The sequence below is a fragment of the Streptomyces verrucosisporus genome (assembly GCF_017114865.1).
GTDB classification, from domain to species: Bacteria; Actinomycetota; Actinomycetes; order Streptomycetales; family Streptomycetaceae; genus Streptomyces; species Streptomyces fenghuangensis.
This window is the reverse complement of the sequence record NZ_JADEYH010000001.1, coordinates 56,047-164,671: the sequence shown is the minus strand read 5'-3', so window position 1 is coordinate 164,671 and position 108,625 is coordinate 56,047. Positions and strand designations below refer to the sequence as shown.

Here is a 108,625-nt window from a genome sequence, read left to right as displayed (position 1 = left end):
GAGCCCGACCCGGAGCTGCCCGACATGGTGTACGCCGCCAACGGCGCGCTCGTCGTGGACGGCCGGGTGCTGGGCGCCCGCTTCGCCCATCCGGAGCGGGCGCGGGAGGCCGCGGTGCACCGGGAGTGGTACCGGACCCGCGGCTTCGCCGAGGTGCGCGAGCCGGAGCACGTCAACGAGGGCGAGGGGGACTTCGCCGTCACCGCCTCCTGGCTGCTGGCCGGGCGCGGCTTCCGCAGCAGTCCGCTGTCCCACCCGGAGGCGCAGGAGTTCTTCGGCCGCCCGGTCGTCGGCCTGGATCTGGTGGACCCGCGCTTCTACCACCTGGACACGGCGCTGTGCGTGCTGGACGACACCCGCGACGGCGCCGTCATGTACTACCCGCGGGCGTTCTCGCCCGGCAGCCGGGCGGTGCTGGCCCGGCTCTTCCCCGACGCGGTGATCGCCGGGGAGGCCGACGCCCGCGCCTTCGGCCTGAACGCGGTCAGCGACGGGCACCACGTGGTGCTGCCCCAGGCGGCGGTGGGGCTGTTCGAGCCGCTGCGCGAGCGCGGTTACGAGCCGGTCGGCGTCGATCTGGGGGAGCTGCTCAAGGGCGGCGGCAGCGTGAAGTGCTGCACGGCGGAGCTGCGCGGCTGATCCGGGCCGCCGTCCGGTTCGGGGGCGGGGTCGGGGTCGGGGCGTCAGTCCCCGGCGCCGCCCTGCCCGCCTTACTGCCCGCCGGACCGCCCGTCGTCCCAGGCGTCGCCCCAGTGCGCGTCCCGGGCGGCGCGGTAGGCCGGCCCGCGGCGCTTGGTGACGGTCTCGCGCCGCAGCCCGCCGCGTTCGGCGTCCGGCCCGGTGCACAGGTCGAGCAGGACCTGGCCCTTGCGGATCTGCGGCCTGCGTACGATCCGCGCCGGGGCGGGCGTCCCCTCCGGGCCGCCTTCCGGGCCGCCGCCGCCCGCGCCGGGGCGGACGGCGGCCACGTAGGAGAACTTCTCGTCCTCGTACGCCAGCGAGCCTCCCTTCACCTGCCGGTGGAGGGAGGAGCGGCTGACGCGGGCGGCGAAGTGGCACCAGTCCGTGCCGGGCTCTATCGGGCAGGCGCCGCTGTGCGGGCAGGGGGCCAGTACGCGCAGCCCGGCGCCGATCAGCCGGCCGCGTGCCTCGATGATCCGCCGGTAGCCGTCCGGGGTGCCCGGCTCGACGACCACCACCGCCCGCCGGGCCGCCGAGGCGGCGGCGTCCACCAGCGCACCCCGGGCGTCCTCGGGCAGTTCGTTCAGTACGTAGGAGACGGTGACCAGGTCGGCCGCGTCCAGCCCCGGTGCGGCGCCGATGCGCTCCTGCCGCCACTCGGCCCCGCGCAGGGCTGCCGAGCCGGAGCCGGCGGCCAGCTCGCGGCCGAGGGCGAGTGCGGGTTCGGAGCGGTCCAGCACGGTGGTCGACCGGGGGTTCCCGGTCCGCTCCGGGCCGTCGCCCCAGACCGCGGCGGCGGCCCACACGGCCGCGCCCGTCCCCCCGCCCACGTCCAGGTGGGTGGACGGGTCCAGATGCGGGGCCCGGTCGGCGAGGGCGTCCAGGGCGGCGCGGACGGCCTCGAAGGTGGCGGGCATCCGGTAGGCGGCGTAGGCGGCGACGTCGCCGCGGTCGCGCAGGACGGGGGCGCCGGCGCCGCTGCCCCGGTAGCCGCTGATCAGCCGCTCGACGGCCGCAGCGGCCTGCCGGGGCGGCAGTCCGTCGAGGAGGCGGGCGAGCGCGTCGCGCAGCTCGTCGTCGGTGTGGAGGGGGGCGAACACCGGTCCAAGTGTAGGCGGGCCGCCCCCGCGCCCGCGCGTCCGATCCTGCCCTCCGTCGTGGACCTCTTTGCGGCGGGCACTCATGGATTCGCCCCGCTCGCCTCTCGCGGCCGCGGACCCCTTTCCTTCATTGCATATGCCAGCGACTGTTGCCAACCCTTGCGGCATCCCCTCCCCCTTCCGGGAAGGAATCCGGATCACCGGATCCGATTGTGTTCGGCGGCGCACTCGGGGGCAGACGACGCAGTGGAGTTGGGAAAGCAGCTCCGAAGCGAGGAGGACCGATGCACAGGGAAGGCCGCCCACCGGAGCGCTTGACCAGCCGCCCGCCACAGTCCGGGGACCGGGCACGGGAGATGACACGCGGTTTCCTCCGGGTGGCCGAGCCGGACGCCTCGAAGGCCGATGTGGACGCCGTGCTGCTGGGGGTCTCGGAGCTGGTGTCCAACGCGGTCCGTCACGCCGGCGGGGTGACCGGCTTCCGCCTGGCCCCCGGGGATGGCGGCGTGCTGGTGGAAGTCTCGGACGCCAGTGTCCGGCGGCCCAGGACGGTGCAGATAAACCCCTCCGTTCCCGGCGGCTTCGGCTGGCTGCTGGTGCGCGAGCTGGCCACCGAGGTCACCGTCGCCCTCCGTCCGGGCGAGGGCAAGACGATCCGGGCGTCCTTCCCGCTCCGGACCGCCGCCTGACGCACGGGCCGGCACCGGCCCGGCTACGGCCCGGCCGCGGGCGGAGCGCATCCGGGCGGAGGACACCGCGGCAGCGGCGGAACAGCCCCGGCAACGAGGGGCCCGCGCCCGGGAAGGGCCGCCCACCGGGGCGACCGGCGAACCGCCGCGACGATTCGGAGCTAAGAGAGTGTCTCATGTGGCTTGATCGGCGTCGGGCATGATGCTGTCTGTGGCCGGTGACCTCTCTTCTCGTCTGGTTCCTGATGGTCTGTGGGTTCTGGTGGAGCCCCTGCTTCCGGAGTTCACCCCGCGAAGGCAGGGCGGGGGCACGGCTCCGGTCGATGAGCGGCAGGCGTTCGCGGCGGTGGTGTACGTGCTGACAAGCGGGTGTGCGTGGCGGATGCTGCCCGACACGTTCGGTGTCTCGCCGGCGACCGCACACCGGCGGTTCACCGCCTGGACGAAGGCCGGGGTCTGGCGGCGGCTTCACCGGGCGGTCCTGGACGAACTCGGAGCACGCGGGGAGATCGACTGGACCTCGGCCATCGTGGACGCCGCGAACGTGCGGGCCAAAAAGGGGGCACGCTGACCGGGCCGAATCCGGTCGACCGGGGCAAGAAGGGGAGCAAACCGCACGTCCTGTCCGACGCACAGGGCCTGCCTCTGGCCGTGGGCGTCTCTGGCGCGAACGTCCACGACACCCATGCGCTCAGGCCCCTGGTCCGTGGGATACCGCCGATACGGTCCCGGCGCGGACCACGCCGCCGCAGACCCGGCAAGCTCCGGGCCGACAAGGCGTATCACTCCATCGAGCACCGCCGATGGCTCCGCAGCCGGTGCATCGCCGCGCGGATCGAGCGGACCATCAGCTGGCTCTTCGGCTACCGCCGCCTCACCGTCCGGTACGAGCGCAAGGGCGAACACTTCCTCGCCTTCCTCGGCCTCGCAGCTGCCCTGACCTGCTACAAACGGCTGACCGCAGTCACCACATGAGACATCCTCTAAGGTCGCACTTCCGGGCGTTTCAGGTTCAACCACATGTTCCACGCCATCGACGCCATGAGGACCGCGCACAGAAGGCATCCCGCGTAGCTGAATACCCCGCCCTCATGGCGGAAGGAAAGCCACAGCGTATGCGCCGAGAAGGCCGCGGTCATGATCAGCAGGGAGCCGTAGACCAGTATCGTGGCCGAGCTGCGCCCCCACGAGGAGACGCCGGGATCGAGGAACTCCTCGCCGACGGTCACACCGAACCGGAAGGTCCTGTAATCCCGTTTCGGATGCTCATGGTTTTTCCGCGTCGGCGTGCCCTGGGTCAGGGAGGGGTCCATGGCCACGAGGCGCGCCAGCCTCTTCTCGATCAGGAACGCCGCGTGCGATCTCGCCCCGTTCATCCCGACCATGACCTGGTGGTAGGCGAGGAGCGCACACGCCGGAGTGGGGGCGAACGCCAGAACGCTGCCGTTGAGGGAGCCGGAGGTGGTCACATATCCGGCGACGGCCGCCATGTAGGTCAGGGCGAAACCGAGCACTGCCAGAGTGTTGGTGAACACTGCCGCGGTGTCGGCGCGTTCGGCTTGGTAGAGCGAGGAGAGGAAAGCTATCTCCTCTTCTCTCGAAGTGGTCGGACCGGACATCGCACCATGCCCTTCACTCAGTCCCGATCCACCGCGCGGCAATCGGGCTGCGGCCTGGGAGAACGGGAGGGACACCCGCGCCTGCCTGGCCGGGGTGCCGGGCCCTGCCCCCGGCGGAACCTGCCGACGCCCCCCGCGCGGGATTCTTCCACAACCGGCGGCCGGGGCGAGGGCGTAGCGGCGACGCGGTCCCTCCCCCGGTGAGCCGAGGGAGGGACCGCGCCGGTGGAGCGTCCGGGCCGTGTCAGGCTCCGGTGACCTCGACGGCCGCCAGGTTCTTCTTGCCGCGCCGCAGCACCAGCCAGCGCCCGTGGATCAGCTGGTCGGCCGTGGCGACGGCGTCCTCGGCGGTCACCTTCGCGTTGTTCACGTAGGCGCCGCCCTCCTTCACGGTGCGGCGGGCGGCCGACTTGCTCGCCACCAGGCCGACCCGCGCGAACAGCTCGGTGATCTGGCCGAGCTCGCTCACCCTGGCGTTGGGGAGTTCGGAGACCGCGGCGGCCAGCGTCGCCTCGTCCAGCCCGGCGAGGTCGCCCTGTCCGAACAGCGCCTTCGACGCGGCGACCACGGCCGCGCACTGGTCGGCGCCGTGCACCAGGGTGGTCAGCTCCTCGGCCAGGGCGCGCTGCGCGGTACGGGCCTGCGGCCGCTCCTCGGTCATCCGCTCCAGCTCCTCCAGCTCCTCGCGGGAGCGGAAGGAGAGGATGCGCATGTACCGCGAGATGTCCCGGTCGTCGGTGTTCAGCCAGAACTGGTAGAACGCGTACGGGGTGGTCATCTCCGGGTCCAGCCAGAGCGTGCCCGTCTCCGTCTTGCCGAACTTGGTGCCGTCCGCCTTCGTCATCAGCGGCGTCGCCAGCGCGTGCACATCGGCGTGCGGCTCCAGGCGGTGGATCAGGTCCAGGCCGGCCGTGAGGTTGCCCCACTGGTCGCTGCCGCCGGTCTGGAGGGTGCAGCCGTACCGCCGGTACAGCTCCAGGAAGTCCAGGGCCTGCAGCAGCTGGTAGCTGAACTCCGTGTACGAGATGCCCTGGTCGGAGGCGAGGCGCTGGGCGACCGACTCCTTGGTGAGCATCTTGTTCACCCGGAAGTGCTTGCCGACGTCCCGCAGGAACCCGATCACGGACAGGCCCGAGATCCAGTCCATGTTGTTGACCATGACCGCCGCGTTGTCGCCCTCGAAGGAGAGGTACGGCTCGATCTGCGCGCGCAGCCGGGCCACCCACCCGGCGATGGTCTCGGAGTCGTTCAGGGTCCGCTCGGCGGTCGGCCGGGGGTCGCCGATGTGGCCGGTCGCACCGCCCACCAGGGCCAGCGGCCGGTGCCCGGCCTGCTGAAGCCGGCGGACGGTGAGCACCTGCACCAGGTGCCCGACGTGCAGGCTGGGCGCGGTCGGGTCGAAGCCGCAGTAGAACGTGACGGGGCCGTTCGCCAGAGCCTTGCGCAATGCGTCCTCGTCGGTGGACTGGGCGAGCAGCCCGCGCCACCTGAACTCCTCGACGATGGCCGTCACGGTCCCGTGTCTCCTTGAGGTTGTGTTCCGGTCCGGCGGCCAGTGTAGTGCTCCGGCCCCTCCCCCGTTCTCCCGCTGACCGCGCGGTCCGCCTCGTTCCCGTCCGCCGGCCGGTCCGCGTCGGCGGTCACGGCGGTCCCGGCAGTCACGTCCGCCCCGCCGTCCATGACGACCAGCGGTTCGGCGGCGTCCACGCGCATCGCCGGGCCGTCGTCCAGCCCCAGCACCATGACGAGTCCGCCCAGCGGCGACCGCTCCCCCCTGACGCTGCGGATCGTCTTCCACACACCCCAGAGCCTGACCCGCTGGCCGGGCTGGGCCGTCACCGCCGCGATCTCCCTCTCGACGGGCACGGCCACCAGATCCGGGGCCTTCAGTTCGGCCCACACCGTCTTCCCGATCCCGCACGCGCGCCTGCGCACCCCCCAGCGGTGGGCCAGCGCCTCCACGAGCAGCAGGCCGCGCCCGCCGGTGTCGTCCTCGCCGGGGTCGCGCACCCTGGGCCATCCGTCCCCCGCGTCGCTCACCTCCAGCCGCAGCAGGCCGTCCGCCCGCGAGTGCGCGATCCGCACCCCCACCTGCCGGTCGTTCGGCACCCGTACGCGCACCGCGTTGGTGACCAGTTCCGACAGCACCAGCTCCGCCGTCTCCAGCACGTCCTGCCCGACCCGCCACTCACCGAGCACCGCCCCCAGCAGCGCCCGCGCTCTGGGCACGCTGCCGCGACGGCGAGAAAGCCGGAAGGAGACGTGATGCGGTGTGGCCATGGCAGCTCCCAGGGAATCGACGCTCGGCCGGAGTCCCCTGCGGAAGCGGCCAGTTGGCCGTAGGACTCCGGTGTCCATGACCAGAAGAATGAGAGCGGATCGAGCGTACTTGCAACGTTTCCAACAAAGATGATGACGATGTTCCCTCTTTCGGATTAATACCATTCCGTGAAGCCTGCTGCTCTGCTAAACGTGTCGGCATGCTTGCGAAGAGCAACACCCCGAACCCGTCCACCGTTCTCGGCCGCCAACTCGGAGACGAGTTGCGGCGGCTGCGGGAAGCGGCAGGACTGACGACCGTCCAGGCCGCCGAGGCCCTCGACTGCACCAAGGGCAAGATCAGCCGAATCGAGAACGGCCGGGTGGCGGTCCGGCTCCCGGACCTGACCGCCATGCTGCATGCCTACGGGGTATCGGACCCCGACCTTCGCGAGCGACTGGCCGCACTGGCACGCAAGGCCAACCGCCGCCGCAGGCAGGGGTGGTGGAACCAGTACAGCTCCGTTCTCGCGGACACCTACCGCGACTACATCGCGATGGAGACCATGGCGGACTCCATCCGCACCTTCCAGGCGCAGCTCGTTCCGGGACTGCTCCAGACACCCGGGTACATCCGGGCCGTGACGGTGGCTTCGCAGCAGTGGCAGAAGGCGGAGGAGATCGAGAAGTTCGCGCAGGTGCGCCTCGCACGCCAGGAGAGGCTGACCGGCGAGTCCCCGCTGCGCCTCTGGTCCGTCATCTCGGAGGCCGTGCTTCTCCAGCAGGTCGGAGGTCCGGACGTCATGAGGGCTCAGCTGCAGCACCTCCTGGACGCCTCCGAGCATCCCAACGTGACTGTCCAAGTACTGCCGTTCTCCCGCGGAGCCCATGCGAGTATGTTCGGCCCGTACGTAGTGCTGGGTTTCCCCGAGGAGGGGGCGCTTGACGTGGTGCTGGCGGACAACCCGACCGGCTCCATGTGGCTTGAGCGTGAGGCGGAGGTCGCCCGATACCGGGATCTGTTCGACGCCGCACGCACATCGGCGCTCTCTCCGGTGGAGTCCCGTTCCGTCATCCACCGCAGGGCCAAGGAGCACAGAGCATGAAGAGCACACGCCACAGCACCCCGGACCTGTCGGTCGCGACGTGGCGCAGCAGTACACACAGCGGCGGCAACAATGAGTGCGTCGAGGTGGCGGACGACGTACCCGGCATAGTCCCCGTCCGCGACAGCAAGCGCCCCGCCGGCCCCGTCCTCGGCGTCAGCCCGGACGCCTGGGCCGCCTTCCTCGACCACCTGCGCTGACCCGCGCCCCGGCGGTCCTCCCGGGCGGCGCCCCGCCCGGGAGGACCGGCACACCGGCCGCGCCGGCTCCGCCCTCCCGCGAAAGCGCGTCCCGCTCTCCTCACAACGGCCGCTGTCAGTGGCCGCTGCGATGATCGCCGCACACCGCGACACGAGGAGATCACCGTGGGAACCTGGGACATCGGCCCCTTCGAGAACGATGCGGCAGCGGACTTCGCCGGCACCCTGGACAAGACGGCCCCGGACGAACGCGATGGTCTCGTCCGTGCGACGCTCGGCCGCGTCGCGCGGACCCGCGACTACCTCGACGGCTCCGAGGGCGCGGAGGCCGTCGCGGCCGCCGCTCTCGTCGCGGCGCGGTGTCCGGGCGGTGAGCCGGTCGGCACGGGCTACGGGCCCAGGCAGGCCCTTCCCGCCTTCGCCGACGACCTCCGTCCGCTCGCCGTCGAAGCGCTCGACCGGGTGGTCGCCGGGGAGTCCGAGCTGGCCGAACTCTGGGACGAGACCAGCCATGGCCCGGGGTGGCGGCAGGGCATCGGCCGCCTCCGCGCCGTCCTCGCGCCCGAGTCCGGCTCCGGGGAAGAAGCACCGCCCGACGCCTGACCGGTGACCCGGCACCGGGGGATCGCGGAACCCGGGCCGGAACCGGGGGGCACCGCCGGGCGCTTCGTCACGGCGGGTCCCGCGTCCGCCCGCCGCCTGTCGGACTTGCCGCCCTGTGCGCCTTCGACGGCAACCCCGGCCCCGGTGTGCTCCGGGAGCGGTGGGAGCTGTTCGCGGCCGGGGCCCCCGGCGGACTGGCCGGGCTGGGCGAGGTGGCGGAAGTGCGCCAGGCCGGGGACGGGCGGAAGCGGCTGGTATACCTGCGCCGCACCTGCTGCCTTCACCACACCTCCACCGAGGCGGTGCGCTGCGCGAGCTGCTGCCTGACCGGCCGCGAGGAACGGCTGCGCGCGTACGCGAAGCGCGCCTGACCCCACCCGGCAGGGCAGGCGCGGGACTCCGTAGAACCGGACTTACGGGCGTCACGGGAACTCATCGGCCGTGGGCTTCGTGTGCCGCGATGCCGGCACACCACAGTGCCACCAGGTAGCACCACGTGGCACACCCGGCGTACCCTGGACCGTATGACCGCACAGCCCGAGATCACCCAGCGCGACCTGCGCAGCAGGTCCAAAGAGATCATGGACGCCGTCCAGGCCGGACAGTCGTTCACCGTCACCCGCGACGGCCACGAGGTCGGCGAGTTGGTCCCACTGCGGCGACGCAGGCGATTCGTCCCCCGGGCGGAGTTCGCGGCGATGTCCCGCACCGCTCCCGGCGTCTCCCTGGACGCCTTCCGCGCGGACCAGGACCGCACGGCCGAGCAGGAGGCGGACGACCCCTATGCCCGCTGAGCACCGTCAGGGCCTGATCGACACCAACATCATGATCCTGCGCAGATGGGTGAACCCTGAGGAGTTGCCCGCAGAGATGGCGATCAGCGGTATCACCCTGGCAGAGCTGTCCGCCGGCCCTCACGAGGTACGGCGGAACGAGGAGCAGAGCGACTACGACGAGCATGCCGAGCGCGCCAGGAGACTCGACGTGCTCCAGCGGGCGGAGAACGAGTTCGACCCCATCCCGTTCGGCGTGGAAGCGGCTCGCGCCTACGGCCGGGTCTGCGCCGCCGTGATCTCCGTCGGCCGCAAGCCCAGGCGTCGCATGGCCGACCTGATGATCGCCTCCGTGGCGGTGGCCGAGAACCTGCCGCTCTTCACCACCAACCCCGACGATTTCAAAGGACTGGATGACCTCCTCACCGTGGTTCCCGTGACCCGCCCGGTGGTGCCGCACGAGCGGTGAGTCCCAGCCCCGGCAAGGCCGTTGGCGTCGGCACCGGCCCACCGCGCCACGGAGGACTGCCGCTCATGAACCGTGAACGCCGCACGCCAACACGAGGAGATCGCCAGGGGAACGCGCCGCCGGGGTCGGGGGCGCCGCCGTGCGCTTCGTCACGGCGGGTCCCGCGTCCGTCCGCCGCCTGACAGACTTGACGTGACCATCCCGGGCGGCGACGGACAGGAAACCGGTGAGAGCCCGGTACGGTCCCGCCACTGTGACCGGCGCCCCGGCGGGGCGCCGGGAGTCAGACACTGACGCGCCGCCTTCCGCTTCGGCCAGGGGACGAGGACATCCCCGGAGAGGCAAGGCCATGACCGTATCCCGTGCCGTCCACCGGCGGCCCGTCGTGAGCGGGCCGTCATGAGCGGGCCGTGGAAGCCCGCGCCGTACGGGCCCCGCTGGCACGTCACCGTGGGCGGGCCGCCCGCCGCCGAGGCCGAGGAGTGGCTGGCCGCGTCCGCGCTCTCCGACCCGCGAAGCGGGGAACTCGGCAGGCTGATCGGTTGCGAGTACCGCGGCAGCGGCCACCGCACCGAGCACGCCGCGGCGCTGACGGTGATGGCGGTCTACGCGGGCCGGGTCACGGCCGCCGCCGTGCTGCACTGGGCCCTGACCGGCCAGGTGCCGGACATGACTGCGGGCAACGTCCTCCTCCGGCCATCGGGCCACGGCATCGCGGGCGTACGGGTGCGCGAGGCGCGGCTGTGCGCGGCCCGCCCCGGGGAGGACTCGGCGGCGCTGCTGCGCCGCACCGTCCTGGAGGAGCACCTGCTGCCCGTCGCCGACGCCCTGCACCGGCGCACCCGGGCCGGGCTGCGGCAGTTGCGCGGCGGTGTGGCCCACGGCTGCGCCACCGCCCTGTGCGCCTTCGACGGCGACCCCGGTGTGCTCCGGAGACGGTGGGAACTGTTCGCCGCCGGGGCCCCCGGCGGACTGGCCGGGCTGGGCGAGGTGGCGGAAGTGCGCCGGGCCGGGGACGGGCGGGAGCGGCTGGTGTACCTGCGCCGCACCTGCTGCCTCTACTACACCTCCGCCGAGGCGGTGCGCTGCGCGAGTTGCTGCCTGACCGGCCGCGAGGAGCGGCTGCGCGCGTACGCGGAGCGCGACCGCACGGCCTGACGGGGGCGGACGCGCTGAGCCTGGCATCTACCGTCCGGCGCCGGAAACGGAAGCCTGCCCGGACGTCAGTCCCATGCGCTGAAGAGCGCTCCTCCCAGTGTCGAGATGCCGTAGAAGCGGACTTCCCGCCACTGGCCCTGGTCCAGGACCGAGGTGTCGACGTCGGAAAGCGGAAGGGTGAGCTGCGCGTGGTCGAGCACCGCGAACCCCGGATCGGTGAAGGCACGGGCCCACGGTGGCGGTTCGAGGAACTCGTCCCTGTACCAGTCGCGGCGTTCCCGGGCGAACGCGATCCAGGGGTGGTGGGCGTGGCACAGGATGACGTGTTCGCCCGTGCCCCCGACGACCGTCGCGGTGTGGAACGTACGGGGGTACGCCTGCTCCTCGATCTCGCCCACCCGGCCTCCGGCCTCCCGGGCGGCCGTGTACAGCGCCGCCCGGAACGTCCGCCGGTCGGTTTCCGGCAGCGGCCCGTCCTTCGGCCGGAAGAAGCCCGTGGCGCCTCGCGGCAGCGCGAACGCTGCTTCCCTGTCTGCGGCCATGCGGCTCATTCTGCCGGGGAGCGGCCCCGCCGGCCTCCCACCCGCGCTCCGGGCCGCCGCGTTGTGCGGTTCGCCGAGGCTTCGGGAGGAACGCCCGGCTCGCCGGAGTGTCGCCCGCCCGGTGCCCGGCTGGGCCGGGCATCCGGCGCGTTTTCGCCACCCGTTCCACTCTCCTGTGCTCGTGCCGTTTTCCCGGCGGCGGTCCTCGACGATGGCCGTCCAGCGGGCCCGGACCCGCTCCCGGCCGTCCAGCCAGCGCGCCTGGGGCAGGCCGGGTGGGGGCTCCTCCCCCGTCATGAGGTGGGACAGCTCCGCCAGGTACGCGAACTCCTCGCCGCGTACGCACTCTCCCAGCCGAGCGCGCGCCTCGGCCAGCAGTTCGGGCGAGCCGAGGACCGCCGCGTGCAGGCATGCGGCGAACCGGGCGTATGCAGCCGAGGAGGTCAGTCCGGCCTCGTGTGCCTGCGCGGCGGTCTCCCCCGCCCGCCGCGGCAGGTCGGGGGCGACGCCCGCGTCCCGTACGAGGGCGGCGATGCGGGTCTGGATCTCCGCCCACCGAATCGACACCCCTTCCAGCATCTCCTCGGCGCGGGCGATCTGCTCGGCCGCGCGGGGACGGTCCTGGAAGGCGGCGGCGAAAGCCAGGCATGCCTGGGAGAGCGCGGCCTCGCCCGGCTGGCCGAGCCGCAGCGCCTCGTCGCGTCCCGCCGCGTACGAGGAGCAGGCCAGGGCGGTGTTTCCCTGGGTCCACCACAGATCGCCCAGGACCCGGTCGCGGCGGCCCTCCGCTCCAAGGGTCTCGGCGGCCTCCCGCACCTGGGGGAAGCGGCCCACTCGGCGGGCCAGGTGCACCAGGCCGCGTGCGGCGGTGGGGGCGAGCCGCCCTCCGGAGTCGGCAACCTGCCTCATCCCCTCCAGGGAGCGGTCGAAGTTCCCCAGGTCCCGGTCGCACTCGGCCAGGAAGTACCTGGGCAGTTCGAGCAGCGACTCGGGCAGCCGCCCGGAGTCCAGCACCGTGCGCAGCCGCTCGGCGGTCAGGCCTCGGTGCTGCCTCTGGCGCCGGGCGATGGCGGACAGTGCCATGGCCAGTGCCTCGGCCGCGCTCCCGATCGCGTCCGGGTCCGGGTCCGCTGCGGCCTCCGGGGAGCCGGGGATCTCGACGGGCTCCCAGACGAAGTCGTCGACGTAGCGGAAGGCCGCGTCCGTCAGCCACCCCAGGTCCAGGCCGTGGTCGCGCGCCAGGCGCATGCCCTGCCGCAGTGCTGCCACCAGGCGGGTGCGGTCTCCTACCGCCTCGCGGCCCAGGGCGTCGAAGGTGCGCTGTGCGGCCCGCCGCCAGTCAGTCGTGCTCCAGCGGTCCTCGCTGGTGGAGTCGGCCTCCCGGACCGCTTCCCGGACCAGTTCGTGAATCCGGTACGGCCAGGGTGCGCCCGGATCGCTGTCCACGAACGGGCGCTCGACCAGTTCCAGCGCGGGGGCGTCGTGGTCGAGTCCGGCGGCGGTCGAGGCCAACTCCACCGAGAAGGAGTCCAGCAGGCTCACCGCGCGCAGTACGTGCCGCACGCTCGGGCTCAGATCGCGGAAGGTCCGCGCGACCAGGGCTGGGAAGTCGAGGTTGAACTCGCTCGGCTGCGGTGCCCGCCCGTACCGTCGGTACAGGTCGAGGAAGCGCATCACCGCGAGGTCTAAATACAGCGGCAGACCGTGGGAGTTGGCGGTCACCAGATGCCGGGTCCGCTCGTCCATCAGCGGGCGGCCGTCAACGGTGAGCCGTTCGCACAGGTACGTCTCGCAGTCCTCCGCCGACAGATAGCCCACGGTGTGCTGGCGCGGCTCCTCGCTCGCGCCGCCCGCGAGCTGGGGCCAGAAATGTTTTCCCGCCCAGTCGAGTTGGCCTTCGAGTTTCGGATCGTCCCACTGGAGCCGGTTGCGGCCGGTGACGACGAACAGCGTGTTGGGCATCAGCCACACCATGCGCTGGATCAGTCGCTCCAGATCGCGGTGGACGCGGTCGCCGACGTCCTCGAAGGTGTCCAGCAGGACCACCAGTGTCGCCCGGTGCTTTTCCGGCACCCTGCTCAGGTCCCACGCCAGCAGGTGGGCGTAGTAGCTGAGCGCCTCCAGGTCCGCGTCGGCCTCCAGCAGATCGGCCAGCCGCCGGCACTCGGCCAGCGACCTCACCTGGTGCCGGCGTTCCCGCAGCGCCCGTACCAGTGAGCGCGCCCCTTGGCCGACCAGCGCGCCCGCCGTACCGGGCAGCGCCACCGCCTGCGCCACGTCGGCCAGGGCCGACTGCATCTGCCCCGACATCGTCCGCGTGCCGGGGAAGCGGCTGAACCAGGTGCGGCGCCGCAGGTACTCATCCAGCGGTTCGCCAGGGTGGTTGCGCTCCCAGTAGCGCTGGAAGGCGATGTCGAACGTCGGCATGGGCTGTCCGAGTTCTGCGGCGGCCAGCCGGAGCGCCAGCATCAGCGACTCGAAGTCCCCGCCCGAGTCCCGGGACAGGTCCACCCGGACCGGCACCACCCGGCCCGCCTCCGGGCCGAGCGCGGGCCAGTCGCCCCGGCCTCCCTCGCCGTCTGCCAGGTGCTCGGTGATGCCGCGCGACAGCGTGGATTTGCCGATACCGCCCACCCCGTAGAAGACGAGGACGTTACGGCGCGGGGACTCCAGGTCCTCCACGTCGAACCCGGGCTCCCGTACCCGCCGGGTGTGCCGTATCAGGCTCTCCGCCACCGTGTCCCACTCATCCCGCCGGTCGGCGAAGAAGTCGACCGCCTTCACCTCATGGTCGTTGGACCGGAACAACGCCCGCAGATCCGACCGAGACACTCGGACACCCCCGACTCGAATGGTTTCTGGTCACCCAAGCGCATCAGGGCGCTGACCGCCAGTCAAGCCGGGGTCACTCTCCGGGCATGGCCGGTGTTGCCGTGGACGTTCCCCGCCGCCCGCACGGCCCTGCGCCCCCGCCCCCGGGGCCGCCGGGGGGCCGTCCCTCACCACCAGTAGGTGGGGTAGCGGCCGGCGGCGCGCAGTCTGCCGGTGGCGGTGCCGACGGCGACCAGGAGCGCTGAGGCGGCGGCCAGCAGGGTGAGGAAGGCCACCGGGGCGGGCGACTGGGCCACGACGATCACGGCGGTGGCGGCGGCGGGCGAGTGGGGTGTGCGGGCCAGCGTCATCACGCCGAGCGCGAGACCGCCCGCGATCCCGGCCCCCCACGCGGAGCTTCCCGCCACCGCCAGGACGGCGAACCCGGTGAGCGCGGAAAGCAGTTGCCCGCCGACGACGCTGCGCGGCTGGGCCAGGGGCAGGGCGGGGGCGCCGAAGACCAGGGCGGAGCTGGCCGCGAGCGGGGGGATCAGCCAGACCTGGTCCAGCCAGGCGCCGACGGCCACCAGCAGGACGAGCCCGGTGACCGAGCCGGCGGTGGCCGCGGCGACGGTGAGTACGGGCGGGCGCGCGGGAGCCCGGCTGCTCAGCCGCCCGGAGGTGTCGGCCGACGCCGGCGGCGGGGCCTGCCGCGAGGCCGGTGCCGGTGTGGTGCGCAGGGGTGGTTCTGCCGTCACAAAGACCTCCGGGCGCCCGCCGTTTGTTAATGGGTCAACTCGCACATCATCCATTAGGTGAGGAGCATGGCATCATCGTCGGCGAGAGGGCAACCCGGTTCGGCGAGGGGGCGGTTGAGACGGAGAGCGGGACGAAGCCCCGGCCACCGCTGAGCGGAGAGCCACTGGCGCTGGAGCTGGTGAACACCACGTTCGTCCACGGCGGGCTGCGCGGCGGCCCGGTGGACGCGCTGACCACCCCGGCCGAACTGGACCTGTGGCTGGAGGAGCACGCGGAGGCGTTCCCCCGGGAACCGGTCCGGCGGGCGGACGCCCCGGCGACGGCTTCCCATCTGGCGGGCTTCCGGCGGTTGCGCGAGGCGCTGAGGGAGCTGAGCCGCGCCTGCGTCGCACAGGAGCCCTACGGCGGACGGCCGGTCGCGGTGGTGAACCGGGCCGCGAGGCTGGCCGTGAGCTGGCCCGAGATCGGGGACGGGAGCGAAAGCGGGGCGGCGGACGGCCCGGTGGTGCGCTGGGCCGAGCCCGACCCCCTCATGGTCCTGCTGGGCTCGGTGGCAGTCTCCGGTGTGGAGCTACTGACGGGCCCCGGGCGGCGCGACGTGCGCGCCTGCGCGGCCCCGGGCTGCGTCCTGTACTTCGTCAAGTCCCACCGGCGCCGGGAGTGGTGCACTCCGGCCTGCGGCAACCGGGTGCGGGTGGCGCGCCACAACAGGCAGCGGCGGTCCTGATCGGCCGGCCGCTAACGGCCCTCGCGGCGACGGGCGCGCGCGTAGTGGCGTGAGGCCTTGGCGCGGTTGCCGCAGCCGGACATGGAGCACCAGCGGCGGGTGCCGTTGCGGGAGACGTCGTAGAAGTGCAGGACGCACCCGTCGTTGGCGCACGCCCGGACGCGGTCGGGGGCGGCGCCCACCAGACGCAGGTAGTCGTCGGCGGCCAGCCAGGCCGCCAGCCAGGCCGGATCGTCGGTCTCGGCCCGCTCGGCCGGGCCTTCGGGGCCCAGGCTGCGCAGGACGCGCCCGCGCGCCAGGACGGCGTTGAGCCCTTCCCGGGCGCACCCGTCGCCGGGGTCGGCGACGACGGCCTGGAGCGCCTCGCGGGCCCTGAGGGTCGCCGTCAGGGCGGCCGGTGTGGCGCCGGTCCTCTCCAGCAGGCCGTGGCCGGCCAGCCACACGCCGAATCCGTCGAGGTCCTCCAGCAGATCGTGCCGGGTGCCGCCGTCGATCCACCGGGTGTTGAGCAGGTCCAGGCTGAGCGGTTCGCCCAGGAGGGGCCTGGGGTCGGGGCCGGGCGCCCTGGACGGAGGACCGGTGTCTCCCGCGTCGTCACCCATACGAGCTCCTTCCGTCAGCCGTTCACCATCCCAGCCTAACCGGCTATCACCACATAAGAGGTTGCCTCCCATTCGACCTAACCCTTAAAGTCACATTCAACGGTTAGTCCGGGATGGCCCCGGACGCCGGCTGGAGGTGTTCCGTCATGTCCGCTACCGCCGCCCCCGCCGCCCTGCAGACCGGGCACATCGGTCTGAACGTCACCGACCTGGACCGTTCGCTGGACTTCTACCGCGAGGTCTTCGGCTTCGAGGTGCAGGCGGAGAGCCGCGAGCCCGGCCGCGCCTTCGCCTTCCTCGGCCGCGAGGGCCGCCTGATGGTGACCCTGTGGCAGCAGGGCGAGGGCGGGTTCGCCACCGGCCGGCCCGGCCTGCACCACCTGTCCTTCCAGGTGGAGACGGTCGAGGAGGTGCGCGCGGCCGAGGAGGTGCTGCGCGGTCTGGGCGCCGCCTTCGCCTACGAGGGCGTCGTCCCCCACGGCGAGGGCGCCGCCTCGGGAGGGATCTTCTTCACCGACCCCGACGGCATCCGGCTGGAGATCTACGCCCTGACCGGTGCCGACACCGCCGCGGCCCCCGTCGCCTCCGCCCCCACCTGCGGCTTCTTCTGATCCGCCATCACACGGCCGGGCGGCAGCCGCCCGGCCGTGCGGCCCGCGACCGACACCGCCGCACGTCCCGAGGAGCAGCCACCATGACCACCGCGACCGGCCCGTACCACCGCGGCGAGCGCGAGGCCCAGGAACGCGCGGGCCTGCGCCGGAAGGCCGAGATCTCCGGGCGCGCGATTCGCGACACCGTGCCGCCCGTGGCGGCCGCTTTCCTCGCCGAGCAGCGCCTGCTGGTCGCCGGGGCCGCCGACGAGCGCGGGGACGTGTGGGCCACCGTGCTCACCGGCCCCGCGGGGTTCCTGCGCGCACCGGACGAGCGCAGCCTGTCCGTCGCGGCCCGCCCGGCCCCGGCCGATCCCCTGGCGTCGGCCCTGGAGCGCCCGGCCCGTCTGGGTATGCTCGCCATCGACACCGCCACCCGGCGGCGGATGCGGATGAACGGCACGGCGCACCCGCAGGGCGGCGGGCTGCTCGTCGATCTCGACCAGGTGGTGGCCAACTGCCCCAAGTACATCCAGAAGCGCACCCCTCCGGGGCCCGGTCCGGGTACGCCGTCGGCGCCGCTCGCCGCACGGCCGGCCCGGGTCCGCCGTGGCGACCGCCTCGACGACGGGCAGCGGCGCCTCGTCGCCGGCGCCGACACCTTCTTCGTCGCCACCGCCGACGAGCACGGCCGCGCCGACGCCTCCCACCGGGGCGGCAACCCGGGCTTCCTCCAGGTTCTTACGCCCACCCGGCTGCGCTGGCCGGACTACACGGGCAACGCGATGCTCCTGACCCTGGGGAACCTGCTGGTCAATCCCAGGGCGGGCCTGGTGGTGCCCGACTACGCGACCGGCGCCACCCTCCACCTCACCGGCACCGCGGAGATCACCTGGGGCGCGGGGGCCGCCGGGGGCCCCGGGGACGCGGAGACCGGGCGCGCGGTTGAGTTCACCGTCACCGGTGTCGTCGAGCTGCCCGGCACCGTGCCCGCCGGGTGGAGCCCGCCCGAGTTCTCACGCTTCAACCCTCCCGCTCCCGCGGGCGGTCCGGCAAGCTCCCGGTGACGTCTCGTCAGGCCCTTACGCTCCCCCGCCCGCGCTTCGGGCGGCACAGCGCGGCGAAGCAGGCGATGGAGATGAGCGCGCACACCAGCTGCACCACCGCCATCGGCACGGCCGTGTCCTCGCCCGCGACGCCCACCAGCGGGGAGGCGATCGCGCCGACGAGGAACTGGGAGGTGCCCAGCAGGGCGGAGGCGGAGCCCGCGGCGTGCGGGGTGCGCATCAGGCCCTGGGAGTTGGCGTTGGGCAGTACCAGCGCCATGGCGGACATCAGCACGAACAGGCCGACGGACACGGGCAGGAGCCCGGCCTTCCCCAGCAGGCCGGAGGTCATCACCAGCAGGGCGGCGGCCGAGAGCGCGATCACGCCCAGGCCGACGGCGATGACGCGGTCCAGGCAGACGCGGCCGACCAGGATCTTGCCGTTGAGCTGGCCGAAGGCCACCAGGCCGATGGAGTTGACCATGAACAGCAGGCTGAAGGTCTGCGGCGAGGCGCCGTAGATCTCCTGGATGACGAACGGTGATGCCGCCACGTACGCGAACAGGGCCGCGAAGCCGAAGCTGCCCACCAGCAGGTAGCCGGTGAAGGCCCGGTCGGCGAAGAGGCCGCGCATGGTGCGCAGGGCGTCGGCCACTCCGCCGCCGTGCCGCCGCGCCGGCGGCAGGGTCTCCGGCAGCCGCCAGGCGGTGACAAGGGTGAGGACGAGGCCGAAGGCGGCGAGCACGAGGAAGACGCCGCGCCAGTCGGTGAACCGCAGCACCTGCCCGCCGAAGACGGGCGCCAGGACGGGGGCGGCGCCGGCGATCAGCATCAGGGTGGAGAAGAAGCGGGCCATGGCCAGCCCGTCGTACAGGTCGCGCACGACCGCCCGGGCGATCACGATGCCCGCCGCCCCCGCCAGGCCCTGCAGCAGACGGAAGGCGGTAAGGGAGTGGATGCCCGGCGCCAGCGCGCAGGCGGCGCTGGCCAGGACGTAGCCGGCCATGCCCGCCAGCAGCGGGCGGCGGCGGCCGAAGCGGTCGCTCATCGGGCCGATGACGAGCTGGCCGACGGCCAGGCCCAGCAGGCAGGCGGTGAGGGTGAGCTGGACCTGGGCGGCCGGGCTGCCGTAGGCGGTGCCGACGTCGGGCAGCGCCGGGAGGTACATGTCCATCGACAGCGCGGGAAGGGCGGTGAGGCCGCCGAGGATGAGGGTGATCAGCAGCCCGGCGCGGGCGGGGCCGGCGGGCGGGGCCTGCTGGGCCCGGCCCGCTCTCCGCCCGGACTTCGGGGGGCCGGACTTCAGCGGTCCGGATCCACGGGCGCCGGGGGCCGGGGGCGCGGGGAGCTGCTGGGGTATCTCGGTTTCGGCGGCGGCCGGGGACGGGCCGGGGTCGGTCATTCACCTCTCCAGATTCGACGGAACCGTCCAATCATCCCAGGTTTCCCGGCCCCGGCACACCCTCTTTGTTCAGTATCCGGACAAAAGAGCCCCGGCGGCCCCGCACGGGCCGCCCGGATCAGGCCGGCAGCAGCCCCGGCTCCCCGGCGGGCGAGACGAAGGACGCGGCCGTGGTGACCGGCGCGCCCGGGGTGGTCACGGCGGAGACCGTGCGGTAGTCGGCGCGCAGCCGCTCGCGGTTCAGGCCGAGCATCACGTAGCCGCGCCGCCCGTTGTAATAGCGCATGTGCGGGTTGGCGGTCATCAGCGTCTGCCAGTTGGCGGGCCGCTCCGCGCCGTCCCGGCCGCTGGAGATGGAGGATGTGACGATCTCCACACCGGCGTTGCGCGAGCCCGGGTCGTCGAAGTCGCGCTTGATGTCCAGCCCGTAGTGGACGTGGACGTCGCCGGTGAGGACGACGAGGTTGTCCACGCCGGCCGCCTCCGCGCCCGCCAGGAAGCGCTCGCGGGCTCCGGGGTAGCCGTCCCAGGCGTCCATGGAGACCGGCCAGGGGCCCTCGACCCGGTTGCGGCGGCGGGAGAGGACGACCTGCTGCGGCACCACGTTCCACAGCGCCCGCGAGCGGCGCCAGCCGTCGGCCAGCCAGCGCTCCTGGCCGGCGCCGAGCATGGTGCGCGAGGGCTCCTGCGACTCGGGCGTGGGCACCTTCCAGCCGTCGCCGTTCGCCTGGTTGTCGCGGTACTGGCGGGTGTCGAGCACGTCGAGCTGCGCCAGGCGCCCGTAGTGCAGGCGCCGGTAGAGCCTCAGGTCGGGGCCCTGGGGGCGCTGGGGGCGGCGCAGTGGCATGTTCTCGTAGTACGCGCGGTAGGCGGCGGCACGGCGGATGAGGAACTCCTCCGGCGGCACGTTGTTCTCCGGTATGCCGCCCGCGTAGTTGTTCTCCGTCTCGTGGTCGTCCCAGGTGACGATCCACGGGTGGGCGGCGTGGGCGGCCATGAGGTCGGGGTCGGTCTTGTAGAGGGCGTACCGCAGCCGGTAGTCCTCCAGCGTCACCGTCTCCCGGGCGAACACCTCCGGCAGCGTGCGGTCGGTGTACTTCCGGTCGCCGCCGGCGGAGTCGACGGCGTACTCGTAGAGGTAGTCGCCCAGGTGGAGGACGGCGTCGACGTCCTCCTCGCGGGCCAGGTGGCCGAAGGCGGTGTAGTAGCCCTGGTGGTATGCCTGGCAGGAGGCGAGGGCGAAGTTCAGGGAGGCGGGCACCGCGCCGGGCGCGGGGGCGGTGCGGGTGCGGCCGGCGGGGCTGATCCAGCGGCCGGCGCGGAAGCGGTAGTGGTAGTCGCGGCCGGGGGCGAGTCCTTGGGCCTCCACGTGCACGGTGTGGTGGAACTCGGGGTGGGCGAGCGCGGCGCCGCGCGCGACCACGTGGCGGAAGCGCTCGTCGCGGGCGATCTCCCAGCCGACGGTGACGCGCTCGGCGGGCAGCCCGCCGTCCGGCTCGTACGGCCTGGGTGCCAGTCGGGTCCACAGCACCACCGAGTCGTGGCGCGGGTCTCCGGAGGCGACGCCCAGGGTGAAGGGGTCGCCCGTGATCCGGGCGGGGTCCAGGGCGGGGGCGGCGTGGGCGGTGGAGGGCAGGTTGGTACTCAGGGCCAGGGCGGCGGCGGCCCCGGTGACGGTCAGGAAGCGGCGGCGGCCCAGGTGGCGTGCGGCGGCTCTGAGTTCTGCGTCGGCGCTCGGCGAGTGCGTCATGCACATGATTGCAGCGTTCCGGGGCTGCGTTTCGGCGGCAACACGTTGGCGCGTACACGACGCTTTTATGGCGGGCGGGTGACGCGAACCGTGCGGCGGGACGCGTTCCGCTCCGCGCGGCCGGTACGGAATAAGGGCCGGGCGGCGCGGGGTTGGGCCGGACATGACCACCACGGAGACGGGGTCCGGTACCCCTGACGTACTGCGCTACACCGCCTTCTCATCCGACCCGGACGGCGGCAACCCGGCCGGAGTCGTCCTCGACGCGAGCGGCCTGGACGAGGCGCGGATGCTCGCGATCGCCGCCGAGGTCGGCTACTCGGAGACCGCCTTCCTCACCCCCTCGCCGGACGGGGACGGGGCCCCGGGCACGGCGCCGGGGCGCGGTTTCACCGTGCGGTACTTCAGCCCGGCCGCCGAGGTGCCCTTCTGCGGGCACGCCACGGTGGCCGCGGCCGTCGCGCTCGCCGAGCGGATCGGGCCCGGCGAGCTGGTCTTCGCCACCCCGGCCGGGACCGTGCCCGTCACGGTCACCACCGGCGGCGGCGGCCTGCGCGCCACACTGACCAGCGTCGAGCCGTACGTGGCCGGCATCGGCGAGGACGACCTGGCCGAGGCTCTGGCCGCGCTCGGCTGGCAGCCCGGCGAGCTGGATCCCTCCCTGCCCGCCCGTATCGCCTACGCCGGAGCCCGGCACCTGGTGCTCGCCGCCGCGACCCGCGAGCGGCTGGCCGCGCTGGACTACGACTTCGAGCGGCTGCGGGCGCTGATGCTGCGGCTGGACCTGACCACACTCCAACTGGTGTGGCGGGAAGGGGACTCGGGCGACGGGACGGGCACGGGTCCGGGGACGGTCTTCCACGTCCGCGACCCGTTCCCGGTCGGAGGCGTGGTGGAGGATCCCGCCACGGGGGCGGCCGCGGCGGCGCTCGGGGGGTATCTTCGCGCCCTGGGCCTGATCACCGCGCCGGCGGTCCTCACCCTCCACCAGGGGCACGACATGGGCCGGCCCGGACTGCTGGAGGTCGGGCTGCGCGAGGACGACCCGCGCGTGCGGGTGTCGGGAGCGGCGGCCCGCATCGGGTGAGGCGGGAACCGAGGGAAGGGACGGACGGAGCATGAGCGAGCCGGGCGGACGGGCCGGGGCACCCGGCGCGGCGCAGGACGTGCAGGGCGCACCGGGCGCGCAGGACGTGCAGGGCGCGAACTTCGGCGCGTACCAGAGCGAGATCTACCTGAACGGCCTGGGCGGGCAGCTCCCGCCGTTCACCACCGACCTCACCGCCCTGGAGGCCTCGGCCCGCGAGCGGCTGGATGACGGGCCGTTCTGGTACGTGGCCGGGGCGGCCGGGTCCGGCGCGACGGACCGCGCCAACCGGGAGGCGTTCGACCGCCGGCGGATCGTCCCGCGCATGCTGCGCGACGCGACGGCGCGCGACCTGGGCACCACCGTGCTGGGCACGCGCATGCCCGCCCCCGTGCTGCTGGCGCCCATCGGCGTGCAGTCGATCGTCCACCCCGACGGCGAACTCGCCACCGCCCGGGCCGCCGCCGCCCTGGGCGTGCCCATGGTCCTGTCCACCGCCTCCTCCCACACCGTCGAGGAGGTCGCGCGGGCGAGCGGCGACGGGCCGCGCTGGTACCAGCTGTACTGGCCGAACGAGGACGAGGTCTGCGTCAGCATCCTCCGGCGGGCGAAGGCGGCGGGCTTCACCACACTCGTGGTCACCCTCGACACCTGGACCCTGGCCTGGCGCCCGCACGACCTGGACCTGTCCTACCTGCCGTTCATCCGGGGCGTGGGCACGGCGATCCCCTTCTCCGACCCGGCCTTCCGCGCCGGGCTGGACAAGTCCCCGGAGGAGGACCCGATCTCCGCGGTACTGCGCTGGGTGCCGATGTTCACCGGCACCGACAAGTCCTGGGACCGGCTGCCGTTCCTGCGCGAGCACTGGGACGGCCCCATCGTCCTCAAGGGCGTCCAGCACCCGGACGACGCCCGGCGGGCGGCCGACGCCGGCATGGACGGCATCGTGGTCTCCAACCACGGCGGCCGGCAGGTGGACGGCGCGGTGGCCTCCCTGGACATGCTGCCGGAGATCGCCGAGGCGGTCGGCGACCGGATCGAGGTGCTGTTCGACTCCGGGGTGCGCACCGGCGCGGACGTCCTCAAGGCGCTGGCACTGGGCGCCCGGGCGGTGCTGCTCGGCCGCCCGTACGCCTACGGCCTGGCGCACGGCGGTGAGGAGGGCGTGCGGCACGTGCTGCGCTCCCTGCTGGCCGACCTGGACCTGACGCTGGGCCTGTCCGGCCACCGCACGCCGGCGGAGCTGTCGCCGGAAGTGCTGCGGCGAGCCTGAGCGCGGTGCGCCCGCCCGCCTCGTCCCCCCGCCCCTCAGCCGGCGGGCGCTGCGGGCATCGCGAGGGCGGCGGGCAGCTCGGTCAGGGAGCGGATGACGCGCACGCCCTCGGCGGGCGCCCCGGCCCGGCTGCCGCCCCAGCCGGTGTCCCCGCGGTCCAGCCAGTACGCGTGCAGGCCCGCGTCGCGCGCCCCCACCGCGTCGACCGCGTGGTCGTTGCCGACGTAGGCCACCTCGCGCGGCTCCAGGCCCAGCAGGGCGCAGCCGGCGAGGAAGATGCCCGGCGCGGGCTTGGCCTCGCCGTGCTCCACCGAGCAGACCAGTGCCTGTCCGAAGTACCCCAGCAGGCCGATGGCCTCCAGCTTCTCGCGCTGGTGCGGCAGTGAGGAGTTGGAGACCGCTCCGAGGCGGTAGCGGGGCGCGAACTCGGCCAGGACGGCCGGGGCGCCGTCCATGGCCCTGCGGGCCGCGTCCCGGCGGGCCGTGTAGCCGGCGAACCAGGCTCCGGCCTCCCCGTCCGGCATGCTCCGCGCGTCCGGCTGCCCGAGGCGGGCCAGGAACCGGCGCACCCGGGCCCGCCGGTGCTCGGCGAAGGTGATCTCGCCGGCGGTGTAGCGGGCGTACTCGGCCCGGGTGACCTCCCGCCAGAGCCGGACGGCCGCGGCCGGCCCGGGAAAACGGTCCAGCAGGCCCTCGGCCTGGAGGTGGGCCAGCAGCCCGGCCTCGTCCGATCCGGAGTAGTCGAACAGCGTGTCGTCGATGTCGAACAGCACCCCGCGTACCGCCACCATGCCGCCCCTTCCCGCCCTCCCGTCCGGGCGCCCCGGCGGCCGCCCGGCCCCGCTGTGCCGCGAGCATGGCACGCACCCCCGCAGCGGCCAAGGGCGTTCTTCGGTCACTCTCCGGCGTACTCGCCGGGCTCCTCGGCCCGCTCCGCCTCCTCGGCGGCGTCCGAGTCGGCCTTCGTACGGTGCACGGCGCCGTGCGGGTGCTCGGGCGGGGCGTAGAGGGAGTACAGCTTCAGCGGCTCCTCGCCGGTGTTGACCACGTTGTGCCAGGTCCCGGCCGGGACGAGGACCACCCAGTCGTCGACGACCTCGCGGTCGAAGGGCATCCGGTCCCGCTCCGGCCCCATCAGCACCCGGCCCCGCCCGGCCTCCACCCGCAAGAACTGGTCGCGGTCGATGTGCATCTCCAGTCCGATCTCGCCGCCCGGCTCGATGCTCATCAACGTCAGCTGGAGGGTGGTGCCGGTCCACAGGGTGGTGCGGAAGCGGTCGTTGGTCAGGGTCGCCTGCTCGATGTCCAGCGCGTGGGGGCGCGGCCCGTGGTCCCTGAACGCCTCGGAGCTCATGGGGTACTCCTTCCGTCGCGTACCGGCATTATCGGCGGTTACCGGCGCCGGGACGGGGACCGCCGTTCCGGCGCGCGTACGACGGCGGTGCGGACGGCGGCGGCCCGGACGCGTACCCGGGCCGTCAGGCCATCAGCTCCTTGAGTTCGCCGGTCTCCAGCACGATCCCCACCGGGTCGGGCAGCCGCAGCTCCTCGCCGAGACCGGCCGTGGTGTGCACGTCCCGGTAGCGGCCCTTCTCCGGGTTGGAGTGCACGACGAGCTCATGGCGTTCGCGGTCCACCAGCAGGTACACCGGGATGCCGGCTGCCGCGTACCCGTCGGGCTTCTCGGTACGGTCCCTGCCGGGCCGGGTGGAGGTGACCTCCACGGCCATCAGCACACCGGCGGGGTCCGACCACTCGCCGCGCCCGGCGAAGTACATCTCCGGGGCCAGCACCCCGTCCGGCCGGGCCCGGCCACTGCCGTACTCCTCCACGATGAGCCCCTGCTCCGGATACAGATACAGCTCGGGCCGCTGCACCATGCACCGCTTGAGCAGCCACCTGATGATCTCTCCGTGATCCCCGTCCGGCGCCGGCTTGACCCTCAGCTCTCCACGTACGAATTCCAGCTTCACCGCCTGCGGGGCGGCGGCTTCGAGCTGCTCGAACTCCTCGACGCTCATCTGCGCGGAGCCGTTCGTCTGTGCGGACCGATCGATGGCCATGGTCATCACGGATCTCCTTCCGATCTCCACCGTAGCGGCGGCGCCCACCCCGTGCGCACGGTAACGGCGGGCGCGCGGGGGAACGGCGCGGAGGGCTGAGCGTCAGCCGAAGGAGTGAAGGGGAAGCCCGGCGCACCGGCGCGAGGACGGCAACGAAGATCGGCGAAGACTGCCCGGTCCCGGTAGTGATCCCGGCGGCGCGCGGCGGCGATGATCCTCCCACCGACGGCACGAACCACGGAGGACACGTTCATGAGACCGACCCGCGCCACGCTGCTCGTCGCGGCCGCCGCCCTGACACCGGCCCTGCTCCTCACCGGCCCGGCCTTAGCGGCCGACCCCGCGGCCGCACCGGCGACCGCGACGGCCACGACGGCCGCGTCCGACAAGCCGGTGGACGAGATGTCGGAGGAGGAGCTGCGCATCGCGATCCTGCGGATCCTGGCCGACGAGGACTCCGGCAAAGGGGTCGTCCGGGAGGCCAACGAGGCCCTCGACGGCACCGTGGAGGACATGCGGGAGTTCCTCAAGACCGGCTACCGCCTCGCACAAGCCGAGGACGACCGCGTCGCCATCTTCCGCCTCCTCCACCAGGCACAACAGAACGGCGACAAAGCCGTCATCCGCGAAATCAACGAAACCCTCAACGACGGCAGCCCCGAAGCCCTCCGCGCCTTCCTCGAAACCGGCTACCGCCTCGCACAAGCCGAGGACGACCGCGTCGCCATCTTCCGCCTCCTCCACCAGGCACAACAGAACGGCGACAAAGCCGTCATCCGCGAAATCAACGAAACCCTCAACGACGGCAGCCCCGAAGCCCTCCGCGCCTTCCTGGAGACCGGCTACCGCCTCGCTCAAGCCGAGGACGACCGCGTCGCCGTCGCCCGCATCCTGGCGGACCCGACCATCAGCGACGCGCTGCGTGAGGCCGCCGAGGAGGTCATCGACGGCACCCCGGAGGAGCTGCGGTACTTCCTGGAGACCGGGCGGTACGAGGTGGACGCCTGACACCCGGCCCGGCCGGCACCGCATCTGACGGGCCGTCCCGCCCCCGCGTTCCCGAGCGGGGGCGGGACGGGCGCGGGGCACAGCCGGCCGTCACCGCCTCTCCGTCTCCCTGGCCCCCGTAAGCGGCCCCCGTCCGGACACGGGTGCGTCGTCGTCGAGGACGGTGACGGGCAGCGCGCCGGGAAAGGTCGGCACGATCCCCGCGGAGCCGGCCACGCCCCCGAGACCGAGCACGTTCGCGGCGGCGAGGACGGCTCCGGCCACGATGCCGTCCGGCTCCGGCAGGCGGAGAGACCGAGGAGCGCGGGGAGCGCGAAGAGCACGGTGGCGGGCGCTCACCCGGCCACCTCCCGGATCGCCTCCGGCTCGGTGGTCCACTCCACGCCGCCCCGACCGGGGCCAGCCACGCCACCGGCGGGCCGCTCCCCGGCCGGAACGCCGATCCCGTGCACACGGCGGTGCCATCCGGCTCGGGGCAGACCGCCCGCAGGACCCCGGTCCGCCCGGTGGCGGTGTCCAGCACGGTCCGCCCCAGCAGCGGGTGGTCCCGGTGCCCCAGCCCGATCTCCCGCCCGGCCGCCCTCACCGCACGCTCCTGAGGTCGCCGACCTCGGCCCACCAGCGCGGCTCGCGCCTGCCCTCGCACCGCAGCAGAGCCCGCGCCGGGCGGCCCGCACCCTCGGTGTAGACCTTCCCGGAGGCGTCCCGCAGAAGCAGGACCACCGCGACGCGCCCCGTCCCGGTGTCCAGGACCCGTATACCGACCGCCGGCCAGGAGGACGCTCCGGTGGACGCGGGGCCGCCTGCGGTCGTGGTCATCGTCGTCGTCATCGCCTCGTTCCGAACTACCGGGATCCGGCCGCCGTCTCCCGCTCCCCCGGGCGGGCCCGCGGCTCCTGTCTCGCCCAGTCAACGGCCGCGCACTGCGGGGGATAAGGAAAAGCCGGAGCCCTACGGACCGTCTCAACCGGAAATTTCCCCTCATCGACTTCTACGCAGTGCCTCCGAATGGCTACTTTGGGTCAGTGCAGAGGAACCAGAACCTCAGAAGTCACATGCTCGAAGCGGGCCTCACCCAGGAGGAGTTGGCCGAGGCCGTCAACTTCCGGCTGCGCGCCGACGGGCACGAGGGCACCGTCAGCGACCGGACGGTGCGCAACTGGCTGGCCGGAAAGACGGTTTGGCCGCATGCTCGGCAGAGGCAGGCTTTAGAAGCGGTGTTCGGTCGCGCCGTCGAGGAGTTGGGCTTCACACCTCCGGCGGGCAGGTGCGGCACCGCGCCCTCACCGGAGCAGGAGGAGCCCGTGCGACGCCGTCACTTCCTCACCGCCACCACCGGGACGACCGCCGCAGCCGTCCCCCTGGTCGCCGCCGCCCGGCCGTCCTCCGTCGGCACCTCCGACGTGATCCGGCTCCGCGAGGGGCTGGAGTCCCTGACCACTCTGGACCACACTCGGGGCGGGCACGAGAGCCTGGAACGGGCGGCTCTGTCCGGCGCCGACCAGGCGCTGAAGTTGCAGGAGCGGGCGGCCTCCCAGCGCGTGAGGCAACGCCTGTTCGGCGTGGCGGCCGACTACACGGCAGCCGCCGCCTGGTCCGCGATCGATGCCCGCCACCGCAAGCAGGCTCAGCAGTATCTGGATCGCGCGCTGTACCTGTCACGTATGTCCAGGAACCACACTGCGGAGCTGAGGGTGTGGAACTCGTACGCGATGCTGGCCCGTGAGAGCGGGAACTACACGCAGGTCGTGGGCGCCGCGCAGGCGGCACAGACCACCACCGCCGCCCGCCGTGATCCGTTCTTCGCCTCACTCGCCCACGCCCGCACCGCAACCGGTCACGCCTATCTCGGTGACCGCCAAGCCGCCCTGCGGTCTCTCGGATATGCCGAAGAGGCCCTGGCCAAGGCCGATCTGCAAGTATCCCGGCCGAGTTGGGCCGTCTTCTACGGCCCTGGGGAGTTGTACGGACTCACCTCGATCATTCACGGCCGACTCGGTGATCCGGCCAAGGCCGAGGCCGCCTCTCACCGGGACCTGGCCGCCACCCCTGCCCGGTTCCGCCGCAACCGGGCCATGGGCACGGCATGGCTCGCCCTGGCACAACTCCACCAGCACGATGTCGAGCAGGCGTGCGCCACCGCCGAGACGGTCTTCGACCTGATGGACGGCGGCCCTCTCCCGGGAAGGATGCGTTCCCTGCTCGGCGGCTTCCACCGCGACCTGATCACCATCGCTTCCGACTCCGCCACCGCGCGGGAGTGGGCCGACCGCCACCGCGACGAATGGAGCCTGGTATGACGACCGCCACCGGCCTGGACCTGCGCCATTACACCCATGAGGACCTTCCGCGCATCCGGCAGACCCTTCTGGACGTGCACGCCGACGCCTACACGGACCGGCTGGACGACCCGTTCGTTCAGCGCTTCCCCTGGTTCGTGGACCACTGGGGCGGCAATCCCGGCTTCTCCTGCGTGATCGGCTATGACGGCGAGGAGCCGGTGGGCTACGCGTACGGCGCTCCCGCCACCCCCGGCCGCGAGTGGTGGCGGGAGTTCCTGGACCCGGCGCCCGAGGCGTCCCGCACCTTCGCTCTCTCGGAGTTGATGATGCGCCCGCGCTGGCGCAGGACCGGTGCCTCCCGGCTCCTGCACCACGGGTTGCTGGCGAAGCACGACGAGGACCTGGCCGTCCTCTCCGTGGACGTCAGGCGCCCCAAGGTGCAGGCGTTGTACGAGTCCTGGGGCTACCGGAAGGTCGGCGAGCAGCAGCCCTTCGCCGACTCACCACTCTTCGCGGTGATGCTCGCCGAACTGCCGCTGCCCGACTGATCACCACGTGCGGCGCAGCCCTGCACGGCCCATACATCGCCCAGTGCTCCGGAACCGGGCATGGCGCCGCTCACGGCGGGACATCCTTCACTCACACACAGGAGACGGGGCTGCACATATGGACAATCCCTTACCCGCGAAGGTCGCCGTCGTCGGCGGCACACGCGGCATCGGTGCCGCGATCACTTCCACGTTCGTGACCGCCGGGGCGGACGTCCTCCTGACCGGGCGCAGCGTTCCGGAGCACGTGCTGGAGAGCCTCAGGGAAACCGGGCGCCGCACCGGACAGACCGTGGAGGGGCTGGCTCTCGACGTCACCGAACGCGACTTCGCGCACCGGCTTGCCGAGTCCGCCCGGACATCGCTCGGTGGCCTGGACGTACTGTGCCTCAACGCCGGCGTCTTCCCCAACAGACCGCTGGCGGACATGACCCACGCCGACGTACGCGAGGTCTTCGCCACCAACGTGGAGAGCCAGATACTCGCCGTCGCGGCGTGCGTGCCGCTGCTGCGGGAGTCGGGACGCGGCCGGATCGTGCTGACGTCCTCGATCACGGGCCCGCTCACGGGCTTTCCGGGCTGGAGCCACTACGGTGCCAGCAAGGCCGCGCAGCTGGGTTTCATGCGTACGGCCGCGCTGGAACTCGCCCCGTACGGCATCACCGTGAACGCGGTGGCTCCCGGCAACGTGATGACCGAGGGGCTTGAGGAGTTGGGTGAGGCCTACCTCGCCCAGATGGCAGCGACCGTTCCCCTGGGCCGCCTCGCCCGGCCGCAGGAGATCGCCGATGCGGTGGAGTTCCTCGCCGGCGAACGGGCGTCGTTCATCACTGGACAGGTCATCACCGTCGACGGCGGCCAGACCCTGCCCGAGTCACCGGAAGCGGTGCTGCCGACCGGTGCCGGCACGGACGCCCCGGCCTGAACCGAGACTCCTCGGCCGGGCTGAAGTACCTCGTTCTCCACTCCCCTCCCGGAGCCGCCGCAGCGGAGGGAGCCGTATGGCCGAGGTAGTGCTGTTCCACCACACGCACGGACTGACGTCCGGGGTGCGGGAGTTCGCGCGGGAGCTGGAGGGGGCCGGTCACACCGTCCACCTGCCGGACCTGTACGAGGGGCGGGTCTTCGACGATATGGCGGAGGGCGCGGCGTACGCGCGGGAGGCAGGGTTCGGCACGATCACCGAGCGCGGCCGGGCCGCCGCCGAGCACCTGCCCGGCGAGGTGGTCCACGCGGGGTTCTCCCTCGGTGTCCTGCCCGCGCAGATGCTGGCCCAGACGCGCCCCGGGGCGAAGGGTGCGCTGCTGTTCCACGCCTGCGTCCCGGTCTCCGAGTTCGGCGGCGAGTGGCCCAAGGGTCTTCCGGTCCAGGTGCACGGCATGGAGGCCGACGAGTTCTTCGCCGGGGAGGGCGATCTGGAGGCGGCCCGCGCCCTGGCCCGCACGGTCGGTGACGCCGAGGTCTTCCTCTACCCCGGCGACCGGCACCTGTTCGCGGACGGCAGTCTGCCCTCCTACGACCGCGAGGCGGCCGCACTGTTCACGGAGCGCGTGCTGAAGTTCCTCGACCGCGTCGGGTAGCCCCGCGCGGCGGTCGGCGGTGGGGCGAAGCTGCCGTGCCGTAGGCGCGGGACCGGCTCGCGGGGCTCTCGGTGTGCTCACGGACACGCATCCGTACCGCCGCCCGCGCGGTTTCACCGCCGCATGCCGGCCGGCAGTGTTCACTCCGTAGGTGTGCCCACCCGCAGCCGGTTGCCGTCAGGATCACGCAGCTCGACCTCGCGGGCCCACGGGGCGTCCTCCGCCTGGACACCGAACTCGTCCGCGACGGCGTCGACGTCATGGACGCGGAGGTACACCAACGTGTCGGGGCGGGCGTCGCCTCTGTGCTCCGACAGGAACAGCCTCATCCGGCCGCGGGCCACCTCGACGAACGCGGGGAGCCCCGGTTCGAAGCGATGCTCCCACTGCCGGGTGAAGCCCAGCCGGCCGTACCACGCCACCGCCGCGGCGGCGTCCTCGACGTGAAGAATCGGGATGGCTTCCTCGTCCATGCGGCCCATCGTCCCAGACCACCCGACAGCGCGAACGCCGCCCGACGCGGCACCCGTGCTTCGGCTCGGGCACGGCCTGCCGGCGCAGGCCAGGGGCCGGAAACGACACCGGCGTCCGGCAGCGGCTGTGGGAGGGGCGGGTAGGAGCGGTCGGCGGCAGACGAGCCGTGCTGTACGCCGGGTTCTGTCTCCGGTGGGCCTCGCGGCCCACCGGGAGGCGGCCATCCATCTGGGACCGGTGTCGCCACCGGCCTCGTGCGGTCTACCCGCGGACTCGGGCGGGCCGCCCTCGGACATCCGCGCAGGGCCGTCTCACGACGGCCCCTCTTGGCCTTGCTCCGGGTGGGGTTTACCGAGCCGCCCAGGTCACCCTGGGCGCTGGTGGTCTCTTACACCACCGTTTCACCCTTACCGGGGGCGGTGAGGCCCCCGGCGGTCTGTTTTCTGTGGCACTTTCCCGCGGGTCACCCCGGGTGGGCGTTACCCACCACCCTGCCCTGTGGAGCCCGGACGTTCCTCGACGTTCACCCCGGAAGGGATCCCGCCGCGACCGCCCGCACGACTCGTCTGCCGTACCGCCCATGCTATCCCGCCGCCGTACGCGGCGCGGACCGCGCCTTGACCATGCCGCGACGTCAAGGGGTTCACTCGCGCCATGAGGATCGGCGAGCCGGCCGCGCGGGCGCGGGTGCTGCGGCTGTACGCCGAGGATCCGCGAGCGGCGGTGGCCGCGCTGCGGGCGGGGGCGGGGACGGGGTTTCGGTAGGCGCCCGGGCCCGGCCGGCCGTCGCGCCGGGTACGCCGCACCGGGGTCGCACCGACCGCGTCACACCGACCGCGTCTCGCCGCTGCGGTCGGCGTAGGCGTCGAGGAGACGTCCTTCCAGCGCCGCCAGGACGCGTCCGTTCAGGTCGTGCACCTGCGCGGCGTCCGCCGGGCCGACGGAGGAGTCCATCGTGTCCATGATCAGCTCCGCCGCCCGCCGGACCTCGGCCGCGTCCGCCCCGCCGCCTTTCCCGCCCGCCTCGTGTACCGCCGCGGCCAGGTCGCGGAGCATGCGCAGCAGGGCGGCGAGCACGGAGGGTTCGCCCGAGGAGTAGCGCCTGAGCTGCCCGCAGGCCAGGTCGAGGTAGTAGCGCAGGTCCCGGTCCGGCACGACCACCCGCACGGTGCCGTCCTCGTCCTCGTGCGGGACGTCCCCCAGCCGGCGGCCGGCCAGCCGCACCAGCAGGTCGGCCATATGGCCGACGGCGGTGCACGCGGTGACGGGGTCGTTGATCCCCGGGGACATCGCCTTGACCGCGATGTCCTCCAGCTGCCGGAAGCCGAAGGCGACGTCCTGGTCGGGGGTCCGCTCGAAGCCGGTCCTCAGGGCCGCCTCGATCTCCTCGGCGGTGCCGTCGGCCCCCGGGTCGGGGACCGCGCCGGCGGGGTCGCGCGCCCACACCACCGCGACCGGGTTCCCGGCCACGATCAGGTCGCCGGGCCGGACGCCGATCCGGACGAAGGTGTCGGTGCGGCGCGCGCCCGCCACCAGGGCCCGTGCGTCGGTCAGCCGCAGGAAGCCGCTGCGGCGGGCGCGTACCACCGCGCCGCGCGCCGGGTCCGGATCCGGCGCGTGCGGGGAGGGGGCGTCGCGGGCGGGATGGCGTCCGCGGATCGCGTCGCTGGTCTCCCGGTGGGTGTCGAGCATCATGGAGTCCACCCGCAGTCTGCGGATGATGTGGTTGAGGAAGCCGAGCACGGCCGCCAGCGAGGCCACGCCGAGCACGGAGGCGAGGACCAGGGACACCACCGGCAGCGCCTCCCCCGACCTCATGAAGGCCAGGGTGGCCAGCGCGAACACCAGGGTCGTGAGCAGCACCGTCAGGACGGCCTTGAGTACCGGGTCGTGGGCGTAGCGCCGCAGCAGCCTCGGGGAGAACTGCTGGGAGGCCAGTTGCAGCGTGACCACGGTGACGCTGAGGGACAGGGTCGCCACCGTGACCGAGGAGGTGGCCACCACCTGGAGCATCGAGGAGGCCGACTCGTGACCGCCCGGCCAGAGGTTGGCCGGACCGGTTCCGCGCCGGGGCCGGAACTGTTCCAGGAGGATCGCGGCGGCCAGGGCGACGGCGCCCCCGGTGGTCGGCCACACCCACAGCGGTGAGCGGGAGGACGCCGCGCGGGCCTTCCGGTTGCGCTGAAGAGGGTTCACGCCGCACCGGGTACCGCACCGGCCGGATCCGATGCCCCTGCCGGGCGGCGGGGCGACGGGGCGACCGGGTGGGAGGAGCGCATACGCTGCTGTGGCGTCGGCGCGGAGGAACGCGACCCGGTGCGTGTACCGCCTGTGAGGAGAACCACCGTGCTCGTACTGCTGCCGCCGTCCGAGGGGAAGGCCGCCGGGGCGTCCGGTCCCGCGCTCGATCCGGGGGCGCTGTCGCTGCCGGGGCTGACGGCCGCGCGGGAGGCGGTGCTGGCGGAGCTGGTGGAGCTGTGCTCGGCCGACGAGGACAAGGCGCGCGAGGTGCTGGGGCTGAGCGAGGGGCTGCGCGGCGAGGTGGCGAGGAACGCAGGACTGCGCGCGGCCCCGACGCGTCCCGCCGGCGAGGTCTACACCGGTGTGCTCTACGACGCGCTGGACCTGGCCACGCTGGACGCGGCGGCGCGGGAGCGGGCCGGGCAGTGGCTGCTGGTGTTCTCCGGGCTGTGGGGCGCGGTGCGGATCGGCGACCCGATTCCGCCCTACCGCTGCTCGGGCGGGGTGCGGCTGCCGGCGCTGGGCCCGCTGGGCCGGTACTGGCGGGAGCCGCTGGAGTCGGTGCTGCCCGAGGCGGCGGGCGAGGGGCTGGTGCTGGATCTGCGGTCGGCGGCGTACGGGGCGATGTGGAAGCCGAAGGGGGCTCTCGCCGGGCGGACGGCGACGGTGCGGGTGCTTCAGTCGAGGATCGTCGGCGGTGTGGAGAAGCGGTCGGTGGTCAGCCACTTCAACAAGGCCACCAAGGGGCGGATGGTGCGCGCGCTGCTGCACGAGGGCCTGGAGCCGGGCGGCCCGGCGGAGCTGGCCGAGGCGCTGCGCGGCCTGGGGTACACGGTGGAGGTGGAGCCTCCGGCGAAGGGCGGGACGCCGTGGCGGCTGGACGTGGTGGTCACCGAGCTCTGACGGGGCCCGGAGATCCGGCTCGTTGCGTGGTGCGCAACGAGCGTTGCGGTGTGTGGGCGGGGTGGGCAGGATGGCCGCCATGACAGCCATCGCGGACGCGCCCCTGCCCTCCGTACTCGCCCTGGGCCCCGTACTGCCGGTCGTCGTCCTCGACGGCGGGGCCGACCCGGCCGAGGCCGTCCCCCTGGCGCGGGCTCTGGTGGCGGGCGGGCTGCGGGCGGTCGAGATCACGCTGCGGACGGCAGACGCCCTGGAGGCGGTGCGCCGGGTCGCGGCGGAGGTGCCGCGGGCCGTGGTCGGCGCGGGCACGGTGCTCACCCCGCAGCAGGCGGTGGCGGCGCGGGACGCCGGCGCCCGATTCCTGGTCAGCCCCGGCTGGACGGACCGGCTGCTGGCGGCGGCGCGGGAGGCGGGCGTGCCGCTGCTGCCGGGGGTCTGCACCGCCTCGGAGGTCATGGCGCTGCTGGAGCGCGGGGTGGAGGAGATGAAGTTCTTCCCGGCCCGGGCCGCGGGCGGGCCGGCGTATCTGAGGGCGCTGGCCTCGCCGCTGCCCCGGGCCCGGTTCTGCCCGACGGGCGGCATCGGGCCGGATTCGGCGGCGGACTATCTGGCGCTGCCCAACGTCTCCTGTGTGGGCGGCAGTTGGATGCTGCCGCCGGAGGCGGTGCGGGCGCGGGACTGGGGCCGGATCGAGCGCCTGGCCCGCGAGGCGGCCCAGCTGGGCGCGAGCGCGGGTACGGGCGGCGGCGCGGGCGGTACGGGCGGCGGCGAGGGCAGCAGGGGCAGCGGGGACGTCAGCGCAGGTGGCCGGTGTCGTTGAGCAGCCGCAGCGAGGCGTTGCCGTCCGCGTAGTACGCCACCGCCGACAGCGAGGCCGCCGACAGCTCCATGCGGAACAGCGCCTCGGGCGGTGCGCCCAGGGCCGTGCACGCCAGCACCTTGACCGGTGTGACATGGGTGACCAGCAGCACCGTGCGGCCGGCGTGGCGGGCCAGGATCCGGTCGCGGGCGGCCTCGACGCGGCGGATGACGCGGGCGAAGGACTCGCCGCCGGTGGGCGCGGCCTCGGGCGAGGCCAGCCAGGCGTCCAGGTCGTCGGGGTACCGTTCGCGGACCTCGGCGAAGGTCAGCCCCTCCCAGGCGCCGAAGTCGGCCTCGCGCAGGTCGTGTTCGACCTCGACCCCCAGCCCCAGCCGGTCGGCGACCGCCCGCGCGGTCCGGCGGCAGCGCACCAGCGGCGAGCTGATCACCTGCTGGACGGTGCCGCGCGCCGCGAGGGCCGAGGCGGCCGCCTCGGCCTGGCGCAGCCCGGTCGCCGACAGCTCCGGGTCGGTGCCGCCGCTGCCGGAGAACCGCTTGAGGGGGGTGAGCGGGGTCTCGCCGTGGCGCAGCAGGACGAGGGTGGTGGGGGTGCCCATGTCGGCGCCCCAGCCCGTCTGCGGGGTGCTCGGCTCCCCCCGTCCGGCGGGCACGGCCCGGTCCGCGGGTCCCGCGGGTTCCACGGGCAGTTCGTCGGCCGCGGTCAGGGCCGTCGGGGCGTCCGTCCCGGCGCCCCGCCCGTCGGCGGCGGCCGTGCGGTGGGTCTCCCGTACGGCCTGGCGTACGGCGGCCCGCGCCGCCGCCCGCGCCCCGGCCGAGCTCTCGGGAGTGGCCGCCGGGGCCCCGGAGGCCACTGAGGTGCCGGGGAGGCCGGGGAGGGTGTCGGCGTGGGCGCCGGCGTCGAGTTCGGCGGTGGAGTCGGCCGGGCGCCACTCCCGGCCGCGGCGTCCGGCGTCCATGGCCTCGTTCGCCAGCCGGTCGGCGTGCTTGTTCTCCTCGCGCGGGATCCACTGGTAGGTGACCGACTCCGGCGGGAAGACGGAGGCGGCCTCCAGCGCCAGCGGGCGCATGGCGGGGTGCTTGATCTTCCAGCGGCCCGACATCTGCTCGACGACCAGCTTGGAGTCCATCCGCACCCTCACCAGGGCCCGCGGGTCGAGCGCGTGGGCCGCGCGCAGCCCGGCGATCAGGCCCCGGTACTCGGCGACGTTGTTGGTGGCGGTGCCGATGTACTCGGCCGCCTCCGACAGCGTCCGCCCCGTCCCGGCGTCGCGGACGACCGCGCCGTAGCCTGCCGGGCCGGGGTTGCCGCGGGAGCCGCCGTCGGCCTCGACGACGAAGGTCCTGCGGGAGTCCGGGGAGCCCGGGGCCTGCTGGGGCTCCGGCATCACAGTCCCGACTCGGGGGTGCGCACCAGGATCCGGCGGCAGTTCTCGCAGCGCACCACCGCGTCGGCCGGGGCCTGGCGGATCTCGTTCAGCTCGGTGATGTTCAGCTCCAGGCGGCAGCCCTCGCAGCGCCGCTGGTAGAGGCGGGCCGCGCCGACGCCGCCCTGCTGCTCGCGCAGCTTGTCGTAGAGCTTGATCAGGTCGGCCGGGACGGAGGCGGCCACGACCTGGCGTTCCTTGGTGACGGCGGCGGTCTCGGCGTCGATCTCCGTCAGCGCCGCGTCGCGCCGCGCCGCCGCGTCGTCGATCCGGGCCTGGACGGAGTCGGCCCGCTGCGCCAGCTCGGCCGCACGCTCCTGGGCTGACTCGCGGCGCTCCATGATCTCCAGCACGACGTCCTCCAGGTCGCTCTGGCGCCGCGAGAGGGAGGCGATCTCGCGCTGGAGGTTCTCCAGGTCCTTGGGCGAGGTGACCGCGCCGGAGTCCAGGCGCTGCTGGTCGCGGGCGGCGCGCTTGCGCACCTGGTCGACGTCCTGCTCGGCCTTGGTCTGCTCGCGGGCGGTGTCGCTCTCCTCGGTGCGGGCGGCGACCAGCAGGTCGCGCACCTGGGCGAGGTCGGCGGTCAGTCCCTCGATCTCGGCGTGCTCCGGCAGGTTCTTCCGCCGGTGGGCGAGCTGGCTGAGCCGGACGTCGAGGGCCTGGACGTCGAGGAGGCGGATCTGGTCGGCGGGCTCGGCGTTCAGTTGGGGGCTCCTGTGATGGTGGTTGCGGGGGCGGCGCCCTGGGCGGGGGCGGACGCCGCGTGGACGGTCCAGGGGTCGGTGACCGTGCGGGAGACGTGGACGCGCAGCCCCCAGCCGTGCCGCCGGGACACCGCTTCGAGCTGGGCGGCGGCCTGCTCGCACCAGGGCCACTCGGTGGCCCAGTGCGCGGCGTCCACCAGCGCCGGCCCCGTGCGGGGGCCGCCGTGCTGCACGGCCTCCGAGGCCGGGTGGTGGCGCAGGTCGGCGGTGACGTAGGCGTCGACGCCGGCGGCCCGCACCTGGTCGAAGAGGCTGTCGCCGGAGCCGCCGCAGACCGCGACGGTGCGAACCGGCCGGTCCGGGTCGCCGGCGGCCCGCACGCCCTGCGCGGTGGCGGGCAGCCGCGCGGCCACCCGCTCGGCGAAGCGGGCCAGCGGCTCGGGGGCGTCCAGTTCGCAGATCCGGCCCAGGCCCCGCCGTCCGGCCGGGTCGGTGGGGTCGGGCACCAGCGGGCCGGTGATCCGCAGGCCGAGGGCCCGGGCGAGGGCGTCGGAGACCCCGGGGTCGGCGCGGTCGGCATTGGTGTGCGCCACGTGGAGGGCGGCGCCGGCCCGGATCAGGTCGTGCACGACCCGGCCCTTGAAGGCGCCGGCGAAGACCGTGGTGGTGCCGCGCAGATAGAGGGGGTGGTGGGTCAGCAGCAGGTCGGCGCCGAGCTCCACCGCCTCGTCGGCGGTCTCCTGCACCGGGTCGACGGCGATCAGCACCCGGCCGACCTCGGCGCCGGGGTCTCCGCAGACCGTTCCGACGGCGTCCCACTGCTCGGCCCGCTCGGGGGGCCACAGTTCGTCGAGTGCGGCGATGACATCGGAGAGTGCAGGCACGGGTGAGAGGTTACCTGCCGTGCGCCCCGGTGTGCGGGGCCGGGCGGAGCACACCGGGCGCCTCCTCTCCCCGCGAAACGGGCCGCCGTCCCCCGTACGTGTGAAGGCACCCGGCTCGGGCCGTCCGGCGGAGGGCGCGAAAACTACCGTCCTGACCGGAGGTGACGGACCGATGACCATCAGTACCGTCGAGGCCGCCCGGAGTGAGGGCGCGAGCGCGGCGCGTCCCGGCCTCACGATCACCGCGGACGGCTCCTACGCGGCCCGGCTCGCGCCGGCCGGGGACGGGCGCGGCCGGATCCCGGAGCGCTGGACGCTGGACGGCCCGGAGCCGTACGCGGTCCCGCTGCCGGGGCCCCGCCCGGAGGAGCCGGACGCCCAGGTGCTGCCGCTGCCCGACGGGCGGGTGCTGATCTGCCGTGCGGCCGGCGGCCGGGGCCACCTCGCGCTGCTCTACCCCGCCGGCCCGGGCACCGGCGAGCTTCCGCTGGGTTCGGTGGACTGCGAGGGGCTGCGGCTGCTGCCGCCCGTCCCGTACGCACCGTACGGCTCGTACGGCTCACCGGTCCACGCGCTCGCGCCCGGCGAGCACGGGGCGACGGTGTGGCTGGTGCACGGCGGCCCCCGCGGCCCGGAGCCGGTCGCCGAGGTGTCCGGCCGCTGCTCGGGCGGCGCCTGGCTGGATCGCGAGGGGCGCCTGCTGGCCCTGGACCGCACCGACGCCGCCGGCCGCACCAAGACCGTCGCCGTCGATCTGGGGCGTGGCGGTGAGGTCTTCCCGCTGCTGGAGCTCACCGACGACAGCGACGACCGGCTGCTGCTGGCCGACCCGGACAGCGGTCTGCTGCTCCTGCGCTCCGACGCGCCGGGCGAGGCGCGGCTGGGCTGGGGCGTGCTCGGCAGCCACCGGCCCGTGCGCTTCCCCGACGCCCTGCGCCCGCCGGGCGTCGCGCTGACCCCGTTCGCCGTCCAGCCCGGCCAGGCCCTCACCCCCGAGGGCTGCGCGGTGGCGCTGCGCGCGGACGGCCCGAACGGGACGTGGGTGGCCGTGTGGCGCCCCTCCCAGCGGCGGCTGCGGCATCTGCCCGCCCCGGTGGGGTGGGTGCGGGGGACGGGTCTGTGGACGGCGGAGGGCGAACTGCGGCTGCCGTGCGCCGGCGGCCGGGCGGGCCGGACGCAGTGCGGTCTGGCCCGGATCACGCCGTCTTCGGAGCCCGGGCCGCCACCGGCCCGGCGTCGCGCGGAGCCCGCCTCGGAAGGGGGCCCGGCACAGGACGGCGGCCCGGTGGGGAGCGGTTCGGCGGGCGGCCCGGCGGAGGGCGGTTCGGCGGAGGGCGGCGGTCCGCTCGCGGTGCGGGCGGCGGCCTTCACGCCGGTGCCCCTCCAGCAGGCGCCACTGGCCCGGAAAGATGCGGAACGAAGATCGTAGGACTACTACGATCTGGTCGGGTACGGAGGAAGAAGCCTCGAATCCACGGAGTATTCCCGCGATGTCCCAGACCCAGACCGAGACGAGCAGCGAGACGAGCGCCGGGACCGGCGAGCAGCACGGCCGGCACCGCGGCCCGGCCGCCGTCGGCGAGGAGGCCTCGGTGCCCGTGCGGGGACGCCACCGCCGCCCCGCCGGGCAGGAGCCTCTGGAGGACTGAGCCCGCCCCGGCACGTCCCTTCGGGCCCCGGGCGCCGCGGTCCCGCGCGGCGCCCGGGGCCCCGCTCCGTCCGCCGGACGCGGGGGCGCGCGGAGCCGGACGCGGGGGCGCGCTCCCGTACACCGCGCCCACCCGCCTCACCGGCCGGAGGGCGCGTGGGGCAGCATGGTCGGCCGCACCACAGGTCAGGGAGGCCGAGCCCATGGATGTCGCAGCGCGACCCGCGCCCGAGGTCGTCGCCGCCTTCGAGGCGGCCAAGGGCTTCATGCCCGCCGACGAGGGAATGGCGCTGTACGCCGCCGCCCGCGACGCGGCGCGGCTGGGGCTGCCGCTGCTGGAGATCGGCACGTACTGCGGCCGCTCCACCATCCTGCTGGCCGACGCCGCCCGCCGCGCGGACGGCGACGTGACCGTCCTGACCCTGGACCACCACCGGGGCAGCGAGGAGCAGCAGCCGGGCTGGGAGTACCACGACCCCTCCCTGGTGGATCCCGAGGTGGGGCTGATGGACACCCTGCCCTTCTTCCGCCGCACCCTGCACGCCGCCGGGCTGGAGGAGTACGTCGTCGCACTCGTCGGGCACTCGCCGCGGGCGGCGTCGGTGTGGGGCGGGCGGCTCGGCCTGGTCTTCGTCGACGGCGGGCACACCGACGAGCACGCGAGTGCCGACTACGAGGGCTGGGTCCCGCACCTGGCCGAGGGCGGGCTGCTGGTCATCCACGACGTCTTCCCGGACCCGGCCGACGGCGGCCAGGCGCCCCACCGCATCCACCGCCGCGCGCTGGCCTCCGGCGCCTTCGCCGAGGAGCGCGCCCTCCGCTCGCTGCGCGTTCTGCGGCGTACCGGTCCGGGCCTGTAGGACTCGGCGCTACGATCCGATCATGTCCCTCGGCCGACGGCTGTCCACTCCCGCCGTGATCCTCGTGATCGTGCTGTCCGTCGTCCTGGCGGGTCTGCTGGTATGGCGGTCGGCGCTGGACACGGACGCCGACGGGGCGCCCGGGGTGTCCGGGACGCCCTCCTCCGCCCCCTCCCGGGAGCCGGAGGAGACCGGGGAACCGGACGGGGCCGCAAGACCCCTGGACGGCGCCGTGGTGGTGCTCGACCCCGGGCACAACCCGGACAACCGCGAGCACACCCGCGAGATCGCGCGCCGGGTGGACGCCGGCACGCACCGCAAGGAGTGCGACACCACCGGTACGGCCACCGAATCCGGCTACGCGGAGGCGTCCTTCACCCTCGACGTCGCCCGCCGCGCCCGCACCATCCTCGAAGGGCTGGGCGCGAAGGTGGAGTTCACCCACGACGGCGACCGCCCGTACGGGCCGTGCGTGGACGAGCGTGCCCGGATCGGGAACGAGGCGGGGGCCGACGCGGTGGTCTCGGTGCACGCCGACGGATCGGGCGAGGGCAACCGGGGTTTCCACGTCATCCTCCCCGCGCGGATGACCGAGGGCTCCGCCGACACCCGGCGGATCACCGGCCCCTCGCGCCGGCTGGGCGAGCACCTCGTCGGCGCCTTCGCCGAGGCCACCGGCTCCGGGCCCGCCGGCTACCTGGGGGGTCCGGTGGCCGAGACCGGCCTGACCGTCCGCGACGACCTGGGCGGACTGAACCTCTCCCAGGTGCCCAAGGTCTTCCTGGAGTGCGGCAACATGCGCGATCCGCGGGAGGCCCGGCGGCTGTCCGACCCGGAGTGGCGGCAGCGTGCGGCCCGCGGCATCGCCGAGGGCGTCGAGGCCTTCCTGCTCGGCGAGCGCGACGGGGCGCGAAGCGGTGCCGGGGACGGTGCGTGAAGCGGCGCGTGAACCGGTGAGCAGGCCGGTGGGACGGGCCGGAGCCGGGCGGGAGAACCCGCCGGACTCCGCGGAGCGTCCTTCCGTACGATAGGGCCCGCCCCCGTCTGACCAGACCATGACGAAACCGATTAAGGATATTACGTGAACATCCGCTCGCTCACCCGAAGCGATGGCGCGGTTGTCGGAGCAGCGGTACTGCTGTTCATCGCCTCGTTCCTCGCCTTCTTCAAGGCCGACGACTGCACAGAGAACTGCACGGTCAGCAGCTGGGATCCCGCGCTCTTCCCGCTGCTGCCGACCGTGACGCTCGCCGCGCTGATCGCGGCCGCCCTGCTCGTCCTCGGGCGGGTCATGCCCGGGGAACGCAAGGTGGCGGGGCTCGGACTCGACCAGTGGGGCACCGCGCTGGCGGTCTTCGTCGGCTGGGCGGCACTGTGGTCGATGTTCGCCACCATCGCGCCGGACCCGGAGGGCCTGGACCTCAACCGCAACATCGACCTGGGTGCGGGGGCCTGGCTGACCCTCATCGGCGGTCTGCTCCTGGCGGCCTTCGCCGTCCTGGGCAACACCGTGGGCGCGCTGAAGGCCCCGCTGCTGCCGGCCCCCTCCCCGCAGGCCCCGAACCCCTACGGTCCGGGCCCGCAGGCCGGCGGCTACGGCTACCCCGGCGCCCAGCTCGGCCAGCCGATGCAGGGGCAGCCGATGCAGGGCCAGCCCCAGGGCGGTTACGGCTACCCGGGCGGCCCGCAGCCCGGCCAGCCGGCGCAGGGGCAGCCGATGCAGGGCCAGCCCCAGGGCGGTTACGGCGGGGGCCAGCCGGCGCAGCAGCAGGCGGCCCCGGCGGGCGGCGGCGCTCCGGCCGACCCGAACTTCCAGCCGTTCTGGTTCGCCGTGCCGGTCGCCCGGCCGCTGTACGGCGAGGACGGCTCCCCCACTCCGGTCGCCGAACTGGCCCCGGGCACCTGGTACCTGGCGGTCGAGCAGCGCGGCCAGGCGCTGGTGGCGCAGACGCAGGACGGCCGCCGGGGCGTCCTGCGGGACACCTCCGGCATCCAGCGCGGCTGACCCACGCCCGGACACGCGAGCACGCATGCGGCAGGCCCCGCCCGGCGCCGGGCGGGGCCTGCCGCATGCGTGCGGTGGAAGGCGGCGCGGTCCCGAGCGGGACCGGCCCGCCTTCCGAGGCCGGCTTCCGGCTCAGCAGCAGTCCGGCTCCAGCCCGGCCGGCAGCCTCTCGCCGCCGAAGACCGCCACCGTGGCCTCGTCGCCGCCGAGCGCGGCCACGGCCAGCAGCAGCGAGCCGGCGGTCCAGGATGTCAGCTCCTCCGGCCAGAAGGCCTCGTCCTCGAAGACGTAGCCGGTCCAGTACAGGCCGTCCTCGGCGCGCAGGTGCTGCATCCAGCGCAGGATCTCCAGCGCCCGGTCGGACTCCCCCATCACCCACAGGGCCAGGGCGAGTTCGGCACTCTCGCCGCCGGTCACCCAGGGATTGGGCAGCACGCAGCGCACGCCCAGACCGGGGACGACGAAGCGGTCCCAGCCGGACTCGATGCGCTCCTTGGCCGCGGCTCCGGTCACCGCGCCGCCCAGGACGGGGTAGTACCAGTCCATCGAGTAGCGGCCCTTGTCCAGGAAGCGCTCGGGGTGGTGGCGCACCGCGTGGCCCAGCCAGCCCAGGGCCAGTTCCCAGTCCGGCTGCGGCTCCTCGCGGTGCTCGGCCAGGGCCAGCGCGCAGCGCAGCGCCTGGTGGATCGAGGAGCTGCCGGTCAGCAGGGCGTCGGTGACGGGGGTGCCGTCGGCCTCGCGCTTCCAGCCGATCTGCCCGCCGGGCCGCTGGAGTTCCAGGACGAACTCCACGGCCGCGTGGACCACCGGCCACATGCGGTCCGCGAAGGTGTCGTCGCCGGTGGCCAGGTAGTGGTGCCACACCCCGACGGCCACGTAGGCGCAGAAGTTGGTCTCCTTACCCAGGTCGGTGGGGCGGGCCGCGTCCCCGTCGGCGTAGGCGGCGTACCAGGAGCCGTCGGCGTTCTGGTGCTCGGCCAGCCAGCGGTAGGCGGCCTCGGCCCGCGCGTGCTCGCCCGCCGCGTCCAGTGCCATGGCGGCCTCGACGTGGTCCCATGGGTCGAGGTGGTGGCCCCGGAACCACGGGATCGCGCCGTCCTCCCGCTGGAGGGCGGCGATGCCCGCGACGGTCCGCTCGGCCTGCTCGGCGGTCAGGACGCCGGGCAGGACCAGCCGTTCGGTGCGGCCCGGGCTCGTCACGCCGTCTCCCGGCCGCAGGCGGCGCCGGCGGGCAGGTGCGGCTTGGTGGCGTAGGCCACGAAACTCTTGCCCATCACCGGGTTGAGCAGGTCCTCGGCGAGGCGGGTGGCCAGCGGCTTCTTCATGATGTCCCAGACCAGCAGCTTGTGGTACGCGCGTACCGGCAGCGCGGCGTCGTCGCCGTCCCGGTTCACCCCGAAGGCGCACTTGAGCCACCAGTACGGGGAGTGCAGGGCGTGCGCGTGGTGGGTGCCGTACGGCCTCAGGCCCGCGCCCCGCATCTTCGCCAGCAGTTCGTGGGCGCGGTAGATGCGGATGTGGCCGCCCTCGACCTCGTGGTAGGCGTCGGAGAGCGTCCAGCAGACCTTCTCCGGCCCGTAGCGCGGCACGGTCACCGCGATCCGGCCGCCGGGGCGCAGCACCCGGACCATCTCGGCCAGGACGCCCTTGTCGTCGGGGATGTGCTCCATCACCTCGGAGATGATCACGGCGTCGAAGCTGTCGTCGGGGAAGGGCAGGGCCAGGGCGTCGCCCTCCATCGCGGTGGCCTCGGCGCCCGCCGGGGCCTCGCCGGCCTCCTTCATGGCGGCGAACCACTTGGCGACCTCGCGGACCTCCTCGGCGTTCCGGTCCAGCGCGACGACGCGGGCGCCGCGCCGGTAGCACTCGAAGGCATGGCGCCCGGCGCCGCACCCCAGGTCCAGGACCCGGTCCCCCGGGGCGAGCGGGAATCGGGAGAAGTCCACGGTCAGCACTGGTGTCTGCCTTCCTCGGTGTGGTGCGGTGCTATGCGGGGCGGTGACGGCCGGAGGCGGCGGCTAGCTGAGGACGGGCGCGGCGGGGTTGCGGGCCGCGACAGCGGCACGGTAGTGCTCCACCGTGCCGCGGGCGGCCTGTTCCCAGGTGAAGCGGCGCATCACCCTCTCCCGTCCGGCCGCGCCCAGGCGCGCCCGGAGTTCCGCGTCGCCGAGCAGTCTGCCCAGCGCCGCGGCGAGCGCGCCGGCGTCGGCGGGCTCCACCGCCAGGCAGGTCTCGCCGTCGGGGCCGGCGACCTCGGGGATGGCTCCGCCGGTGGTGGCGACCAGGGGGGTGCCGGTGGCCATGGCCTCGGCCGCCGGCAGGGAGAAGCCCTCGTAGAGGGAGGGCACGCAGGCGATCTGGGCGCCGCGCACCAGGTCGGCCAGCTCCCGGTCGCTGATGCCCTTGACGAACTCCACCGCGCCGCCGAGCCCGTAGCGTTCCATCGCCTCGGCCACCGGGCCCTTCTCCGGGCGCTTGCCGACGACGACCAGATGCGCGTTCCCGTGCTCGGTGCGGACTTTGGCCAGGGCCTCGACGAGGTGGACCAGCCCCTTGAGGGGGACATCGGCGCTGGAGGTGGTGACGATGCGGCCGGGGATCTCGGGGACGGCCGGGTCGGGCGAGAACAGCCGGGTGTCTGCGCCGATGGGCACGACGTGGATGCGCTCGGGACGCACTTCGAGGTCCTCGGTGATCTCCCGGCGGGAGGACCCGGAGACGGTCAGCACGGTGGGCAGTCGCCGGGCGACGCGCTTCTGCATACGGGTGAAGCCGTACCAGCGGCGCACCGAGGCCCGGCGTCTCCAGCCCCCGGCCGCGGCCAGGTCCAGGCGACGGTCGACGGTGATGGGGTGGTGGACGGTGGTGACCAGGGGGAAGCCGATCCGGTCCAGGCCAAGCAGGCCGTAGCCGAGGGTCTGGTTGTCGTGGACGACGTCGAACTCGCCGCGCCGGGCGGCCAGGTGGCGGCGGGCGCGCAGCGAGAAGGTCAGCGGCTCGGGGAAGCCCCCGGTCCACATGGTGGCGACCTCCAGCGCGTCGACCCAGTCGCGGTACTCGCCGCGCCCCGGGGTGCGGAAGGGGTCGGGCTGCCGGTAGAGGTCGAGGCTGGGCAGGCGGGTGAGGGTGACCTGACCCGGCAGGCCGTCCTCCTGGTCCAGTACGGGGTAGGGCTGGGCGCCGATCACCTCGACGCGGTGGCCGAGCCGGGCCAGCTCGCGCGACAGGTGGCGCACGTAGACGCCCTGGCCGCCGCAGAACGGGTTCCCCTTGTAGGTGAGCAGCGCGATCCGCAGCGGCCGGCCGCCGTCGGCGGCCTCGCCCGCCAGGGGTCCGGGCGCGGCGCCCCAGGTGGCCTCTGCCGTCACTCACGGCCCCCTTCTCGAAGGTCCTCGCGGCGATTTTCCGCCGGAGCGTAACCGCCGGCGATATTCTGGAACAAGTTTCAATGATGCCCCGGGCACGCCCGGCCCGCGCCCCGGCCCCGTCCCCCGAGGGGCGGGGCGGGTCCGGCTCGCAAGATTACCGGCCGGTAGAAGTTCCGGGCCGAGCCGGTCCGGGTGATTCACGCCACGGATCCGCCCTGCGAGGATGCGGTCTCCCGGGCCCCGCGGCCCGGGCCCGCGGCGGGGCCGCCCGGGCCCGACGGGACAGACGGCAGGAGAGACTTGACGGCACATCCCGGCTTCCCCTCCGCCTCCTCGCTCACCGAGCACCAGGAGGCGCGCCGCCGCCGCATCCTGGCGGCCAGCACCGCACTGGCCCGGCGCGGGGGCTTCGGCGCGGTGCAGATGCGCGAGGTCGCCGAGTCCGCGGACGTCGCGCTGGGCACGCTCTACCGCTACTTCCCCTCCAAGGTGCATCTGCTGGTCGCCACCATGTACGACCAGTTGGAGCGGCTGCACGAGACGCTGCACCGGCATCCTCCGAAAGAGCCGGAGCCCGCCGCCCGGGTGGCGGTGACGCTGATGCGCGCCTTCCGCGCGCTCCAGCGGGAGCCGAACCTGGCGGAGGCCATGCTGCGGGCGTTCACCTTCGCCGACCGCTCGGCCGGCGCCGAGGTCGACGCGGTCTCCCGGCTCACCACCGAGATCATCCTGGACGCCGTGGGGGCGCGCGACGCGCCGATGCCGAAACGGCTCTCGGCGGTCCGCGTCATCGCGCACACCTGGCATTCGGAACTGATCGGATGGCTCTCCGGTCGCATTTCGATCGAGCAGGTCCAGGAAGACATCGAAACGGTTTGCAATTTGATCACCACGGAAACGATCAGCGATGTGCGTCGGTAGCGCGAACCGATAATTCATGCGCCCCCCGATTGCCCCCGGCACTTCCATTACTCACCGGTACTGGCTGAAACTCTGCGTTAACCAGTGCCATTTGCAGGTATCTGTTGACGGGTGTTCGAGGAACGTCCCCCGATCAGGGCACTGGAGGAGCTGAACGTGATTCAGGTATTGCTGGTGCACCATCTCGGCCTGCTGCGATCCGGCCTGGCAGCGTTGCTCAACGATGCACCCGACCTGGAGGTACGCGACGTACCCTGGTCCAACGATCCCTGCCGGCTCCGGGCCCTGCGGGCGGATGTGTGCGTCGTGGATCTGGACGGGCCCGGGGCCCCGGACGGGGCCGGCATGGCGGAGTTGTGCCGGCATATGACATCGGCAAAATGTGGGCTATTGGTTCTGGCCACTCCCGGGAGGCCCGGCGCACTGCGCCGGGCCTATGACGCGCAGGCGCTGGGCTTCGTCAACAAGGACGCCACCCCGCAGCGGTTGCTCGAGGGGATCAGAAACGTCGCCGCGGGAAAGAGATACGTGGACGACTCCCTCGCCCACGATCTGCTCCGCGCCGCCGACATGCCCCTCACCGCGCGGGAACTGAGCGTTCTGTCGCTGGCCGCGAAGGGGGCGACGGTCTCCGAGATCGCCGGGCGGCTGCACCTCTCGCACGGCACCATACGCAACTACATGTCGGCGATCACCCGTAAGACCGGGGCGCGCAACAGAGTCGACGCCATACGGATATCCCAGGGCGCGGGCTGGGTGTAGCGCCGACGGACGAGGGCCCGACCGGACCGCCGTCCGGCCGGGCGCACAGGTGCGCGGGCACGCGTACGTGCGCCCGGCCGGGCCCGTGCGGGGCCGCGGGTCTCAGGCCGGGGTGCTCTCCCGGCCCGGCCGGGCGGTGGGCCCGCCGTCGCGGCCGGTGTGCCAGCGCCCCACCAGGTCGCGGTACAGCGGTGAGCGCTCCAGCAGTTCGCGGTGGCTCCCGGCGGTGGCCCGGGCGCCGTCCATCACCAGTACCCGGTCGGCCCGGTGCGCCGAGCTGATCCGGTGGGCGATCACCACCAGCGTGCCGGGCCGGTCCGCGAACGCCCGCTCGGCGCGCGCCTCCGCCTGCGGGTCCAGATGGCAGGTGGCCTCGTCCAGCAGCACCAGGGGGGCGGGCGACAGATGGGCCCGGCCCAGCGCGATCAGCTGCCGCTCCCCCTGGGAGAGGGCGGCCGGGTCGACCACCGCGTCCAGTCCGCCCAGCCTGGCGGCCAGCGGTCCGAGCCCGACCGCCGCCACCGAGGCGGCCATCCTCTCCTCCGGTCCGTCCTCCCCCGGGCCGGTCACCGGCGAGTCACCGGGCCGGTCACCGGGCCGGTCGTCCGGGCACAGGTAGAGCAGGTTCTCGCGGAGCGTGCCGGTGAACACGTACGCCTGCTGCGGGATCAGCACACGCCGCCGCGCCAGCTCGCCGGCGCTCCTCCCGGCGGCGAGGGGCGGGGCCCCGTCCACCAGGACCTCGCCCCGGCCGGGGACGAGCAGGCCCGCCACCACAGCGGCGAGGGTGGACTTGCCGATGCCGCTGGGGCCCACGACGACCAGGTGCTCGCCGGGTTCGACGGTGAGGTCCACCTCGCGCAGCACAGGCTGGGCGCCGGGGCCGTAGGCGAAGGTCACCGAGCGCAGCTCCACCCGTGAGCCCGCCGCGGACCGTACGGGGGCTGCGGGGACGGGGGCGGCCGGCTCCTCGGCCGCCGGCGCGCTCCGCCGCGGCGGGTCCGCGCCGACGAGCCGGTCCAGGATCACCAGCAGCCGGGTACCGGCCGCCCCCAGGGCGCTCATCAGCGTCCGCAGGGCGGGCAGCAGCGACTGGGTCAGATACGTCAGCGCGCCCAGCAGCGCGCCCGCCGTGAGACCGCGGTCCAGCAGCCACGGGATGGCCAGCAGCAGCAGCACGATCGGCAGGTGCCCGGCCACACCCAGCGCCATGGTGCGGGCGGCGGCCCACCGGGCCAGCGAGCGGGCCGCCCCCACCTCGGTGGCCACCAGCGCTTCCGCCTCCCCGGCGGTGCGCCGCTCGGCGCCGCACGCCACGATGTCCCGCAGCCCGGCGGCGACGGCTCCGTAGCGCGTGGAGAGGGCCTCGTCCGCGTCGAGGAAGTCCCGCTGGCGTGCCGCCATCGGCACCAGTGTGGCCGTGAAGAGCAGCAGCCCCAGCACCAGGGGCGGTACGACCACCAGGAGCAGCAGGGGGTGGAGGGAGGCCAGTCCGGCCAGCGCCCCGGCCGCGGTGAAGACGAAGGAGCGCAGCACCAGCACCAGTCCGGCGAAGCTGTCCCGGGCCAGCTCGGTCTGGTGGGTGAGGCGGGAGACGGAGGAGCTGTCCGCCCGGGCCGGGGCGGCCACCGCCCCGTGCAGGGCGCGGGTCACCACATGGCGCAGCAGCCCGTCGCGCAGCGGCTCCACCAGGTCGGCCAGTCCGCGGAAGACCCCCCGCACCGCCAGGCCGCCGGCGACGGTCGCCGCGGCGGCCACCGCCAGCCAGACCAGCCCCGTACCGGTGCTCCCGGCCAGGAAGCCCCGGTCCAGGGCCTGGGCCACGCCGTAGCCGACCAGGAAGGTCTGCGCGGACTCCAGCAGCGACCAGCCGCCGAGCCGGACCAGGACGCGGCGGCGGTGGCGCAGGAAGCGCGTGGCGCGGGGCAGGAGGCGGCGGGCCGGGCCCGGGGTGGTACGGCCGGCCGGGCTCGTCCGGTTCGCGGGGCTCACGGCCTCTCCTCCACCGCGGTGCGGGCCCCCGGGGCCCGCACCGCCTCCCAAGGGCCCGGCATCTCCCGGGACTTCCCGGTATCCGGGCCGTCCCCGGCCGCGAACACCGCCCGGTAGTCCGGCAGTTCCCACAGCGCCTCGTGCGGTCCGACGGCCCGCACCCGGCCGTCCTCCAGCCAGGCGACCAGATCCGCACGGGCCGCGGAGGAGACGCGGTGCGCGATCAGCAGCCGGGTGCCGGCCCGCACCCGGTCCGTCAGCGCCCGGCTCACCTGGAGTTCGGTGGCGCTGTCCAGGCTGGAGGTGGCGTCGTCCAGCACCAGCAGCCGCCCCGCGTGGGCGAAGGCCCGGGCCAGGCCCAGACGCTGGAACTCGCCGCCGGACAGCGGCGCGTCCGCCGTCCTGGTGCCGTACCCGGCGGGCAGGCGGCGGACGAAGGCGTCCGCGCTGGCCGCCCGCGCGGCGTCCTCGACGGCGGCGGGGCCGGGATCGTGGGCACCAAAGGCGACCGCCTCGCCGACGGTGTCCCCGAACAGGGCCGGCCGCTCGAAGGCGTAGCCGATCTCGCGGCGCAGTTCGGCGGGGCCGAGCCCGTCCAGCGGGACGCCGTCGAGCAGCACCCGTCCCTCGTCGGGGTCGGCCAGGCGCCCGGCCAGCGCGGCGAGGGTGGACTTGCCCGAACCGGACCGCCCCACCACGGCCATCGTGGCGCCGCCGGGCACCACCAGATCGACGCCGCGCAGCACCTCGCGCCCGCCGCGCACGGCGGTCACACCGCGCAGTTCCAGCCGCCCGGTGCCCTCCGGCGGCAGCGCGCGGCGGCCGTACGCGACCGGGGGCACGGCCAGCAGTTCGCCCACCCGGCGGGCCGCGGCGCGGCTGCGCACCAGGGCGCCGAGCCGGCCGGTGACCGCGCCGATCCCGGCGGCCAGGGCCGCGTAGCGGGAGGCGGCCAGCAGTTCGCCGACGCTCAGTTCGCCGGCGGCCAGCCGCACACCGCCCACCGCCAGGACGGCGATCGTCAGCAGGGGGACCAGGACGCCTCCGCCGACCATGGCCCGCCCGTACACGTGCCACATCCGCCGCCCGTGGGCGGCCAGTTCGGGCAGCGGGGTCAGCACACGGGCACGTTCGCGGTCGGCGGTGCCCGCGGCGGCGAGGGTACGGGCGCCGGCCAGCGCCTCGACCAGGCGCGCGGCGATTTCGCCCTGGACGCGCTGGTAGCGCGAGACGCTGTCGGAGGAGCCGCGCGCGAAGGCGCGCAGCAGCAGAACCAGCAGCGGGACCCCGGCGCAGAACGCGGCGGCGAGCCAGGGGTCCACCAGCGCCAGCGCCACCAGGGCGCCGAGCGGGGTGATGAGCGAGGAGACGGTGGTGGCGGCGGCGGTGGGGGCCGCGCCGGCCTCGGCCGCGTTGCCCGACAGCCGCGTCACCAGGTCGCCGTGGTCGAAGCGGGCCGCCCGCCGGGGGCCCACGGCCAGCAGGTGCTCCAGCCCGCGGCGGCGCAGCCAGGCGGTGGAGCGGGCGTCGGTGGTGCCGGTGAGACGGGCGCTCACCGCGTCCAGCAGCACCTCGGCCGCGACCAGCAGCGCGCACAGCGCCGTCCAGCGGGCGGCCTCCCCGGCGCCGTCCAGCGCCAGGTCGAGGGTGTGCCCGAGCGCGGCGGGCAGGGCGATGGTCGCTGCGGCGGACGCGGTGGCGAGCAGGCAGATCGCCGTGGCGCGACCGGCGCTGTGGCGGATCGCGGCCGTCAGGACGCGGTCGGCCTCAGTACCGGCGACGGCTGTACCGGCCGTACCGGTCCTGTCGGCGGTGTCGGCTGCGGGATCGGAGGCGTCGGCTGCGGGCTGGGGCGCCATGGGCGGTGGGCTCCTCGCGTCCGTGGGCGGTGCGGCGGGGGTACGCGCGGGGCGGCCGGGGTAGACCTTGGGATACGGCGATGCGGTCCCGGGCGCTGTGACCGCCCGGGACCGCGTCGACCGTTTCACGACCGCGGGATCAGATCCCGCAGTGGCGAGGTCAGTTGCAGGTGGTGACGCTCAGGGAGCTGTCACCGCACAGCAGCAGGCTGGCCTCGGAGCCGCCGCCGGCGACGGTGCCCTTGTCCTCGGAGGTCTCCAGGGTCTGCAGGTCGAGAAGAGTCATTTCTCTGTTCCTTTCGTTTCCGTGGGGACGGGATTTTCCGGTACGGCCTCCCTGACGAGAGACCGGCTCTGGGGCCGCCTCGGGGGCGGCGGGAGGAAGGGCAGGTGCACGGGGGTGTCGTGCAGTGCGCTGCCCAGGGCGAGCAGACAGCCGGCCGTGCCGGTGGCGAGGTCCATCGACAGGCGCATCATCTGTTCGCCGGGGAAGGCCAGCAGGCCCTGGTACGGGACGGCGGCCCGGGTCAGCGAGGCGATCTGGCGTCGCAGGTCGGCCTCGTGGGCGCCGGGTTCGCCGACGGTGGTGCGGCTCAGGTGCAGGATCATCCCGGCCGTGCCCCGGAACAGGGCGGGCTGGGCGTAGAACCTGGAGCGGGCGGCCTTGAGGATGTCGTGCCGCGCCCGCTCGAACCGCTCGTCGTCGCGGTGGGCGGCGTAGTCGTCCAGCACCATCCCGATGCCGACGCTGCCCTCGCCCAGGTAGGGCATGGTGCGCCAGCCCTCGTCCACCTGGAGGGCGCCGCCGGCGCTGATCACGCAGTGGTCGAGGTCGCGCCGCAGGGCGTCGGCGGCGAGGTCGAGCAGTCCGGGCTCGCCGGTTCGCTCGTACAGCCGCAGGAAGAGCAGGGCCTGGCCGGCCGAGCCGTACAGCAGCCCGGCCCGGGGGCCGCGGCCGGCCTCGCGTCCGCCCTTGTCGGCGACGAGGCGGGCGCAGCGCAGCGCCGCTTCGCGCAGGGCGCTCTCGCCGGTGGAGGCGGCCAGGCAGTCCAGCGCCAGTCCGATGCCGGACAGTCCGCCGTGCAGGTCGGGGGCCAGGTCCTCCCAGGGCTGTTCCACGACCGTCCCGGCCAGTTCCAGGGCCCGGTCGGTGTGGCCGAAGCGCTCCAGGGTCCAGGCGATGCCGGACAGTCCGTCGTAGAAGCCCAGCGGGGTGCCGGAGGGGAGCTCCTTGGTCCCGCGCAGCAGCCAGTCCTCGGCGGCCGGGCACCTCTCGGCACCGGTGACGGCCAGGGCGTGGAGCACTCCGGCCGCGCCGTTGGCGAAGGAGAGGCCGCCGCCGGCGGCGAACTGGGCTATGTCGCCGGGGAAGAAGCGGTCCTCGCGTTCGGGGGTGGCCGAGGCGAGTACCGCCCGCGCCATCGAGTCGCGGCTGCGCGGCCAGTCGGCGGGGTGGACGGGCAGGTAGCCCGGCCCGGGCGCGCCCGTCGCGGCGCCCGCCGTCCCCTCCTGGGCCGTGCCGCCCGGCCCTCGCCCGGAGCCGTCCGGCTCCGGGGGCTCCCAGCCGCGGAGGATCTCCGCCACGGCCTCGTCGAGGAACTCGCGCGGTACGGGGAACTCCTCGGCCACCAGCTCGGCCAGGTGTGCCGCCTTGCCCCGGTCGATCGCCAGCAGGCTGGTCTGCGGCAGGAAGAGCGCGATGCGCAGGCAGGCCAGGGCGTAGCGGTCGACGTCGAACCCCCTGCGGTCGGCGGGGGCGACGAAACCGGGGTTGGCGATGACCTGGCGGCGGCCCTCGTCGATGTGGGCGGCGGCCTCGAAGTCCAGCAGTGTCACCGACCGCTCGTCCTCGGAGACCATGATGTTGAACAGGTGCAGGTCGTTGAAGACGACGCCGCGGGCGTGGACGGCCTCGACGGCCTCCTCCACCAGCCGGTGGACGCGCAGGGCCCACTCGGTGTACCCGGCGATCGCGTCCGGGCCGGGGTCCGCCTCGATCAGGGGGTGGCGCAGGGCGAAGAAGCTGTTGAGCGGCCTGCCGTCGACGTACTCCAGCACCAGGAACCAGTGGTCGCCGAGCTGGAACCAGTCGCGCACCTCGGGGGTCTGCGGCAGGCCCGAGAGCCTCTCCAGCGCCTCCTTCTCACGGCGCAGGCGGGTCACGGCGTCGGCGCCGTCCGCGGCGAGGCCGGCGTGGGGGCGGCCCTCCTTGAGGACGACCTTCTCGCCGGTGCGGGTGTCGGTGCCGACGTACACGCCCCCGCCGTTGGAGAAGTGCAGTGCCTTCTCGATGCTGTAGGGGATGTCGGCGACCTTCGCCGCGCCGCGGGCCTCCAGGTGGGGCCGCAGGAAGTCGGGGAGGGTGATCCAGTCGGGGACGTGGAAGGCCGGGTCCCTGCGGTCGGGCACCAGGCGGCCCTCGGCGTCCTCGACGGCGGGGCGCAGCTCGCCGTCCTCGTAGCAGTGCCGCTCCGTGAAGCTGCCCCAGCGCACGTGCACCGGGCCGTTCCCCCAGCGCAGGTCGCTGAGGATGTACGGGCCGCTCTCGCCGGCCAGCAGCGCGTCGAGGTCCTCGGCGATGGTGCGGCACTGCTCGTCGCCGGCCGGGTAGACGGTGACGAACTTGCCGCTGGCGCCGCGGTCGGCGTACTTGGCGTTGCGGTTGTGCAGCAGGTAGCGGCTGGGCATGAACTTGAAGGCCACGCCCCGGGACACGCAGTAGTCCCAGACCTTCTCCAGGATCCGCTCGGCGTTGTCCAGGCAGGCCGAGACGTGGATCTTCCAGCCCTGTGCGGGGAGTTCGGCCTCCAGCGGGCGCAGGGCCAGCCAGTCTCCGGAGCGGTGGCGCTGCCAGCCGGCGGGTGCCGGGCGGCGGGCGGCCTCGTAGGTGCCGGCCCGTCCTGCCTCGTCCGAGAGGCGGTGGGGGGCGTCGTAGAAGTGGCGGTCGGCGTCGCAGAAGACGGCGTAGCCCTTGCTCATCGTTCCCCCTTCGGCTCTCTCGGTCACCGGCGGCGTCCGGGGAAGACAATTCCACGGCGCCGAAGGGGTGGAACAGTCACAGCTGTCACGAGTCGGCCGTGAGGAACTCATGAGTAGTTTCCGCGGCGGGGAAGGGAGTCGCGGGCTCGCGAGAAAGCACCGGTCCGCACCGCCGGGCGGCGGTGCGGACCGGTGTGACGTGCCGGGTACGGCGGCGGTTCCCGGCCGGCCCCGGGCTCAGCGGCCGGCCTGGAGCGCGCCCCAGGTGCCGCTGCCGACGATGCCGTCCACGGTCAGGCCGCGGCTGCTCTGGTAGTCGCGCACGGCGGTCTCGGTGTTCGGGCCGAAGGCTCCGTCGATGCCCACGGTGCGGCCGAGCGCCGCGGTCAGGGAGCGCTGAAGCCGCTCCACGTCCGCGCCCGAGCTCCCCCGCTTCAGGACGGGCCTGGTGCCGGCCGACAGCAGGGCGGTCCAGGTGCGGGCACCCACGACGCCGTCGGCGGTCAGGGAGCGGCTGCTCTGGAAGGACCGCACCGCGCTCTCGGTGCCGGAGCCGAAGACGCCGTCCACCGTGCCGGCGTCGAAGCCGTTGTCGTTCAGCAGCTGCTGGGCGGCCTTCACCTGGGCGCCCGTCGAGCCGCTGCGCAGGGTGTCGTAGGAGGTGAAGTTCAGCTGGACGGGGGCGGTGGCGTCGCCGTCGCGGACCAGCTGCATGTAGTAGGTCCAGTTCCAGTTGGGGCCGGGGTCGGTGTGGTCGTTGCCCGGCACCTCGACGTGGCCCACGATGTGCGACCGGTCCTTGGGGATGCCGTGGCGGTCGCACAGGTGGCGGGTCAGGGCGGCCGAGGAGCGGTACATCGCGTCGGTGAACCAGGAGGGGTTGTCGACGTAGCCCTCGTGCTCCAGGCCGATGGAGTACGGGTTGCCGGACCTGGCGTGCCAGGCGGTGTCGCGGTCGCGGACCATCTGCGTGACCTCGCCGTCGGAGGAGCGGATCACGTAGTGGGCGCTGACGTTGGAGCTGGGGTTCTGGAACCAGCTGATCGAGCCGGCGTAGGAGCCCTGGGTGACGTGTACGACCACGTGGGTGATCGACGACGAGCGACCGGAGGTGTAGTTGCTGGAGTGCGCCGCCACCCAACGGGCGGGCGGGTAGTCGGTGCTCAGCGTGCCCGCCCCGGACGAGTCGCCCAGTGGCCGGACCTCCGCGTAGCGGCCGAGCTCCGGCTCGGTCTCGCGCGGCCGTACGGTGACCCGCTCACCGGCCGGGGTCAGGGCGCTGAAGCCGTCCTCCAGGAAGTCGTAGACGGTGTCGGCGTACAGCCGGGCGGTGCGGTCGTCGTCCGCGCCGCCGTAGCGGGCCACTACCGGGTACCAGGCGTCCGCGTCACGGCGGTCGGCGGCGTCCAGGCCCAGCTCGTCGGCGTAGGAGCGCAGGACGGCCGCGCCGCCGAGGATGTTGGCGGCGGTGTCCTTCCTGAGGTCGGCGGCCGGCTCGCCGGTCAGCTCGGCGGCCTTCTCCAGGGTGCGGCGTTCGGGGTTGCTGACCAGGTGCATCACGCCGTAGCCGCCCGCGTGGCTGGGTTCGCCGCCGTGGCCGTCGAGGTGGGTCTCCCCGTAGCCCACCGCGACCAGCAGGTCGCGCGGGACCTGGAACTCGCCGGCCGCCCGCTCGAAGGCCCGGTTCACCGGGGCGCGCGGGTCCGGGTCGGCGGGCGCGGCGCTCGCGGGCTGACCCGTGGCGATCAGCGCCGCGGCGGCCGCGGTGGCGAGTACGGGGGTGCCCGCCCGTCTCCAGGCGGTGAGGCGTCGGAACATTCTTCCTCCCGGTCAGCATGTGCGTGGGGGGTGAGCATCTGCTGCTCGCTCACGCCGGTGGTCGGAAGGAATTCCTATCTCGAAAGACGTGTACACGTCAACAATTTTCGGGATTTCCCCAGCGATTCCACCCACCAACCGACAGGAATTCCGCACAGGGACCCGGAAAAAGCCCGGAAAAGCCCGAAAAGCAGCATCAGGCCACCCGGACGGCCGCCACCGCCTGCACGGACGGCCCCCGGCGCGACCGTCCCCGCGCCGGGGGTATTCGCGCCCCAGCAGAGAGTGGCGGATCCGCGCTACGCGCGTCAACGAAATGCACCGGAAACCATGGGAGTTCTTTGGTGTGAACCACTGGAAATGACTGCGGAACGGACGGGGGAACCGCGTCGGAACACCTCTTGGCGCGCCATGGGCCGGATCACCGGTGTGATCCCGCTCCCACCTGCGGTCCGGCCCGAACCGCGCCCGTTAGAGTGAACCGCGAAACGTCCTGTGCCCGAGTGGGGGAAGCCGGTGCGAATCCGGCGCTGACCCGCAACCGTGAGCGGGCGGACACCGACCCGTCCGCCGTACAGCCGGAGCACCCGCCCGGGCACGCAAGGCTCCCGGAGCCGTCCCCGCCGCACGGCGGGGCGCGGCCCCGGACCGGCACCGTCGAGGAATGCGGAGCCGAGCCCGGTGTGCCCCGCGCGGTGAGCGCGGCCGGCCGTCCGTGCACGGCTGCGCCGCGAGAAAGGCACCCGCCCATGTCCCTGCGCCGCACCGCCGCGGCCCTGGCCGCATCCACCGTGCTCTGCGCGGTCGCGGCCCCCGTCGCCGCCGCCGACGAGTCGCCGTCCGCGCAGGCCCCGGCGCAGCGGGACCTGCCCTCCGGGCTGTACGGGAAGGACGACCCGCAGTACGACGGCGTGTGGCGCCAGTCGACGGCCCTGCTCGCCCAGGACGCGGTCGGGGTCAAGCCCGCGTCCGGGGCCGTGGCGTGGCTGACCGGCCAGCAGTGCGAGGACGGCTCCTTCGCCTCCTACCGCCCCGACCCCACCGAGGCGTGCACCGCGAAGACGGTGGCCGACGTCAACGCCACGGCCGCCGCCGTCCAGGCGCTGGCCGCCCTCGGCGGCCACGGCGAGCGGGTGGAGCGGGCCGTTCAGTGGCTGCGGCTGGTCCAGAACGACGACGGCGGCTGGGGCTTCAACCCCGGCAGCCCCAGCGACGCCAACTCCGTCTCCGTCGTGATCGGCGCCCTGGACGCCGCGGGCGAGGACCCGGCGAAGGCGCTCTCGGCGAAGGGCGAGAAGTCCCCCTACGACTCCCTCCTGGGCTTCCAGCTCGGCTGCGACGCCGAGAAGGACGAGCGCGGCGCCTTCGCCTACCAGCCCGACGAGAAGGGCCGCCTCGCCGCGAACGACGACGCCACGGCCGCCGCCGTACTGGCCTCCCGCGGCGAGGGCCTGGCCACCGGGCCGGGCGGTGAGGACGGCAGCGGCGGTGAGGACCGCGGCGCCGCGAAGGCCCTGGAGTGCGGCGAGGACGGCGAGGGCGGCGTGGAGCGCACCCCGGCCGAGGCCGCCGAGGCCGGCGCCGCGTATCTGACAGGGGTGCTGGAGGCGGGCGGCGGGCACCTGAAGTCCGCCATGCCCGGCGCCGAGGAGCAGCCCGACTACGGCAACACCGCCGACGCCGTGATCGCCCTGGCCGCCGGCGGCCACCGCGACGCCGCCGCCGAGTCCCTGACCTGGCTGGAGAAGAACCTCGGCTCCTGGGACAAGGCCACCACCAGCCCGGCCGCCCTGGGCCAGCTCGTCCTGGCCGCCCGCGCCGCGGGCGGCGACCCGGCCGAATTCGGCGGGGTGAACCTGGTCGAGCGGCTGAACGCCACCGGCCCGGCCCCGGTGCACGTCCCCTCCGGCCAGGACGGCGAGGACGGCGGCTCGCCGGTGATGTGGTCCCTCATCGGCGCGGGCCTGGTCGCCGGAGCGGGCGCAGGCTTCCTGATCAGCATGCGCAGGAGGCGGGACCGGTGACCGCGTCGCGCACCGTGCTCGCCGGTGTGTTCACCGCCGTGCTCGCGGGCCTGTTCACCGCCGTGCCGCCGGTGGTGGGCGCCGCCCCCGCGCACGCCGCCGGCTACCGCTACTGGTCCTTCTGGGAGCGCGACGGCGGCCAGTGGACGTACGCCACGCAGGGGCCGGGCACGCTGCGGCCCGAGGACGGCGACGTACTGGGCTTCCGGTTCGCCGTCAGCGAGGACTCCGCGGAGGCCGACAGACCCCGCGGCGCCGGTGACTTCGAGGAGATCTGCGGCGGCACCGAGGCCGAGGAGGGGAGCAAGCGGATCGCGCTGAGCGTCGACTTCGGCACCCGGGCCGACGCGCCCGGGGACGAGAAGCCGCCCCGGGGCCGCACCGAGTGCGCGCACGTACCCGAGGACGGGACCGCCGCCGAGGCGCTGGCCGCCGTGCTGAAACCGCTGCGGTACAACTCCGACTCGCTGCTGTGCGCCATCGCCGGCTATCCGCGCACCGGCTGCGGTGAGCAGGTCTCCGACTCCGCGGCGCGGACGGACGGCGCCTCCGGTGACTCCGAGGGCTCCGAGGGCGCGGCCGCTCCCGAGGACACCGCCCCGGGGGACGGCGGCGGCCCCTCCGCCGGGCTGATCGGGGGCGGTGCCGTCGTCGCCGCACTCGCCGCAGCGGCCGTCTGGCAGGCCCGCCGGCGCCGGTCATGACCCCCCGGCAGCCCCTGGCGGCCCTGCGCGCCCCGCGTGCGACGCGTTCCAACGCGCTGCACGCGGGCGCGTGGTGGCTGTGGGCGCTGGGGCTGGCCACGGCCGCCTCCCGCACCACCAACCCGCTGCTGCTGGCTCTGATCATCGCCGTCACGGCGTACGTCGTCGCGGCCCGCCGCACCGACGCGCCCTGGGCCCGCGGTTACGGCGCCTTCCTCAAGATCGCCCTGGCGGTGCTGGTGATCCGGCTGTTCTTCGCCGTCTTCCTCGGCTCCCCGATCCCCGGCACCACCGTGCTGTTCACCCTCCCCGAGGTGCCGCTGCCCGACTGGGCGCAGGGCGTGCGCATCGGCGGCCGGGTCACGGCCGAGGGGCTGGTGTTCGCGCTGCGCGACGGGCTGAAGCTGGCCACCATGCTGGTGTGCGTCGGGGCGGCCAACGCCCTGGCCAGCCCCGCCCGGCTGCTCAAGTCCCTGCCGGCCGCGCTGTACGAGGCGGGGATGGCCGTGGTCGTGGCGATGACGTTCGCCCCCCATCTGATCGCCGACGTCCGCCGGCTGCGGGCCGCCCGCCGGCTGCGCGGCCGCGACGACAAGGGGATCAAAGCGGTGCTGCGGATCGGGCTGCCGGTCCTGGAGGGCGCGCTGGAGCGCTCGGTGGCGCTGGCCGCCTCCATGGACGCGCGCGGCTACGGCCGCACCGCACGGGTGCCGCCCGCCGTGCGCCGCACCACCGCCGCCCTCACCCTGGGCGGGCTGCTGGGCGTGTGCGCCGGCACGTACGGGCTGCTGGCCGCCCAGGGCGCGGCCTTCGGACTGCCGGTGCTGCTGCTCGGACTGGCCGCCGCGCTCGGCGGGCTGTGGCTGGGCGGGCGCCGCGCGGTGCGCAGCCGTTACCGGCCCGACCGCTGGGGGGCGCGCGCCTGGCTGGTGTCGGCCTCCGGCGCGGCGGTCGGCGCGGCCGTGGTCCGGGCCGCCGCCCGCCTGCCGGACGCTCTCGCCCCTCCCCCGGTGCCGCTGACCGCGCCCGAGCTGCCGCTGTGGCCCGCCGCGGCCGTACTGGCCGGACTGCTCCCGGCCTTCGTCGCCCCCGTACCCGCCCCCCGAACCGAAACCGACGCCGGGTCCGTCTCCCGCACCGGGCAGACCCCGCCGGCGAAGGAGACGACCCGCGCATGATCCGCTTCGACCAGGTCTCCGTCACCTACGGGGACGGCGCCGCCCCCGCCGTGCACGGGGTGGACCTCACCGTGCCCGAGGGCGAGCTGGTGCTCGTCGTCGGACCGTCCGGCGTGGGCAAGTCCACGCTGCTGGGCACCGTCTCCGGGCTGGTGCCGCACTTCACCGGCGGCACCCTGCACGGCCGGGTGACCGTGGACGGGCGCGACACCCGCGAGCACCGGCCGCGCGAACTGGCCGACGTCGTCGGCACCGTGGGCCAGGACCCGCTGGCCCACTTCGTCACCGACACCGTCGAGGACGAACTCGCCTACGGCATGGAGTGCCTGGGCCTGCCGCCGGACACCATGCGCCGCCGCGTCGAGGAGACCCTGGACCTGCTGGGCCTGGCCGATCTGCGCGACCGCCCCGTCGCCTCCCTGTCCGGCGGGCAGATGCAGCGCGTCGCCATCGGCTCGGTGCTGACCACCCACCCCAAGGTGCTGGTGCTGGACGAGCCGACCTCCGCGCTCGACCCGGCCGCCGCCGAGGAGGTGCTGGCCGTCCTCCAGCGGCTGGTGCACGACCTGGGCACCACCGTGCTGATGGCCGAGCACCGCCTGGAGCGCGTGGTGCAGTACGCGGACCGGGTGCTGCTGCTGCCGGCGCCCGGCGCCGCGCCGGTGCTGGGCGAGCCGGCCGAGGTGATGGCGCTCTCGCCGGTCCGCCCGCCCGTCGTCGCCCTGGGGCGGCTGGCCGGCTGGTCCCCGCTGCCGCTGTCGGTGCGGGACGCGCGCCGCAGGGCGGCCGGGCTGCGCGAGCGGCTGGACGAGCTGGAACCGCCCGCCGGACGCGACGGGCCCGGCTCGGCGGACGGACCCGGCGGCGGCGAACCGCTGGCCGAGGTCTCCTCGCTGTCCGTGCGCCGCGGCCGGGTCACCGCCCTGGAGAAGGTGGACCTGACCGTGCGGCCGGGCGAGACGATCGCCCTGATGGGCCGCAACGGCGCGGGCAAGTCCACCCTGCTGAACACCCTGGTCGGCATGTACGAGCCCGCGCGCGGCACGGTGCGCCTGGGCGGCGCGTCCGGCGCCGTGCCGCACCGCACCCGGCCCTCCGGACTGCTGCGCCGCGTCGGCCTGGTGCCGCAGGACCCGCGCGACCTGCTGTACGCGGACACCGTCGCCGCCGAGTGCGCCGGCGCGGACCGCGACGCGGGCGCCGAGCCCGGCACCTGCCGCGCCCTGGTCTCCACCCTGCTGCCGGACGTCCACGACGGCACCCATCCGCGCGACCTGTCCGAGGGCCAGCGCCTGGCCCTGGCGCTGGCCGTCGTCCTCACCGCCGCCCCTCCCCTGCTGCTCCTGGACGAGCCGACGCGCGGCCTGGACTACGCGGCCAAGGAACGGCTGACGGGCGTACTGCGCGCGCTGGCCGACGACGGCCACGCGGTCGTCCTGGCCACCCACGACGTGGAACTCGCCGCCGAACTCGCCCGCCGGGTGGTGATCCTGGCCGACGGCGAGGTCGTCGCGGACGGTCCGAGCAGCGAGGTCGTCACCTCCTCCCCCGCCTTCGCCCCGCAGACCGCGAAGATCCTCGCCCCCCGGCGCTGGCTCACCGTCGGCCAGGTGCGGACGGCACTGGAGGAAGCGGGGGTGGGGGCATGACCGGCGCCCCGGGCACTTCCGGCGCCTCCGGCTCCCCCGGCTCCGGGCGGAGCGGGCAGGCCGGACGGGCTGACCGGGCGCGGGCCGACCGCCAGGTGCGCGCCGTACGGATCGGGCCGCGCTCCGCCGCGGCCCTGGGCATCGTCTCGGCCATCGGCGTGGCGGCCTTCGGCTGGCCGCTGCTGGCCGACTCCGCCTCGGGACTGGCCCACTCCGGGGACGCCCCCTGGCTGTTCGCCGCGCTGCTGCCGCTGCTACTGGCCGTGGCGGTGGCCGCCGTGGCCGACACCGGGCTGGACGCCAAGGCCGTCGCGATGCTCGGCGTGCTGGCCGCCGCGGGGGCCGCTCTGCGCCCGCTGGGGGCGGGCACGGCGGGTCTGGAGCCGATGTTCTTCCTGATGGTGCTCTCCGGCCGGGTGCTGGGACCGGGTTTCGGCTTCGTCCTGGGCGCGGTGTCGATGTTCGCCTCGGCGCTGCTGACCGGCGGGGTCGGGCCGTGGATGCCGTTCCAGATGCTGTCGATGGGCTGGGTGGCGATGGGCGCGGGCCTGCTGCCCGGCCCCCACGGTCTGCGCGGGCGGCGGGAGCTGGCGCTGCTCGCCGCGTACGGGGCCGTCGCCTCGGTGCTGTACGGCGTGGTGATGAACCTCCAGGGCTGGCCGTTCATCAGCGGACTGGCCAGCGGGATCTCCCACGTCCCCGGGGACCCGCTGGAGGTGAAGCTGGCCAAGTTCGCCGCCTACGTCCTGGCCACCTCCCTCGGCTGGGACCTGCCGCGCGCCCTGCTGACCGTGGTGCTCACCCTCACCGTGGGCGGCACGGTGCTGCGGGCGCTGCGCCGCGCCACACGGCGGGCGGCGTTCGACGCGCCGGCGTCCTTCACCGGGGCTCCGTTTGCGCGGAGCGAGGGCGGCAACGCGGAGAGTTGACAGCCCGAGCAAGGGGACACTCGTGGAAGGCGAGCCATGTCCACAGGTTTGATCATCACATTGATCGTGGCGGCGGTCGTCGTCCTCGCGATCGCCCTGTTCCTCGCCAGGCGCGGCGGCGGGCCGCACTCCGTCAAGCGGCGGTTCGGTCCGGAGTACGAGCGGACCGTCGCCCAGCACAACGGTGACACCAAGGCCGCCGAACGGGAGCTGCGTGAACGGCTCCAGCGCCACGGCGAGCTGCGGGCGAAGCCGCTGACCCCGCAGGAGCGCGAGGAGTACGCGGCCCAGTGGGCCGCCGTGCAGGAGCGGTTCGTCGACGCGCCGGTGGAGGCGGTCGTCTCCGCCGACCGGCTGCTGAGCCGGCTGGCCGAGGCGCGCGGCTTCCCCGGCGACGGGTACGACGAGCAGGTCTCCGCCCTCTCCGTGCACCACCCCAGGCGCGTCCAGGGCTACCGCGAGGTGCACGCCGTGGCCGTGCTGGCCCGTGAGGGCCAGGCAGACACCGAGCGACTGCGCGAGGCGCTGGTGCACGCCCGAGCCCTGTACGAGGACCTGATGGAGCAGTCCACCGACGACTCCCGCGGCGACGGGCGGCACGAGCACGACCGCGCCCACGACCACGACCACGACCGTGAGCACGCGCACGCCGGCGGTTCCGGGCCCCGGGGCCACGGCCGCCTCTCCGAGCGGCTGCACCTGCCCGGAGCGGTGCGCCGTCACGACACCTCCGGAGGCAGGGCATGAGCACGAACGGACACATCCCCGCGGAACGCCGGGCCCCGCTGGCCGACCGCGCCGGCCGGCCCGAGTGGACGGACGACGAGCCCCCGGCCGACCGCGCCGGACGGACGGAGCCGGTGGCGGCGGTACAGCCGGTCGAGCCGGTCGAGCCGGTGGCGCCGGACGGGTCCGCGGACCGGGCGGACGGGCGGGCTCCGTCCGCATCCTCCCCGCGAGTGCCGCTCGGGGAGAGCATCGGGACGGCCGCCGGGACGACGGCGGGCACCGCTGCGGGCTCGGCGGCGCACGGTGACGCGAACGGACACCGCCCGGAGGACGGGGACGCCGGCACCGGCCTGCTGACCCCGCGGGAGCGCGAGCGGTTCGGCAGGCGGCTGCACGAGGCGGTGACGGGTTTCGTCGACGGACCCCGGCGCTCGGTCGAGGAGGCGGACGCCGTGTTCGAGGAGATCTCCCACCGCATCACCGAGTTGCTCACCGAACGACACCGCAGGCTGCGCGAGCCCTGGCACGGCGAGGACTCCGCGGAGCACACGGAGGATCTGCGCAGGGCGCTGCGGGAGTACCGCGACGCCGCCGACCGGCTCCTGCGGCTCTGACCCGAGGACCGCGACCCGAGCACCGCAGACCGAAGACCGCGAACCGGCGGCCGGCCCCGACCTGGGCCGGCCGCCGCCGTATGCCCGCGCCCCGCCCGCGTCCCCGGGACGTTCGCCGCACAGCGCCACAAGCCGGGCCGACCGCCATGCCGCCGCCCCCGCGGCACGGGGCGGGAGGCACGATGGGGGCATGAGCATCGTGAAGATCAACGTTCTGACCGTCCCCTCCGAACAGCGGGAGGAGCTCGAGCGGCGGTTCTCCTCCCGGGCCGGGGCGGTGGAGTCCTCCGACGGTTTCGAGTGGTTCGAACTCCTCCGCCCCGTGGAGGGGACCGACCGCTATCTCGTCTACACCCGCTGGCGCGACGAGGCCGCATTCCAGGCGTGGATGTCGGGCCCGATGAAGGCGGCGCATCAGGGCAGCGGCGGCAGCGGTGGAGGCCGCCCGGGCGGTGGCGCGGGCCGGGCCCCGGCGGCGTCCGACTCCACCGTCTGGACCTTCGAGGTCGTCCAGCAGGCGGCTCCGAAGCCCGGCGCGGAGGACTGAGCCCCGGTCCCGGTCCCGGGCGCTCCCGCCCGGGACCGGGACCGTCGGCGGCGCGCCGGGGAAGTCCGCGAAACCCGGGCGAACGGAAGTGACCGGCGGGTACGAAGGGGGCGGAGGGAGTCCAGTAACCTCTGTGGCACTTTCCGACGGAGGGGAGCCCTCAGTGGCGGATAAGCCCATCTGCCCCATATGCCACAGACCCGCGGACGACTCCGGCCGGGCGAGCTGCCGGTGCGCCGGGGTCGAGGTGCTGCCGCGGCCGGTGACGCAGCCGGACCGGGGGCCGGACCCGGCCGACCTGGCGATGTTCCCCGAAGCGGCCCGGCGGGCGGACGGTGACACCGCGCCCCTGCCGCTGGTGACCGGCGGCCGGGCCGCCCCCCGCCGCCGCATCGGGCGCGGCATGGCGCTGGCCGTGGGCGGCACCGCGGTGGCCGTGGTGGGTTCCGGCGTGCTCGTGGCCGGGCTGTTCACCAGGGGGAACGACCCCTTCGACGAGGCCCGGTTCGGCGATCGCGGCGGTGTCCCGACCGCGGTGGTGCCCACCGGCGGCGAGGGCGGGGAGTCGGCCGACACCGACCCCGACGGCTCCGCTTCCCCCTCGGCCTCCCCCTCGACCGCGGCCCCTTCCTCCGCCTCCCCCTCCGCGAGCCCCTCGCGGAGCCGTACGCCGTCCCCCTCCCCCACCCCCTCCCGTACCGCCGAGGCGTCCGCTAGCACCTCCCCGACCCCCTCCGCCCCCACCGCTCCGGGCGGGGGCGACGGGGACGGCGGCCGGGACGGTGACGACAGCGGCGGACCGCCGCGCACACTGCGCGAGGGCGACTCGGGCCCGGAGGTCGCCGAGCTGCAGTACCGGCTGGCCGCTGTGGGCACCTACGACGCCCGCAGGCACGGCGTGGACGGCGTGTACGACGGCGAGGTCACCGAAGGGGTGGCCACGTTCCAGACCTGGTACGGGGTGCGGGGCGACCCCGAGGGCGTCTACGGACCGCACACCCGGCGCGCCCTGGAGAGGGCCACTCGGAGGGGCTGACGCCAGGCGGATTGGCGCAAACGCGGAATGCTTTGTATCGTGGAGGAACAAAGTGGCTCCGCCCGTTCCCCGTTCCTGACGACGGGGGCCCCTGACCCGGCGGGCGGGCCACTTGTCCTGTCTTCCAGCCGTTGGAGCCACCCGTCATGCCCTCGGACACCCCGGACTCCCCCGAAGCCCAGGACGTCCAGGACGCACGGCACACCGGGAGCATGCCCACCGCGCCGATGAAGGCCCGCGCGCTGCTGCTGGACATGGACGGCACCCTGGTCGACTCCGACGCCGCCGTCGAGCGCGTCTGGCGCGACTGGGCCGCCGGGCACGGTCTGGACGGGGACGAGGTCATGAAGGTGGTGCACGGCCGGCAGGGCTACGCCACGATGGCCGAGCTGCTGCCCGGCCGCCCGATGGAGGTCAACCACGCCGAGAACCGGCGCCTGCTGGAGCGGGAGACCGCCGACACCGAGGGCGTGGTGCCGGTGCCGGGCGCTCCCGCGTTCCTCGCGGCGGTCGAGGACCTCCCCCACGCGCTGGTGACCTCGGCCAGCGTCCCCCTGGCCACCGTCCGGATGAACGCGGCGGGCCTGCGCATTCCGACGGTGCGGGTCACCGCGGAGTCGGTCGGCGCCAGCAAGCCGCATCCGGAGGGCTTTCTGAAGGCCGCGGCCGAACTGGGCTTCGCGCCGGAGGACTGCGTGGTCTTCGAGGACTCCGGGGCCGGTGTCGCGGCGGGCCGCGCGGCCGGCATGCGGGTGGTCGGCGTCGGTCCCCGGGCCGCGGCCTTCGGACCGACCGCCCATGTGCCGACGCTGGAGGAGGTGCGCGTGGAGCCCCTGGCCGGCGGCGGACTGCGCCTGCGCCTGGCGCCCGGGCCCCGCTGAGCCCGCGCCGCCTCCCCTCCCCCCGAACGCACGCCCCCCGACCGGAACCTTCCTCCCCGCCGGTTCCGGGCGGGGGGCGTGATCACTCACGGCGCCCCGGCCGGACGGCCGGGGCACCGCCGGTGGCGGGCCGGGTGGTCCGCCGGCCCGCCTGCCGCCGGTCAGCCGGTCAGCCGGTGAACGCCTCGTAGAAGCTGAGGGCGGCCAGCACCAGCATCACGCCCGCCGCGACCCTGGAGATCAGCCGCAGGGGCACACGGCGCATCAGCGCGCGCCCGCCCAGGATGCCGATGGCCGCGACCGACCACAGGGCGACCACCGCACCGAGGGCGACCGAGAGCGGGCTGTCGTAGCGGGCGGCGAGGTTGGCCGTCATGATCTGGGTGAGGTCGCCGAACTCCGCCACCAGGATCAGCGTGAAGCCGCTGCCCGCCACCTTCCAGAAGGACTGGTCGGAGGGCTTGCGGACCTCCTCGTCCCCGTCGTCCTTCCTCAGCAGCAGCATCAGCGCGCCCGCCAGGAACAGCGCTCCGGTGATCCCCTGCACCAACCGCTGCGGCAGCAGGGTCAGCACGCTGCCCGCGGCGACGGCCAGCGCCACGTGCAGCACGAAGGCGGCCGCGACCCCGGCGAAGACGTACGAGGCCCGGTAGCGGGTGCCGAGCACCAGCCCGGCGAGCGCCGTCTTGTCGGGCAGTTCGGCGAGGAAGACGACGCCGAAGGTCACTGCGGCGGCGGTGATGCTGAACATGTGGGAAGAACCCCTCGTCGGTCGGGCCGCCGTGCCGAGGGGCCCGCGGGGGGCGAGCACGCTTCGGCACGGCAGCGTCGTGGGCGGCTTGTATGAAGCCGTGGACACTGCGGCCGAAGGTCTCGCTGGCACGGTGCGCGAGCACCGGCTCCGGGCGCCGGGACGGCCGTACGGGTACGGCGCGGCCAGTATGTCGACGGTCCGGCGAAGAGCTACTCCCCTTCAGACACCGACCAGCGTACGCGATGCCCCGTGTGCCCTCCGCGCCGGCCGTGGGCCGGACCGCCCGCGCACGGCCTCCCCCGGCCGTCGCCGCACCGCCGTGACCGGTGCGGCGCACCGCCGGTGTGACCGGAGCCACGCCGCGCCCCGGCCCACCGGTCCGGGAGTCCCGCACGGCGGCTCCGGCGCTCCGCGCCGGCTCCGCGCGCGGGCGGGGTGCCCCGAGCGCGCCGATCAGTCCGGACAGCGGTCTTGATCTGACGTGCTCATGTCGTCATCCTGTCATCTGGCGCCCGCCGGGAGGAAACCTTTCGGCGCCACCCTGACGGCGTTCCTTCCGCTCATCTTCCCCCCATTTCCAGGGAGTTCGTATGCACGGCATGCGCCTGCCCGCCTCGTGGCGCGGCTTCTACGCGCGTCGATCCACCACCCTCGGCGCGCTCATCGCTCTCTGCGCCGGTCTGCTGTTCCTGAGCGCCCCCACCGCCCAGGCCGCGCCCCCCACCCCGCCGAGCGCCTCCACCGCCCGCTCCTACCTCGCCTCCCTGACCGTCCGCGCCGAGGGCTCCTCGGACGGCTACAGCCGCGACAAGTTCCCGCACTGGATCACCCAGAGCGGCACCTGCAACACCCGTGAGGTCGTCCTCGAGCGCGACGGCACGGGCGTGGTGCAGGACGGCAGCTGCCGGGCCACCAGCGGCCGCTGGTACTCGCCCTACGACGGCGCCACCTGGTACGCGGCCTCCGACGTGGACATCGACCACGTCGTACCGCTGGCCGAGGCGTGGCGCTCGGGCGCGAGCTCCTGGACCACCTCCAAGCGGCAGTCGTTCGCCAACAACCTGTCCATCGCGCAGCTCATCGCGGTGACCGACAACGTCAACCAGTCCAAGGGCGACAAGGACCCCGCGGAGTGGATGCCGCCGCGCTCCTCCTACCACTGCACCTACGCCCGGATGTGGGTCTGGGTGAAGTACAGCTACGGCCTGTCCGTGGACTCCGCCGAGAAGAGCCGGCTCGGCAGCGTGCTGAGCGGCTGCTGACCGTACACGGGTTCCCGCCGTCCTCCGCTCACGGCGGGAACCCGCGGCGGGAGGACGGCAGGGCCCGGCCGAACGCACGGCCCCGACGTCCTCCCACCGCCCCTACTTCCCGGGCTCCGGGTCGAGCGACACCGTGACACAGGCCAGCCGCCTGCCCGCGTCACCGGCGTGCCCGGGGTCGTGCCGCGTGCGGTGCTCGTGGATCACCACGGACCGCGCCTCTCCGGCGCGGAAGCGCCACATGTGACTGGACAGCGCCCTGCCCTCGCCGTGCTCGTCGGTCGTGAAGTCCAGCCAGACCTCGTTCTCGGGGTTGGCGTGGCGGGGAACGGCGGACGAGCCGCGCGGGGCGGGGACGTTGCGGTAGTGCGGGCCGGAGTCACCGGGCCGGGCGCCGCACGGCCCGGTGTGGACGTGCGCCCCGTAGTCGCGGCCCTCGGGCAGTCCTCGTACGCCCAGCGCGACCGTCATCCCCCGGCGGCTGTCGTAGCGGCCCACCGAGACCCCGGCTCCGACGGGGACCAGGGCCCGGTCGTACGTCACCGCGGCCGGCACGGTGGACTTCCCCGGCGGGGCGAACTCCGCGCCCGCCCACACCACCCGGTGCCTGCCCCCGATCCCGAAACCGCCGATGCCGATGTCCGCGACCGACTCGACGGCGCCGAGGACCTCCGCCGCCCCGGCCGGTTCGGCCGCTCCCGCGCCGCCCGCCGGTCCCGCTGCGGTCAGCAGCGCCGCCGCCGCGGCCGTCGCGACGGCCGTCCTGCGCGCGGCCCCGCCCGCCGTCCCGCTCGCCGCCCCGTTCTCCGTCCTGTCCGCCGGTTTCCTGCCCCTGAGCATGTCGGCCCCTCCTGCTCGGTTCGTCGTGTCGTTCCGTACGGCCGTCCATGCTCCGCCGACTCCGGCCGGACGGTGGGGAGATGACGTGTCGCGGCACCCCAGCCGATCCTCACGGGTGACGCGGGCGTACGCTGATCGGCGGTAGGCCGCCCCGCGGCAGGGGCCGCACCGGGGAGTGAACGTGCAGGAAACGCTGGGGGAGTTGATCTACGCCCCCTGGATCTATGTGCTCATAGCGCTGTCGGTGCTGCTCGACGTCTTCCTCCCCTTCCTGCCCAGCGGCGTCATCGTGATCACCGCGGCGGCCACCGCCGCGAGCGCGACGGCCGCGAGCACGGCTGCCGGCGCCGCCGCGATCGCCGCGCCCGCCCCGGACGCCCCGCTTCCGACCGTGTGCGCGCTGGTGCTGTGCGCGGCCGCGGCGTCGGTCCTGGGCGATCTGGTGGTGTACCGGCTGGCCCGGCACGGCAGCGACCGCTTCGCCCGGACCCTCGCCCGCTCACGTCAACTGGCCGACGCCCGGGAGCGGTTGGGTCACGCACTGGCACGCGGCGGTGGTCCTCTGGTCGTCCTCGCCCGGTTCGCTCCGGGCGGGCGCTCGGTGATGAGCCTGGTCGCCGGCGTGGAGCAGCGGCGAACCAGGGAGTTCCTGCCGTGGTCGGCCCTGGCGGGTCTGGCCTGGGCCGGGTACGGCGTCGGCGCCGGCTATGTGGGCGGGCAGTGGCTCGGGGCGACGTGGCTGGGGGCCGCGGTCTCGGTGCTGGCCCTCTTCGGCGCGGGCGCCCTGGCGGCCTTCCTGGTGCGGCGCAGACCGGCGCCGGTGGCGCAGACGTCCTGACCGCCTCCCGACCGGCCGCCCGCGCCGGGGGCGGTGCCGGGCGGCGTGCCGCGCGTGTCCGCGGTCATCCGCGTGCCGCTCCTGCCGTTCCGCCGGAACGCGAGTTGCCGCCGCCTCCGTGCAAAGGCGGCGGCAACTCGCGTGCGGCACACGGCATACGGCCTGCGACGCGTGCTCGCCCCCTCAGGGCTTGCGGGCGACGGCGGCGTAGAGGGACACCTCGGCGTCCGAGGCGTCCGCGAGCGGCTGGTCGGGCTCCGGCCGCCAGCGGTGCGGAACGGTCAGGCCGGGCTCGACGAACTCCAGCCCGTCGAAGAACCGCAGGATCTCCTCGCGCGTCCGGGCCTTGGCCGAGGCCGCGGAGCCGGACATGGAGAGGCTGCTCAGGCGCTCCCAGGTCTCGGGGTCGAGGTCGGGGGTGCAGTGGGTGAGGGTGAGGTAGCTGCCCGACGGCATCGCGTCCACCAGCCGCGCGACGATCTCGTGCGGCCCGTTCTCGTCGCCGATGTAGTGGAGCAGCGCGTTGAGGGAGAGCCCGACCGGGCGGCTGAGGTCCAGGATCTCGTGGATCTCGGGGTGGTTCAGGATCGAGTCGGGGTCGGTCGCGTCCGCGTGCAGGTACGCGGTGCGGCCCTCGGGCGTGCTGCGCAGCAGCGCCTGCGCGTAGCGCAGCACGATGGGGTCGTTGTCGGCGTAGACGACCCGGGACTCGGGCGCGACGGCCTGGACGACCTGGTGCAGGTTGGGCTCGGTGGGTATGCCGGTACCGATGTCCAGGAACTGCCGGATGCCCGCCTCGCGCACCAGCCACCGGGACGCCCGGTGCATGAAGGCGCGGTTGACGCGGGCTCCGGTGCGCACCCCCGGCCAGAAGGAGATGACCGCCTCGGCGCCCTGGATGTCGGCCTCGTAGCTGGTCTTCCCTCCGAGGAAGTAGTCGTACATACGCGCCGAGTGCGGTCTGCTGGTGTCGATGTCGTCGGCGGAGAAGCCCTGGGCGGTCATCTGGTCTCCCGTGGGGGGTGGTCTCGTGGTCGGTGGTGGTGCGGTTCAGGCGAGCAGGAAGTCGGCTTCCCCGAGCTTGGCGCCCCGGATGAAGGACTCGATCTCCTGGTAGGTGTAGATCAGCGCGGGGCCGTCGGGGTCGCTGGACTGCCGCAACGCCACCCGTCCGTCGCCGAGCTTCATCGCTTCCACGCAGTTGCCGCCGTTGGTGCCGCTCCACGGCTTGTGCCAGCCCTCGGTCCCGAGCTCCTTGGCCGGCATCCCGTTGTAAATGTGACCCATCGGTCAGAACTCCTTGCGAATGTCACCGAGCAGCTCCTCGGTGTGTCGTACTGATACGGCCTGCGCGCCCATGCGGTCCAAGACCTCCAGGTAGGCGGCCGTGTCGGGGCGTTCGTCCAGATAGACGGCCCCTGTGAGGCTCTCGGTGTAGATGATGTCCGGCAGTTCCGGTATGTCGAAGCGGAACAGCTGGAAGGGCCCGAACATGCCCGGGTGCGGGCCCGCCCCGAACGTCAGGATCTGGAGGGTGACGTTCGGCAGCGCGGCCGCCTCCAGGAGCCGGTCGATCTGCGCCCGCATGACCTCCGGCCCCCCGACGGGCCGGTGAAGGACCGTTTCGTCAACCACGACCCACAGCCGCGGGGCGCCCGGCCTCTCAAGGAGTCGCTGCCGGCCCAGGCGCAGCGCGACCCGGCGTTCGAGCTCGTCGTCGGGCGCGTTGGGGAAGCCGGTGCGCAGCAGGGCGCGGGCGTAGTCCTCGGTCTGGAGCAGGCCGGGGACGCAGTGGGGCTCGTAGCCGCGGATGACGGAGGCGGATCCCTCCAGACTGACGTACAGGCCGAACCAGTCGGGCAGTACGTCACGGAACCGGTGCCACCATCCCGGTTTGCGCGACTCCTCCACCAGTGCCAGGAAGGAGTCGATCTCCTGCCGTCCGACTCCGTAGGTCTCCAGCAGCTTCTCCACGAACAGCGGTTTCAGGCCGACTTCGGCCTTCTCCATCCGCCGTACCGTCGCGGCGTTGACGCTGAGCGCGGCAGCGGCCTCCTCGAAGGAGCATCCGGCCTTTTCCCGCAGGTCGCGGAGTCGCAGACCGAGCACGATCCGCCCGACGGTCGCCACGTTCCCTCCCTCGAAAACCCTGTCGGACAGTGAGTCTGACACACCGTCTATGACGTATGCAGCCTGCCTTGAATATTCTGCAATTTGCAAGACGCCTCTTGCCTTCTGCCTACCGCAGCGAGGATAGTGAGGGTCCCCACAGGCGGAAGTACGGAAAGGTGGACGGCCGTGGCGCTCTCCCCAGGCACGATGACGCTCCCGGCACCGGTCGGCGTGTGCCCTGACCTGCGCCAGGAGACGTTCGAGCTGCCGGCCCAGCCCTTCTCCGTCGCCGACGCCCGCGACCGCGCCTTCGAGCGCCTGCTCCAGTGGGGTTTCGCCCCGGAGGTCTGCCACACGGCACGGCTGGTGGTCTCCGAGCTGTTCACCAACGCCGTGCTGCACACGGACAGCGACCGCATCGGCTGCCTGCTGTACGTCGCCGACAACCAGATACGCATCGAGGTGCGCGACCAGGGCAGCTACGCCAGCACCCCGGTGCTGTGCTTCCCCCGGGCCGACGAGGAGCGCGGCCGGGGACTACAGCTGATCGAATCGCTCACACAGGCCTGGGGGGTGGAGTCCGCAGGACTCGGACTGGGCCACATCGTGTGGGCCGTCATCCGGCCCTGAGCCGTCCGGAGCCGGATGACCGCAAGGGCCCGGGTCCCCTCCCGGCGAGGGGAGGAGACCCGGGCCCTGCGGAAAAGGACCAGGCCCGAGCCGCGTGGGGGCGGCTCGGGCCTTCCCTTCGCCGGCGCGCCTCCCGCGCCGGCCGGACGAGCGCACCGGTGGCGGCCCGCCACCGGTCAGCGCCCCCGCACCGCCTCGTGCGCCGCGTCCAGCGCGAGGTGCCACGGGTACTCCTCCGGGCGCCCCTGTCCCGGCGGGTTCGGCACGAAACCGCCGGGACCGTACAGCACCCGTACGCCCTCCCCCCGCAGGACCTCCAGCGAACGCTCGAACTGCGGGTGCCGGGCATAGGTGGAGTTCAGGCACGGCATCACCACCAGCGGAATGCGCTTGCCCATCGCCTCCGCGGCGAAGCCCACGACGAACGTCGAAGTGATGCCCAGCGCACAGGCGTTGACCGTGTGCAGGGTCGCCGGCGCCACCACCACGGCATCCGTCCTGGGCCACGTCTCGGGCCGGCCGTAGGACCGGTAGGCGCTGCGCACCGGGTGACCGGTCAGCTCCTCCAGCTCCGGCAGCCGGTCCTCCAGCCACTCCCGCGCGTTCGGCGTCAGCCCCAGGCACACCTCCCACCCCCGCGCCTGCGCGTCGCGGACCGCGCGGTCGATGTGGACGACGGGTGGGGAGGCGCAACCGAACAGGTACATGACTCGGTTCCTCATACTCCGCAGTTCACCACACCTGATCAGTGCGAACTCACTGGGACGGGCGGCGGGTCGCGGGTACCGTTCAGATGCCGCGAGAAACGGAGGGACCCGGTATGCCCGCATCCGACGACGAGCACATCGGTAACCGGATCGCCGCCCAGCGCAAGCGCGCCGGACTCACACAGCAGGGGCTCGCCCAGCGCATCCCCTACTCCTACAGCCTTCTGCGTCACGTCGAGAGCGGTCACAAGAGCGCCTCGCCGCAGTTCGTGGCCGCCGTGGCCAGAGCGCTGCGCACCGATGTCGCCATCCTGACGGGGCAGTCCACGCACCCTCCCCGGCCCGACCGCGTCGACGGCCTGGTCAGGCCCATCCGCGAGGCGCTCGACCTGTACGACCTGCCGCCCGACCCCTGCGGCCCCGCCCTCCCCGCGCCCGAACTGGTCGCGGCCGCCGACTCGCTGTGCCGTGACGTGCGCGACGCCCGGCTGTACCAGGCGGCCGCCTTCCTGCCGGGCCTCCTGACGGATCTGACCGTCTCCTGCCGGGAGCACCCGAGCACCGAGCTGTGGCGCGCCCTGGCGTCGGCGTACCGCAGCGCGCACGACGTGACGACGAAACTCGGCAGTTACGACCTGGCCGTCGTGGCGCTGGACCGGATGGGCTGGGCCGCCGAGCACGCCGGCGACCCGCTGCTCGGCGCGATCCGCCAGTACAAGCGGGCCCTGTCCTACCGCAGCCGGGACGCCGAGCACCGCATCGGCCTGCGCATGGTGGCGGCCGGGCACGATCTGCTGCGCCAGACCGGACAGAGCACCGAGAGCCTGGCGGTGGCCGGGCAACTCCACCTGGGCGCGGCCGTGATCGCGGCCCGCGCGGGCGACGCGGCGGCCGTGGAGTCCCACCTCGCGCGGGCCGGGGAGATCGCCCGGCGCACCGGCGAGGTGGGAACGGTGCACTGGCTGTCCTTCGGACCGGCGAACGTCGGGACGCACGAGGTATTCGCCCGGCTGGAGCTGTGCCAGTACGACGCGGCGCTGAGCGCGGCGCGCGCGGTGCGCCCGCCGCGCGGCTGGGCCGCCTCCCGGCGGGCCGCCCTACTGGTGGACCGGGCCCGCGCGGAGATGGAGACCGGCCGGATCGAGGCGGCGCTGGCCTCCCTGGCGCAGGCACGCGCGCTGGCGCCCCAGCAGACCCGCTTCCACCCCCGGGTGCGGGAGACCGTGCGCGGCCTGCTGAACCTGCGGCGCAGGTCGCCGGACGCCCTGACGCGAATGGCAGCGTGGGTCGGCGTCTGACGGACCGTCACCGATCGTGACCGTACGCGGCGGCGTGTGACGCCCGGTCGCGGACGCCGGGGCGTGTGCGCCCGCGCGCATACGCCGACAGCACCTGTCACCGAAGAGTGACAGTTGAGAGCCGGTCACGCCGCCACGCTGTGTTCCGCAAGCGACCGTGACAAGTCCGGGGGACCTCGTGCAGACCACACCAGACGCCACCCCACCCGCAACCCCGCCCGTGACCGGTGAACCGGCCGGCCGGAACCGGCCGTTCGGCCAGGCCGACCCGGAGCGGACCGACCCACCGGCCCCGGCGGCCGACGCCGCCCCGCCGGAGGCGGCCGTACTGGTGGACTCCGCCGCCATCCAGCACACCATCGGCCGCGCCCTGGCCCACGGCAGCGCGCCCCTGCGCCACGGGGAACTGATGGAGCTGGAGGCCCGGTTACGCGGCCACATCCGGCTGCTGCTGCCGATCGCGCGGGCCCGCGCCGCCGCCCTGCGCCCCAGCACCACCCAGTGGCTGCGCTACCGGGCACGGCTGGACTGGATCACCAACCAGGCCGGGCGGGAGCTGGACGACAAACCGCACTCCGCCCGTCAGCAGGTGAGGTCCCTCGCGCACGACTGCCGATGGCTGCTGCGGCAAACCCCCGAGAGGAACAGGAAGGCGACACCGTGACCATCTCCCCTCACTCCGCACCGGCCGGCACCGCCGTCCAGCCCCCGCCGACCGGCTGGTTGGACCCGACCGGCCGCGTACCCGCCGTCCTGGCCGCCTGGGGGCACGGCGCGCTGGGCGAGGTGCCCGCCGGCATCGCCTGGGACGTGGTGCGCCTCCCGCTGCCCCTCGCCCGGGAGACGGTCCGCAGGATGCGGGCGGCGCGGGCCCCGCTCGGCCCCGTGCTGTCCACCCCGCTCGGCGCGGACTTCGTCGTCGCCCTGGGCTCGGCGGACGGCCTGGAGGTCGCCGGCATGTCCGTCCTGGGCCGCGGCACCCTGGTGCTGCTGCCGCACCCGGACATCACCGAACCGGACCCGGTCGGCAACCGGGGCTGGATCGTGTGCCCCTCGGACCAGGCGCCCGCCTGGGGCCCCGACCTGCGTGACGCCTACGCCGAGGCCCGCGCCGCCGCGGCGGCCGAGGCCGCGAAGGCCGCCGGGTGAGAGGTCCTTCACGCCGTACGCCCGGCTGAGTCCGCACCGCGGACGCATGGGAAGCGGTCACCCGGATAGGCGTAACGGGTGAGCGATTACCAGGAGAGAGGCGTTCCCGCCGAGGCCGACGCGGTCCGGCCCGCGCCGCCGCGCGTACCCGCGGCGCCGCGGGCCCGGACGCTGACACCCCAGCCGCTGGAGCCGCGGCGGGACGGCGAGGGCAGTCTCGCCCATGTGGTGGAGACCCTCCTCGACAAGGGGCTGGTGCTCAACGCGGACATCATGGTGTCGGTCGCCGGCGTCGAACTCCTCGGCATCCGGCTGCGGGCGGCGCTGGCCTCCTTCGAGACCGCCGCGCGCTACGGGCTGGAGTTCCCCTCCGGCACCGACGTCGACACGGCCGCCTGGCGCGAGGCCCGCGAGGAGAAGGACAGCTGTCCCGAGTGCGGAAAGCGTTCTCCGGTGCACCAGTTGCTGGAGGACATGTGCCCGTGGTGCGGCTGGCGCAGCGCCCGGGCCCGGCTGGCCCGGGGCCGCGGGGACCCGGAGGACGGCGGTGGCCCGGAAGGTGACGAGGGCTCGGAAGGCGCCGGGGGCGGTGGCCGTGACGGCTGAACGCCCGCCGATGAAGCCCACCAGGGACCCGCGCGTGACGCTGGACGACCTCGTCGAGGTCCTGCTGAACAAAGGCGCCGTCCTCCACCTGGACCTCATTGTCTCGGTGGCCGACATCCCGCTGATCGGCGTCAGCCTGCGCGCCGCGATAGCGGGCATGGAGACCATGCTGGAGTACGGCATGCTGCGCCGGTGGGACGAGGACACCCGCGCCTGGGCCGAGCGTTCCACCGGGCGCCGCGATCTCGAACTGCTCGCCGGGGAGCGGCATGTCGTCCACATGCGCGGCGGCCATCTGCTGGAGGACGGCTTCCGGACCACCTGGCGTCCCGGCACCGTCCACCTCACCGGCCGGCGGCTGGTCGTGATGCGCCGTGAGCCGCGCGAGGTGCTGTGGGAGACGGAGCTGGCGGCGGTGCGCGCGGTGCGGCCGGAGAGCGAACGGAGCGTCGGCGGGGAACAGCGCACCAGGCTGCGCGTCGTCCTGGCGGACGGACGCGAGGCCCTGCTGTCCTGCACCGAGCCGGAGAGGCTGCGCGCCCTGCTGGCGAGTACGTGCCCCGGCCCGCTGGAGACCTCTCCCGTCGGCCCGGAACGGCAGGACGGCGAGGGGGGCGACGGCGGCCGGACGGTCCTCGAAGGCCACCTCTGGTACCACGAGCCGCGCCGCGACGGCCCGCTGTGGCGCGGCGGGCAGGGGCGGCTCACCCCCGACGCTCTGATGTGGAAGTCGCCACTGGACGCCCGCCCCGCCCTGGTCCTGCCCGCCGACGACATCACCGCCGTCCGCACCGCGCCCGGGCGCTCACCGGCCGGCGGGGGGACGGTGGTCACCGTGGAGACGGCCTCGCAGGGGCCGGTGACGCTCACGGCCGACGAACCGGGGCGCTGGGCCGGGGCACTGGACTCGCTGCGCGTCGCGGCGCCGCTGCCCTCGGCCTGACGCACACACACCGCGGCCCCCGACCAGGCAGCGGGCGGGTGGTGGGCGGGCAGCGGCCGGGCAGCCGCCGGGAAGAGAAGGACGGAGAAGACCATGGCCATCACAGTCGACGAGAAGAGTCTCAAACAGGGGGTGCTCTCCCTGGTCGTCACCCTGGTCGAGGTGATCCAGGAAGCCCTGGAGCGGCAGGCACTGCGCCGGATGAACGGCGGCGACCTGAACGAGGAGGAACTGGAGCGCCTGGGCGACGCCCTGCTGGAACTGGACGAGGCCATCGAGGAGATCAAGTCCGACCACGGCATCACCGACTCCGTCGCGGATCTGCACCGGGGCCTGGACGAGGTGGTGGACGACGTGGTGGACAAACTGGTCAACCCCGCCCGCTGGGCCGAGGAGGCACGGCGGTGACGGAGCCGGCCCTGTACGTGTACGCGGTGGTCCCCGGCCGGCCCGGCGCCGCCGACGGCGTCACCGGGATCGACGAACGCCCCCTACGTCTGCTGGCCGCCCCGGGCACGGGGCTGGCCGCACTGGTCCACGACGCCGAACCGGCCCCTTACCAGGGCACGGACGAGGACGTACGGCGCCGGGTGGCCGAGCAGGACCGGGCGGTGGTGACCGTGTGGGAGCGCACCGGCTCGCTCCTGCCGATGACGTTCAACGTGCTGGTCGCCCCCGACCCCTCGCCGCGGGACCCCCGCACCGCCGAGGAGCGCCTGCGCGACTGGCTCGCCTCCGGCGCGGCCGGGCTCCGCTCCCGGCTGGAGGCGCTGGAGGGCCGGGCGGAGCTGCGAGTGGAGATCACCGTCGACCGCGCGGAGGCCGCCCGCGACGACGAACGCGCCAGCGCCCTGGAGGCCGAGATGGCGAGCCGCTCCCCCGGGCTGCGCCGCCTGCTGGCCAAGCAGCTCGAACAGCTGCGCCGGGAATCCTCCGAGCGCCTGGCCGACGTCCTCCACGCGGATGTGCGCCGCAGACTGCTGGCCGTGGCCGAGGACCTGCGGGAGCGGTCGCGCAGCGTGCGCGAGCCGGGTGAGGCGGACGTCCTCTCGGCGGCCCTGCTGGTGCGCACGGAGGACATCGAGGCGGTCGGCACCGTGCTGGCGGCCGTCCGGGACGAACAGCCCGCCACCCGCATCCGCTTCCTCGGCCCCTGGCCGCCCTACACCTTCGCCGACCTCCCCGACGGCCCCCGCGAGCCCGCCGCCCCGGCCGCCCCGGAGCGGGGGCACGTCCCGGAGCGGAACTGAGCGGTCCCGTCCGGGTTCCGTCCGGTCCTCACACGCCGAACTCCGCCGCTGAGAGCCCCAGCGCGGCGCAGGCCTCCCGGACGGCCTGCTGCTCGGACTGGTCGATGTGGCCGTCGGCGCCTGCGATGACGATGCCCGTCTGGACGACGGCCCTGGCCTCCGCCGGCTTCTTGGCGGCCTTGGCGATCTCCTGCAGCGCCTCCGCCCTGCCCGCCTGGAAGTCGGCCGTGAGCCGGTCCACATGGCGGTTGAACCGCTGGCGCAGCTGCTCGGGCGGGAAGTTCCGCAGAACGTCGTTGTCGACGATCATCGACTCCATGCGCTGCCGCTCCGCCGGGTCCACATGCCCGTCGGCGGCGGCCACCAGCGCGCACATCGCCATGCTCGCGTCCCGGTAGGCACCGCTTTTCAACTCGGCCTTGGCCGAGGCGAGCTGGGACTTCAGCAGGCCCACCAGCTGGGCCTTCGTCCCTCCACCGGAGCCGGAGCCGGGGCGGGCGCCGTGCCCCTGGCCGGCGGCCCCCGGCCCGCCCATGCCCTGCCCGCCCCGGGACTGCTGGAGATTCCTGGCCTGGTCCTTGAGCCGATCCCACATCGCCACTTGAGACATCCCGTCCTCGGACGCCGCCCGTCCTGTGCGGGCCGCGGTTCTTCGTTCACCGTCCGCCATCCCAACGTCCCCGGGTCCCGCCCGGGTTCCGGGGACGGCCGGATCACCCTTTCGGGGCGGGGCGGGCGGGCCGGTCGCCTGCTCAGGAGTCGAGCACGGCGGCGACGGCCTCGATCTCCACGAGCTGGTCGTCGTACCCGAGCACCGTCACCCCCATCAGGGTGCTGGGAACGTCGTGTTCCGCGAAGGCGTCACGGACGACCTCCCAGGCGGTCACCAGGTCCTCCTGACGACTCGACGCCACCAGGACCCGCGTACTGATGACGTCCTCGATCGAGGCGCCCGCGTCGGCGAGCGCGGTCCGCATGTTCCCCACCGCCTTCGCCGCCTGCCCGGCGTAGTCGCCCTTCGCCGCCGTGGACCCGTCCTCGTTCAGGGGGCACGCCCCGGCGAGGAAGACCAGCCGCGCCTCGGCGGGCGCGGTGGCCGCGTACGCGTACTCGGCGACGTCGGACAGGGAGCCGGAGCGGATGAGGGTCACGGCACGGGGCACGGCGGTTCCTCTCGGCGGATCTGCGGGTCTGCGGGGCGCGGGTCTGCGGGCCCTGAGAACCGCCAGCCTGCCACAGCCCGCCGGGTCCGCTCCTCCGTATAAAAACGGGCGGAACCCGCTTCTCCGGGCGCCCCGTCAGGCGGCCGACTCCTCCGACAGCGCGGCGAGCAGCCAGTCGTGGGCGGCTCCGGGAGTCGGCTCCGGCGGGCCGACCGGCGGCGCGGTCACCTCGGCGACGAGCTGCCAGTAGCGGTCGATGCGCGGATCGGCGGCGAGTTGGCTCCTGAGCCCGCGCCGGAAACCGGGGGTGTCGCGCGTACCGCGTGAGCGGGCGTAGGCGGAGACGAAGCAGTCCAGCGCCTCACCCCGGTGCGGCGGCCGCCCCGCCCGCATCGGCTCCGCCGCCAGCCCGTACGCCTCGACGAGGCCGCCGTAGAGCACCGCCGGGCGGTAGCCCTCCTCCGGCCGGTGCGCCGCGGGCCGGCGTTGCCGGGCGGTGCCGGGGCAGGGACCGGAGACGAAGGCGTGCAGCCGGGCGAAGGCCAGCACCTGCTCCGGGGTCGGGTCGTCCGGGGGTTGAGGAATCGCGTGTTCGAGGATCTCCGAGACCAGCCGGGCCGGAAGCCGCGGCGGCAGCCAGCCCCGCCAGAAGCGCGCCAGCGCCGCCGTGCCGGGCGGGGCGGAGACGGCGCCGACCAGCCGCAGGCGGTCGGCACGCTCTTCGGCCGTGCAGCCCTGCAGCAGTTGGAGGGCGGCCTCCCGCCAGCGCAGGGCGGCCAGTTGCGCGCCGACGTCCCGCAGCCGGCCGGCCACGACGTCCTCCAGCGCGTCGTCCCGCTCCAGCGCCCGGCCCACCTCGGGGACCGGCACGCCGAGGGCCCGCAGCGAGCGGATCGTACGGAGCCGGTCGAGCGCCCCGGGGCCGTAGCGGCGGTGGCCCCCGGCACTGCGGCCGGCTTCGGGCAGCACTCCGCGGTCGGAGTAGAAGCGGACGGTCTTGACGGTGGTGCCCGCCCGCTCGGCGAGCTCCCCGATGCTCCACAGGCCGTCAGGGGACAAGGCTTGAACCTCCCTCAGGGGGAGTTCCTACCGTACCGGCGAGCGCGGGCGGCCCGCGCCCGAAAGGAACGGGGAGGAGCATGGCCATGACGGCGTTCGTACTGGTACCGGGGGCCCACACCGGCGGCTGGGTGTGGGAGGAGGTGGCCGGCCGGCTGCGGGAGTCGGGAGCCGAGGCACACCCGGTGACGCTCACCGGCATGTGCGGCCCCGGCGATCCGGCGGGAGCGGGCACCGATCTGGAGACGCACATCGACGACCTGGTGCGGCTGATCGACGGTCTGGACGCCCTTCGGGTGGTGCTCGTCGGCCACTGCTACGGCATCCACCCGGCACTGGGCGCGGCCGGGCGGCGCCCGGAGCGGATCGCCCGGATCGTCCACCTGGACACCGGCATCCCCCGTGACGGCGCCCCGGCCCTCGCCCTCGTGCCCGACGGCACGGTCCGCGAACGGCTCTCACGCGCGGACGGGCTGGACGGCGGGCTGCTGCCCCCACCACCCCCGGACGGCTGGCGGCGCTGGGGCAGCACCGCGGGCGTGCCCGAGGAGGCGCTGGAACGGCTGGCCCGCCTCGCCGCACCGCAGCCCGCGGACACCCTCACCCGGCCGCTCCGGCTGAACGAGTCCGTGTCGCGGATACCGGCGACCGGCGTCCTGTGCACCGCCAACGGGCCGGGTATCGCCGCGGTCGAGGCCATGGTGGGCCTGGGCGACCCACGCTTCCCGGCGCTCACCGGCCCCCGGGTGGGTTTCTTCGAACTCGCCACCGGGCACTGGCCGATGCTCTCCGCCCCCGGCGAACTGGCCGGCGTACTGCTGCGGGCCGCCGCGGGAGAGGGGCACCGGATCTCCCCACCGCAGGACGAACGGCCCGCACACCTGCGGCCGTTCATCGTGGACGTACCCGAGGCGCGCCGTGAGCGGACGGGACGGGTCGACCTCCACCTGCCCGAAGCGGACGGCCCCCGCCCCGCCGTGGTGTTCGTCCACGGCGGCCCGGTCCCGCCCGAGGCGCACCCCACCCCCCGGGACTGGCCCGTCTTCACCGGCTACGCCCGGTACGCGGCGAGCCTTGGCGCGGTCGGCGCGACGGTGGACCACCGGCTGCACGACATCGCCGACTACGGGCGCGCGGCCGAGGACGTCCGCGGGGCCGTCCGCCTCGTACGGGCCGACCCGCGCGTGGACGGGGACCGGATCGCGCTGTGGTTCTTCTCCGGCGGCGGGCCGCTGTCGGCGGACTGGCTGGCCGCGCCTCCGCCGTGGCTGCGCTGCCTGGCGGCCACCTATCCCCTGCTCGCGCCCCCGCCGGGCCGGCCGGTCGACGCCGCCCGCTTCCACCCCGCGACAGCCCTTCGCACCGCGGGACGGCTGCCGGTGGTGCTGACCCGGGTGGCGCTGGAACTCCCCGAACTCGCTGCCACCGTCCAGGAGTTCCTGGCCGCGGCTGAGCACTGCGAGGCCTCCGTGGAGGTGATCGACGTACCCGGCGGCCACCACGGCTTCGAAACCGTCGACCACACCGAACCGGCCCGCCGGGCCGTGGACCGCGCGATGCGGTCCGTACTGGGTCACCTGCGGAACTGACTCGCCCGTGGCGGGAACTCCCGGCGCGCCCCGGCAGTCCCCTCCCGTACGGGGTTCTCGTTCCGAGCGGGAAGGGGTTGAGGTCACATGGCGGGAGGACGCGTCGCGCGTGCGGCCCGGAAGACAGGCGAGCACGTGGCCGAGTTCATCGGCGAGATCCTGCTCGAGGCGGCGCTCGCCATGGCCGCCTGCCTCATCCTGGCAGCGGGAGCAGCCGTGTTCCTGGCGGGCTGGAGGATCAGCCCCCTCGCCGCCGGCGGCTCGCTCGGCGGCTTCCTGCTCCTCGTCGGCTACGGCGCGTGGGAGGTCTTCCGGCCCGGGAAGCCCGTCCGGCGCGGACGTCTCACCACGGTGGCCGTCACCGCCTTCGCCCTCGTCCTCCTGGTGCTCTACGGGGCTTCGTGCGACTGCGTGTGACACCCGGCCGCCCCCTGAAGGCTCTGACCAAGCTCTGAAGAAGGTCGTCGTGATTCGGGAGCGAACCGCTCCCGCACTCTGTTGGCGTAACCGGCGAAACCCGGTAGCGTCGCCCGACGTGAACACCGGACCGGCGCCACGCCACACACGGATCGGCTATCCGGTGGAGGGCTGACCGCACGGCGGGGGCGCGGAAGGCACCCCCACGGTTCGGCACGCGGACCTCCCCGCGCCCGTGCATCGCGAGTCCATCTCTCCGTGCCGAGCGACAGCGAGGTCAGCCAAGTGACAGTCACGTTCAACCACACCATCATCGCCGCCAGGGACCGCGAGGAGTCGGCCCGTTTCTTCCGGGAGCTCCTGGAACTGCCGGAAGCACCGTCCTGGGGCGTGTTCACCAACATCCAGCTCACCGACGGCGTGCTGCTGCAGTTCGCCGAACCGCCGGTGGAGATCCAGATGCAGCACTACGCGTTCCTGGTCGACGACGACCTGTTCGACCGGGCGTACCGGCGGCTGTGCGAGCGCGGTGTCGAGCACTGGGCCGATCCGCAGATGCGGCGTCCGGGCGAGACCAACACCGAGCACGGCGGTCGCGGGGTGTACTTCAAGGACCCCTCCGGTCACGCGATCGAGCTGATCACCCGGCCGTACCTGTAACCGGCCGGGCGCGGCCGGCCGAGGCCGCTGACGCCGGGCGGTGACGCGCCGCCCGGCGTCGTCGAGTTCCCTCGTGCGGCCCGGGGCCGGCCCCGGGCCGCACGAGTCGGCACCGCGGCCACCGTCCGGCCGCTCCCCGGAGGCTGTCAGCACCGGGTGGCAGGATGCCCTGCCATGACCGCACCGATCAGTGAGTCGTGGACGCGAATCGAGAACTGGCTGGCCGGGCACGCCCCGGCGACCCGCGCCGCGCTGGCGCCGCCCGCGGACCCGGCGGACATCGCCGAGCTCGAACGCCTCGTCGACCGACCGCTGCTGAGACCCCTGGTGCAGTCGCTGCTGCGGCACGACGGCCTCCTCGACCAGAGTTCCTGGCTGCTGCCCGGCTCCTACAGACCGTTGAGCGCACGCGAGACGGCGGACGAGTGGCGCTCCCTCACCATGTTCTTCGACAAGCGTGCGGCGGACGAGGAAGGGGACGAGGCGGTCTACCACTTCATGAAGCTCGGGACCAGCAGCGCCCTGTACGGGCATCCGCAGTTGATCCCCATCGCACGGGACATCTGCGGGGGCCGCCTCGTACTGGACCACCGTCCCGAGACCGACCGGGGGCGCGTCCACGAAGTCGAGTCCGTGGAAGGCGTCATGCGCGGATCACACGAGATGTGGACCTCCCTTCCGATGCTCATGGAGCGGATCGCCACATCCCTCGAAACCGGCGAGCACCTCGACGGCTACGCACCCGTGGTGAACGAGGAGCACAGGCTCTCCTGGGACTTCACTCCGCTGCGGTGACCCGGCGGCCTCACAACCGGTGGGCCCCGGGCGCCCCGGACCGGGCGGCGAGGCGCACATCCCGGCCAGCCAGGCATGCCCCCGCCTCGACGTTGCGCTCGAGCGCGCTCAGGCACGTCGTACCGGATGACCGTCACCGGACGCCCGGCCCACCCACCTTCTCCCCCTGTACGGATGACGAGTTGGTGAGACCATGCCGCTCGTGGGCAAGCAGCACAAGCACCATGATCTCCGACACCGCCTGCGAGAGGCGTTCGCCTGGCGGAGCGAGGAGGGCCGGGCGGATGTCTCCCAGTGGTGGGCCGACGCATCCCTCCTGGGCGAGTTGGGACCCGCACTCGCCGGCCTGTGCCACTCTCAGGACCGGATCACATCCGTACTCGCGCCCGAGGCCACGGGATTCCTTCTCGGTCCTCTGGTGGCGGTCTCCCTGGATGCGGGCTTCGTGGAGATGCGCAGGGAGCCGAGCGAGGCGGAGCTGGGAGACCAGGTCTTGCTGCGCAGCACGCCACCGGACTACTTGAGCCGTACCGTCGAGTGGGGCATACGGCGCCGTCGACTCTGCTCCGCGCACCGGGTGCTCTTCGTGGACGACTGGGCGGACACCTCCGCCACCGCCCGGACCGCACGCCGTCTGGTGGAGGACTCGGGCGCCACCTGGGCGGGAGCGGTCGTCCTGGTGGACGGCACCGATCCATCCACACGCCGCGAACTCAACCTGCGGGGACTCCTGCGGGAGCGGGAGTTGGAGTGAGCGCGCGAGCGACGGCCCGAGGCCGCCGGCGCGCCGGCCGGGCAGCGACAACCACTGGAGCCCGCTCTCTCTCACTTTGGAGCGATCATGGATTACACACGCATCCTGAAAGCAGCCGTGGTCACGGCCGTCGCCACAGCGGCCGGCCACCTCACGATGAGTGCCGGGTTCGCGTGGGCCCGCGGGCAGGAACCGGACCACCCGGACGACTGGTCCGGCTTACCCGAATTCGGCGCCACCGTCCTCGCCACATGGATACTCATGCCCCTGGTGCTGTGGACCGGGATGCGCGCCCTCGGCGAACGGCGCACCTGGTTCCAGATCCTCCTCGGCACACCGCTGTGGATCGGCGTCTCCTCGGTGTACATCGACGACGTCGACCGCCCGGGTGGGCTCGTGCCCGTTCCGGTCCTGGTCCTGTTCGTCCTGGCAGGCGCACTCCTCGGCGCCTACGACCCCGGCTCCGTCCGTAACGACGAGGCGGAGACGGAACGGGCGTGAAGTCGCCCTGGAGATGATGGCGATGAGTTCCCGGCCGTCCGCGAGCCTGCGGGCCCCGGCGGACGAACTGAACCTGGAGGGCCGGTAGCCGTGCGACGACCCGACCCGGGCCACTGATACCAGACGGAGACGCGGAAGACCCCAGGCCCTGGTGGGCCGGGGGTCCTCGTGCCGGTGGGCGCAGACGGGTTCGAACCGCCGACATCTGCCTTGTAAGGGCAGCGCTCTACCGCTGAGCTATGCGCCCGGGGTGAGTCCACAGCGTACCGTGCCGCGCCGTGCGCGCCACAAACGCGGGGGCGGGGGCTGTCCCCACCCCCGGTCCGGTGGGGTGCCGGATGCCGTCGGCGGGCGGGGGTCCGTAGCGTCGGCAGGGCGCCGCCGAGCAGCCTCATCGAGCAGCCCCGCCGAACGGATACGGAGACCCTCCAAGGCCACCGAGACCCGCCGCAGCACCGTACGCGCCCTGGTCGCCGTCGTTCTCGCGGTGGCCGCAACCGCCGGGGTGGCCGGGTGCGTGGACGCCGGTGACGTGCCGCCCGAGCGCCGGGCCTTCGAGGTCGGGGAGGGCGTGGAGAAGCTGGTGGTCGATGTCGAGGACTCGCCGGTGGAGGTGGTGGCGGCGGACCGGGCCGACGTACGGGTGACCCGGTGGTTCGACGGGGTCGCCTACGGCGGCAGCACCGGTGCGCGGTGGTCGATGGAGGGCGGGACGCTGTCGCTGGGCCCCGCCTGCTCCGGGCTGGCGAGCTGCGACATCCGGCACCGGGTGGAGGTGCCGCGCCGGCTCGCGGTGCGGGTCGAGGGCCGCAACGGGGACGTCACCGCGCGCGGGTTCGGCCAGGCGCTCGCGGTCTTCGTCGACAACGGCGGGATCCAGGTGCGCGATGTCACCGGGCCGCTGGAGCTCAGCGGCGACAACGGTCCTGTCGAGGCCACCGGGGTCGGCTCCCGCGAGGTGACCGCCGAGGCGGACGACGGCGGGCTGAAGCTGGCACTGGTGCGGGTGCCTCAGCGGGTGGAGGCCCGCGGCCACAACGGTTCGGTCACCGTCGAGGTGCCCCGCGCCGCGTACCGCGTGGACGCCGCGGCCGACAACGGCGGGACCCGGGTGGAGGTGCCGCGGGGCGGCGCGGGCGACCCAGTCGTCACCGCCCACGCCGCCAACGGCGATGTGACCGTGCGCCCCGTGAGCCGGCGGGAGCGGTCGTGAGGTGATCGCCCCGGTCGTCTCTCGTGTGTTCCCCCGGGCCGGGTGGGAGAATGGCAGCCGGGCCGGCGAGGGCGTAAGGGGAGAGGACACACGTGGCGGCGATGAACGGCGGCGGCGCACGCCGCTGGGGCTGGGGCGGCGGCGGGCGTGCCGAGAGCCGGCGTGCCGAGGCCCAGGCCGCGAAGGACGCGGCGGCCACCGCGTTCTACGAGCTGGACACCGCGCAGCGGGATCTGCGGATCTCCATCGAGACCCTGGCGGCCGTCGACGACTCCCCGGCCTCGCGCCGGGCCGTGGAGGACTTCGCCGAGTTCGGGCGGCGGATCGACCAGGTCAGCCACGAGTACATCGCCACCGTGGACGCCCACGACCTGGAGCGCGACGACCTGGACGCCGACACCGCATCGCGTGCCCGCCGGGCCCTGGACAAGGCGCGGGAGGATCTGGAGCGCACCCGCGCGGACCTGGAGCGGTTCGGGCAGGGGCTCGGTCCGCTGCTGGAGAAGGCCGAGACGCAGCTCGCCCGGCTGGCGCCCGCCGTGGAGCGGGCCCGGCAGGCGCTGCTGGGCGCGACGAAGGCGCTGGACGCCGTACGCGCCGCCGGGCTGCGGGCGGACGAGGCGGCGGCCCGGCTGGCCGCCCTCTCCCCCGAGCTGACCAGACTCAACGAGGGTGCCGCGCGCCACGGCGTGCGGGACACCCTCCAGCGGGCCGAGCGCGTGCTGCACGAGGCGGAGGGGGTGCGCAGGGAGGTCGAGCTGCTGCCGGAGCGGGCGGCCGGGACCGACCGGCGGCTGTCCTCCCTGCGCACCCGCGCCGAGGCGCTGCGGCACCGGGCGGAGAACGTCGGGCCGGTGCTGAGCGAGCTGCGTCGGCGGTTCACCGTCGCGTGCTGGGAGGATCTGCAGAACGTGCCGGAGCAGGTGGCGGGCGCGGTGCGGCAGGCGGAGGAGAAGCTGGCCGAGGCGCGTACCGCCCGGCAGGAGCAGCGGTGGGCGGACGCCACCGCCCGGCTGTCGACGGTGCGGGCGCTGCTGAACGACGCGGACGAGGCGGTCTCGGCGGCCGGTGAGCGTCTGCGGCGGCTGAACGAGGTCTCCTCCGACCACAGCGGCGAGGTGGAGCGGACGCGCTTCGCCGTCCGCGACGCCCAGCGGCTGGCGATGGCCGGGCGCAGCCATCCCGATCCCCGGCACGCGGGTCCGCTGGACGACTCGGTGGCGCGGCTGGAGCGGGCGGTGGCGGGGCTGTCGGGGCGGCACCCGGACTGGTGGGGCTTCGTGACGGAGCTGGACGCCATCCGCGAGACGGTGGCGGACGTGGTGCGCCGGATACGCGAGGAGCGGGCGGCGGGCGGCTGAGCCCCCCGCCCGGCCTTACGTCACCGGCCCGTTCCCGCCGTGGTGCCGCGACCGCTGTCCACAGGCTCCCCACGATCGCCGGACCGGCGCTTATCCTGCTTGCATGCCCCGATACGAGTTCCGCTGCCGCGCCTGCGGCACCACGTTCGAAGTGAACCGACCGATGGCCGAGTCCGGTGCGCCCGCCAGCTGCCCGGAGGGCCACGGCGACACGGTGAAGCTGCTGTCCACCGTCGCGGTGGGCGGCGCGGCCGTCCGTTCCTCCGCCCCTGCGCCGAGCGCGGGCGGCGGGGGCGGAGGGTGCTGCGGGGGCGGCTGCTGCGGCTGACGAGAACAGCCGGCGGGGGCCGGCGGCGGAAACGACCGTCGGGCGCGGGCTACCGCTTGCGCGCGACGGTCACGCCGTCGGCGACCGTCAGCATGATCGACTCCATCCGGTCGTCGGCGAGGACATGGTCGTTGAAGGCCCGGATCGCGGCGGCGTTGCCGGTGGCGTCCGGGTCGGCGACCTCGCCGTGGTAGAGCACGTTGTCCGCGACGATCAGTCCGCCCGGCCGCATGCGCGGCACCAGCTCCTCCCAGTAGGCGATGTAGTTGCCCTTGTCGGCGTCGAGGTAGACGAAGTCGGTCTCCGGCTCGGCGGGCAGGGCCCGCAGGGTGTCCAGGGCGGGCCCGATACGCAGGTCGATGCGGTTCGCCACACCCGCCCTGGCCCATGCCTCGCGTCCCAGGGCCGTCCACTCCTCGGAGACGTCGCAGGCGATGAGCGTGCCGTCCTCGGGCAGGGCCTGGGCCATGGCGAGTGCGGAGAAGCCTGTGAAGGTGCCGACCTCCACGATGTGGCGGGCGCCGGTCAGCCGCACCAGGAAGGCCAGCATCGGGCCCTGTTCCTGGGCCGACTGCAGCCCGGCCCGATCGGGGAAGCGGGCGTGCGTGGTCTCCACCAGGTCTCGCAGGACGGGGTCGAGCGGTGGGTTGTGGTCGAGCACGTACCTGTACAGCTCGGCGGTCTGGAGGGGGCGCTTGTCGCGGGGTGCCGGTGTGGTCATGCCCGCATCCTCGCTCAGGCCCGCCCGGTGTGTGCGAGGAATTCCCGCAGTACGCGCTCCCCGGCCGCGACTCCGCGTTCGGGCAGGGCGGTGACGTGCGGGGCGGTCCAGCCCAGGTCGGCCAGCTCCCCGTGGCCGGGCCGCCAGCCGGTGTCGGCGGCCAGCAGCAGGTCGGCGTCGAGGAGGGAGTCGCCGGCGGCCAGGACGTGCTCGGCGCCGGTGCGCCGGGCGACCTCGGCGACGGCGGCGCTCTTGGTGAGCGGGCGCGGCACGGCGTAGAGCTTGCGGCCCTGGAGGGAGACCGTCCAGCCGCGTGGGCCGGCCCAGTCGGCCAGTTCCTTGACCCAGGTGCCGGGCAGCCTCTCGCGGTCGACGACGAGGTAGGCGAACAGTTCCTCGGCGACGCGCTCCTTGAGCAGCCAGCCGGGGTCGGCGGCTTCCACCATGCGGGCGCGCACCTGCGCCAGCGGCGCGCAGTCGGCGTCCAGGGCGCGCCGCACCCGGGCGTGCCAGGCGGGGTCGGACTCGCCGTCCACCATCAGATGGCCGCCGTTGGCGCAGATCGCGTAGCGCGGGGGCGGGCCCGGCAGGTGGATGCGCCCGTACTGCTCGCGGGTGCGGGTGGTGGTGGGGACGAAGACGGACCGGTCCGCGAGTTCGGTCAGCAGGGCGGCGGCGGTCTCGGTGAGGTACGACAGGGGCTTGGACTGGTAGACCTCCACGCACAGCAGGCGCGGGGCCTCGGCGTCGGGCATGGTCAGGCCGAGGGCGGCGGCGGAGTAGATGAGGGTGCGGTCCAGGTCGCTGGCGACCAGGGCCGTGCGGCGCTCCGGGGCCGTGCGTACGGTGTCGGCCGCCGAGCGGCTCATCGGGCGGCCTTTCCGTCGGCGCCGGTGGCGCCGCGCGTGTAGCGGGGGTGGATGAGGCCGACACAGGAGTAGGGCAGGTCGTCGGTCTCCTCGACGGGTACGCCGCGCTGCTCGGCGAGTAGCCGGATGTGGTCCAGGTCGGCGCCCGCGCCGCGCCGGGCCAGTACGCGCCAGGGGACGCGGCGCAGCAGCACCCGGGTGGTCTCGCCGACGCCGGGCTTGACGAGGTTGACGTCCCCGATGCCGTACTCCTCGCTGATGCGCTCCACCGCCCTCCAGCCGTCCCAGGTGGGGGCGCGGTCGGCGGCGAGCAGTTCCGCCACGTCCGCGGCCACGTCGCCGCGCACGGCGTCGAAGCGGCTCGCGACGGTGTCCAGGAAGAGGTTGGAGACGTCCCCTGCGGCCAGTTCGCGGTAGTGCTTGGCCCCGTGGAAGTCGTCCGGTCCGACGAGGTCGGCGCGGAGCACGGTGCGCGAGACGAGGCCGGAGACGGTGGAGTTGAGGCAGGCGGAGGGGATGAGGAAGTCCTCGCGGGTGCCGTAGGTGCGCACGCAGCCGCCGGGATCGGCCAGAACGGCGAGTTCGGGGTCGAAGCCGGGGAAGGGGCGCAGGGCGTCGGCGAGTTCGCGGGTGATGGCGCCCTTGCCGGTCCATCCGTCGACGAAGACCACGTCGGCCGGGTCGTGGTGGGCGGCGAGCCAGCGCAGGGCGGTGGTGTCGATGCCGCGGCCGCGGACGATGGAGACGGCGTAGTGGGGTATGTCCAGGCCGTGCGCGTGCCGGGCCCAGCGGCGCATCAGTACCCCGACGGGCGTGCCGGCGCGCGCGAGGGATACCAGCACGATGCCCTTCTCACGGCCGCCCAGGCCGCCCCGTTCGGCGAGCAATGTGTCGGTGACCGCGCCGACGGCGCGGGCGATCCGGTCGGCGGAGGCCTCCAGCGCCTGGTGGAACAGCCGCTGGTACTCCCGGCTGGGCTGGTACTCCACCGGCAGCGACTCGGCGTAGTGCGCGCCGCCGGACTGGATGGCCTCCTCGCGCTCCTCGGTGGGCGCCTCCAGGGTGACGTCGGAGAGGTCCTGGAGCAGCCAGCCGACGTCCTCGGGGGCGTAGGAGGAGAAGCGCGGGCCGCGCAGCGGTGCGGGCAGCGGCCGGTGGGAGGGGACGACCGCGAGCAGCACCCGGCCGGTGTGGGCGGCGAGATGGGCCAGCAGGCCGTCGGGGGCGTGGAGGGCGGGGGTGTCGGCGGCGGAGTCCACGACGGCGACGACGGCGTCGAAGCCCTGGCCCGCGATGTTGTAGGCGTACCGCTCCCCCGGCCGGCCGGAGGTGCCGTCGGCGGGGTCGTCGTGGGCGGGGAAGACCAGGCGGGTGCGGATGGCGTAGCCGGGCTCGTCGACCGCCAGGACGGGTGAGCGGGTGGTGGTGGAGTAGCGGACCTCGGCGCCGGTGGCGCCGGTGAGGGCGTCGGCCAGCCGCAGCGGCGCGTACATCAGCTCCTCGCACCCCAGGACGAGCACCCTGCGCGCCCCTTCGGGCAGGTGGGCGGCGATCCGGCCGGCCATCGCCGGCAGCGCGGCCTCCAGCCGGGCCCGGTGGGCGGGGGTGAAGCCGTGCCGCCCGCCGTCGGGCAGGCCCGTCGGCCAGCCCAGGTCGACGCGGCGCACCTGCTCGGGGTCGAATCCGGGCGCGGGCCGCGGCGGCGGGCCGTCGTGGGCCTCGACCAGGGCGGCGCCGCGCTCCAGCACGCCGCCGGGCAGGCGTACGGTGCCGGTGGCCAGGGCCACCACGTCGATGCGGACGCCGAGGTCGGCGGCGAACTTCTCCAGCCGGGCCCGGTCCCCCGGCCCGCGCAGGTCGGTCAGGGCCACGATCACGTACCGCTCGCGCGGGAAGGCGCGGTGCAGTGCGGTGATGGTGTTGAGGACGGTGGTGCCGGTGGAGAACTCGTCGTCCACCAGGACCAGCGGGCCGTTCCCGGTCAGCAGCTCCGGGTCCTGTGGCAGCAGCAGATGGGAGGTGGCGTGGGAGTGCTCCTCCTCGAAGCCGCCCACCGGCTCCACGCCGGGGACGGCGCGGCGTGTGGAGTGGAGGTAGGGGGCGGTGCCCAGGCCGTCGGCGACGCTGTGGCCGAGGCCGGTGGCGGTCTCGGCGTAGCCGAGGACGACCGCGCGGCCGGCGTCCGCGCCCAGCAGTTCGCGGACGCGTTCGCCCAGGCGCAGTCCGGTGCCGTGGACGGTCCCGGGCAGTTGCGGGACGTGCTTGCCGAGCACCTGCGAGACCAGCAGGTGCGCCCGGCGGGGGTTGCGCCGCAGGGCCAGGCCGAGCAGCTCGCGCAGGCGCCCCTCCTCCTCGCCGGGCGGGGCCTCCAGCCGTACCTCCAGCCGCTGTGCGACCCACTCGCCGGACCACCGGCCGACGGCCCCCTGCTCAGGGTTCTTGCCGGCCTCCCGTCCGCCCGTACGCCCGTACGCGTCCGCCGCCTGCGTCACCCTGCCGTACCCCTCGCCGTGGCCGTGGTCGTCCTCGTTATGACTCATATGCTCCCAGCCGCCAGCAGTTCGACGAACCCCACGCCCTCGTGCGCGACACCGAAGGCCTCGGCCCGCAGCAGGGTGCGCTCGGCCCAGGCGCGGTGCGGCTTCACCTCGTTCATCTTGTTGGTGTAGGCGGAACGCAGCACTCCGCCGCCGCAGCGCTCGGGGCGCAGTATGTCGGTGGCGTCGCTGAACTCCTCGTGGCTGACCACCGACAGGGCGTGGACGGGTGCGACGTGGGAGGGGTGGATGCACGTCTTGCCCTGCAGGCCGTTGGCCCGGTCCAGGCCGATCTCGCGCAGCAGTCCGTCCATGTCGTGCTCGATCAGCGCGGCGCGCAGTTCCTCGGCGCGGCCGGTGAACGGGCTCTGGCGCAACTGCGGTTTGAACATCCGCTCCTGGAGGCGGAAGTACTCCCACACGGGTCCGGTGACGGTGAAGCCGGTGCCGTCGGCCCGGCCGAGCACGTTGACCACGTCGGCTATCACCGAGGCGACGATCTGCACGTCGTAGGCGGTCATGTCGGGACTGCGACGCAGTCCGTATGCGGAGCAGAAGTCGGTGACGCCCAGACGGAGCGCCAGAACCCGGTCGCGGTACTTGTCGACGGTGCGGGCTATCCCGGTGAGCGTCTCCACCCGCGTCTCGAGGTGCAGGAGGTCGGGGGACTCCAGGACGGGCATGGCGAACAGCCGCCGTCCGCAGTCGGCCTCGGCCGCGGTGAGTGCCTCCAGGAAGGGCAGGCCGCGCTCCTCGGTGAACTTGGGCAGCACGAAACCGGACAGCAGACGGGTGCCGGGGCCCAGACGCCGGACCAGGGAGGTGATCTGCGCGGGCTCGCGGACGCGGACGAACAGCAGCGGGGGCTCGGTGGAGCCGGCGACGGAGGTGGAGGCGGCCAGCTCGGCGAACTGCCGGACCAGGTTCTCCTCGGCGCCGGGCACTTCGGCGTCGTCTATGGAGTCCTCCAGGCAGAGCACCATGGAGACCACGCCCCGGCGGGCCTGCTTGAGCACGTCGTCGGCGAGCCGGGGGCGGGTGGCGGGGCTGTAGAGGGTGGCGCCGAGGGCCACCGACAGCAGACGAGCCGGGGACCGCGCCGAGAACTCGGCCGGTTCCTTGTGGAACAGTTCCCGCCGCACCTGCGGCGAAAGGTGTCCGAAGTGCCGCACAGGACCCCCGTTCCATCACCGGCCCCATGTCCTTCATGAGCGAGAACCGGCCGATCATCGTAAGCACGTACGTGGCTCAAAAGTTACTCGAACGCATGAACATAGCATTACTTACGCATAAACCCGGGGCGCCGAGGCACCCGCGTTGTACCGGCGGGCCGCGACAGGCAGGATGGCGCTATGACGCACGCGATGCTGAAGGGGTCGAACATCCAGCTCCACGCGACGGCCGTGCGCGCCGTACTGCGCTGGACACCGGGCACGGGCGTCCGCGACGTCGACGCCTCCGCGCTGCTGCTGGGCGCGGACGGGCGTGTGCGCTCCGACGAGGACTTCGTCTTCTACAACCAGCCGCAGCACCCTTCCGGGCTGGTGCGGTATCTGCCCAAGAGGCGCGAGCCGGAGGGGCTGACGGACTCGGTCGAGGTGGACCTCGGCCGTCTGGAGTCGTCCGTGGAGCGGGTGATGCTCTCCGCGTCGGCGGACGGCGGCACCTTCGCCGATGTGCGCGATCTGGTGCTGCTGGTGGTGGACGCCGACGGCGGTGAGACGGTCGCCCGCTTCGAGATCCGTCCCGAGACGGGCTCGGAGACGGCGCTGATCTGCGGTGAGCTGTACCGGCGCGGGGACGGCTGGAAGTTCCGAGCGCTGGGGCAGGGGTACGCCACCGGGCTGGTCGGGCTGGCGACGGACTTCGGCATCTCGGTGGAGGAGGCCGGGTCGGCCGCGCCCGGGGAGCCGGGGCAGACGATCCCGCAGCCGCCCCCGGAGCCGGGCTTCCCCCAGCCGGAGCCGATGCCCGAGCCCCGTCCCGAGCCGCAGCCGCACCCCGAGCCGCCACCCGGGCCGAACCCTCCTCCGCCCCGCCCCGTCCCCGGCCCCACGCCCGGGCCGGAACCGCTGCCCGAGCCGGAACCGCAGCCGCGGCCGCCGTCCCCCGAACCGGGGCCGGAACCGGGGCCGGAGCCCCAGCCCGAGCCCGCCGCCGCGTCGCACCCGACGGCGCCGGTCCCGGCCGGGCCGCCCCCGGGGCCCGCCTACGGCTACCCGCAGCCCGCCACGGGGGTCCCCCCGGCACAGCCCGCGTACGGCTACCCGCATGTGCCGCCGCCGGCCCGGCCCCCGGCCCACCGGCCCGGCGCACCCGATCCGGCCTTCACCCTGCCGCCCCAGGGGCCGCAGTTCGTGGGCCGTTAGCCGCGGTCGTCCGGTGCGGTTCCCCGCGCGGGGAGCCGCACCGGACGACCGCGGGTCACGCCCGGTCCGCCTTGTTCTTGTAGCCGCGTGCCCACTGCAGGCCCCATCCGTAGAGCCGGTCGAGCTCCGACTGGAAGCCGTAGACGTAGCGCACCTCGCGGCGGGCCACCAACTGGCCCTTGGCGTCGTTCTCGATCAGCACCACCGCACAGGAGCGGGCCTCGGGGGCCCGTTCGTCGAGGCCGATCTCGATGCGCGGGCCGTTGCTGGGGATCAGCGAGACCACCGCCTGGGTGCGGTCGAACGCCGGGGTGCCGTCATAGATGTAGACGAAGACCAGCAGTCGCTTGATCTTGTCCTTGTGGTCGAGGTTGACGTAGATGGTCTCGCCCGAGGAGCCGCCGAACCGGTCGTCCCCGCTGAGCTTGACGTACGGCGGCGCGTTGATCTCCCCCAGCAGTCCGCCGAGCGGCTGGACGACGCCCTTGGAGCCGTCCTTCAGCTCGTACATGCAGGCCAGGTCGAGGTCGACCGTCACCACGCCCCGGGTGTGCCCCTGCACCGGTTCGGGTTTGAACGCCTGGAGCGGGTTGCGCAGCAGGCCGCCGCGCCTCGGCCGCCCGTCGAAGTCGGACGAGCGCATCCGCCACGAGAGATTGACCTGCAGGTGGCCGCTGTCGGCGCCCTGCCTGGTGAGTGAGACCGCCGAGTGCCGCTTGGTCAGCTCCACCGCGTACGTCGACGCGCCGCCGACCGTGTCGAACTTCGGGCCCCTGCGCATTCCGCTGCGCCAGTTCTCCCAAAGGGAGACCATGACTTCCTACCCCCAACTCCCGAGCGGGCCATCCCATGACCGTGCCATGACCATGCCGTCTGCGTGCCTGCGGCATCATGCCGCGGGGGCGGCCACGAGACGTCTCGTGGCCGCCCCCGCACAGAGCGTTCCGCAATCGGGCCGCCGTCACACGCCCGAGGGGACTTCCGGCTTCTGCGCCGGGCTGTCGCCCTCGCCCCCGCTCCGCAGGGCTTCCTTGCGGTTGTGCCGTACCGAGGTCCAGAAGGCGGTGCCGATCAGCGCGACGCCGATGAGGCCGGTGATGACCTCGTTGACGTGCCACCTGATGGTGACCAGCAGCAGGACACCCAGGGCGCCGATGGCGTAGTGGGCGCCGTGCTCCAGGTAGCGGTACTCGTCCAGCGTGCCCTGGCGGACCAGGTAGACGGTGATGGACCGGACGTACATCGCGCCGATGCCCAGGCCGATCGCGATGACGACCGGGTCGTTGGTGATGGCGAAGGCGCCGATGACACCGTCGAAGGAGAAGGACGCGTCCAGGACCTCCAGGTAGAGGAACATGAAGAACGCGGCCTTGCCCGCGAGCAGGACGACCGAGGGCTCCTTGCCGGCGCGCCGGGCGGCCTCCTCGGCCTCGTGCTCCTGCTCCTCGTCCTCTTCGATCTTGTTCTCGAAGTGGCTGGAGAGGCCGTTGACGATCAGATAGGTGAGCAGACCCGCGATGCCCGCGAGGTAGACCGCCGCGGACTCGTCCGCGTGCCCCTCGTAGAGCACGGCGTGGGTGCCCAGAACGGACCCCGAGATCAGCAGGGCGATCAGTGCGACGACAACGCTGAGACCCTCGACCTGCCCGAAGCGGGCCAGCGGGCGCTCGATCACCTTGAGCCAGTGGATGTCCCGCTCCTCGTCGAAGAGGAAATTGAGGAAGATCATCAGCAGGAACATGCCGCCGAAGGCCGCGATCGACGGGTGGGCGTCGGTGACCAGCTGCTCGTAGCGCTCCTGGTCGTTGAGCGCCAGGTCGACCGCCTCGATCGGCCCCAGCTGGGCCGAGATGGAGACGATCACGATGGGGAACACCAGGCGCATGCCGAACACGGCGATGAGGATGCCGATGGTGAGGAAGATCTTCTGCCAGAACTCGTTCATCTTCTTCAACACGCCGGCGTTGACGACGGCGTTGTCGAAGGACAGTGAGATCTCCAGGATGGAGAGGATCCCCACCAGGGCGAACGCCTCCCACCCCCCGAACAAGAAGGCGGCGACGAGTCCGGCGGCGGTGACGCCGAAGGACCAGCCGAATGTCCTTAGAACCACTGATTACCCAATCTTCTCTCTGGTGGGAATCCCCCCACGCCGTGGGCGGTGTGGAGCCGCCGCGCGGCCCGCTTTACGAAACGTTTACTCCGAAGTCTAGGGCGATGCCCCGCAGCCCTGACGCATACCCCTGGCCGACGGCCCGGAACTTCCACTCGCCCCCGTACCGGTAGAGCTCCCCGAAGATCATCGCCGTCTCGGAGGAGGCGTCCTCGGTGAGGTCGTAGCGCGCCAGCTCGTTGCCGTCGGCCTGGTTCACCACGCGGATGTAGGCGTCGGTGACCTGGCCGAAGCTCTGCCCGCGGGCCTCGGCGTCGTGGATCGACACCGCGAAAACCACCTTGTCGGCCTGCTGGGGCACCCGGGTGAGGTCCACCAGGATCGTCTCGTCGTCGCCGCCCGTGCCGCCGACCAGCTCGTCGCCCGTGTGCTCGACCGATCCCTCGGGGCTGGTGAGGTTGTTGTAGAAGACGAAGTACTCGTCACCGAGCACCCGGCCGCCCGCACACAGCAGCGCGCTGGCGTCCAGGTCGAAGTCCGCGCCCGTGGTGGAGCGGGCCTTCCAGCCCAACCCGATCTGGACCTGGGTCAGGTTCGGTGCGGCCTTGGAGAGGGAGACATTGCCCCCCTTGGCGAGCGTGACGCCCATGTTGCTGTTCCTCTCCCGTTGTGGTGCGCCCAGTGTTCCCGGAACATCCGGCGCCGCATACCTCCCGGACACGGAAGTCTGCGGCGCCGGAGACTGCCGGGATCGGGTGGAACCGACCGGCGGCAGGAGGTGACCGACAGGTCTCAGACGTTCACCCCGAAGTCCTGCGCGATGCCGCGCAGCCCGGAGGCATAACCCTGGCCGATGGCCCGGAATTTCCACTCCGCGCCGTGGCGGTACAGCTCGCCGAAGACCATGGCGGTCTCGGTGGAGGCGTCCTCGCTCAGGTCGTAGCGCGCCAGCTCCTTGTTGTCGGCCTGGTTCACCACGCGGATGTATGCGTTGCGGACCTGGCCGAAGCTCTGCTGGCGGGTCTCGGCCTCGTAGATCGACACCGGGAAGACGATCTTGGTGACCTCCGCGGGCACTCCGGCGAGGTTCACCTTGATGACCTCGTCGTCGCCCTCGCCCTCGCCGGTGAGGTTGTCACCGGTGTGCTCCACGGAGCCGTCGGGGCTGGTGAGGTTGTTGAAGAAGACGAAGTGCCGGTCGGAGACGACCTTCCCCTCGGCGCTCGTCAGCAGCGCGCTGGCGTCCAGGTCGAAGTCCGTGCCCGTGGTGGTGCGGGCGTCCCAGCCGAGACCGACGATCACGGCGGTCAGGTTGGGGGCTTCCTTGGTCAGCGAGACGTTGCCGCCCTTGCTGAGGCTGACTCCCACGAGTCCTCCCGTTTGGTCGTAAGGAGCACGATGTGCCCCCGTTGCGTTGATGCCGTTCGATAACGAGCCGGTCCCATTGATCGGTTCCCGGCCCTTACGCGGCCTTGCGGACGCATGGCCCCACAGGCTGCGGACGCGTGGCCCTACAGGCTTTCGAGGGCCTTCGCGTACTCGTTCAGATCACGTGCGTCGGGCAGCGCGTTGACGACCGCCCAGCGCACCACGCCCTCCTTGTCGATGATGAAGGTCCCGCGCACCGCGCACCCCTTCTCCTCGTCGAAGACGCCGTACTCGCGGGCGGTGTCGCCGTGCGGCCAGAAGTCCGACAGCAGCGGGTAGTCGAGGCCCTCCTGCTCCGCGAAGACGCGCAGCGTGAAGGGGGAGTCGCACGAGACGGCCAGGAGCTGGACGTCGTCGTTGACGAAGCGGGGCAGTTCGTCGCGCAGGGCGCACAGCTCGCCGGTGCACACCCCGGTGAAGGCGAAGGGGTAGAAGAGCAGGACGACGTTCTTCTCACCCTTGAAGTCCGCGAGCCGCACGGTCTCGCCGTGCTGGTTCCTCAGCTCGAACTCCGGGGCCTTGATGCCCACCTCGATCGCCATGGACGGGTTCCCTTCGGTGTAGGTGACGCCTCCACCCTACGCAGGGCCCGTACGGCCCCTCGACAAGCGCCGAGCCCCCGGTACGGCGGGTGCCGTACCGGGGGCTCGGCCCGGTCTTCGAGGAGGCCGGGGTCAGTGGTGGGTCACCGCTTGCCGGTGCGGGCGGTCTTCGGGGTGACCAGGCGGTTGCCGGTCCAGTCCTTGCCGGCGTTGACGGTGCTGGTCTGGGCCAGGCCGGCGGTCTGGGCCGCCTCGCCGATCTCGCTCGGCTCGACGTACCCGGGCCGCCCGGTCTTCGGCGTCATCAGCCAGACCGGGGCACCGTCCTCGACCAACGTGATGGCGTCCACCAGCGCGTCCGTCAGGTCGCCGTCATCCTCGCGGAACCACAGCACCACGGCGTCGGCCATGTCGTCGTAGTCCTCGTCGACGAGTTCCTGGCCCGTGATGGCCTCGATTCCCTCGCGGAGGGCCTGCTCGGCGTCGTCGTCGTAACCGAGCTCCTGGACCACCTGCCCGGGCTGGAAACCCAGCCTTGCGGCGGGGTTGGTCCGCTCCTCCGCGTGGTCCGCGGTCGCGCTCACGGATTGCCTCCTGTCATCTTTCGAAAGTAGGTGGTGCCCGCGCGGGCGCGCGGAGCATTGGGCGTAGTCCACACGGGCTGGACCGATCGCGCAAGTACCCGGCCGCTGATCCCGCCCAAACGTTGACGTGTCGCCGCACACCACCTGAACCGCTGTGGCGCACGGCACACCCGTACGCCTATTTTGCCCCAATGAGTGGGGAATAAGACTGGGATCGAACGGCCGTGCGCGGCCTGCGGCCACCTTGGGCGTAGGGTTGCCGTTCGGCCGACTCACGCCCCGGCCGCACCGGCCCGGGCACCCGGGCGTCTCACGGAGTGGGGTTACCCCTCGGTAGAGATGACGTATCCGCCCCAGCGGTACACGATGGGAGACGGCGCGACATCCCAGCAGAGCAAGACCGAACAGCGAAGGAACAGCGTGGCTTCCGGATCCGATCGCAACCCGATCATCATTGGTGGCCTTCCCAGCCAGGTCCCGGACTTCGATCCCGAGGAGACCCGGGAATGGCTCGACTCGCTCGACGCCGCCGTCGACGAGCGGGGCCGGGAACGTGCCCGCTACCTGATGCTCCGCCTCATCGAGCGCGCCCGCGAGAAGCGTGTGGCCGTGCCGGAGATGCGCAGCACGGACTACGTCAACACCATCGCGACCAAGGACGAGCCGTTCTTCCCCGGTAACGAGGAGATCGAACGCAAGATCCTCAACGCGACCCGCTGGAACGCGGCCGTGATGGTCTCGCGCGCTCAGCGGCCGGGCATCGGGGTGGGCGGCCACATCGCCACCTTCGCCTCCTCGGCCTCGCTGTACGACGTGGGCTTCAACCACTTCTTCCGCGGCAAGGACGGCGGTGACGGCGGGGACCAGATCTTCTTCCAGGGCCACGCCTCCCCCGGCATCTACGCCCGCGCCTTCATGCTGGACCGGCTCACCGAGGCGCAGCTCGACGGATTCCGCCAGGAGAAGTCGAAGGCGCCCGACGGTCTGTCCAGCTACCCGCACCCGCGGTCGATGCCGGACTTCTGGGAATTTCCGACCGTCTCCATGGGGCTCGGACCGATCGGGGCGATCTACCAGGCCCGGATGAACCGCTACATGCAGGCGCGCGGGATCGGCGACACCTCCAACTGCCATGTGTGGGCCTTCCTGGGCGACGGCGAGATGGACGAGCCCGAGTCCCTGGGGCAGCTCTCCCTGGCCGCCCGCGAGGGGCTGGACAACCTGACCTTCGTGGTCAACTGCAACCTCCAGCGGCTCGACGGCCCGGTACGCGGCAACGGCAAGATCATCCAGGAGCTGGAGTCGGCCTTCCGCGGCGCCGGCTGGAACGTGATCAAGGTCATCTGGGACCGCTCCTGGGACCCGCTGCTGGCGCAGGACCGCGACGGCGTGCTGGTCAACAAGCTGAACACCACTCCCGACGGCCAGTTCCAGACGTACGCCACCGAGACCGGCGCGTACATCCGCGAGCACTTCTTCGGCGGCGACCACCGGCTGCGGAAGATGGTCGAGAACATGACCGACGAGCAGATCCTGCACCTGGGACGCGGCGGTCACGACCACCGCAAGGTGTACGCGGCCTACAAGGCGGCCCGGGAGCACAAGGGCCAGCCGACGGTGATCCTGGCGCAGACGGTCAAGGGCTGGACGCTCGGCCCGAACTTCGAGGGCCGCAACGCCACCCACCAGATGAAGAAGCTGACGGTCGAGGACCTCAAACGCTTCCGCGACCGGCTGCACCTGCCGATCGCGGACAAGGAGCTGGAGTCCGGCCTGCCCCCCTACTACCACCCGGGGCGGGACTCGGAGGAGATCCAGTACATGCACGACCGGCGGCGTGAGCTGGACGGCTTCACGCCCAGGCGCGTGGACCGCTCCAAGCCGCTGGTACTGCCGGGCGACAAGACCTACGCCACGGTGAAGAAGGGCTCCGGCCAGCAGCAGGTCGCCAGCACGATGGCGTTCGTGCGGCTGCTGAAGGACCTGATGCGGGACAAGGAGATCGGCAAGCGGTTCGTGCTGATCGCCCCCGACGAGTACCGCACCTTCGGAATGGACTCGTTCTTCCCGTCGGCCAAGATCTACAACCCGCTGGGCCAGACCTACGAGTCGGTGGACCGCGAGCTGCTGCTGGCGTACAAGGAGTCCCCCAACGGCCAGATGCTGCACGACGGCATCTCCGAGGCCGGGTGCACGGCCTCGCTGATCGCGGCGGGCTCGGCCCACGCCACCCACGGCGAGCCGCTGATCCCGGTCTACGTCTTCTACTCGATGTTCGGGTTCCAGCGCACCGGTGACCAGTTCTGGCAGATGGCCGACCAGCTGGCGCGCGGCTTCGTGCTCGGCGCCACCGCCGGCCGCACCACGCTGACCGGCGAGGGCCTGCAGCACGCCGACGGCCACTCCCAGCTCCTGGCCTCGACCAACCCGGCCTGCGTCGCCTACGACCCGGCCTTCGGCTTCGAGATCGCCCACATCGTGCGGGATGGTCTGCGCCGGATGTACGGCGAGAACGCCGAGGACGTCTTCTACTACCTGACCGTCTACAACGAGCCGATCAAGCAGCCCGCCGAGCCCGAGGGCGTGGACGCCGAGGGCATCGTCAAGGGGCTGTACCGGTACCGGCAGGGCGAGGCCGGGGCGATCCCGGCGCAGATCCTCGCCTCCGGCGTGGCGGTGCCCTGGGCCGTGGAGGCCCAGCGCATCCTCGCCGAGGACTGGAACGTACGGGCGGACGTCTGGTCGGCGACCTCGTGGAACGAGCTGCGCCGCGAGGCGGTCTCGGTGGAGCGGCACAACCTGCTGCACCCGGAGGAGGAGCAGCGGGTGCCATATGTGACCCGCAAGCTCCAGGGGACCGAGGGCCCTGTGGTGGCCGTCTCGGACTGGATGCGCTCGGTGCCCGACCAGATCGCCCGCTGGGTGCCGAACCGCTACCAGTCGCTGGGCGCCGACGGTTTCGGTTTCGCCGACACCCGTGGCGCGGCCCGGCGCTTCTTCCACATCGACGCCGAGTCGATCGTCCTGGGCGTGCTCACCGAGCTGGCCGGGGAGGGGAAGGTGGACCGCTCGGTACTCAAGCAGGCCATCGACCGGTACCGGCTGCTCGATGTGGCCGCCGCCGACCCGGGCCCGGCGGGCGGGGACGCCTGATCCCCACCCGCGGCCGCGGAATTCACTGATGTGCCGCTGATGTGTCCCGGCCCCGGCTTCCGAGCCGGGGCCGAGGCACATCATGCACCGCGCGCCGCCGCACCCGTCACAGCCACAGCCCCCACGAGCCGGAGGCGGTGAGGAGCCATATCAGGCCGAAGACGGTGTCCAGCGCGCCCAGGACCACGGCCACCACCGCCGCCTTCGACCGGGTGTTCCAGCGGCGCCCCATGGCGAGCCAGCCGCAGACCATCGCGATGGGACCGAGTACGAACCCCATCACGAAGAGCCCGACGACCGCGCAGACCGCACCGATGACGCCGAACGTCGAGCGCTCGTCCCCGGTGAGGTCACCACCGCCACGCCGTTTGCCTTCGAAGTACCGCGTGCCCGTCATGTTCCCTCCCAGGGTCGTCGGACCGGGCTGTGGCCTCGGATACCCCGGAGGCCCCGTACGATGCCGGGCATGGCGGACATACAGGCCAAGGAACGCTGGGAACGCCGGACGCAGGGACCACTGCTGTTGCTGTCCGTCCTCTTCGCCGTCGCCTATGCCGTACCGATCGTGCGCACGGACCTCGCTCCGTGGGTACGGGACGCGTGCAGGGCTGTGGAGTGGGGGGTCTGGGCGGCGTTCGCCCTGGACTACGCGGTACGGCTCAGGCTGGCCCCGCGACGGTGGGCCTTCGTGCGCAGCCAGCCGCTCGCGCTGCTGGCCGTGCTGCTCCCCCTGCTCCAGCCGCTGCGCCTGCTGCGCCTGCTCTCCGCGCTGCTGCTGGTCGGGCAGCGGGCCCGGATGGCCTCCCGGGTGCGGGTGACCACCTATGTGGCCGGCTCGTGCCTGGGACTGCTGGTGTTCGGGTCGCTGGCCGTCCTGGAGGTGGAGCGGGACTCCCCGAACGGCAACATCACGACACTCGGCGACGCGGTGTGGTGGTCCTTCACCACCATGACCACGGTGGGCTACGGCGATCTGGCGCCGACCACCGGTCTGGGCCGGCTGTTGGCCATCGGGCTGATGCTCTCCGGGATCGCGCTGCTCGGTGTGGTCACCGCCAATATCGCGGCCTGGTTCATCGCCCGGTTCGAGGAGGAGGACGCCGCGGAACGGCGGCAGACCGCCGCGATCGAGGACCTGACAGCCGAGGTACGTGCTCTGCGGGCGGAGGTCGCGGAGCTGCGGGGCGGGCTCGCGGGTTCCGGTGGCCCTGGGGACGGGGCGGTCACGGGCGCGGCGGGCCACGTCAGCTCTCCCAGATCTTGACGGCCCGCACCCGGTAGTCCGCCCGCGGCGCCCAACTGCCCGACGGATAGGTGTCGAACTCGCCGGTCTCGGCGCACTCCGCGCTCTGGTAGGCCGTGACGGGCCGCCCGGTGCGGTTGGCGAGCGAGGCCGCAGAGGTGCCCTTCGGCAGCGGCACGCAGCTCTCGATGTCGGTGTCCGCCAGTTCGTGGGTGCGGCGCGGCCCCTTGAAGTCCGCACGCTCCCACAGGCACAGCTCTCCGGCCGCGCACTCCCCCAGTCTCGGTGCCGGTGCTGCCGCCGACACGGCCGTCTGCGGTGTCAGGACCGTGAGCACCGCGGCGGCCGCGGTCAGGAGGACCGCGGTCAGTGCGGCCCGGCAAGCCCTGTGACCACGGCCGGTGCGGATGCGCGGGGCGCGGACGTGGTGAGTGCGGTGTACGTGACGCATGTGGATCTCCCCCGTGTCGGTCGTTGTGCGATCAGCTTCGACACGGGTCGGCCGGCCTGCCAAGGGCAGACCGGCCGTTTCACCGGGACGGGTAACGGAGTTGTCCACAACCTTCCGGTTGTCCACAGCCTCCCGCCGGGTCAGACATGCACCGAGGGAACCGTGTCATGCCGGCCGCCCTTGGTGGACAGCGCGATGCCCGCGGCCAGGACTGCCAGGATCCGGGCGAGGGTGAAGGCCGGTCCCACGCCGGAGAGGAAGGAGTCGCGCACCACCCGGCCCATGGCCTCGGCCGTCTGCGCGGGGTCTCGTCGGGGGCGGGCGGGCACCGGGAGTCCGGCCGACATGACGGTCGTCGGTACGGGCGGCCGCCACCGGGTGGACGAGGTGTGACGTATGCGGCACGGCGAGGGAGGAAGACCCGGGCGCCGACGCATACGATGACCCGTATGGGTGACGTGCTGGCCGGAATTAACTCCTCCTGGGAGTTCGACACCGACTCCGTGCTCATCCGCTTCGAACGGGGCATCCGCACTCCGAAGCTGTTCCACGTGCTCGGTGAGCGGCGCGTCCCCTACGAGGCGCTGAGGTCTGCCGAGCTGGCCCCCGGCACCAGACGGGGCACGGTCGTGCTCCGCGCCGAGCCGCGCCCGGGCGCCGATCCGCTGATGGAGGCCGCCGCCGGGCAGCTCAGGGAGACCAGCGACCCGTACCGCCTGGTGCTCCCCGCCGAGCACGAGCCCCTGGCCGCCGCCTGGATCAGCGAGCTGTCCTCCGTGCTCGGCCCCCGGGCGCAGGAGCCGGCCGACCGCCATCTGGTCGCCGCACCCGCCGCTCCGCTGCAGTTCAAGGCGTACGACGGCAAGGTCTCCTTCGACGGCCGGGCGGTCTCCTTCCGCTGGTTCTGGACCGGTGCCTCCTCCGTGAAGTGGAAGGCGGGCGACCAGTCTTTCCCGGTCGGCGAGCTGCAGGGCGTCCGATGGCGTTCACCGGAGGTCGTGGGCGGCCATCTGCGGCTGATCCGCCGCGGCGAGCCGGAGGACCGGGAGCACCCCGAGGCCGACCAGGATCCGGCCGCCGTCGTCTTCGGCCTCGGCTACGGCCTGGTGCACGAGTCGCTGCCGCTGGCGGCCTCCGTGCTGGAGGCGGTACGGGCGGCCGAGCCCGCCCCGGTGCCGGAGGCGGCGGCTCCCGTCTCCCGCGCGGTGGATCCGGCCGCCGCGTTCCGGCCCGCCCCCGCCGACATCGCCGACCGCATCCGGCATCTGGGCGAGCTGCACGGGGCCGGGCTGGTCACCGACGAGGAGTTCAGCGCGAAGAAGGCCGAGCTCCTCGCCGAGTTGTGAGCCCTGCCGGGCGTCGTGGGCACGACGGGCCACGCGGCGGGACGGGCCCGCTCCCGTCCCGCCTCACCGAGCCGAGCCGCGCCGCGCCGTTCACTTCCGTCCCCCGGCTCGTCCGGCCCCTCAGAACCTCTCCGACGCCCGGCGGGCGTCCGCGTAGAAGTCGATCTTGAAGTCGAGGACCGCCAGTGTGCTCCGCAGCTCGTCGATCCTGCGGCTGACGTCCTCGCGGGTCGCGCGCAGCAGCTCCTGCCGCTCCTCGAAGGTGTGGTCGCCCGCACGCACCAGTTCCGCGTAGCGCACCATGTCCGCCACCGGCATTCCCGTCAGACGCAGCTTGCCGACGAAGGCCAGCCAGTCCAGGTCGCGGTTGGTGAAGCGTCGCTGTCCGGTGTGGGAGCGGTCGATGTGCGGCATCAGCCCGATCCGCTCGTACCAGCGCAGCGTGTGGGCGCTCAGACCGGTGATCGCGGCGACCTCGCTGATCGTGTAGCGGTCCCGCCCGTCCGGCCGCGGGTGGGGCACCTCGGCCGCCGCGCACACGTCCGTCAGCGGCTCCCCGGTCTCCCCACCGGCCTCCGTGTCCGTGTCCGTCCCCGTCTGCACCTGCGTCTGCGTCTGCGTCTGCGTCTGCGTCACGGTCATGGGGGAACGCTACGGAGTTCGAGTGCGCTCCAGGCAAGTGAATAACGGGGGCGAAATCCCGCCACACCTGCCCGCCGAGCCCCGGGTTAGGCTCAGGAGCATGGACAGCCTGCGCATGATCGAGAACTGGCCGGTCACAACGGCGGCGGCGGCCGTCGTGACCGCCGACGGCACGGTGGCCGGGACACACGGCCCCGCCGGTCACCGCTTCGCGCTCGCCTCGGTCACCAAGCCGCTGGCGGCTTACGCGGCGCTGATCGCCGTGGAGGAGGGCGCGATCGAGCTGGACGAGCCGGCCGGTCCCGAGGGCTCGACGGTGCGGCATCTGCTCGCCCACACCTCCGGCCTGGCCTTCGACGAGCAGCGCACGATGGCCGCCGCGGGCACCCGCCGGATCTACTCCAACACCGGTTTCGAGGTGCTCGGCGACCACCTCGCCAAGGCCACCGGCATCCCCTTCCCCGAGTATCTGCGCCAGGCCGTCCTCGCCCCCCTGGGCATGGTCGCCACCGACCTGCCGGGCTCCCCGGCCAAGGACGGCGTCTCCACCCTGGCCGATCTGGTCCGCTTCGCCGCCGAACTCCAGGCCCCGCGCCTGCTGGATCCGCGCACCGTCGCGGAGGCCACGTCCGTGGTCTTCCCGGGTCTGCCCGGCGTCCTGCCCGGCTACGGCAACCAGAAGCCCAACGACTGGGGTCTGGGCTTCGAGATCCGCGACGGCAAGTCCCCGCACTGGACGGGCGCCTCCTCCTCACCGCGCGCTTTCGGCCACTTCGGGCAGGCGGGTACGTTCCTGTGGGTGGACCCGGACGCGGGCGCCGCCTGTGCGGCCCTGGCGGACCGGGCGTTCGGGCCCTGGGCCATCGAGGCGTGGCCGCCGTTCACCGACGCGGTACTGGCCGAACTGCGCGGGCGCTGAGACACGCCGGCCGGCGCAGGCCGGCACCGACCGACCACGGGCCGGCCGCAGGCCGGAGCGGGAAGGAGCGGCACATGGGCGGGCAGCCGCGCGTACTGGCGGTGCAGCACACCCCGAACGGCGGACCGGGCCGGTTCGGCGCCTGGCTGGCCGAGGGCGGTGTGGCGCTGGACGTCGTCCGCGCCTACGACGGCGAGCCGGTGCCCGCCCGGACGGGCGGGCACCGGGGCGTCCTCGTCCTCGGCGGCGGCTACCTGCCGGACGACGACACCCGCGCCCCCTGGCTCGTCCCCACACGCGCCCTGGTCGCCGAGGCACTGGACGGCGGCGTCCCGGTGTTCGGGATCTGCCTGGGCGGCCAGATGCTGGCCCAGGTCGCGGGCGGCAAGGTCGCGGCGGAACACGGTGAGCCGGAGGTCGGCAGCACACCGCTGGCGCTGCGTCCCGAGGCGGCGGGCGACCCGCTCTTCCACGGGCTGCCCGACCGTACCGCCGCGATCGAGAACCATGTCGACGCCATCACCGAACTCCCGCCGGGCGCCCGGTGGCTGGCACGGAGCGAGCGGTGTCCGTACCAGGCGTTCGCCGTGGGCGGCCGGGCATGGGGCACGCAGTTCCACCCCGAGGTGACGGCCGCACAGGTAAGGGCGTGGGACCCGGAGCGGCTGCGGCGCCTGGGCTTCGATCCCGCCGAGACCGCACGCCGGGCGGAGGCCGACGAGCCCGCCTCGGCCGGGGTGTGGCGCACCGTCGCCCTCCGCTTCGCCTCACTCGTACGCGGCGGCTGAGCGATC

Annotated in this window: 114 protein-coding genes, 1 tRNA gene, 1 other RNA gene and 2 riboswitches (1 of these 118 cut by a window edge); of the genes, 64 read left to right on the top strand and 52 right to left on the bottom strand. The window is 73.8% G+C overall.

The features are described 5' to 3' along the window. Positions 1 to 639, top strand: the 3' portion of a protein-coding gene (gene ddaH, locus IQ279_RS00845; RefSeq protein ID WP_372445055.1) for a dimethylargininase. 171 nt of this gene lie to the left of the window's left edge; the window shows 639 of its 810 coding nt (coding positions 172-810); its start codon lies off the left edge, out of view; it ends in the stop codon at positions 637 to 639. 71 nt (positions 640 to 710) lie between these two features. On the opposite strand, the gene IQ279_RS00840 is transcribed toward ddaH, so the two are convergent. Next, positions 711 to 1,781 (bottom strand): small ribosomal subunit Rsm22 family protein, encoded by a 1,071-nt coding sequence (locus IQ279_RS00840; protein WP_206346294.1) that lies wholly within the window; start codon positions 1,779 to 1,781, stop codon positions 711 to 713. A 356-nt stretch (positions 1,782 to 2,137) separates the two neighbouring features. Between IQ279_RS00840 and IQ279_RS00835 the strand changes: the two genes are divergently transcribed. After that, entirely contained in the window at positions 2,138 to 2,470 is a 333-nt protein-coding gene (locus IQ279_RS00835) for an ATP-binding protein (protein ID WP_241027380.1), read from the top strand. A 211-nt stretch (positions 2,471 to 2,681) separates the two neighbouring features. Next, positions 2,682 to 3,445 (top strand): IS5 family transposase gene (locus IQ279_RS00830; protein ID WP_372445054.1). Its coding sequence is split into 2 segments (ribosomal slippage): positions 2,682 to 3,039 and positions 3,039 to 3,445, totalling 765 coding nucleotides; the frame shifts between segments, so codons are not numbered across the junction. An 8-nt stretch (positions 3,446 to 3,453) separates the two neighbouring features. On the opposite strand, the gene IQ279_RS00825 is transcribed toward IQ279_RS00830, so the two are convergent. The 3 genes from IQ279_RS00825 to IQ279_RS00815 all read right to left on the bottom strand — a co-directional run bounded on the left by IQ279_RS00825 (position 3,454) and on the right by IQ279_RS00815 (position 6,369). Then, on the bottom strand, positions 3,454 to 4,089 hold the full coding sequence (locus IQ279_RS00825; protein ID WP_206346292.1) for a hypothetical protein: 636 nt from the start codon (positions 4,087 to 4,089) through the stop codon (positions 3,454 to 3,456). A gap of 244 nt (positions 4,090 to 4,333) precedes the next feature. Beyond that, entirely contained in the window at positions 4,334 to 5,602 is a 1,269-nt protein-coding gene (gene tyrS / locus IQ279_RS00820) for a tyrosine--tRNA ligase (protein WP_206346291.1), read from the bottom strand. After that, entirely contained in the window at positions 5,599 to 6,369 is a 771-nt protein-coding gene (locus IQ279_RS00815) for an ATP-binding protein (RefSeq protein WP_206346290.1), read from the bottom strand. Before IQ279_RS00815 ends, tyrS begins: the two co-directional genes overlap by 4 nt. Before the next feature lie 200 nt (positions 6,370 to 6,569). On the opposite strand from IQ279_RS00815, the gene IQ279_RS00810 reads away from it, so the two are divergent. The 7 genes from IQ279_RS00810 (at position 6,570) to IQ279_RS00780 (ending at position 10,657) form a co-directional block, all read left to right on the top strand. Next, entirely contained in the window at positions 6,570 to 7,454 is an 885-nt protein-coding gene (locus IQ279_RS00810) for a helix-turn-helix domain-containing protein (protein WP_206346289.1), read from the top strand. After that, complete coding sequence (locus IQ279_RS00805; RefSeq protein WP_206346288.1) at positions 7,451 to 7,654, top strand: DUF397 domain-containing protein; 204 nt, start codon at positions 7,451 to 7,453, stop codon at positions 7,652 to 7,654. The genes IQ279_RS00810 and IQ279_RS00805 overlap by 4 nt, the downstream gene beginning before the upstream one ends. A gap of 165 nt (positions 7,655 to 7,819) precedes the next feature. Beyond that, entirely contained in the window at positions 7,820 to 8,257 is a 438-nt protein-coding gene (locus IQ279_RS00800) for a DUF4259 domain-containing protein (protein ID WP_206346287.1), read from the top strand. A gap of 146 nt (positions 8,258 to 8,403) precedes the next feature. Next, positions 8,404 to 8,628 (top strand): hypothetical protein, encoded by a 225-nt coding sequence (locus IQ279_RS00795; protein WP_206346694.1) that lies wholly within the window; start codon positions 8,404 to 8,406, stop codon positions 8,626 to 8,628. Positions 8,629 to 8,781: 153 nt separating this feature from the next. Continuing rightward, the gene (locus tag IQ279_RS00790) at positions 8,782 to 9,051 is read left to right on the top strand and encodes a type II toxin-antitoxin system prevent-host-death family antitoxin (RefSeq protein WP_206346286.1); all 270 of its coding nucleotides are present in this window, start codon (positions 8,782 to 8,784) and stop codon (positions 9,049 to 9,051) included. After that, positions 9,041 to 9,499 carry a type II toxin-antitoxin system VapC family toxin gene (locus tag IQ279_RS00785; RefSeq protein ID WP_206346285.1) on the top strand — a complete coding sequence of 153 codons (459 nt, stop codon included), beginning with the start codon at positions 9,041 to 9,043 and terminating at the stop codon, positions 9,497 to 9,499. Before IQ279_RS00790 ends, IQ279_RS00785 begins: the two co-directional genes overlap by 11 nt. A gap of 216 nt (positions 9,500 to 9,715) precedes the next feature. Further along, positions 9,716 to 9,792: riboswitch (cobalamin riboswitch) on the top strand. 106 nt (positions 9,793 to 9,898) lie between these two features. After that, the gene (locus tag IQ279_RS00780) at positions 9,899 to 10,657 is read left to right on the top strand and encodes a (2Fe-2S)-binding protein (protein WP_206346284.1); all 759 of its coding nucleotides are present in this window, start codon (positions 9,899 to 9,901) and stop codon (positions 10,655 to 10,657) included. A gap of 65 nt (positions 10,658 to 10,722) precedes the next feature. Here the strand turns inward: IQ279_RS00780 and IQ279_RS27670 are convergent, their stop codons facing one another. Both IQ279_RS27670 and IQ279_RS00770 read right to left on the bottom strand, forming a co-directional pair. After that, the gene (locus IQ279_RS27670; protein WP_307791972.1) at positions 10,723 to 13,983 is read right to left on the bottom strand and encodes a winged helix-turn-helix domain-containing protein; all 3,261 of its coding nucleotides are present in this window, start codon (positions 13,981 to 13,983) and stop codon (positions 10,723 to 10,725) included. Between the two features lie 215 nt (positions 13,984 to 14,198). Continuing rightward, positions 14,199 to 14,768 (bottom strand): HPP family protein, encoded by a 570-nt coding sequence (locus IQ279_RS00770; RefSeq protein ID WP_372445053.1) that lies wholly within the window; start codon positions 14,766 to 14,768, stop codon positions 14,199 to 14,201. Between the two features lie 29 nt (positions 14,769 to 14,797). On the opposite strand from IQ279_RS00770, the gene IQ279_RS00765 reads away from it, so the two are divergent. Further along, complete coding sequence (locus tag IQ279_RS00765) at positions 14,798 to 15,496, top strand: CGNR zinc finger domain-containing protein (RefSeq protein WP_206346282.1); 699 nt, start codon at positions 14,798 to 14,800, stop codon at positions 15,494 to 15,496. An 11-nt stretch (positions 15,497 to 15,507) separates the two neighbouring features. Here IQ279_RS00765 and IQ279_RS00760 read toward each other — a convergent pair whose 3' ends face one another. Further along, complete coding sequence (locus IQ279_RS00760) at positions 15,508 to 16,098, bottom strand: CGNR zinc finger domain-containing protein (RefSeq protein WP_206346281.1); 591 nt, start codon at positions 16,096 to 16,098, stop codon at positions 15,508 to 15,510. Positions 16,099 to 16,244: 146 nt separating this feature from the next. On the opposite strand from IQ279_RS00760, the gene IQ279_RS00755 reads away from it, so the two are divergent. After that, a complete protein-coding gene (locus IQ279_RS00755) occupies positions 16,245 to 16,709 on the top strand; it encodes a VOC family protein (RefSeq protein WP_206346280.1) in 465 nt (154 codons plus the stop codon). Between the two features lie 83 nt (positions 16,710 to 16,792). Next, a complete protein-coding gene (locus IQ279_RS00750; protein ID WP_206346279.1) occupies positions 16,793 to 17,758 on the top strand; it encodes a pyridoxamine 5'-phosphate oxidase family protein in 966 nt (321 codons plus the stop codon). Positions 17,759 to 17,765: 7 nt separating this feature from the next. Here IQ279_RS00750 and IQ279_RS00745 read toward each other — a convergent pair whose 3' ends face one another. Next, positions 17,766 to 19,139 (bottom strand): multidrug effflux MFS transporter, encoded by a 1,374-nt coding sequence (locus IQ279_RS00745; protein ID WP_206346278.1) that lies wholly within the window; start codon positions 19,137 to 19,139, stop codon positions 17,766 to 17,768. A 118-nt stretch (positions 19,140 to 19,257) separates the two neighbouring features. Next, on the bottom strand, positions 19,258 to 20,889 hold the full coding sequence (locus tag IQ279_RS00740; RefSeq protein WP_241027379.1) for an alkaline phosphatase D family protein: 1,632 nt from the start codon (positions 20,887 to 20,889) through the stop codon (positions 19,258 to 19,260). A 163-nt stretch (positions 20,890 to 21,052) separates the two neighbouring features. On the opposite strand from IQ279_RS00740, the gene IQ279_RS00735 reads away from it, so the two are divergent. Together IQ279_RS00735 and IQ279_RS00730 are read left to right on the top strand one after the other, a co-directional pair. Continuing rightward, entirely contained in the window at positions 21,053 to 21,976 is a 924-nt protein-coding gene (locus IQ279_RS00735; protein ID WP_206346276.1) for a PhzF family phenazine biosynthesis protein, read from the top strand. 31 nt (positions 21,977 to 22,007) lie between these two features. Then, on the top strand, positions 22,008 to 23,249 hold the full coding sequence (locus tag IQ279_RS00730) for a lactate 2-monooxygenase (RefSeq protein ID WP_206346275.1): 1,242 nt from the start codon (positions 22,008 to 22,010) through the stop codon (positions 23,247 to 23,249). A gap of 35 nt (positions 23,250 to 23,284) precedes the next feature. Here the strand turns inward: IQ279_RS00730 and IQ279_RS00725 are convergent, their stop codons facing one another. From IQ279_RS00725 to IQ279_RS00715, 3 genes are all read right to left on the bottom strand, one after another. Continuing rightward, on the bottom strand, positions 23,285 to 24,040 hold the full coding sequence (locus tag IQ279_RS00725; RefSeq protein WP_241027378.1) for an HAD family hydrolase: 756 nt from the start codon (positions 24,038 to 24,040) through the stop codon (positions 23,285 to 23,287). 104 nt (positions 24,041 to 24,144) lie between these two features. After that, entirely contained in the window at positions 24,145 to 24,603 is a 459-nt protein-coding gene (locus IQ279_RS00720; RefSeq protein WP_206346274.1) for a cupin domain-containing protein, read from the bottom strand. Between the two features lie 124 nt (positions 24,604 to 24,727). Then, positions 24,728 to 25,318 carry a Uma2 family endonuclease gene (locus tag IQ279_RS00715; protein WP_241027377.1) on the bottom strand — a complete coding sequence of 197 codons (591 nt, stop codon included), beginning with the start codon at positions 25,316 to 25,318 and terminating at the stop codon, positions 24,728 to 24,730. A gap of 246 nt (positions 25,319 to 25,564) precedes the next feature. On the opposite strand from IQ279_RS00715, the gene IQ279_RS00710 reads away from it, so the two are divergent. Next, a complete protein-coding gene (locus IQ279_RS00710) occupies positions 25,565 to 26,320 on the top strand; it encodes an ALF repeat-containing protein (RefSeq protein WP_206346273.1) in 756 nt (251 codons plus the stop codon). 90 nt (positions 26,321 to 26,410) lie between these two features. Here IQ279_RS00710 and IQ279_RS00705 read toward each other — a convergent pair whose 3' ends face one another. Together IQ279_RS00705 and IQ279_RS00700 are read right to left on the bottom strand one after the other, a co-directional pair. Next, entirely contained in the window at positions 26,411 to 26,584 is a 174-nt protein-coding gene (locus tag IQ279_RS00705) for a hypothetical protein (protein ID WP_206346272.1), read from the bottom strand. A 318-nt stretch (positions 26,585 to 26,902) separates the two neighbouring features. Continuing rightward, entirely contained in the window at positions 26,903 to 27,139 is a 237-nt protein-coding gene (locus IQ279_RS00700) for a hypothetical protein (RefSeq protein WP_206346271.1), read from the bottom strand. A gap of 206 nt (positions 27,140 to 27,345) precedes the next feature. Here IQ279_RS00700 and IQ279_RS00695 point away from each other — a divergent pair, with 206 nt between their 5' ends. From IQ279_RS00695 to IQ279_RS00680, 4 genes are all read left to right on the top strand, one after another. After that, positions 27,346 to 28,620 carry a helix-turn-helix transcriptional regulator gene (locus IQ279_RS00695; RefSeq protein ID WP_307791968.1) on the top strand — a complete coding sequence of 425 codons (1,275 nt, stop codon included), beginning with the start codon at positions 27,346 to 27,348 and terminating at the stop codon, positions 28,618 to 28,620. Continuing rightward, positions 28,617 to 29,150, top strand: coding sequence for a GNAT family N-acetyltransferase (locus IQ279_RS00690; RefSeq protein ID WP_206346270.1), 534 nt, complete (start codon positions 28,617 to 28,619; stop codon positions 29,148 to 29,150). The genes IQ279_RS00695 and IQ279_RS00690 overlap by 4 nt, the downstream gene beginning before the upstream one ends. A gap of 118 nt (positions 29,151 to 29,268) precedes the next feature. Continuing rightward, entirely contained in the window at positions 29,269 to 30,075 is an 807-nt protein-coding gene (gene fabG, locus IQ279_RS00685) for a 3-oxoacyl-ACP reductase FabG (protein ID WP_206346269.1), read from the top strand. Between the two features lie 76 nt (positions 30,076 to 30,151). Continuing rightward, entirely contained in the window at positions 30,152 to 30,730 is a 579-nt protein-coding gene (locus IQ279_RS00680) for a dienelactone hydrolase family protein (protein ID WP_206346268.1), read from the top strand. A gap of 140 nt (positions 30,731 to 30,870) precedes the next feature. Here the strand turns inward: IQ279_RS00680 and IQ279_RS00675 are convergent, their stop codons facing one another. The 3 genes from IQ279_RS00675 to IQ279_RS00665 form a co-directional block, all read right to left on the bottom strand. Next, positions 30,871 to 31,203, bottom strand: coding sequence for a glyoxalase superfamily protein (locus tag IQ279_RS00675; protein ID WP_206346267.1), 333 nt, complete (start codon positions 31,201 to 31,203; stop codon positions 30,871 to 30,873). Between the two features lie 157 nt (positions 31,204 to 31,360). Further along, an RNA gene (gene rnpB, locus IQ279_RS00670) (RNase P RNA component class A) lies at positions 31,361 to 31,769 on the bottom strand. Positions 31,770 to 32,029: 260 nt separating this feature from the next. Continuing rightward, a complete protein-coding gene (locus tag IQ279_RS00665; RefSeq protein ID WP_206346266.1) occupies positions 32,030 to 33,400 on the bottom strand; it encodes a DUF2254 domain-containing protein in 1,371 nt (456 codons plus the stop codon). 150 nt (positions 33,401 to 33,550) lie between these two features. Between IQ279_RS00665 and yaaA the strand changes: the two genes are divergently transcribed. After that, complete coding sequence (gene yaaA / locus IQ279_RS00660; RefSeq protein ID WP_206346265.1) at positions 33,551 to 34,348, top strand: peroxide stress protein YaaA; 798 nt, start codon at positions 33,551 to 33,553, stop codon at positions 34,346 to 34,348. Between the two features lie 79 nt (positions 34,349 to 34,427). Further along, entirely contained in the window at positions 34,428 to 35,168 is a 741-nt protein-coding gene (eda, locus tag IQ279_RS00655) for a bifunctional 4-hydroxy-2-oxoglutarate aldolase/2-dehydro-3-deoxy-phosphogluconate aldolase (protein WP_206346264.1), read from the top strand. On the opposite strand, the gene IQ279_RS00650 is transcribed toward eda, so the two are convergent. Genes IQ279_RS00650 through IQ279_RS00640 form a run of 3 tightly spaced genes read right to left on the bottom strand, consistent with a single transcriptional unit; the run spans position 35,143 to position 38,182 of the window. After that, entirely contained in the window at positions 35,143 to 36,555 is a 1,413-nt protein-coding gene (locus IQ279_RS00650) for a bifunctional RNase H/acid phosphatase (RefSeq protein WP_206346263.1), read from the bottom strand. The two genes, eda and IQ279_RS00650, sit on opposite strands and share 26 nt — an antisense overlap. Beyond that, the gene (locus tag IQ279_RS00645; protein ID WP_206346633.1) at positions 36,555 to 37,298 is read right to left on the bottom strand and encodes a zinc ribbon domain-containing protein; all 744 of its coding nucleotides are present in this window, start codon (positions 37,296 to 37,298) and stop codon (positions 36,555 to 36,557) included. The genes IQ279_RS00650 and IQ279_RS00645 overlap by 1 nt, the downstream gene beginning before the upstream one ends. Further along, positions 37,295 to 38,182, bottom strand: coding sequence for a Nif3-like dinuclear metal center hexameric protein (locus tag IQ279_RS00640; RefSeq protein WP_206346262.1), 888 nt, complete (start codon positions 38,180 to 38,182; stop codon positions 37,295 to 37,297). The genes IQ279_RS00645 and IQ279_RS00640 overlap by 4 nt, the downstream gene beginning before the upstream one ends. A gap of 172 nt (positions 38,183 to 38,354) precedes the next feature. Here IQ279_RS00640 and IQ279_RS00635 point away from each other — a divergent pair, with 172 nt between their 5' ends. The 5 genes from IQ279_RS00635 (at position 38,355) to IQ279_RS00615 (ending at position 42,695) form a co-directional block, all read left to right on the top strand. Next, positions 38,355 to 39,611, top strand: coding sequence for a hypothetical protein (locus tag IQ279_RS00635; protein WP_206346261.1), 1,257 nt, complete (start codon positions 38,355 to 38,357; stop codon positions 39,609 to 39,611). Positions 39,612 to 39,672: 61 nt separating this feature from the next. Then, complete coding sequence (locus IQ279_RS00630) at positions 39,673 to 39,831, top strand: hypothetical protein (protein WP_206346260.1); 159 nt, start codon at positions 39,673 to 39,675, stop codon at positions 39,829 to 39,831. A 202-nt stretch (positions 39,832 to 40,033) separates the two neighbouring features. Further along, complete coding sequence (locus IQ279_RS00625) at positions 40,034 to 40,690, top strand: class I SAM-dependent methyltransferase (RefSeq protein ID WP_206346259.1); 657 nt, start codon at positions 40,034 to 40,036, stop codon at positions 40,688 to 40,690. Positions 40,691 to 40,712: 22 nt separating this feature from the next. Beyond that, positions 40,713 to 41,627, top strand: a complete 915-nt coding sequence (locus IQ279_RS00620) for an N-acetylmuramoyl-L-alanine amidase (protein ID WP_206346258.1) — start codon at positions 40,713 to 40,715, stop codon at positions 41,625 to 41,627. Between the two features lie 144 nt (positions 41,628 to 41,771). Then, a complete protein-coding gene (locus IQ279_RS00615) occupies positions 41,772 to 42,695 on the top strand; it encodes a DUF5336 domain-containing protein (protein ID WP_206346257.1) in 924 nt (307 codons plus the stop codon). A gap of 132 nt (positions 42,696 to 42,827) precedes the next feature. Here the strand turns inward: IQ279_RS00615 and IQ279_RS00610 are convergent, their stop codons facing one another. The 3 genes from IQ279_RS00610 to IQ279_RS00600 all read right to left on the bottom strand — a co-directional run bounded on the left by IQ279_RS00610 (position 42,828) and on the right by IQ279_RS00600 (position 46,063). Next, positions 42,828 to 43,895: a prenyltransferase/squalene oxidase repeat-containing protein gene (locus IQ279_RS00610; protein ID WP_206346256.1), complete on the bottom strand. Its 1,068-nt coding sequence runs from the start codon at positions 43,893 to 43,895 to the stop codon at positions 42,828 to 42,830. Continuing rightward, positions 43,892 to 44,650, bottom strand: coding sequence for a class I SAM-dependent methyltransferase (locus tag IQ279_RS00605; RefSeq protein WP_206346255.1), 759 nt, complete (start codon positions 44,648 to 44,650; stop codon positions 43,892 to 43,894). The genes IQ279_RS00610 and IQ279_RS00605 overlap by 4 nt, the downstream gene beginning before the upstream one ends. Positions 44,651 to 44,713: 63 nt before the next feature. Next, complete coding sequence (locus IQ279_RS00600) at positions 44,714 to 46,063, bottom strand: glycosyltransferase family 4 protein (protein ID WP_206346254.1); 1,350 nt, start codon at positions 46,061 to 46,063, stop codon at positions 44,714 to 44,716. Between the two features lie 300 nt (positions 46,064 to 46,363). On the opposite strand from IQ279_RS00600, the gene IQ279_RS00595 reads away from it, so the two are divergent. Next, positions 46,364 to 46,984 carry a TetR family transcriptional regulator gene (locus IQ279_RS00595; RefSeq protein ID WP_206346253.1) on the top strand — a complete coding sequence of 207 codons (621 nt, stop codon included), beginning with the start codon at positions 46,364 to 46,366 and terminating at the stop codon, positions 46,982 to 46,984. Positions 46,985 to 47,374: 390 nt separating this feature from the next. Then, positions 47,375 to 47,746: a response regulator transcription factor gene (locus IQ279_RS00590; RefSeq protein ID WP_307791963.1), complete on the top strand. Its 372-nt coding sequence runs from the start codon at positions 47,375 to 47,377 to the stop codon at positions 47,744 to 47,746. Positions 47,747 to 47,848: 102 nt separating this feature from the next. On the opposite strand, the gene IQ279_RS00585 is transcribed toward IQ279_RS00590, so the two are convergent. From IQ279_RS00585 to IQ279_RS00565, 5 genes are all read right to left on the bottom strand, one after another. Continuing rightward, complete coding sequence (locus IQ279_RS00585) at positions 47,849 to 49,738, bottom strand: ATP-binding cassette domain-containing protein (RefSeq protein ID WP_206346251.1); 1,890 nt, start codon at positions 49,736 to 49,738, stop codon at positions 47,849 to 47,851. Beyond that, positions 49,735 to 51,597 carry an ABC transporter ATP-binding protein gene (locus tag IQ279_RS00580; RefSeq protein ID WP_206346250.1) on the bottom strand — a complete coding sequence of 621 codons (1,863 nt, stop codon included), beginning with the start codon at positions 51,595 to 51,597 and terminating at the stop codon, positions 49,735 to 49,737. Before IQ279_RS00580 ends, IQ279_RS00585 begins: the two co-directional genes overlap by 4 nt. Positions 51,598 to 51,757: 160 nt before the next feature. Beyond that, positions 51,758 to 51,883, bottom strand: coding sequence for a SapB/AmfS family lanthipeptide (locus IQ279_RS00575; RefSeq protein WP_206346249.1), 126 nt, complete (start codon positions 51,881 to 51,883; stop codon positions 51,758 to 51,760). Then, entirely contained in the window at positions 51,880 to 54,576 is a 2,697-nt protein-coding gene (gene lanKC, locus IQ279_RS00570; RefSeq protein WP_206346248.1) for a class III lanthionine synthetase LanKC, read from the bottom strand. The genes IQ279_RS00575 and lanKC overlap by 4 nt, the downstream gene beginning before the upstream one ends. Positions 54,577 to 54,813: 237 nt before the next feature. Further along, complete coding sequence (locus IQ279_RS00565) at positions 54,814 to 56,394, bottom strand: peptidoglycan-binding protein (RefSeq protein ID WP_206346247.1); 1,581 nt, start codon at positions 56,392 to 56,394, stop codon at positions 54,814 to 54,816. A gap of 507 nt (positions 56,395 to 56,901) precedes the next feature. Next, a riboswitch (cobalamin riboswitch) is annotated at positions 56,902 to 56,954 on the top strand. Between the two features lie 189 nt (positions 56,955 to 57,143). On the opposite strand from IQ279_RS00565, the gene IQ279_RS00560 reads away from it, so the two are divergent. From IQ279_RS00560 to IQ279_RS00515, 10 genes are all read left to right on the top strand, one after another. Beyond that, positions 57,144 to 58,418 (top strand): SCO2321 family membrane protein, encoded by a 1,275-nt coding sequence (locus IQ279_RS00560; RefSeq protein WP_206346246.1) that lies wholly within the window; start codon positions 57,144 to 57,146, stop codon positions 58,416 to 58,418. Further along, positions 58,415 to 59,122, top strand: coding sequence for an SCO2322 family protein (locus IQ279_RS28590; protein ID WP_372445052.1), 708 nt, complete (start codon positions 58,415 to 58,417; stop codon positions 59,120 to 59,122). The genes IQ279_RS00560 and IQ279_RS28590 overlap by 4 nt, the downstream gene beginning before the upstream one ends. Then, positions 59,119 to 60,300 (top strand): energy-coupling factor transporter transmembrane component T, encoded by a 1,182-nt coding sequence (locus tag IQ279_RS00550; RefSeq protein WP_206346245.1) that lies wholly within the window; start codon positions 59,119 to 59,121, stop codon positions 60,298 to 60,300. Before IQ279_RS28590 ends, IQ279_RS00550 begins: the two co-directional genes overlap by 4 nt. Then, positions 60,297 to 61,949, top strand: coding sequence for an ABC transporter ATP-binding protein (locus IQ279_RS00545; RefSeq protein WP_206346244.1), 1,653 nt, complete (start codon positions 60,297 to 60,299; stop codon positions 61,947 to 61,949). Before IQ279_RS00550 ends, IQ279_RS00545 begins: the two co-directional genes overlap by 4 nt. After that, positions 61,946 to 62,878: an ECF transporter S component gene (locus tag IQ279_RS00540; protein ID WP_206346243.1), complete on the top strand. Its 933-nt coding sequence runs from the start codon at positions 61,946 to 61,948 to the stop codon at positions 62,876 to 62,878. The genes IQ279_RS00545 and IQ279_RS00540 overlap by 4 nt, the downstream gene beginning before the upstream one ends. A 36-nt stretch (positions 62,879 to 62,914) precedes the next feature. Further along, on the top strand, positions 62,915 to 63,625 hold the full coding sequence (locus IQ279_RS00535) for a GAT domain-containing protein (RefSeq protein WP_206346242.1): 711 nt from the start codon (positions 62,915 to 62,917) through the stop codon (positions 63,623 to 63,625). Next, on the top strand, positions 63,622 to 64,221 hold the full coding sequence (locus IQ279_RS00530; protein ID WP_206346241.1) for a hypothetical protein: 600 nt from the start codon (positions 63,622 to 63,624) through the stop codon (positions 64,219 to 64,221). Before IQ279_RS00535 ends, IQ279_RS00530 begins: the two co-directional genes overlap by 4 nt. A gap of 190 nt (positions 64,222 to 64,411) precedes the next feature. Then, the gene (locus IQ279_RS00525; RefSeq protein WP_206346240.1) at positions 64,412 to 64,768 is read left to right on the top strand and encodes an antibiotic biosynthesis monooxygenase family protein; all 357 of its coding nucleotides are present in this window, start codon (positions 64,412 to 64,414) and stop codon (positions 64,766 to 64,768) included. 262 nt (positions 64,769 to 65,030) lie between these two features. After that, positions 65,031 to 65,804, top strand: coding sequence for a peptidoglycan-binding domain-containing protein (locus IQ279_RS00520; RefSeq protein WP_206346239.1), 774 nt, complete (start codon positions 65,031 to 65,033; stop codon positions 65,802 to 65,804). Positions 65,805 to 66,016: 212 nt separating this feature from the next. Beyond that, positions 66,017 to 66,685, top strand: coding sequence for an HAD-IA family hydrolase (locus tag IQ279_RS00515; RefSeq protein ID WP_206346631.1), 669 nt, complete (start codon positions 66,017 to 66,019; stop codon positions 66,683 to 66,685). Positions 66,686 to 66,854: 169 nt separating this feature from the next. Here the strand turns inward: IQ279_RS00515 and IQ279_RS00510 are convergent, their stop codons facing one another. Beyond that, on the bottom strand, positions 66,855 to 67,436 hold the full coding sequence (locus IQ279_RS00510) for a TMEM165/GDT1 family protein (RefSeq protein WP_206346238.1): 582 nt from the start codon (positions 67,434 to 67,436) through the stop codon (positions 66,855 to 66,857). A gap of 593 nt (positions 67,437 to 68,029) precedes the next feature. On the opposite strand from IQ279_RS00510, the gene IQ279_RS00505 reads away from it, so the two are divergent. After that, positions 68,030 to 68,701, top strand: coding sequence for an HNH endonuclease family protein (locus IQ279_RS00505; protein WP_206346237.1), 672 nt, complete (start codon positions 68,030 to 68,032; stop codon positions 68,699 to 68,701). 102 nt (positions 68,702 to 68,803) lie between these two features. Here the strand turns inward: IQ279_RS00505 and IQ279_RS00500 are convergent, their stop codons facing one another. Beyond that, on the bottom strand, positions 68,804 to 69,541 hold the full coding sequence (locus IQ279_RS00500; protein ID WP_206346236.1) for a superoxide dismutase family protein: 738 nt from the start codon (positions 69,539 to 69,541) through the stop codon (positions 68,804 to 68,806). A gap of 181 nt (positions 69,542 to 69,722) precedes the next feature. On the opposite strand from IQ279_RS00500, the gene IQ279_RS00495 reads away from it, so the two are divergent. Beyond that, the gene (locus tag IQ279_RS00495; RefSeq protein WP_206346235.1) at positions 69,723 to 70,379 is read left to right on the top strand and encodes a DedA family protein; all 657 of its coding nucleotides are present in this window, start codon (positions 69,723 to 69,725) and stop codon (positions 70,377 to 70,379) included. A gap of 183 nt (positions 70,380 to 70,562) precedes the next feature. Here IQ279_RS00495 and IQ279_RS00490 read toward each other — a convergent pair whose 3' ends face one another. The 3 genes from IQ279_RS00490 to IQ279_RS00480 are packed head-to-tail and all read right to left on the bottom strand — an operon-like array spanning position 70,563 to position 72,509. Then, positions 70,563 to 71,384, bottom strand: a complete 822-nt coding sequence (locus IQ279_RS00490) for an SAM-dependent methyltransferase (protein WP_206346234.1) — start codon at positions 71,382 to 71,384, stop codon at positions 70,563 to 70,565. Positions 71,385 to 71,429: 45 nt separating this feature from the next. Further along, complete coding sequence (locus IQ279_RS00485; protein WP_093654814.1) at positions 71,430 to 71,666, bottom strand: DUF397 domain-containing protein; 237 nt, start codon at positions 71,664 to 71,666, stop codon at positions 71,430 to 71,432. Positions 71,667 to 71,669: 3 nt separating this feature from the next. Next, complete coding sequence (locus tag IQ279_RS00480) at positions 71,670 to 72,509, bottom strand: Sco1979 family transcriptional regulator (RefSeq protein ID WP_307791955.1); 840 nt, start codon at positions 72,507 to 72,509, stop codon at positions 71,670 to 71,672. A gap of 168 nt (positions 72,510 to 72,677) precedes the next feature. On the opposite strand from IQ279_RS00480, the gene IQ279_RS00475 reads away from it, so the two are divergent. Then, a complete protein-coding gene (locus IQ279_RS00475) occupies positions 72,678 to 73,121 on the top strand; it encodes an ATP-binding protein (RefSeq protein ID WP_206346233.1) in 444 nt (147 codons plus the stop codon). Between the two features lie 176 nt (positions 73,122 to 73,297). On the opposite strand, the gene IQ279_RS00470 is transcribed toward IQ279_RS00475, so the two are convergent. Next, positions 73,298 to 73,828, bottom strand: a complete 531-nt coding sequence (locus IQ279_RS00470; protein ID WP_241027376.1) for a flavoprotein — start codon at positions 73,826 to 73,828, stop codon at positions 73,298 to 73,300. A 113-nt stretch (positions 73,829 to 73,941) separates the two neighbouring features. Between IQ279_RS00470 and IQ279_RS00465 the strand changes: the two genes are divergently transcribed. From IQ279_RS00465 to IQ279_RS00435, 7 genes are all read left to right on the top strand, one after another. Beyond that, the gene (locus IQ279_RS00465) at positions 73,942 to 75,126 is read left to right on the top strand and encodes a helix-turn-helix domain-containing protein (RefSeq protein WP_206346231.1); all 1,185 of its coding nucleotides are present in this window, start codon (positions 73,942 to 73,944) and stop codon (positions 75,124 to 75,126) included. A gap of 220 nt (positions 75,127 to 75,346) precedes the next feature. Continuing rightward, positions 75,347 to 75,790, top strand: coding sequence for a DUF6415 family natural product biosynthesis protein (locus IQ279_RS27660; RefSeq protein ID WP_206346230.1), 444 nt, complete (start codon positions 75,347 to 75,349; stop codon positions 75,788 to 75,790). After that, complete coding sequence (locus IQ279_RS00455; RefSeq protein WP_206346229.1) at positions 75,787 to 76,275, top strand: hypothetical protein; 489 nt, start codon at positions 75,787 to 75,789, stop codon at positions 76,273 to 76,275. The genes IQ279_RS27660 and IQ279_RS00455 overlap by 4 nt, the downstream gene beginning before the upstream one ends. A gap of 78 nt (positions 76,276 to 76,353) precedes the next feature. Further along, a complete protein-coding gene (locus tag IQ279_RS28415; RefSeq protein WP_307791952.1) occupies positions 76,354 to 76,881 on the top strand; it encodes a gas vesicle protein in 528 nt (175 codons plus the stop codon). A 34-nt stretch (positions 76,882 to 76,915) separates the two neighbouring features. Continuing rightward, a complete protein-coding gene (locus IQ279_RS28410; protein WP_307791950.1) occupies positions 76,916 to 77,824 on the top strand; it encodes a gas vesicle protein in 909 nt (302 codons plus the stop codon). A gap of 93 nt (positions 77,825 to 77,917) precedes the next feature. Further along, the gene (locus IQ279_RS00440; protein WP_206346228.1) at positions 77,918 to 78,232 is read left to right on the top strand and encodes a gas vesicle protein K; all 315 of its coding nucleotides are present in this window, start codon (positions 77,918 to 77,920) and stop codon (positions 78,230 to 78,232) included. After that, complete coding sequence (locus tag IQ279_RS00435; protein ID WP_206346227.1) at positions 78,229 to 79,074, top strand: GvpL/GvpF family gas vesicle protein; 846 nt, start codon at positions 78,229 to 78,231, stop codon at positions 79,072 to 79,074. Before IQ279_RS00440 ends, IQ279_RS00435 begins: the two co-directional genes overlap by 4 nt. A 28-nt stretch (positions 79,075 to 79,102) precedes the next feature. Here the strand turns inward: IQ279_RS00435 and IQ279_RS00430 are convergent, their stop codons facing one another. The 3 genes from IQ279_RS00430 to IQ279_RS00420 form a co-directional block, all read right to left on the bottom strand. Further along, positions 79,103 to 79,675: a tellurite resistance TerB family protein gene (locus IQ279_RS00430; protein ID WP_206346226.1), complete on the bottom strand. Its 573-nt coding sequence runs from the start codon at positions 79,673 to 79,675 to the stop codon at positions 79,103 to 79,105. A gap of 151 nt (positions 79,676 to 79,826) precedes the next feature. Continuing rightward, positions 79,827 to 80,237, bottom strand: coding sequence for a RidA family protein (locus tag IQ279_RS00425; protein ID WP_206346225.1), 411 nt, complete (start codon positions 80,235 to 80,237; stop codon positions 79,827 to 79,829). A 135-nt stretch (positions 80,238 to 80,372) separates the two neighbouring features. Then, the gene (locus IQ279_RS00420; protein WP_241027375.1) at positions 80,373 to 81,296 is read right to left on the bottom strand and encodes a helix-turn-helix domain-containing protein; all 924 of its coding nucleotides are present in this window, start codon (positions 81,294 to 81,296) and stop codon (positions 80,373 to 80,375) included. Positions 81,297 to 81,382: 86 nt separating this feature from the next. Between IQ279_RS00420 and IQ279_RS00415 the strand changes: the two genes are divergently transcribed. From IQ279_RS00415 to IQ279_RS00390, 6 genes are all read left to right on the top strand, one after another. Next, positions 81,383 to 82,885, top strand: a complete 1,503-nt coding sequence (locus IQ279_RS00415; RefSeq protein WP_206346224.1) for an alpha/beta hydrolase — start codon at positions 81,383 to 81,385, stop codon at positions 82,883 to 82,885. Positions 82,886 to 82,972: 87 nt separating this feature from the next. After that, entirely contained in the window at positions 82,973 to 83,302 is a 330-nt protein-coding gene (locus IQ279_RS00410) for a hypothetical protein (protein WP_206346223.1), read from the top strand. 285 nt (positions 83,303 to 83,587) lie between these two features. Beyond that, on the top strand, positions 83,588 to 83,962 hold the full coding sequence (locus IQ279_RS00405; RefSeq protein ID WP_206346222.1) for a VOC family protein: 375 nt from the start codon (positions 83,588 to 83,590) through the stop codon (positions 83,960 to 83,962). Positions 83,963 to 84,136: 174 nt separating this feature from the next. After that, complete coding sequence (locus IQ279_RS00400; RefSeq protein ID WP_206346221.1) at positions 84,137 to 84,757, top strand: SMI1/KNR4 family protein; 621 nt, start codon at positions 84,137 to 84,139, stop codon at positions 84,755 to 84,757. Between the two features lie 202 nt (positions 84,758 to 84,959). Then, positions 84,960 to 85,511, top strand: coding sequence for a phosphoribosyltransferase family protein (locus IQ279_RS00395; protein ID WP_206346220.1), 552 nt, complete (start codon positions 84,960 to 84,962; stop codon positions 85,509 to 85,511). Between the two features lie 87 nt (positions 85,512 to 85,598). Continuing rightward, a complete protein-coding gene (locus tag IQ279_RS00390) occupies positions 85,599 to 86,012 on the top strand; it encodes a hypothetical protein (RefSeq protein ID WP_206346219.1) in 414 nt (137 codons plus the stop codon). 175 nt (positions 86,013 to 86,187) lie between these two features. Here the strand turns inward: IQ279_RS00390 and IQ279_RS00385 are convergent. After that, a tRNA-Val gene (locus tag IQ279_RS00385) sits at positions 86,188 to 86,259 on the bottom strand. Positions 86,260 to 86,499: 240 nt separating this feature from the next. Here IQ279_RS00385 and IQ279_RS00380 point away from each other — a divergent pair. The 3 genes from IQ279_RS00380 to IQ279_RS00370 all read left to right on the top strand — a co-directional run bounded on the left by IQ279_RS00380 (position 86,500) and on the right by IQ279_RS00370 (position 88,914). Beyond that, on the top strand, positions 86,500 to 87,225 hold the full coding sequence (locus IQ279_RS00380; protein WP_206346218.1) for a DUF4097 family beta strand repeat-containing protein: 726 nt from the start codon (positions 86,500 to 86,502) through the stop codon (positions 87,223 to 87,225). Between the two features lie 101 nt (positions 87,226 to 87,326). Continuing rightward, on the top strand, positions 87,327 to 88,586 hold the full coding sequence (locus tag IQ279_RS00375) for a coiled-coil domain-containing protein (RefSeq protein WP_206346626.1): 1,260 nt from the start codon (positions 87,327 to 87,329) through the stop codon (positions 88,584 to 88,586). Between the two features lie 103 nt (positions 88,587 to 88,689). Continuing rightward, complete coding sequence (locus IQ279_RS00370) at positions 88,690 to 88,914, top strand: FmdB family zinc ribbon protein (protein WP_206346217.1); 225 nt, start codon at positions 88,690 to 88,692, stop codon at positions 88,912 to 88,914. 49 nt (positions 88,915 to 88,963) lie between these two features. On the opposite strand, the gene IQ279_RS00365 is transcribed toward IQ279_RS00370, so the two are convergent. Genes IQ279_RS00365 through IQ279_RS00350 form a run of 4 tightly spaced genes read right to left on the bottom strand, consistent with a single transcriptional unit; the run spans position 88,964 to position 94,213 of the window. Further along, the gene (locus IQ279_RS00365) at positions 88,964 to 89,635 is read right to left on the bottom strand and encodes an O-methyltransferase (RefSeq protein ID WP_206346216.1); all 672 of its coding nucleotides are present in this window, start codon (positions 89,633 to 89,635) and stop codon (positions 88,964 to 88,966) included. A 14-nt stretch (positions 89,636 to 89,649) separates the two neighbouring features. Further along, on the bottom strand, positions 89,650 to 90,504 hold the full coding sequence (locus IQ279_RS00360; protein ID WP_206346215.1) for an HAD family hydrolase: 855 nt from the start codon (positions 90,502 to 90,504) through the stop codon (positions 89,650 to 89,652). Then, positions 90,501 to 93,044, bottom strand: a complete 2,544-nt coding sequence (locus IQ279_RS00355; RefSeq protein WP_206346214.1) for a phosphoribosyltransferase — start codon at positions 93,042 to 93,044, stop codon at positions 90,501 to 90,503. Before IQ279_RS00355 ends, IQ279_RS00360 begins: the two co-directional genes overlap by 4 nt. After that, positions 93,041 to 94,213, bottom strand: coding sequence for an HpcH/HpaI aldolase/citrate lyase family protein (locus IQ279_RS00350; protein WP_206346213.1), 1,173 nt, complete (start codon positions 94,211 to 94,213; stop codon positions 93,041 to 93,043). Before IQ279_RS00350 ends, IQ279_RS00355 begins: the two co-directional genes overlap by 4 nt. Positions 94,214 to 94,393: 180 nt before the next feature. Between IQ279_RS00350 and IQ279_RS00345 the strand changes: the two genes are divergently transcribed. Then, on the top strand, positions 94,394 to 95,410 hold the full coding sequence (locus IQ279_RS00345) for a TerD family protein (RefSeq protein WP_206346212.1): 1,017 nt from the start codon (positions 94,394 to 94,396) through the stop codon (positions 95,408 to 95,410). 55 nt (positions 95,411 to 95,465) lie between these two features. On the opposite strand, the gene IQ279_RS00340 is transcribed toward IQ279_RS00345, so the two are convergent. The 6 genes from IQ279_RS00340 to IQ279_RS00315 all read right to left on the bottom strand — a co-directional run bounded on the left by IQ279_RS00340 (position 95,466) and on the right by IQ279_RS00315 (position 100,077). Next, positions 95,466 to 96,191, bottom strand: coding sequence for a TerD family protein (locus IQ279_RS00340; protein WP_372445062.1), 726 nt, complete (start codon positions 96,189 to 96,191; stop codon positions 95,466 to 95,468). Positions 96,192 to 96,371: 180 nt separating this feature from the next. Next, on the bottom strand, positions 96,372 to 97,523 hold the full coding sequence (locus IQ279_RS00335) for a DUF475 domain-containing protein (RefSeq protein ID WP_206346210.1): 1,152 nt from the start codon (positions 97,521 to 97,523) through the stop codon (positions 96,372 to 96,374). Between the two features lie 73 nt (positions 97,524 to 97,596). Then, on the bottom strand, positions 97,597 to 98,172 hold the full coding sequence (locus tag IQ279_RS00330) for a TerD family protein (protein WP_206346209.1): 576 nt from the start codon (positions 98,170 to 98,172) through the stop codon (positions 97,597 to 97,599). Between the two features lie 143 nt (positions 98,173 to 98,315). Further along, positions 98,316 to 98,891, bottom strand: a complete 576-nt coding sequence (locus IQ279_RS00325) for a TerD family protein (protein ID WP_206346208.1) — start codon at positions 98,889 to 98,891, stop codon at positions 98,316 to 98,318. Between the two features lie 143 nt (positions 98,892 to 99,034). Beyond that, positions 99,035 to 99,493: a peroxiredoxin gene (locus tag IQ279_RS00320; protein ID WP_206346207.1), complete on the bottom strand. Its 459-nt coding sequence runs from the start codon at positions 99,491 to 99,493 to the stop codon at positions 99,035 to 99,037. Between the two features lie 143 nt (positions 99,494 to 99,636). Continuing rightward, a complete protein-coding gene (locus tag IQ279_RS00315) occupies positions 99,637 to 100,077 on the bottom strand; it encodes a DUF3052 domain-containing protein (RefSeq protein WP_093654740.1) in 441 nt (146 codons plus the stop codon). Positions 100,078 to 100,497: 420 nt separating this feature from the next. Here IQ279_RS00315 and aceE point away from each other — a divergent pair, with 420 nt between their 5' ends. Continuing rightward, complete coding sequence (gene aceE, locus IQ279_RS00310; RefSeq protein WP_206346206.1) at positions 100,498 to 103,230, top strand: pyruvate dehydrogenase (acetyl-transferring), homodimeric type; 2,733 nt, start codon at positions 100,498 to 100,500, stop codon at positions 103,228 to 103,230. Positions 103,231 to 103,336: 106 nt separating this feature from the next. Here aceE and IQ279_RS00305 read toward each other — a convergent pair whose 3' ends face one another. Then, positions 103,337 to 103,627 carry a hypothetical protein gene (locus tag IQ279_RS00305; RefSeq protein WP_206346693.1) on the bottom strand — a complete coding sequence of 97 codons (291 nt, stop codon included), beginning with the start codon at positions 103,625 to 103,627 and terminating at the stop codon, positions 103,337 to 103,339. Positions 103,628 to 103,696: 69 nt separating this feature from the next. On the opposite strand from IQ279_RS00305, the gene IQ279_RS00300 reads away from it, so the two are divergent. Then, positions 103,697 to 104,494, top strand: coding sequence for a potassium channel family protein (locus tag IQ279_RS00300; RefSeq protein ID WP_372445051.1), 798 nt, complete (start codon positions 103,697 to 103,699; stop codon positions 104,492 to 104,494). Here the strand turns inward: IQ279_RS00300 and IQ279_RS00295 are convergent. After that, entirely contained in the window at positions 104,475 to 104,924 is a 450-nt protein-coding gene (locus IQ279_RS00295; protein WP_206346204.1) for a peptidase inhibitor family I36 protein, read from the bottom strand. The two genes, IQ279_RS00300 and IQ279_RS00295, sit on opposite strands and share 20 nt — an antisense overlap. 140 nt (positions 104,925 to 105,064) lie before the next feature. Then, positions 105,065 to 105,271 carry a hypothetical protein gene (locus IQ279_RS00290; RefSeq protein ID WP_206346203.1) on the bottom strand — a complete coding sequence of 69 codons (207 nt, stop codon included), beginning with the start codon at positions 105,269 to 105,271 and terminating at the stop codon, positions 105,065 to 105,067. 102 nt (positions 105,272 to 105,373) lie between these two features. Between IQ279_RS00290 and IQ279_RS00285 the strand changes: the two genes are divergently transcribed. Beyond that, positions 105,374 to 106,270, top strand: coding sequence for a DUF4429 domain-containing protein (locus tag IQ279_RS00285; protein WP_206346202.1), 897 nt, complete (start codon positions 105,374 to 105,376; stop codon positions 106,268 to 106,270). A gap of 120 nt (positions 106,271 to 106,390) precedes the next feature. Here IQ279_RS00285 and IQ279_RS00280 read toward each other — a convergent pair whose 3' ends face one another. Beyond that, complete coding sequence (locus tag IQ279_RS00280) at positions 106,391 to 106,912, bottom strand: MerR family transcriptional regulator (protein WP_206346201.1); 522 nt, start codon at positions 106,910 to 106,912, stop codon at positions 106,391 to 106,393. A 100-nt stretch (positions 106,913 to 107,012) separates the two neighbouring features. On the opposite strand from IQ279_RS00280, the gene IQ279_RS00275 reads away from it, so the two are divergent. Further along, entirely contained in the window at positions 107,013 to 107,831 is an 819-nt protein-coding gene (locus IQ279_RS00275; RefSeq protein WP_206346200.1) for a serine hydrolase domain-containing protein, read from the top strand. Positions 107,832 to 107,905: 74 nt separating this feature from the next. Continuing rightward, complete coding sequence (locus IQ279_RS00270) at positions 107,906 to 108,619, top strand: type 1 glutamine amidotransferase (protein WP_206346199.1); 714 nt, start codon at positions 107,906 to 107,908, stop codon at positions 108,617 to 108,619. The last annotated feature ends 6 nt before the right edge of the window (positions 108,620 to 108,625 follow it).

What these genes read in the sequence shown, in the direction of transcription:
- IQ279_RS00650 (WP_206346263.1), bottom strand. Translation starts at nt 36,555, where the DNA reads ATGCCGGAGCCCCAGCAGGCCCCGGGCTCCCCGGACTCCCGCAGGACC.
- IQ279_RS00510 (WP_206346238.1), bottom strand. Translation starts at nt 67,436, where the DNA reads ATGTTCAGCATCACCGCCGCCGCAGTGACCTTCGGCGTCGTCTTCCTC.
- IQ279_RS00290 (WP_206346203.1), bottom strand. Translation starts at nt 105,271, where the DNA reads ATGTCGGCCGGACTCCCGGTGCCCGCCCGCCCCCGACGAGACCCCGCG.
- IQ279_RS00825 (WP_206346292.1), bottom strand. Translation starts at nt 4,089, where the DNA reads ATGTCCGGTCCGACCACTTCGAGAGAAGAGGAGATAGCTTTCCTCTCC.
- IQ279_RS00280 (WP_206346201.1), bottom strand. Translation starts at nt 106,912, where the DNA reads ATGACCGTGACGCAGACGCAGACGCAGACGCAGACGCAGGTGCAGACG.
- IQ279_RS00390 (WP_206346219.1), top strand. Translation starts at nt 85,599, where the DNA reads ATGGATTACACACGCATCCTGAAAGCAGCCGTGGTCACGGCCGTCGCC.
- IQ279_RS00815 (WP_206346290.1), bottom strand. Translation starts at nt 6,369, where the DNA reads ATGGCCACACCGCATCACGTCTCCTTCCGGCTTTCTCGCCGTCGCGGC.
- IQ279_RS00535 (WP_206346242.1), top strand. Translation starts at nt 62,915, where the DNA reads ATGTCCACAGGTTTGATCATCACATTGATCGTGGCGGCGGTCGTCGTC.
- IQ279_RS00785 (WP_206346285.1), top strand. Translation starts at nt 9,041, where the DNA reads ATGCCCGCTGAGCACCGTCAGGGCCTGATCGACACCAACATCATGATC.
- IQ279_RS00750 (WP_206346279.1), top strand. Translation starts at nt 16,793, where the DNA reads ATGACCACCGCGACCGGCCCGTACCACCGCGGCGAGCGCGAGGCCCAG.
- IQ279_RS00320 (WP_206346207.1), bottom strand. Translation starts at nt 99,493, where the DNA reads ATGGCGATCGAGGTGGGCATCAAGGCCCCGGAGTTCGAGCTGAGGAAC.
- IQ279_RS00530 (WP_206346241.1), top strand. Translation starts at nt 63,622, where the DNA reads ATGAGCACGAACGGACACATCCCCGCGGAACGCCGGGCCCCGCTGGCC.
- IQ279_RS00440 (WP_206346228.1), top strand. Translation starts at nt 77,918, where the DNA reads ATGGCCATCACAGTCGACGAGAAGAGTCTCAAACAGGGGGTGCTCTCC.
- IQ279_RS00470 (WP_241027376.1), bottom strand. Translation starts at nt 73,828, where the DNA reads ATGTACCTGTTCGGTTGCGCCTCCCCACCCGTCGTCCACATCGACCGC.
- IQ279_RS00715 (WP_241027377.1), bottom strand. Translation starts at nt 25,318, where the DNA reads ATGACCATGGCCATCGATCGGTCCGCACAGACGAACGGCTCCGCGCAG.
- IQ279_RS00415 (WP_206346224.1), top strand. Translation starts at nt 81,383, where the DNA reads ATGACGGCGTTCGTACTGGTACCGGGGGCCCACACCGGCGGCTGGGTG.
- IQ279_RS00285 (WP_206346202.1), top strand. Translation starts at nt 105,374, where the DNA reads ATGGGTGACGTGCTGGCCGGAATTAACTCCTCCTGGGAGTTCGACACC.
- IQ279_RS00465 (WP_206346231.1), top strand. Translation starts at nt 73,942, where the DNA reads ATGCCCGCATCCGACGACGAGCACATCGGTAACCGGATCGCCGCCCAG.
- IQ279_RS00340 (WP_372445062.1), bottom strand. Translation starts at nt 96,191, where the DNA reads ATGCGCAGGGGCCCGAAGTTCGACACGGTCGGCGGCGCGTCGACGTAC.
- IQ279_RS00275 (WP_206346200.1), top strand. Translation starts at nt 107,013, where the DNA reads ATGGACAGCCTGCGCATGATCGAGAACTGGCCGGTCACAACGGCGGCG.
- IQ279_RS00550 (WP_206346245.1), top strand. Translation starts at nt 59,119, where the DNA reads ATGACCCCCCGGCAGCCCCTGGCGGCCCTGCGCGCCCCGCGTGCGACG.
- IQ279_RS00345 (WP_206346212.1), top strand. Translation starts at nt 94,394, where the DNA reads ATGACGCACGCGATGCTGAAGGGGTCGAACATCCAGCTCCACGCGACG.
- IQ279_RS00725 (WP_241027378.1), bottom strand. Translation starts at nt 24,040, where the DNA reads ATGGTGGCGGTACGCGGGGTGCTGTTCGACATCGACGACACGCTGTTC.
- IQ279_RS00745 (WP_206346278.1), bottom strand. Translation starts at nt 19,139, where the DNA reads ATGACCGACCCCGGCCCGTCCCCGGCCGCCGCCGAAACCGAGATACCC.
- fabG (WP_206346269.1), top strand. Translation starts at nt 29,269, where the DNA reads ATGGACAATCCCTTACCCGCGAAGGTCGCCGTCGTCGGCGGCACACGC.
- IQ279_RS00540 (WP_206346243.1), top strand. Translation starts at nt 61,946, where the DNA reads ATGACCGGCGCCCCGGGCACTTCCGGCGCCTCCGGCTCCCCCGGCTCC.
- IQ279_RS00765 (WP_206346282.1), top strand. Translation starts at nt 14,798, where the DNA reads ATGGGTCAACTCGCACATCATCCATTAGGTGAGGAGCATGGCATCATC.
- IQ279_RS00360 (WP_206346215.1), bottom strand. Translation starts at nt 90,504, where the DNA reads ATGAGCCGCTCGGCGGCCGACACCGTACGCACGGCCCCGGAGCGCCGC.
- IQ279_RS00575 (WP_206346249.1), bottom strand. Translation starts at nt 51,883, where the DNA reads ATGACTCTTCTCGACCTGCAGACCCTGGAGACCTCCGAGGACAAGGGC.
- IQ279_RS00835 (WP_241027380.1), top strand. Translation starts at nt 2,138, where the DNA reads ATGACACGCGGTTTCCTCCGGGTGGCCGAGCCGGACGCCTCGAAGGCC.
- IQ279_RS00710 (WP_206346273.1), top strand. Translation starts at nt 25,565, where the DNA reads ATGAGACCGACCCGCGCCACGCTGCTCGTCGCGGCCGCCGCCCTGACA.
- IQ279_RS00305 (WP_206346693.1), bottom strand. Translation starts at nt 103,627, where the DNA reads ATGACGGGCACGCGGTACTTCGAAGGCAAACGGCGTGGCGGTGGTGAC.
- IQ279_RS00490 (WP_206346234.1), bottom strand. Translation starts at nt 71,384, where the DNA reads ATGACCGCCCAGGGCTTCTCCGCCGACGACATCGACACCAGCAGACCG.
- IQ279_RS00365 (WP_206346216.1), bottom strand. Translation starts at nt 89,635, where the DNA reads ATGACCACACCGGCACCCCGCGACAAGCGCCCCCTCCAGACCGCCGAG.
- IQ279_RS00810 (WP_206346289.1), top strand. Translation starts at nt 6,570, where the DNA reads ATGCTTGCGAAGAGCAACACCCCGAACCCGTCCACCGTTCTCGGCCGC.
- lanKC (WP_206346248.1), bottom strand. Translation starts at nt 54,576, where the DNA reads ATGAGCAAGGGCTACGCCGTCTTCTGCGACGCCGACCGCCACTTCTAC.
- IQ279_RS00515 (WP_206346631.1), top strand. Translation starts at nt 66,017, where the DNA reads ATGCCCACCGCGCCGATGAAGGCCCGCGCGCTGCTGCTGGACATGGAC.
- eda (WP_206346264.1), top strand. Translation starts at nt 34,428, where the DNA reads ATGACAGCCATCGCGGACGCGCCCCTGCCCTCCGTACTCGCCCTGGGC.
- IQ279_RS00375 (WP_206346626.1), top strand. Translation starts at nt 87,327, where the DNA reads ATGAACGGCGGCGGCGCACGCCGCTGGGGCTGGGGCGGCGGCGGGCGT.
- IQ279_RS00630 (WP_206346260.1), top strand. Translation starts at nt 39,673, where the DNA reads ATGTCCCAGACCCAGACCGAGACGAGCAGCGAGACGAGCGCCGGGACC.
- IQ279_RS00500 (WP_206346236.1), bottom strand. Translation starts at nt 69,541, where the DNA reads ATGCTCAGGGGCAGGAAACCGGCGGACAGGACGGAGAACGGGGCGGCG.
- IQ279_RS00355 (WP_206346214.1), bottom strand. Translation starts at nt 93,044, where the DNA reads ATGAGTCATAACGAGGACGACCACGGCCACGGCGAGGGGTACGGCAGG.
- IQ279_RS00485 (WP_093654814.1), bottom strand. Translation starts at nt 71,666, where the DNA reads ATGGGTCACATTTACAACGGGATGCCGGCCAAGGAGCTCGGGACCGAG.
- IQ279_RS00635 (WP_206346261.1), top strand. Translation starts at nt 38,355, where the DNA reads ATGACCATCAGTACCGTCGAGGCCGCCCGGAGTGAGGGCGCGAGCGCG.
- IQ279_RS00565 (WP_206346247.1), bottom strand. Translation starts at nt 56,394, where the DNA reads ATGTTCCGACGCCTCACCGCCTGGAGACGGGCGGGCACCCCCGTACTC.
- IQ279_RS00625 (WP_206346259.1), top strand. Translation starts at nt 40,034, where the DNA reads ATGGATGTCGCAGCGCGACCCGCGCCCGAGGTCGTCGCCGCCTTCGAG.
- IQ279_RS00330 (WP_206346209.1), bottom strand. Translation starts at nt 98,172, where the DNA reads ATGGGCGTCACGCTCGCCAAGGGGGGCAATGTCTCCCTCTCCAAGGCC.
- IQ279_RS00400 (WP_206346221.1), top strand. Translation starts at nt 84,137, where the DNA reads ATGACCGCACCGATCAGTGAGTCGTGGACGCGAATCGAGAACTGGCTG.
- IQ279_RS00505 (WP_206346237.1), top strand. Translation starts at nt 68,030, where the DNA reads ATGCACGGCATGCGCCTGCCCGCCTCGTGGCGCGGCTTCTACGCGCGT.
- IQ279_RS00730 (WP_206346275.1), top strand. Translation starts at nt 22,008, where the DNA reads ATGAGCGAGCCGGGCGGACGGGCCGGGGCACCCGGCGCGGCGCAGGAC.
- IQ279_RS00720 (WP_206346274.1), bottom strand. Translation starts at nt 24,603, where the DNA reads ATGAGCTCCGAGGCGTTCAGGGACCACGGGCCGCGCCCCCACGCGCTG.
- IQ279_RS00790 (WP_206346286.1), top strand. Translation starts at nt 8,782, where the DNA reads ATGACCGCACAGCCCGAGATCACCCAGCGCGACCTGCGCAGCAGGTCC.
- IQ279_RS00680 (WP_206346268.1), top strand. Translation starts at nt 30,152, where the DNA reads ATGGCCGAGGTAGTGCTGTTCCACCACACGCACGGACTGACGTCCGGG.
- IQ279_RS00760 (WP_206346281.1), bottom strand. Translation starts at nt 16,098, where the DNA reads ATGGGTGACGACGCGGGAGACACCGGTCCTCCGTCCAGGGCGCCCGGC.
- IQ279_RS00780 (WP_206346284.1), top strand. Translation starts at nt 9,899, where the DNA reads ATGAGCGGGCCGTGGAAGCCCGCGCCGTACGGGCCCCGCTGGCACGTC.
- IQ279_RS00560 (WP_206346246.1), top strand. Translation starts at nt 57,144, where the DNA reads ATGTCCCTGCGCCGCACCGCCGCGGCCCTGGCCGCATCCACCGTGCTC.
- IQ279_RS00545 (WP_206346244.1), top strand. Translation starts at nt 60,297, where the DNA reads ATGATCCGCTTCGACCAGGTCTCCGTCACCTACGGGGACGGCGCCGCC.
- IQ279_RS00755 (WP_206346280.1), top strand. Translation starts at nt 16,245, where the DNA reads ATGTCCGCTACCGCCGCCCCCGCCGCCCTGCAGACCGGGCACATCGGT.
- IQ279_RS00270 (WP_206346199.1), top strand. Translation starts at nt 107,906, where the DNA reads ATGGGCGGGCAGCCGCGCGTACTGGCGGTGCAGCACACCCCGAACGGC.
- IQ279_RS00410 (WP_206346223.1), top strand. Translation starts at nt 82,973, where the DNA reads ATGGCGGGAGGACGCGTCGCGCGTGCGGCCCGGAAGACAGGCGAGCAC.
- IQ279_RS00370 (WP_206346217.1), top strand. Translation starts at nt 88,690, where the DNA reads ATGCCCCGATACGAGTTCCGCTGCCGCGCCTGCGGCACCACGTTCGAA.
- IQ279_RS00675 (WP_206346267.1), bottom strand. Translation starts at nt 31,203, where the DNA reads ATGGACGAGGAAGCCATCCCGATTCTTCACGTCGAGGACGCCGCCGCG.
- IQ279_RS00580 (WP_206346250.1), bottom strand. Translation starts at nt 51,597, where the DNA reads ATGGCGCCCCAGCCCGCAGCCGACGCCTCCGATCCCGCAGCCGACACC.
- IQ279_RS00525 (WP_206346240.1), top strand. Translation starts at nt 64,412, where the DNA reads ATGAGCATCGTGAAGATCAACGTTCTGACCGTCCCCTCCGAACAGCGG.
- IQ279_RS00735 (WP_206346276.1), top strand. Translation starts at nt 21,053, where the DNA reads ATGACCACCACGGAGACGGGGTCCGGTACCCCTGACGTACTGCGCTAC.
- IQ279_RS00700 (WP_206346271.1), bottom strand. Translation starts at nt 27,139, where the DNA reads ATGACCACGACCGCAGGCGGCCCCGCGTCCACCGGAGCGTCCTCCTGG.
- IQ279_RS00740 (WP_241027379.1), bottom strand. Translation starts at nt 20,889, where the DNA reads ATGACGCACTCGCCGAGCGCCGACGCAGAACTCAGAGCCGCCGCACGC.
- IQ279_RS00690 (WP_206346270.1), top strand. Translation starts at nt 28,617, where the DNA reads ATGACGACCGCCACCGGCCTGGACCTGCGCCATTACACCCATGAGGAC.
- IQ279_RS00300 (WP_372445051.1), top strand. Translation starts at nt 103,697, where the DNA reads ATGGCGGACATACAGGCCAAGGAACGCTGGGAACGCCGGACGCAGGGA.
- IQ279_RS00295 (WP_206346204.1), bottom strand. Translation starts at nt 104,924, where the DNA reads ATGCGTCACGTACACCGCACTCACCACGTCCGCGCCCCGCGCATCCGC.
- IQ279_RS00620 (WP_206346258.1), top strand. Translation starts at nt 40,713, where the DNA reads ATGTCCCTCGGCCGACGGCTGTCCACTCCCGCCGTGATCCTCGTGATC.
- IQ279_RS00805 (WP_206346288.1), top strand. Translation starts at nt 7,451, where the DNA reads ATGAAGAGCACACGCCACAGCACCCCGGACCTGTCGGTCGCGACGTGG.